This is a genomic window from Sporosarcina sp. SAFN-015 (genome assembly GCF_051966875.1).
Classification (GTDB): domain Bacteria; phylum Bacillota; class Bacilli; order Bacillales_A; family Planococcaceae; genus Sporosarcina.
Genome location: NZ_JBQCKP010000007.1, coordinates 115,343 through 200,898 on the forward strand (window position 1 = coordinate 115,343; position 85,556 = coordinate 200,898).

Below are 85,556 nucleotides of genomic sequence, written 5' to 3' on the forward strand. Positions count from 1 at the left end.
CATCCCAATTAGTAGCAATGAATTCAACGTCAACATCAAGTCGTTTTCCAATTTCATTCGATATATCAACATCAAATCCTTGGAAGTTATTATCGTCATCTAAAAAGTTAAATGGGGGATATGTCCCTTCGAAAGAGACTCTCATCACCTTGTTTTTTTCAATTCTCTCAAGGACTTTGTTTGAGCTTTTATTAGTTTTTGTATCTCCTTCTGCTTTTGAGCATCCACTAATAATACTTAAAGTCAAAATAGCTGTGAACATAAGTAAAATTGTTCTTTTCATCCTTTAGCCTCCTTTTATCTTAAAAGTAAACGCTTACATTTATTGATATCCCTCCTTATTTTTGAACCGATAATTTAGAACTAATAAAAGAGTATTTGAATTGTAGTTCTAAATTGTAGTACAATTCATTTACTATATGATAAGTTACAAGATTCAATTAGTCAATGATTTCAGAAATATTAATCGGGTTGGAGGTATATTGGTGAAGAAGTCTTCAATGGAGAGTATGGTATATTTTCGATTGCGAAGTGCCATTCTGAATAGAAAGCTTGCTCCTGGCACTCAATTGGTTGAACAGGTAATATCGAAGGGATTGAAAGTTAGTCGAACCCCGGTTAGAAACGCGATTAAACTACTTTCAGAAGAAGGAATGGTAGATATGATCCCCAATCGGGGCGCATTTGTTGCTAATCCTACTAAGGGGGAAGTAGTACAGGCATACGAACTCCGCTTGGAATTAGAGTTGTTGGCTATCCGAGCATCGTTATATAAGCTTGATGAAGATGACTTTGAAGAAATGACCAACTGCATTCAAGAAGAAAGTTCAGCTCTTAGAGCAAAAGATATGGACAATTATCTAAAGGCGAATAAAAGATTCCATATGGTAGCTGTCAAGAAAGCTGGCAATGCCTTTCTTGAAGAATTTATGGAGACTTTATTGAATAAAACTGATATATATTTAATGTTATTTGATTGCTTTTTCGATGATTTTCCTTCGACACCGAGGGGGCCAGAGGAACACTTGGCAATCGTAGAAGCAATGAAAAGTAAGAAGATGAAAGAGATTGAGAGACTGATCCAGCTGCACGTAGAGCATGCTTTAGAAAGCCTGGCCGACCAAGTGAGAGAATACAAAATGCCTAATGAACTGTTTATCGAATTATAAGTAATAGCAGAAGTATGGTAGTTCTCAGAGAGTGTAATGGTAATATCTTCTTTGAATATTTATGGACAAAAAAGGAATGAATGCACAAATGAACAAATGCACTCATTCCTTTTATTTTATTGAAGGGTAATTGAAATCGGATATCAAATATGTTCCATACTACTCGATTCCATTTCGGATAAACTGTCTTCAACCAAGGTAAGACGAAGTCCAAGAGCTTGAGCCACTTTGTCTAATGTATCCAAACGAGGAATTGCATGCTCTTTTTCTAGTCGTGCAATGGCCGTTTGTTTTAAACCTGCCCGATCGGCAACTTCTTGTTGCGTCAAGCCAAGTTGGATCCGTCTATGAATGAGTTGGGCGACAATTTCAATCTCATGAACTTCTCTCGGTGTCAAAGCAGTTATTTGTTTTTTATAGTCAGCCCATTTCAAATTAATTCCCTCCTTTCGGGTAAATGGCAGCGATCATCTTGCTACACCACACGTCCGTTAGTTCCTTGAATTAAAGTTTCATATTTGAGGTGGTGAACAAAGCTCTTTAAAACACCTTCCGACTATAAATCCTTATCGAAAGCATCCAAGAAAACATGTAGAGAAGTACTGCTGCTAGTATCCCTCCTGCATATAACAGAGAATTATCAAATGATAGGATTGTTTGCACACCCGCACGCAATCGATCGTTCAAATCTAGTATGAACTTATTGACAAGTACTACATAAAGGACAAACAAAACACCGCAGGCTATCATCAAATACTGACTTTTGAATAGATAGGAGAATGGAAAAGCAAATGAAATAAACACGACGATAACGCCTGCTATAAAGAGTAATTGATCCAAGTGAGTTATTTCTCTATGAATAATGATATTCCCTACCACAATCGTCAATAAAATGATGAAAGTAAAAACACATGCCCCTATATATTTAGAACTGACGATTTCCTTACGGGTATACGGTAAAGAATTCATGAAAAGGTTGGTGGAGGGTTTTTCATCCAACGCAAAACTTTGCATAATGATGGCGAAGCTAAATAAAACGCCTACCCAAATAATAGATCTATCTATTAACAAAGCGATCAATAATGCAGGCAATAGAATGACTAATGTGTTTTTCTGTAACAGAATATCTTTACGAATAAGATTTAGCATAGTTATCATTTCCTTTCTTCGTATACAGCATAATATCTTCAAGTGTTGGTTTCTCCAAAATGACTGTATCACCAAAGAGATTTGCCGTACGCTTTTTGTTTGTCGTTAATGCTTCAAAACCATGATTGGATTTTCGAATACCTAAAAATTCTTGCTCTGTATCACGATCTAATAAGTTCGTTTCGCCTTTTACAATCGCATAATCTTCTTCGATTTTATAATGCTCTTTTGTGAAAATATGCTGTCCATTATGGATAAAGGTTATATAATCTGCTATTCGATCTAAGTCTGTCGTAATATGTGTTGAGAAGAAAATTGTTTTTTCATCATCCTGCATAAGGTCATGGAGGATATCTAACAGCTCCCTACGAAAAATAGGATCTAATCCCGATGTTGGTTCATCCATAATAATTAACTCGGCGCGATGGGATAACGCAAAAGCTAATGAAGCCTTCATCATCATACCTTTCGAAAAGGTCTTAATCGGTTTCTTTAACGGCAGTTCAAACAAATTAACATACTGATGAAATATAGTATCGTCCCAGTTTTGATAGGCTGGTTTTATAATTTTCTTCATTTCAGTCAATGTAATATGGTCATAAAAAACATTGTGATCGAATACAAAGCCGATTCGTTGTTTAATTTCTTTTTCATGCTTTTTATAGTCCAGACCAAAAAGAGAAATCTCTCCGCTATCCGGTTGCAATAAATTCATGATCAACTTGATCGTTGTGGACTTTCCTACTCCATTCCCACCGATAAATCCTGTAACAAAGCCTTTCTTTACGGAGATAGACATGTCTTTCAGCTCAAATCCTTTGAAGGTTTTATTTACATTGTGCAGTTCAATTACGTTTTCCATTACATATCCTCCTTATATAGCAATGTTAGCAATTCTTGTAACTCGGCTAATCCGACTCCTATTTCTTTGCTATTCTCAATAGCTACCATCAACTGCTCTTCGATTACTTTCATTTTTCTCTCGAGAATCATTTCATTATTTTGTTCAGACACGAACGATCCTTTGCCGACGATTGAGTAAATAAAACCGTTTTTCTCAAGTTCTTCGTACGCCCGTTTTGTTGTGATGACGCTAATATCCAAGTCTTTGGCTAGCTGGCGCATAGATGGCAAAGCCTCTCCCGCTTGTAATTCATTCGTCAAAATATGCTTCTTTATTTGCACGTAAATCTGCTCATAAATTGGCTCTTTTGAAGTGTTGGAAATGATGATTTGCATGCAACTACCTCTTTCTTGAAAAAACAATGTATATATACTTTATATACACTATATACAAATTGGTATTCAATTGCAATGACAATTTAAAATGAATTTGTTTCATCTTGCTACCTATTCAGAATTTTGATATTCTATATTAAATCTTAGTAAATCAATAGGATATTATAGAATGAAAAGGGGAAATGGGCATGTCGACGACAGAAAAGAAGATGAATGTGGAGAGCTTCAACTTGGACCATACAAAAGTGAAGGCCCCGTTTGTGCGCCTCGCAGGGGTAAAGGAAGGGATCAATGGCGACGTTATCCGTAAGTATGACATCCGTTTTTGCCAGCCAAATAGGGAGCATCTTGAAATGCCAGCAATTCATTCATTGGAACATATGATGGCAGAGTTTAGTAGGAACCATTCGGACAGAATCGTCGACATTAGTCCGATGGGATGCCAGACGGGTTATTATATGGCGCTCATCAATCATGATGATTACGATGATGTGCTCGATATATTGGAAAAGACATTGAATGACGTCTTAACTGCTGATGAAGTGCCCGCATGCAATGAAGTCCAATGCGGATGGGCTGCAAGTCATAGTCTTGAGGGTGCAAAGGAAGCGGCAAAAAAGATGTTGGAGAAGCGGGCAGAGTGGACGACTGTATTTTAAGTAAGCGTCTGAAATTAATCTGCATGCGGTTCTGAATGAAGAATTGTTTTTCTCTTAACAATTACTAATAAAACGATAGCATTCCTGCGATAAAAGGCGTACGATGTACATGAAGCAGACAGAAAAAACTGTCGAGCAATGTTCATCGTATGCCTATTTGGCAATTTCCATAATGAGAGGACAAGGTATAAATGAAACTGGGAAGAATTGAGAAGGATTTCTTAGGGGAAAAAGAGGTTCCCGATCATGCATATTACGGGATTCAAACGATACGGGCGACTGAAAACTTTCCAATAACGAAAGAGCGTATGCATCCAGAATTGATTCGCGCGATTGGAATTGTGAAAAAAGCTGCGGCCATTTCAAATGTTGCCGTGAATGATATGCCCGAAGATATAGGATTTGCCATCGTCAAAGCCGCAGAAGAAGTGATTGAAGGAACGTTGACAGATCAGTTTATCGTCGATCCGATACAAGGAGGCGCAGGCACTTCATTCAACATGAATGCGAATGAAGTCATCGCGAATCGTGCACTTGAAATCATGGGGCGTGACAAAGGCGAATACAGCTTCCTCAGTCCGAATAACCATGTAAATATGTCCCAGTCGACAAATGATGCTTTCCCGACAGCGATTAAAATTGCGACCCATCAAATGGTGAACCAGCTGCTGGAGACGATGGCGAAGTTTGTGGACGAGCTAAAGGTAAAAGAAGACGAATTTGACGGAGTCATTAAAATGGGAAGGACCCATTTGCAAGACGCCGTTCCTGTTAGACTAGGACAAGAATTCAGCGCCTACCGCAGTGTCATCGAACGCGATATCGAACGTATCGGCCGTACAAGAGTACATCTTTCCGAAATTAATATGGGTGCCACTGCAATTGGCACTGGGCTGAATGCAAATGCTCAATACATCGAAAACGCAGTGGAGCATCTTCGTTCCATTAGCGGCTTGCCATTGAAATCGGCAGCAAACCTCGTCGATTCGACGCAAAACACAGACGTGTATACAGAGCTTTCTTCCGCTTTGAAAATTTGCATGATCAATCTTTCTAAGATGGCAAATGATTTACGTCTAATGGCATCAGGTCCTAGAGCAGGTCTAAATGAAATCAATCTTCCAGCAAGACAGCCAGGTTCTTCTATCATGCCAGGGAAAGTGAACCCAGTCATGGCGGAAGTGATGAACCAGATCGCTTTCCAAGTGATTGGCAACGATCATACAATTAGCCTTGCATCGGAAGCTGGTCAATTCGAATTGAATGTCATGGAGCCAGTGCTAGTCTATAATTTATTACAATCATTGACGGTCATGAACAATGGTCTCGAAGTCTTCCGCAAATACTGCATTAGCGGCATCACTGCAAACGTGGAGCAAATGCAGGAGTATGTGGAGAAAAGTATCGGAACAATTACCGCTCTGACACCATACATTGGTTATGAAATGTCATCGAAAATTGCACGCGAATCATTCGAAACAGGCGTCCCGCTGAAAGAGCTATGCCTGCGTTACAACGTGCTCACTCTTGAAGAACTGAACCGCTTGCTCGACCCATACAAAATGACAGAAATGAAACGTGAAGGCGTAGCGCATTATTCATAAGTGTGTCTTGCACAGGCACCGTCTTTTTAAGAAAGCAACCAGCGGGGAGAGGGTAGTGTGGGTGGGATAGATAAAAGAAACCGGTTAGGTGAGGAACCATTTACTTATCAAATAACGAAAAAAGAGTCAGTGATTATCAGCTACGAGGGCAAACAAATAAAAATTGTAAATGGTACGGAAGCAGACCGTCTGATTGCAAGGATTAGGAATGTAGAGGATAACCCAACTGAAGTCCAGTTATTGTTAGCGAAAATTACGGGTAATTTTAAACGAGGTAATGAGAAGCTAGGTAAAAAGGGACTTAAATAACTTGTGTTTGAACATCCAAACTAACTTCAACCCTACAGTCAATTGACTGAAAAGCAGGGTGTAAAATTCTAATAAGTATAATGTGTGCTAAAAAAGAGCCCTCGGAACTGTAACTCAGTTCCAGAGGGCTTTTGCAATTCATTCAAACAATCAATTCGGTGCTTGTCCTTCCAATCCGCGAAATCCTGCTTCCGCTTTGAAACGGACTTCCGCGTAGGCGACTTCTTGAGCTTCCATACGTTTCGCGCCTACATACGTACCGATGATGGCGGCAATGAATCCGGCAGGTATGGAAATGATAGCCGGATTGACGAACGGGAATAGTGGATCGCCGACGAAGAATGCAGCACCTTCAACCGGATTGATGACGTTCGGGCTGACCGCGACGAGGACGAGGGCAGTAATAAGCCCAGTCAGCATAGAGGCAACCGCGCCAGTCGTATTGAATTTGCGCCAGTAGATCGTGAAAAGAATCGTCGGAACGTTCGCGGACGCCGCAATACAGAATGCAAGCGACACGAGGAACGCTACATTGAGTTTTTCCGATCCAAGTGCAAGTAAGATAGAAACAACTGAGACACCGATCGCGGCAATACGCGCTGCTCTTACTTGCTGCTTTTCTGTCACTTTGCCTTTTTTAATAATTTCTGCGTAAATATCATGTGCGATAGCTGATGCGCCGGACAGCACGAGGCCTGCAACGACTGCTAGAATCGTAGCGAATGCAACGGCCGCGACGAATGATTCAAGCATATCCCCACCTAGCACCCCCGCTAACATCGGAGCGGCCATATTGCCCGCGGAGTTTTCCGCGATAATGGCATCTGCACCAACGAATTTGGCAGCACCGAAGCCGAGGAAAATCGTCATGACATAGAAAATCCCGATGATCCATACAGCGTATACAACGGAAGAGCGAGCAGTCTTTGCATCTTTAACCGTAAAGAAGCGCATAAGGATATGCGGCAATCCTGCAGTTCCGAGTACGAGCGCAAGCAACACCGAAATGAGACCGATCGGATCTTTATAGACGACCCCGGAATGAAGGAATGACTCTCCGTGAGGTGTCGCTGTCCGCATGACATCGAACATGCCGACAAAGTTAAAATTAAATTTCATAAGAACGAGGAATGAAATGACGATGGTTCCAATCATTAGCAAAATTGCTTTGATGATCTGTACCCAGCTCGTAGCAGTCATTCCACCAAATAATACATAGATCATCATCATGACACCGACAATGAGGACGGAAATCCAGTAGTCGATACCAAATAATAGCTTAATAAGCGCGCCTGCCCCGACAAGTTGCGCAAGCATATAGAAAAGGACGATTGTAATCGTATTAAGCGCAGCGGCGCCACGGACTTTCTTCGCTCCGAACCGTGAACCGATCATATCTGCCATCGTGTACTTTCCAAGGTTCCGAAGTGGTTCCGCAATTAAAAACAATACGACGAGGTAAGCAGTCAACCAGCCGACGCTGTAATAAAAACCGTCAAAGCCGTTCAGTGAAATCGCTCCGGCAATTCCTAAAAACGAGGCAGCCGATAAATAGTCACCTGCGATGGCCATCCCGTTTTGCCAGCCTGTCAGTGAACCGCCTGCTGTATAAAACTCACTTGCTGTCCGCGTCTGCTTAGCAGCCCAATATGTGATGTATAGCGTTAAGACGATAACTGCAAAAAAGATTCCATAAGACATTAAACCCATGCGTCATTCCCCCTATTTCCGAACGTGTTTTTCGAGCAGTCGCTCAACGTCGTTATCAAATTCTCTCGACTTCTTTACATAGATCTGTGTGAACACCCAAACCATGATGAACATGCCAAACGCATAGACCCACGTCCACGTCATCCAGCCAATCGCCCTTGTTTCAAGAATCGACGTATAACCCGTCAAAATGGGGAGCAATAAATAAATAGCAAAAAAAGCAATTACATAGGGCATCATAAAGCTTTTTTTCTTTCTTACCAAATGCTTGAACTCTTCCGTTTCGATAAGTCGTTCATAATCTAGCAGACCGTCTGTCCTTAGCTGCGTCTGCCGCTTGACAGGAATATCCGCTTTCTTCATCTTCACTGTCATTCCCTTTCATCCCCCTTGCCACATAATGTATGTCATGCCGCAATTTAATAGAGTCGACCCCCTAATCGACTCTTCACAGTTAGAAAGATTTCCAGCATGCCATATTGGTAAAGGTATCAAACTAACAGAAAATAATCAATAGTATACCAATGAAACTGTTAGAAAAATTAAATAATGGGTAGAAGGTAGTAGTGAACCCGTTTTTAAAATGAAAAAATCCATCCTTGAGTGGGTTACTCAGATGGATGGATTTGTATTAATCTATTGAGCCATTTCGTTCAAACCCTAAATACCGTGTGCCTTGAAATGTTAGAATACCGATGTCGCCTTCAGCTAACATGCCGTATTCCTTTCCGGACAGACCTAACTCCATCCGGTCGCCGCTTTCCACTTGGAAGGTGACGTAGTAATTCGTGCTAGCCGACGAATCGCCGCTGCCGCCCCAAGTATGCGTGCGCTTCGTTTTCACTTGCGCAGGAACGGTCAGGCGCGGCGAGTTATTATTGGAGGACCATTGACCGACACCTTTTACAATTACAAAAATGAATCCGCCAATGACGATGGCGAATATGATAACCCCCATGATCGGCATAGCACTAAACATAAAATCATCGAACGGGGAAAAGCCCATTTCACGAACACCTACCTTATCGATTGCTTCTAATTTTGGATAGAAGCCTCAGAATCTCGAAATACAACCAAACTAATGTAACCATCAATCCAAATGCGCCATACCATTCCATATATTTTGGCGCTCGCTGCTCCGCCCCTTTTTCGATGAAATCAAAGTCCAGTACAAGATTCAACGCGGCAACGACTACAATGGCGATAGAAATAAGGATGCCGACGAGACCTGTTTCATGGATAAAAGGGACTTCCATTCCGAAGAAACGAAGGATGAAATCCGCGAGGTATACAAAGAATATTGCACCCGTCGCAGCAACGACTCCGAGCTTAAAGTTCTCTGTTACTTTTATGAGACCTGATCGATACACGAACAGCAATGAAAATAACGTTCCGAGTGTTAAAAGGATTGCTTGCGTTGTGATCCCTTCAAATTGGGACTCGAACATAGCAGAAATCCCTCCGATTGCGAGCCCTTCTAACAATGCATAGAGAGGCGCCGTGTAGGGAGCTGCCCTTTTCACGAAGATTGTAATAAGGGCTACGATGAATCCGCCGATGAGCCCAATCCATAGCCATGCTTGAATATCTTCCCCTGAAAAGTACTGATGCCATGTGAATATGGCGGTTGCACATAACAATAAAAACAGGATAAACGTCTTGTTCACTGTCCCTTGAATCGTCATTGGCATGCCATTTTCTGACCGAAGTCCTTTAAAGGTATTTGCCCCTAAACTCGGGTTGGCGGACCTCATAATTGATCACATTCCTTTCTTGAAATCATCTGTATGCTAGTTTACTATACGGAAAAGGGCTCGAATAGTTTCAAGTTTACGGCAGTTTTCATTTGCCAAGCATAATGGACGGCTTCACATTATGGTAACCTGAAATAAAGAAATGGGGGATGGACAATGAGCATGAAAACGGAAGACTTCAGGAAAGTGGCAATCGGCTTGCCGAAACTGAGAAAAAAGGAAATGACGTCCAAGCTGACGTACGGCGAACAGGAGGAACTTGAATCGCTGCTTATGCTGGACGCCCAAAATCATCCTGATAACAGAGAGAAGCACCTAGCAAGCAATGTTAAATTGACTGCGCTCCGAAATTACACAATCGTTGATGTCACACCGAAAGCAGGCATCTTCCAAAAGCTTTTTAAACAGGAAAACACGAAGGAATACAAGCTTCGAATTTTGGAAGAAGATATCGCGAGCAATAAATGGCTATATTCGCTCGCACTCGATATGAGACAACTAATGGAAGACGTCGGACTCGGGCTTGATTGGCCAAAGATGATGCCGGTGGATGACGATATGTTTTATACGGATCCTCTCGAAGAGGACGACAAGGAATGGTTTGAATCATTCCTAGATCCTGCACTGTGCTACGCTAAACTGGACGAAGCAGCGGAGTTGGAAGAAAAGGCCGCTGCACATAGCCCTGAGATGCTGCGTGCGATCCAGTGGTTGAAGGAGCAATGGAAGAATGGGTATCAGATTTATGCAGATGTTGGCGATTTGTTTGACTACTACGGGGATGACGAGTTGGAGTAAGTGAGAAGTAATGAGGCCTGGAATTATCCAGGTCTCTTTTTTATAAATATAGTTGATAGTCACTTGCACCCGGATATGATGAGCCCTCTTGGAACATAAATTGAAAAAGAAAGGAGATGGAGATGAAAGCGATACTCTCTGAAAAATACGGAACACCGGATACGTTGAAACTAAGTGAGATAGCTATACCCACACCTCAGCCAGATCAAGTACTAGTGAAAATTCATGCATCATCAATTAATTTTGGTAATCTTGTGTTATTAACAGGAAAACCTCTGCCAGCCCGGTTTGTATTTGGCCTGATGAAACCTAAATATCCTATACCTGGCGGGGACATGGCTGGAACCGTGGAGGCGATAGGTGAAAAAGTTACACGATTTCAAGTCGGAGATGAGGTGTATGGAGACCTATCTAGCAGCGGTTGGAGTGCTTTCGCCGAGTATGTAGCCGTTGATGAAAAAAGTTTGGCGATAAAGCCTCGTAATTTATCATTTACAGAAGCTGCAGCAGTTCCAATGGCAGGCATTACAGCTCTACAAGCTATAAGGGATAAAGGAATGGTGAGGGCTGGACAGGAAGTGTTGATTCATGGAGCTTCAGGTGGTGTAGGAACATTTGCTGTTCAAATAGCGAAAGCATTTGGTGCTGAAGTGACGGCTGTGGTAAGTACGAGAAACGTAGACATCGTAAAGTCTCTCGGAGCTGACCATGTGATCGATTATCAAAAAGAAGACTTTGGAAACTATGAACATACCTATGATGTAATAATCGGAGTGAATGGATCACAATCAATTTCCACTTATAAACGAAAGCTCAAAGAGAATGGGAAATTCATTCATGTCGGCGGCGCAGAAAATCAAATGTATCAAACAATGATGCTAGGATCTTGGTTATCGAAGATTGGAAAAAAGAAATTTATTACCTTTTTGCAGAGGGCCAATCAACAAGATTTAATGGTGATGAAAGAGCTTATTGAAGAGGGTCAAGTAAAGCCCGTTATTGATAGAACCTATTTTTTAAGTGAGATTCATGAAGCATTTCGATATTTTGAGAAGGGTCATTCCCAAGGGAAAGTTATTATAACAATCTAAAACGAGTCCCCCTTCCAATTTTGGAAGAGGGATATTTTCATGGTTTATTCCTCCTCGAATTCGTCCCATTTTCATTCCGCACAAATTCCTTTATACTAGATAAGTATGTCTCTTTTTGAAGGAGTCGGCCAGCATGGAGCTAAGCCGTAAAATAGATGAACAAAAGTGAAAGGGGATCATTCATTGACTACGATAAAAGAAGAAACGCTAGTTGCTGAAATAGACCATTTGGATAAGAAGGGAAATGGACAAGCTGTCATTTGGCGTGAGAGTGAAACAGGTTCAAATCCGAGAAAGCTAAAACTGACGATTCCGCTCACACTGCCTGGAGAGAAGATTCAAGTTGTTGTGGACGAACCGGATAAGAGAAGAAGAAAGGTATCGCCTGAAAAAATTCTTACTCCGAGTCCAGAGCGGCAAGATGCGCCTTGTCCGCATTTTGAGCTTTGTGGGGGCTGTGTTTGGCAGCACTGGAATTATGAAGGCCAGCTGAAGCATAAGACGAATCATGTGAAGGAAGCGTTGCAACGCGAGGGGCTGGATCCAGAGCTAGTACGCGATACGATAGGCATGGACAATCCGTGGCATTACCGTAACAAAATGGAATTTACGTTTTCACCTGAGGGAGATCTTGGTTTGCACGAGCAAGGAAACTTCCGAAAAATTATACCGCTCGAAACATGTCTCATTGCTGGCCGAAAAATAGTCGATGCTACGATGGAAGTGAGCGAATGGGTGAAAGAATTCGGCTTGAAAGGCTACAATAAAGATAAACATGAAGGGCTTCTCCGCCACTTGATGGTACGGGAATCGTTTGAAACCGGAGAAATCATGCTGGCGTTGTTCGCGACAGAAGCGCCTGCTGGTGAATTGGCGCCGGCTGCTGAAGATTTGATTACGCGCATCACAAATAAATTCCCGAATGTGAAAAGCCTTCTTTGGCTTGTGAACACGGATTGGGCAGATCGAACACAATCCGAAGAAACATTCGTTCTGGCGGGACGCGACTTTATCTATGATGAACTGGGCGGATACCGCTACCGACTTTGGTTCGATACGTTTTTCCAAACGAATCCTGTTCAAGCGCAGAAACTAGTCGAACTTGCGCTTGAAATGGGCGAGCCGAAGGAAGACGAAAAAATGATCGACCTTTTTTGCGGCGTCGGTACGTTCTCACTTCCGTTTGCAGCACGGGTGAAAGAATTAGCAGGAATTGAAATTGTCGAGACGTCAATTGAATCTGCTAAGCGGAATGCGACGGATAATAATTTGCATAACACGACGTTCCTCGCTCGGGATGCACGGCGTGGCATTGACGAAGTGCATGAAAGCTGGGGATTGGCGGATCTATTATTGATCGACCCTCCACGCTGCGGTGCTGGCGGCAAAGTGATGCGCCGTATTGGACGCGCAAAACCGAAACGGATCGTCTATGTGTCTTGCAATCCGGATACGTTCGCGACAGATACAGCGGAATTGCTGCCATTCGGCTATACACTTCAAAAAGTGCAGCCGGTTGACCTTTTCCCTCATACTGTGCATGTGGAATGTGTTGCGCTGTTAACATTGGATGAATAATTGAAATAGTGAGCTCTCTTCCTTATGGAGGAGGGCTTTTTTTGGAAAAAAATGATAATCCGTCTACGACACATGGCAACATACATAGGAATTTCGTTTTTGGACAATCTAACAAGAAAATATCGGATGAGGGGATGTTTATGCAGATTGAATGGTCGTCCGATTGGAAAGAGGGCTTTGCCGAACGGTTGGAAAACCGCCAAGCATGGGATAATTGGACGCTGTATAAAATGTGCTATGACGTAGAAAAAGCGAAATTGATAACGGACTTCCAAGGTCTTCAATGCCCAAAATACTTACCTGAACTGAAGCCTTACCCCCATCAGTTGGAGGCGGCAGAAACGGTCATTGAGCGGATGAACGGAAAAGCGATTCTTGCCGATGAGGTAGGTCTCGGGAAAACGATCCAAGCCGGTTTAATATTGAAAGAGTATTTAATTCGGGGCCTCGTGAAAAAAGCGCTCATTCTCGTCCCCGCCTCACTTATGAATCAATGGATTGACGAGTTGAATCAAAAATTCCATATTCCGGCGATTCAATATAAAAAGGCTTATGATCTTGACTACTGCAATATCGTCATCGCGAGCATCGATATGGCGAAAAGAAGTCCTCATAAGGAGAATATTTATAATCAGGACTTTGATTTAATTATTATCGATGAGGCGCATAAATTAAAAAATCCAAAGACGAAGAACTATGAGTTCGTGCAAAACTTGAAGAAAAAGTTTTGTTTGTTGCTGACAGCGACGCCGATTCAAAACGATGTATTTGAGTTGTTCAATTTGATTTCTTTATTAAAACCTGGCCACCTCGGAAATTTCGAGACGTTCCAGTCCGTCTTTTCCGCAAGCAAGCATAATGTGGAGGAAGATGAGTTTTTAAAGGAATTGATTAACCAAGTAATGGTGAGAAATTCAAGGCATGACACAGGAATCGAATGGACGAACCGCCGTGTGCAAATTATTCCGCTTGAGTTCAGTGAGGCGGAAAGAGAAGTGTATGACATGATTTTAGAATTGAAAAATGTGTCTTCCGTCTTTTCAAGTGCCTTTTCCATGATTACTTTACAAAAGGAAATTTGCAGTTCCAAAGAAGCTGCGTTCTTCACATTGAATGAAATGCGGCAGAAGTGTACAAATCCGGAGGAACTTTCGTATATTGATGAGTTGCTTCGGAAATTAGCCGCGCTGCAAGTGAATACAAAAGCGGAAAAGGCGTATGAAATCATCTCGCAAGCAAATGACGAGAAAGTCATCATTTTTACGGAATATCGGGCGAGCCAAGCCTTTTTGCAAGCCTATTTATATGAAAAAGGAATTCTCAGTGTCCCGTTCAATGGGAAGTTCAGCAAAAATAAACGTGAGTGGATGAAGTATTTATTCAAGGAAAAAGCGCAAGTGTTGATTGCCACGGAATCTGGCAGTGAGGGGATCAACTTGCAATTTTGCCATCATGTCATCAATTATGATTTGCCTTGGAATCCGATGAAATTGGAACAGCGGATCGGCCGTGTGCATCGGTTAGGGCAAGAGCATGATGTTAATATATACAATTTGGCCATTAAACATACAATTGAGGATCATATATTGGAGCTGCTCAATGTGAAAATTGGCGTCTTTGAAAAAGTCGTCGGTGAGCTGGATGATATCCTATCGGAATTTAAGTTGACGATCTAGATGTAAGGAGGATGCTTATGTATCCACAACAGATCCATCAATATGTACGGCAATTTTTCATTGAAAACAATTGCGATATTTTGCGTGAAAATGAACATTTCATCAACGTGCAATTAACGGTCGAGATGGATAAAAAAATAATGAATCGTCCGTTTTATTGGAAGTATGTGGAGAGCACGGGGGGAGAACCGAATCCTGCACAACTGACGTTGATTACCGATAAAAATAGGCTGATGGAAAGCATTGCCGGGGAAGTGGTGCATTACGGGTCGAATCGTCTCAATCAATTGTTCCAGGTGACGAAGGAGCTCGGCTCATTTGTGCAAATGTATGAGAGGGCAGTCAATGCGTCTGGCGCACAAACGATATTGACGCCTTGGGTAGGGGTTAATTATAAAATAACGTATTCAAGTGATCGGACGCAGGAAACCTTGTATTCGCTAGGCATCAATTTAATGAATGGCATGATTATCAACGGTTTTCAAGAATCAATAGGTGGATTGGATTTGGTAAGTACGATTGCGCCAAACACATATCATCTACCGTATATCATTAAACCGCTGAACGGTGTGGCGCGACTCGAAGCTATAATTGAAAACCTTATCCAGCAAGATGATCATACATGGGCTGAAGAGGCAAAGGAAAGACTTCGAAAAGATCTTCTTGTGCTGGAATATTTCTATAGGGGAATCGAGGATGAAGATCGCCCTGAATGCTACGAGAGTGAGAAGAAAGCAATCGAGGAACAGTACGAGACGAAAATAAAAATCGATGTTATTAATGGGGGATTGTTTTATTTAAAGTCGATTTGAAATAGCAAAGACCACCTATTATTAACAGTAGGCGGTCTTTGTTTTGTTTATTATTTCATCGGCAAGTCAAACGTCACCGATTTTTCTTTGAATAATTTTTTTGCATTGCTGTCTGCTAATGGGCCGAATTGGAGCTTCAATTCTTTCAACAGACCGAACTCGTCTTGTCGGAACAAGAATACCGCTAAGATTTCCTCCGACTCGCCAGGGTTTAGATCGCCATGAAGGAAAGGTTCCAGCATGCCTTGTGACAACATAGTTCCTCGGTTTTGGTCGAGGATCAATCGTTTGTCGATCAATGATTTTGCGATAGCTTCCTTACTGTCGTTTTTAATTTGGAGCTTTGCCGTCAATGCAACGAGCGGGCCATCGCCGAAATTAGTGAAACGGGAAGCGTGCGCTTTCGTCGGTGTGACGTCAGTGTACTGAACGCCTTCAAGTGTAATGGTTACACCATCGATTTTTTGTGTTTCGTTTATGTCTTCCTTCGCGAAGAATATTTCCTTGTCTGCAATCGTGTCCGTCACCATTCTATCTGCATACAAAGCGGAACTATTCGATGCTTTTTCTGCGCCTTCTGCATTGAATGGAATTTTGAAGACGGCATCCTTACCGATTCTTTTATTGAAATCATCTTCGAGCATAGGAATGTCGATTGTGTATGTCGGAGCACTTAAACGTTCATATTGTGCCTTTGTCATCGTGTATGATTGCATCCCGGTATATTTTCCTGGGGCGTATTGACGTCCAGCTTTGTCTTTATCGCCTTTCAGCCAATCTTCCCGATCAACGAGACCGATTTTCATATACAAGTTTTCAGTGCCATCATCGGATAGCATCATTGTGCTTGCATTGAAGTACACGTCTTCGTCCAAGTTGTTTTCAAAACCGAGCTTGTATGTAATGACATATCCTTCGTCTTCGTCATCGAAATTATACTTGGCTGATTCGTTCATATTCGACACGTGGACGATTTGATATTCTTCAATGGAAATTTTCACTTTGTCCGAGTATTCGTGTGTCAGGCCTGGGTTTGAATTTGTGTAGACGATTTCAACGTCGCCGCCCGTTTCTTCTTCTATCGTAGGATTGATGTTTTCAGCTGATTCGTTTTGCGTATTATCGGAAGCATCCGCTTCTTCTGTTTCCTCTTCTTCTACTTCAGTTGCTTCGGTATCTTCATTTTCGTTCGTTTTGTCTGCTTTTTCATTTTCAGTTTGTTCGGCAGCGGACACTTCCTCTTCTTTCTCTTTCTCTTGTCCACATGCGCTAAGCATAAGCATTGCCGCGGCTATGCTGCTGAATAGAATTTGTTTCTTGTTCATTTTTTGCGCCCCTTTAACATTGACTTTACTTAGATAATTTTAACAGTTTTTTCTATGGGAAAAAGAACCGTTCTGAAAATGATTCTTAAGTGTAATTTTTTGATAGGGAATATGTGGAAAGTCCTAATGGGATGCACATATGAGGACGTTAATTTCAGTCCAAGGAGAAAGTAAAGTCCTAATTTTATCCTGCCGACCCGTCATTTTGGTGCCTGTGCACGACACTATTCAGAAAATGAGCTACAATTGCATAAACGGAATATCAAATCTCATAGTGTCGGCATTTCTATATTTTTTGTTGGATTATTACTCACTGGATTGAATTGTCATAAATGTGTCTTACACAGGCACCGTAAAAAGGAGCGTACTTTTATGAGGAAAAAGATTTTTGGTGTGCATGATGATAATACGTTGCGACAGTTTAAAAATTGCTTGCGAACGGGTCAAGTAGCTGGCGGTGTACTATGTGCCGACGGGCATTATGGATATAGCCAGCCGGTCGGAGGCGTGATCGTGTATGACGGTCAAATTTCACCGTCGGGCGTCGGGTATGATATCGCCTGCGGGAATAAGGCGGTCCGGACAAATTTGAAGTGGACGGATATCGAAAAAGATATCCCGCGTCTTATGGATGAAATTGCTTCATCCATTTCATTTGGCGTCGGTCGGAGGAATAACGAGCGGATTGACCATGAATTGTTTGACGATCCGGATTGGTCCGTGTATCAGGAAATCGGCAAGCAGGAGCACGATCGTTTGAAGAAATTGGCGAGGGACCAATTGGGAACTGTTGGGGCCGGGAACCATTTCGTCGATCTTTTACTGGAGAAGGAGACGGGAGATGTATGGGTGGCAAATCATTTCGGCAGCAGGGGATTCGGCCATAAAACGGCGAGCGGGTTTTTGAACTTGGCAATTGGACGGGAGTTTTCCGATCGCGCACCGGGTGAAAGCATGGAACAAGCGCCTACCTTGATTGATTTGGATAGTGAATTGGGAGATCTATATTATCGTGCGATGACGTTAAGCGGGAAATATGCTTATGCGGGCAGAAACTATGTGATCGATGAAGTGCTCTCCATCTTAGGGGCGACTTCCGTGTTCGAGGTACATAATCATCATAATTATGCGTGGAAAGAAACTCACTTCGGCAAGGAGTATATCGTCGTCAGAAAGGGAGCAACCCCTTCTGCTCCAGGTCAATTGGGGTTTATTGGCGGGAGCATGGGCGACATTTCCGTCATCGTCCGCGGCAAAGAGAATGAGGCGAACGCTGATGCTTTCTATAGTACGGTTCACGGAGCGGGCAGAATTATGAGCCGAACGGAAGCGGCAGGTCGGATGAATTGGAAAACTCGTACGCGGACAGGCGGGAAGATTTCTCGGGAGAGGATGGATCAAGCGATTCAAAAGTATGGCGTGGAATTACGTGGCGGGGGAACGGATGAAAGTCCATTTGTCTATCGTAAATTGCGTGACGTCTTAGCCGCACACGAAGACACAATCGACGTCCTCCACGTGTTGAAACCAGTAGGCGTCTGCATGGCCGGCGCCAACGAACACGATCCGTATAAAGATTAAGGTGCCTGTTCAAATGTGTGTCGCACAGGCACCGATTCCTCTTCCATTGACAAAACGTCTAATGCTAATCCGGCATTGGACGTTTTTTTATGACACGTGTCATAACGATCTCCTTACTCCTGTGAATATTCGCAAGGCATCCTGTCAGCTACAATTGAGACAATTCAAGCTGAAGGAAGGGGAAGGGTATGGAAGCGCATCAGGAACGTATTCGATTGTTGGATATTTTAAGAGGGGTAGCCGTGTTGGGAACGTTAGGTACGAATATATGGATTTTCGCCCATTTGGGGGATTTGGGTTATATTACGACGGGCGATTATTCAGGCTGGTGGGAAACAAATGATTTCATTCGCATGGTCGTTTTATTTTTTGTGAATGGTAAATTACTAGGCTTGCTGACGATCATGTTCGGAGTCGGCGTCGAATTAAAATACAGGCAAGCTATTCGAAAAGGGCAGGCATGGCCGGGGGTGCCTTTGACTTGCCAACACGTTATTTGTTCGCCCCGTTCGTCTCACTTGGCTATGTAGCAATTATTGCAAAAATGATAGAATGGAAGAAATGGAATTTCTTTTGGAAACCTTTTGAAAAGGCCGGGAAGATGTCGTTAAGCTGCTATGTCATGCAAAATTTGATTGCCTCTATCCTTTTCTATGGATGGGGATTCGGGTTAGGAGGCAAATTAAGTTCCTTCCAAATCATATCGATTTGGTTAAGCATCTCATTGATTCAACTTCTAATTGCTTCGATTTGGTTGCGCCATTTTGCATTAGGTCCGATGGAAATGGTTCGGAGACGGGTGATCGGGATGCTTTCAGCAAAGTGAAACGGGGGAAGCAGGATGGGATTAAGGATTTATCCGAAAGAGCAAATGAAGCACTACTTGATAATTGACGCCATATCGGTTGTTTTTCTCATTTTTATTGTGCTAGAAGCGGAAAGCGTTCTCGTGCTGCCCGTCCGCCTCGTTTTATTAGCCATCTTTCTGTTCTCGTACTATATTGCCTTATGGCATCGAGACGTCCGCCTACTGCTAGCTGTGCTAGGTGGCATTGCAATCCTCACAGTTTTTGGGGTATACATTAATCCGCCAGTACTCCTATTCGGGTTTATTTTTGCGGATTTATTAGGAAGGGCGGAGAGTCACTGGCACCGAGGAATTGGGATAGCGGCAATCGGAGGCATGTTCCTTACTGTTTTTTTCATGCAATCGAAGGTCGGATTCAGCTGGGCTCATACATTTCTTCTTCCCGTTATGATTCTGCAAATGGTTTATCCACTGTTGATATACATTCGGAGTAAAAACCTTCATTTGAAAGATGAATTGCTCGTCGCCAATCATCAGCTTGAGCAGCAGTATATCGAGGAACAGGAAAGGCATCGCATCGCGAGAGATCTTCATGATACGTTAGGGCAAACTTTGACGATGATCAAGCTTAAAAGCGAACTAAGCGCCAAATGGATTGATCATGATAAGGAACAGGCCAAGAAGGAATTATTAGATATTCTATCCTCGTCAAGAATTGCATTGAAGCAAGTGCGGGAGCTTGTATCTGATATGAAATTCATTCCGTTGGACAAGGAAATTGAACAGGTTAGAACGATACTTATACAAGCCGGAATGGAAGCGACAGTCGAAGTAGTGGAAGAGCCACCGTTGCTTTCCAGTGTGGAAGAAACGATGCTCAGCCTTTCATTGCGCGAAGCGGCGACAAACGTTATTAAACATAGCAAGGCGACGCGCTGTCAAATCAGGCTGACTATGGAAACCGATGCATTTACGATTCGGATCGCTGACAATGGCATCGGTTTGGGACATGTTGCTATCGGAAACGGCATGCAGTCGATGAAAGAGCGGATGCAAGCATTGCTAGGCACGGCTGCTATGGAAGATGGAGAGACAGGAGGGACTGTCGTCACGCTCCGACTGCCTTTACGCCACCATGAAAGGGGGGGGATAAAATGATTCGTATACTTATTGCGGAAGATCAGCAGATGGTGCGCGGTGCTTTCACATCGTTACTTCAATTTGAGCAAGATATCGAGGTCATTGCAGCCGTGTCCGACGGAAAAACCGCATACGATACAATCGAGCAAACAATTCCGGATGTTTGTATTTTGGATATTGAAATGCCGAATGTAAGTGGGTTGGAAGTTGCTGAAAAAATACGTGCTGCTCAATTGCCTTGCAAGATCATTATCGTTACGACATTTGCCCGTCCAGGCTATTTGCAAAAAGCGATAGATGCCCAAGTGGAAGGCTATTTATTGAAGGATGAACCGATTGACTTCCTCATCCAATCCATTCGGCGGGTGATGAAGGGGGAGCGGGTGATTAGTACTGATCTTTCTGCAATTCTTTTTATGCAGGAGAAAAATCCGCTCAGCGAAAGAGAGGCGGAAGTGCTCCGACTAACAAATGAAGGGCTCACGACAGAAGAAATTAGCAAAACACTTTTTCTGACGAAAGGGACGGTACGGAATTATGTCTCCTCAGCCATTCAAAAGGTTGAGGCAGAATCACGGACTGAAGCTGTACAGATTGCGATCGAAAAAGGATGGATTTAAAAAGGAAAGTGAAACACATCAGTGCTTCACTTTCCTATACTTGAATATAAATACACCCCGATGATTCTTTGTAAATGCATCTTGCACAGGCGTTATTATTTTGATAGGTTCAATGCGGATTCCGATACGTAGAAATCTTTCCCGTTATAAACAGTTACACCATCAAGTGTCTTTGTGTATGATTGGTTTTTCTTCGTAACGAATGCCACGTTTTTATTCACAGGAAGTTCGATCTTACTATTTTGCTTTTCTGCAATGAATACAGGGTTATGCTCATCTGTCACATCAATGCGTGTCAGATAGCCCTTTTTCTCGAATGACTCTCTTGCATTGACGAACAGCTTGTCCGTTACTTCATTCAAATCAAACCCTAGGAATGAAGCCATAGATTTTGCGATATCAGTGTTATCTACTAATCCATACGGTTTCGATGGACCGTAGGCGTAAAGGAAGACATCCTCCCCAGTATGGCCGCCTGTCGAGAATCCGATGTTTGCGCGTTCTGAAAGCATTTTAGACATATCCGCTTGTAATGATTTTGAAGCTTGTAACGCTTCGATTTCTTCCTCTGACAAGTTATCCAAGCCGTATAATTCCGCTACTTCTTTCATATTGGAGCGATCGTCGTTTAATTGCTTTAATGCACCTTCAACTGTCATCGTCGCTTTCTTTAAAGGGTCGATATACGTGGAAACTGGAATTTCAGGGTAGTTGGAGTTTGTGTTGACATTCCCCATTGTAATTCCGCTGTTGCCATGGTCGCTCACCGCGATGACCATTGTATTTCCATCTTCTTTCGCAAAATCCAGCGCTTCTTGTACCGCATCATCGAAAGCTAATACATCACTAATAATCCCGATCGGATCATTTGCGTGCGCAGCCCAATCGACTTTACTTCCTTCAATGAATAGGAAGAAGCCATCTTCATCTTCGGAAAGAGTACCGATTGCTTTTTTCGTCATTTCGGCAAGAGATGGTTCGTCATTTGCATTTCGGTCAATGTCGTAGGCGAGTGCTGAAGGAGCAAAAGAACCCCAAATTTTATCCGAATTTGCTTGGAGCAGCTCATCACGTGTTTCGACAAAGTCATATCCTTGCGCATCGAGCACTTGTGTCAAATCTTCACCATCGACACGGGAATTTCTCGCTTCGCCTGGCAATAAAGATTCTTTTCCTCCCCCAAGCACAACATCGATACCTTGGTACACTTGTTGCTCAGCGATATCCTGATAGTTGCTGCGGTGTGCTGCATGGGATGAGAAGCCCGCAGGTGTTGCATGCTGAATTTCGGAAGTGGAGATGAGTCCTGTCGACTTTCCTAACAGTTTTGCTCCTTCTAAGACGTTTGCAACTGGTTTGAAGGCATCCTCTGGATCAACCGCCTCAACCCCAGGTGTATTTACAAGTTCGGGAAGAAGCCCGACAATTTTATCATTGCTCTTATGGCCCGTCGCCAATGCGGTTGCAGCTGGTGCGGAATCGGTGATTGCTGATTCTGCGGAATGCGTTCGCACGCCTCCGATCATGATTTCATCCATTGCAAGGTCCTCGCCTTTATACCATCTTGCTAGTGAAGTAGCCCCTGCACTCGTTCCATCCATCACCATCATAATGACATTCGTAGGTTCGTTCTTTTTGTCTTTCGCCACAGTAATATTGTTGTAGCCAAAACCTAATGCGGAAAAGGCTACAACAGCAGCCATGGAGATGCCCGCTGCTTTCCTTCCAAAACGATGCTTCATGTCGAAATCCCCCTCAATGAAAGTAGTAAACTCAACACTAATCATAGGGATGAATTATTAATTTGATATGAATCTATGGTAAAAGATTTGTTAATTTCATTAGGGAGTGAATGTTGGGTTATTTGAAATAAAGGACTTCCGGATTTTATGGAGAATTTACTTCTGTACAACATACGAAAGGATGTTAATTACATGGAATTATATAAAGACAAAGCGGTGGATTATCTTCAATTGATCGTCGCGGGGAAAATTGACGAAGCGTATGAAAAGTACACAAGCCCTGAACTCGGCCACCATAATCCATATTTCCCTGGGGATGTAGAATCGCTGAAGCAGGCGATGAAAGAGAATGATGACATGAGCCCGAATAAAACGCTCGAGGTGAAACAGACGATTGAAGAGGGGGAGATGGTGATGGTTTTTTCTCACATTAAACAGAACCCTGATGACCTGGGAGCCGCGGCTGTTCATATCTTCCGCTTTTCGGATGGACTAATCGTAGAAATGTGGGATGTCGGTCAACCGGTCCCCGAAGACTCGCCGAACGAGAATGGGATGTTTTAATACCTAAACAATTTAATGATATGGGAATGAGAGTATGCTGAAAACAGAGAGAGAAAACGTAAAACAGAAACTTGGAGAGTTACTTGGCGGGGGCTTGATTGATATAGTTCCCGCGTCGGATGGATTCCATAACCTAGTTTTTGTTATTAATAAGAAGATGGTAGCGCGGCTCTGTTCACGTAGCAGGGCAAGGAATGAGTTGGAGGCGGAACTTGATTGGATAATTGCATTGGATAAAGCTGGCGTGCCGGTTGCGAAGCCGATAACGCTTATAGGGCATGATCGAATCATTCCACTGGATATGGATGACAACGCTTATTGGCTTACCTTTTTCCACCATACTGGAGGACGGCCGGTCGATGTTTCGAATTTGAATGAATGGAATCAAGAGTTTTTCCATAAATGGGGAAGCCAAGTCGCAGAAATGCATAATGTAGAAGTAGACGAGCTCGATCGACCTGTCTATTTGGACAGTGTCAAAAAGAATGCGAGGCCAATGAATGATTGGGTAAAACATCGACAAGAGCAGTTGGTGCATCAAATGGTGAATTGGGAGAGACACCCGAACACATTCGGGCTTATCCATAATGATCTCCACCAAGGCAATTTCCATTTGAATAAAAACGGGTTGATTTTCTTCGATTTTGATGACTGTGCCTATCATTTTTATGTGCATGATTTGGCAGTCTCGATTTATCATGCATTATGGACGGGGACAGCATTCCATCCTGAATCAAAAAGCTTTCCGGATGATTTCCTAACTTCCTTTTTGAATGGTTACGCTACAAGTAGACGGCTGACTTCCGAAATGTATGACCAACTTCTCATTTGTTTGCAAATGCGTGAAGTTTATTTGTACGCGCTATTTATCTCTGAATGGAATGAGGATGAGATGATGGATTGGCAACTTGATAAACTGCAAGAGTTGGAGGAAAACATTAAATTAAACATAATTCCATATAAAGAAGAACTGGAAAAAGTAAGACATCTTTTTGGGTGAAAAACTGGTGCCTGTGCAGCAAACAACTCAGACAATGCACTACAATTGCATATAAAAAACGAGGAAGCCAGCCAAATCAATGTTTGGTGGGCTTCCTTGCGTAATTTCATACGTAATGTTGAATTGTCATAATTGCACCATGCACAGGCACCGAAGAAGGAGATACCGCAAAAAGTTAGTAGCCGTCTGTTTCGTGTCCTTTTTCTTCGGCCATTTTTGGTGCTTTTTCTCCGTCTTTATTGCCGAGAGGGGCTCCTTCTCCTAAGTTGGAATGTTCGGATTTGGCGTTCTCCAAGCCTTCCCGCAGGCGTCGGCCGTATTCGTCGTCGGCTTCTTCGGCAAGGGCGACCATTTTTTCTTGGATCCGTGGGTCGCATTTAGACAGGTCATTCACGAGATTGGTAATCAGTTCATCTTTTTCCCAGTCCTCAAATGCGCGGTATGTTTCTCCCGCCTGCTTCGTATTGTCATTGCGATCGATTGATTCGCGGACGAGATTGCCTTCTACATATGGCGTATGTTCTGTCCCATGCTGTTCAGCTTCTTTCAGTCCTCCTAAGATGGACGGCTCATAGTTGATATGTGGGTTTTGACCGGGTACACGGTCGACTTTATACTGCATCTGACCGCCCATCTGATTTGTCGCAACCCGCTTCTTCGGCGCATTGATCGGCAATTGGAGGTAGTTTGCCCCGACCCGGTGGCGCTGAGTATCTGAATACGAGAACGTGCGCCCTTGCAGCATTTTATCATCCGAGAAATCGAGTCCGTCGACAAGTACACCTGTCCCGAAAGCGGATTGCTCGACTTCGGTGAAGTAGTCTTCTGGGTTTTTATTCAACACCATTTTTCCGACTTTACGCCAAGGGAATTGGTCATTGGGCCACAGCTTCGTATCGTCTAGCGGATCGAAGTCGAGCTCAGGATGCTCGTCGTCACTCATAATTTGGACGTACAGCTCCCATTCCGGATAGTCGCCGCGTTCGATTGCGTCATACAAATCTTGCGTCGCATGATTGAAGTTCTTCGCTTGGATTTCTTCGGCCTCTTTTTGCGTCAAGTTTTTAATCCCTTGTAACGGTTCCCAATGGTATTTCACCAAAACAGCTTCGCCTTCGCTATTCACCCATTTATACGTATTTACCCCGGAGCCTTGCATTTGGCGATAGTTTGCAGGTATGCCCCAAGGGGAATAGATGAATGTTACCATATGGAATGATTCAGGCGAGCTTGCACAGAAATCAAAGAACCGCTCGCTATCTTGGATATTCGTAATCGGGTCCGGTTTAAACGCGTGGATCATGTCGGGAAACTTGATCGCATCGCGAATAAAAAAGATTTTCAAGTTATTGCCGACCAAATCCCAGTTTCCATCTTCCGTGTAAAACTTCACCGCAAACCCACGCGGATCCCGAAGCGTCTCAGGGGAATGCCCGCCGTGAATAACGGTAGAAAAGCGGACGAATACAGGCGTCTGCTTTCCTTTTTCCTGAAAAAGCTTAGCACGCGTATATTTGAAAACAGGTTCATCGCCCGCTGTCCCGTATGCTTCAAAATATCCGTGAGCACCAGCACCTCGCGCGTGTACAACCCGTTCAGGAACGCGTTCCCTGTCAAAATGGCTAATCTTCTCGATAAAGTCATAGTTCTCTAAAGCGGCTGGCCCTCTATTGCCGACTGTCCTCAAATTTTGGTTGTTCGTGACGGGATGCCCTTGCCGATTTGTCAATGTCGTGTCGTTTTCCATGTCAGAAGTGTTATGCGCAGTCTCATGCTTATTGTCCTTCATTTTAACCTCCTGGAAGATGAATTCCCCTTTTCCATGGGATATAGGGTTATGTTTTTATCCTACCCTTCCCTCTGAAGGTTTTAACCCGATAGCCAGTGTTTATGTTAATAAAGCAAGGGGCGTCATTGTAAAAGCGCAGCCAATCCAGTATACTTTCATGATAATGAATACTACGTTTAAAGGATGATTATCAATGACGTTTGAAGAAGTATTGCCGCGCTTGAAAGCTGGCGAAAAAGTGATCCGCAGCGGGTGGGGCGGAGCTGAATTGTACGTGAAATTAGTCGGTGAAGAAGAGCATGAAGGGAAGAAGCTGAACCCTTACTTTTTGATCGACGTTGAAGGCGAAGGGTATACGATGTTTACACCGACGGTATGCGATCTATTGGCTGATGATTGGATCATTGTGGAATAAATTCTGAGGGCTCATGAGAAATCATGGGCTTTTTTTGCGGGAGGAAAGGGTTATGAAATTTGAAGAATTCGCCGGGAAGACGGTATTTGTAACAGGAGCGGCGTCGGGCATCGGCCGTGCGCAGGCCATCGCTTTTATGGATAATGGTGCGAATGTATTTGCGCTTGATGTGGAAGAATCAGGGTTGGTTGATTTGCAAGAGCGATATTCTTCCCGTTTTTCTTATGAAATCGGCAGTGTGAGCGATCAAACCGAAGTCGCGGCGGCTGTTGAACGAGCGATTTCGATATATGGACGGATTGATATTTTATTAAACACGGCAGGCGTCCTGGATGGCTATGCGAAAACGTTGGAAACGGACGAAGTTCTATGGAACCGGATTATGGATACGAATGTGAAAGGCACTTATTTCGTGACGAATGCTGTGCTTCCTCATATGTTGGATAATAAATCAGGCGCCATTGTGAATATGGCTTCGATTGCGGGACTCGTCGCGGGAGGGGGAGGCGCGGCTTATACTGCATCCAAACACGCGATCATCGGCTATACGAAGCAGACGGATTATGATTATTGCAAGGAAGGGATCCGGGTGAATGCAATTGCTCCGGGAGCAATTGAAACGCCGATGAACAAGGCTGATTTTGAAGGGGACGGCGAGATGGCGAAGTGGGTCGCTCAAGAAACTCCTGCAGGCAGATGGGCGCAGCCGGAGGAAGTTGCCGGGCTGACACTCTATTTGGCAAGCGACGCTGCAGACTATATCCATGGCACTGTCATTCCGATGGATGGCGGCTGGATTATGCGATAGGTATATTCAAGGGGATTCTCTTCTGCTATAATAGGCGGGCAAGCAAATTCTGTTTGCACTGCGGCACTTCGGTTTGGGCGTTCGGCCTATTCCTCCTTTGGCCGTAGTTATGACTAAAATAGCCCCGCGCTATTTTACAAAGGAGAATGACAAATGAATATCTCTACTTTCAAGGATTCACCACGGACAGCCGTGAGTGAATTAGCGAAGACCGCACTCATTGCCGGCTTATACGTCGCGGTGACCGTGCTGTTTTCAGTCATCAGTTTTGGCGCGATACAACTCCGTCTATCGGAAATGTTCAACTACCTCGCACTATACAACAAAAGGTACGTCGTGGCAGTTACAGCAGGTGTCGTCCTCGCCAATTTCATGTCGCCTACATGGATATTAGATGTGCCGATCGGCGGGATTGCGACGTTGCTAGTATTACTGCTCTGCAGAAGAGCGACGAGGAACATTAAGAACGATGCCCTGAAAATGGGCGTGACGGCTATCATTTTTGCACTATCCATGTTCACCGTTGCGGGCCAATTATCAATCATGCTTGGATTCCCGTTTTGGCTCACATATTTCACTGTCGGTGTCGGAGAATTGCTCTCCATGACAGTAGGCGGAATGATCATGTATCAATTGCACAAAAAACTAGACTTCACAAAATAAACTTCAACCCATTCCTTCGCACAAGGGGTGGGTTTTATTATTGAATCACTGGCAAATGCATGCTGCACAGGCACCGGATTAGTTATGATATAATTCAGAATAAAAAGTATTCGGTTGCTAGCTAAAGAAAAGACTTGACATCCCTGATGAGCATGATAAGATTCATAGCAATTACTTTTACGTAGAAGTATTTCAATTACATAGATAATGAGAGATGGTGCAGTAGTTCGATTGTGTGCAGCAACAAGAGACTGAATGGGTGGTGAAAGTTCAGGCGGCAATCAGGGTGAAGTACGCTATCGGTTTTTCTCAATTTTACATGAAGTGGATGGCTGATTTTGTATCGGTCCATCAAGTAGGGTGATAACGCGGAGAACTCCTTCGTCCCTTTCCAAGGGATGGATGGGGTTTTTTTATTTTTTTAGCTGTCTATAAATTGTATCGTCAACGGAGAAGGAGATGTCATCAATGAAAAAAGAACTGACTTTTGCAGCATCAATTATCCCAATATTTGCATTACTAGTCGCGGCAGCTTCCTCGATTTTCATTTGGAAAGCTGGGATGCATATCCCGTTGCTCATTGGAGTGTTTGCTGCTGCAGTAGTTGCAAGAATTTGTGGTTGGCGTTGGGAGAAAATCGAAAAAATGATGGTGAATGGGGTATCCCGGGCATTGCCCGCAGTATTTATCTTACTGATCATCGGGATCATTGTTGGAACTTGGATTGCTAGTGGCGTGATCCCAACGATGATTTACTATGGTTTATCGATCATTGAACCTTCCTTGTTTATTCCGCTCGTGGCGCTCATTACTGGAATTGTTTCAATTACATTAGGAAGCTCATTTACGTCCATTGCGACAATCGGGATTGCTTTCATGGCGATTGGAGAGGGGCTGGGATTTCCTCCAGGGCTTGTAGCGGGAGCAGTCATTTCAGGGGCTTACTTCGGTGATAAACTATCACCGCTGTCCGATACGACAAACATCGCTCCTGCAATGGCTGAAACAGATTTGTTTAGCCATATCAAGCACATGCTTTGGGACACGATTCCTGCATTTGTGATTGCACTTATTTTGTATTGGTTTGTCGGTCTTTCAGGTGCAGCGATTCATACTGTGGATACGAATGGCATCGATCTAATCAAAACGGGACTTGGTGATGTCTTTACCATACATCCCCTACTGCTGCTGATGCCTGTATTTACAATCGTTTTGATGATGATGCGAGTACCGGCTATTCCGGCGTTGATGATTGTAGGGTTATTAGGAGCGGTACTTGCCGTAATCGTTCAAGGCTCTTCCGTTTCTGAGATTGCACAAGTGATGACGAGTGGATTTTCAGTGGATTCGGGGATCGCTACTGTGGACTCTTTGTTGAATAAAGGCGGTCTTTTATCAATGTTGGGGACAGTCGGGCTGTTAGTCATCGCCACTGCTTTAGGCGGTATTTTAGAAGAAACAGGGGCGTTTGAAGTAGTCACAAGAAAAATGATAGCAGGTGTCCGTTCAACGGGAACGTTAATCAGCACGACCATTCTTTCGACTTTTGTCGTGGCATTCGCAAGTGGAGCACAGTTTTTAGCGATTATTTTACCGGCAAGAACATTTGTCCATACGTATAAAGAGATGGGAATCGATACGAAAAACTTGTCTAGATGTGTTGAAGCTGCTGGTACGGTAGGCATTAACCTCGTACCATGGGGTGTTCCTGCGATTTTTGCAGCAAGTACTCTAGGGGTCAGTCCAGGACAATTTATCCCATATGCATTCTTTGCGTTTCTAGTCCCGCTTATCAATATCATTTTTGGTTTCACCGGCTGGACGATTACGAAAAAGAGCTATCGAGAGAAAGAAGAAATAAAAACTGAAGGAGCCATATCGTTATGAGCAAGGTCATTTTACATGTGTTAGGAACGGCACAAGATGCCGGCCTGCCGCACCCGAATTGCTTTTGTGAAAACTGCGCGGAAGCCATCAGAAATCCCGAGTTCAGGCGCACTGCAGCTTCATTAGCCATTGTGCTGCCTGAACAAAAGTCATGGCATTTGATAGATGCAACGCCAGATATGAAGGAGCAGATGGCAAGGGTCCAAATGAAGCACAATCTGCAAGGGCAACTCATGACGAGCATCTTCTTGACACATGCTCATCTAGGCCATTATCCCGGGTTATTATTCCTAGGGCGAGAAGCGATCGGTGCAAAAAAGATCCCGGTACTCGCAGGGGTGAAGATGAAAAAAATGTTGGAAGAACAAGCGCCTTGGAGTCAATTAACAAAACTGGACAATATCGACTTACAAGAAATGCAAGATGGTCAATCGATTGGTGTTTCACCGGACGTCACCGTTACACCTGTTGATGTTCCGCACAGAAATGAGTTCTCTGATACATTTGCGTTTTGGATTACGGGGCCAGAGAAGAAAGTGTTGTACATTCCGGATATCGATCGATGGGAACAATGGGATAAAGACATTTATGAAGCGTGCAAAGAAGCAGATATCTGCTTACTTGACGGCACATTTCATTCCACCGAAGACCTTAAAAACATTGGCCGGGATTACCGGGAAATTCCTCATCCGCTCATGACGGAAACGATGGATCGATTACAAGATTTAGTGGAACAAACAGAGATTTATTTCATTCATCTTAATCACTCGAATCCTGTAATTCGTAAGGGTGAAACGGTGCGGAAGGAACTTGAATTGAAGGGTTTTCGTATTGCGGAGGAAGGTATGGAGTTTGTTCTATGACATTGGTATAAATCTATAAAGTTTAGTATACTCATGGAAACTATTTTGCAGTGGAAGGGGATACGATGATGAAAGTTGGGTATGAGGAAGGCATCATTTATGATTTCAATAAAGTGCATGAACCGATACGGACGATTCCGGCAGGTTCGACGGTGACGATTCAAACGTACGATTGTTTTCAAAATCAAATTCAATCCGAGCATACGGAAGTAACTGCGATTGATTGGGATAAAATCAATCCAGCAACAGGCCCGCTGTTCGTAGAAGGCGCAATGCCGGGAGACGTGCTGAAAGTGAAAATCGAACGAATTGACATCGGGGACCAAGGTGTCATGGTTGTCGGTCCCGAATTAGGTGTGATGGGGCATGTATTATCAAAAATGGAATCGAAAATATTGCCGATCCGAGAAGGCTATGTCCAGTTCAATGATCTCCAAATTCCTTTGAATAAAATGATCGGCGTCATCGGCGTTGCGCCGGAAGGGGAAGGCGTGAACTGCGGAACACCAGGCGCGCATGGCGGGAATATGGATAATAAAATGGTGACGGAAGGCGCCACGTTATACTTCCCGGTGTTTGCGGAAGGAGCATTGTTCGCGTTAGGCGATCTGCATGCCGCAATGGGTGATGGAGAAGTCAGCGTGTCGGGCGTTGAAGTTGCGGGCGAAGTGACTGTGACACTGGAAGTTATCAAAGGCGAGTCCTTGCGCCATCCAATGCTCGAAAATGAAAAAGTGTTCACTCAAATCGTGTCTGCTCCGACGTTAGACGAAGCGGCAAAAACAGCAGCAGTGGAAATGATAGAGCGCGTTGCAGAGAAAGCTTCTCTTCCAGTAAGCGAAGTGACAATGCTAATGAGTGCAGTCGGCCAGTCGGAAGTTTGCCAAATCGTCGATCCGCTCATGACAGCAAGATTCGTCGTTCCGAAATGGGTTCTGGATCAGTTGGGCGTTACATTTTTTGAATAAAATCAAGTAAGAAGACACAGTGCTCAAGAATACGGTTCTGCGCTCAAGAATGCTGGTCTTGCGCTCAAGAATACGTTTTGCGCTCAAGAATACGGTTCCTGCGCTCAAGAATACAGGTCTCGCGCTCAAGAATGCAGTTCTGCGCTCAAGAATACGTTTTCGCGCTCAAGAATAAAGTTCCGCGCTCAAGAATACGGTTCTGCGCTCAAGAATACGTTTTCGCGCTCAAGAATACGGTTCTGCGCTCAAGAATGCGGTTCATGCGCTCAAGAATACAGGTCTCGCGCTCAAGAATGCACTCCCACTTCCAATTCGAGATTCTATAAGCAAAATATGTACAGGTGAAGGGATTTCCCTCACCTGTTTTTTATCGTTCTCTATCATCCCGCCGCTCATTGCGTGCATTTGCGTCAAAGTCTTTTCCGAATTCCTGTGTGCGATTTTCGCCCGGATTATTCGTATTGCTGTTAGTGTTGTGTGCCTCTTTGTAAGTGTCAAAGCTATTATGCGTTCTCTCATTCATCGTCTTCTTATTGTTTTTATTCACCGACTTCTCACCTCCTCTACGTACTATGCGCGTCAGCGAAAGAAGTATACGCTGCTCTGCCCGATGAAAAGAAGGAATTGGAAATGGAGTTGGCGAAGGATAGAATTGTGGGATTTATTAACATTGGGGGTTGCGGAATGAATTATGATGTCATCGTAATTGGAGCCGGCCTAGCCGGTTTGGTGGCGACTTCGGAAATGATTAGAGCGGGTAAAAAAGTTCTCCTACTGGACCAAGAACCGGAGTCGTCTCTAGGTGGGCAGGCGTGGTGGTCGTTCGGAGGATTGTTTTTAGTTGATTCGCCGGAACAGCGGAGGCTTGGCATAAAGGACTCCAAGGAACTCGCATGGCAAGATTGGATGGGGAGCGCAGGATTCGACCGAATAGAAGATGAGGATCAGTGGGCGATGAAATGGGCGGAAGCGTATGTGGATTTTGCTGCGAATGAAAAAAGGGAGTGGCTGCATTCGCTTGGCGTCCGTTTTTTCCCTGTCGTCGGCTGGGCTGAAAGAGGGGGCTACTTAGCTGAAGGGCATGGCAATTCAGTGCCTAGATTCCATATAACGTGGGGGACGGGTCCGGGGCTCGTGCAACCGTTCGAAAAAATGGTCAGGGATGGAATTAGCAATGGTCTCGTTGACTATAAGCCGCGGCATCAGGTGGATGAATTACTAAACGAAAACGGCACGGTTATCGGGGTGAGAGGATCTGTTCTCGAGCCGAGCGACGTCCAAAGAGGGGAAACGAGTTCACGTTCTGTCATCGGGCAATTTACATACGAAGCACCAGCAGTCGTTGTGACGAGCGGCGGGATCGGCGCAAACTTCGATCTCGTCCGTGAAAATTGGCCATCGCGATTGGGGGAGCCCCCGAAGCAAATGATTTCAGGCGTCCCTGCCCATGTCGACGGGCGTATGCTTGCGATTACAGAAAATGCGGGCGGTCGAATTGTGAATAAAGATCGGATGTGGCATTACACGGAAGGTATCCGGAATTGGAGTCCGATCTGGCCTTCTCATGGCATTCGGATCTTGCCTGGACCTTCCTCCATTTGGCTAGACGCAGAAGGAAACCGGTTCCCTGCACCGAATTTCCCTGGATTCGACACGTTAGGGACGTTGCAGGCAATAAAGGAAACGGGCTATGACTACTCATGGTTTATTCTCACCGAAAAGATTATCGAAAAGGAATTCGCGTTGTCCGGCTCGGAACAGAATCCGGATTTGACAGGGAAAAGCATTAAAAAAGTGTTATCTAGGGTGCTTCCCGGCCCGCCTGCTCCTGTCAAAGCGTTCATGGATCAAGGTGAAGATTTCATTGTTGCGGATACGTTGGAAGAACTAGTTGCAGGTATGAACCGAGTCGCGGGGGATGATTTGATTGACACTGCAAAAATCGAGCGGCAGCTTCTCGCAAGGGACCGGGAGATGGATAATGCATTCACAAAGGATTTGCAAATTACTGCACTCCGCGGAGCGAGGAATTATATTGGAGACAAACTGATCCGCGTTGCGAAGCCCCATAAGCTGCTCGATCCGAAAAACGGTCCGTTAATCGCAGTCAGACTCAATATTTTAACCCGGAAAACGTTAGGTGGTCTTCAAACGGACTTGTCCGGCCGTGTGTTAAATGAAGCGGGAAATCCTATACCGGGATTGTATGCGGCAGGGGAAGTCGCCGGTTTCGGAGGAGGAGGCGTACATGGATACCGCGCATTGGAGGGGACGTTTTTAGGAGGATGCCTATTCAGCGGACGCATCGTCGGGCGAAACTTGTCAGAATAAGAAGGATATTTGCTGCGCCGCATCGAATGAAAAGAGAACGACAGAAAAAAGGGGAAGAGACTATGACAGTTGAACAGTTTTTGGAAGAGCAAAATAAAGCAATTAAAGAGTTACATATGACGAGCGCAAGCAGTTCTTGGATGGCGGCAACGACGGGGGAAGACGAATGGAATCAAAAGACAGCAGAAGCGCAAACGGAATTTAATAAATACTTAGCGAATCCGGAACGTTTCGAACAAGTGAAGGCGTATTTAGCACAAGATGATTTGACGGCAGTGCAACGACGCCAGCTCGAAAGCCTCCGTACTGGCATGGCAGGAAAGCAGATTGCAGAAGCGGATTTAAAGGAAATGGTAGAACGCTCGACAGAATTGATCGGTATTTTTAATACATTCCGTGCGACAATCGACGGTAAACCCGTATCGGAAAACGATGTTCGGCAAATTTTAATTAAAAATAATGATTCAGCTAAACGCGAAGAGGCGTGGCATGCGAGCAAGCAGATCGGGAAAGAAGTCGAAGAGAAGCTGTTGACCCTCGTCAAAAAACGGAATGAAGTCGCGCGTTCGTTAGGCTTTAAAAACTATCATGAAATGAGCTTCGAGCATCAGGAACTGGACCGGGATGAAATCTTTTCGATTTTCCATAAGTTGAAAGAGCTTTCGGATGAGCCGTTCCGTGAAATGAAGCATGAGATGGACAGCGAATTGGCGGAGCGCTTCGGCATTTCAATCGACGATCTTCGTCCTTGGCATTATGCTGATCCGTTTTTCCAAGAAGCACCGCCTTCCAAGGAACTGGACTTGGACCCATTCTATGAAGGGAAAGATCTTGAGCAATTAACGATCGAAACGTTTAAAAGCATGGGCATGGATATTACAGATATGTTGGCGAACAGTGATCTTTATCCGCGTGATAAAAAGAACCAGCATGCGTTTTGCACGGATATCGACCGGGAAGGCGACGTCCGCGTGCTATGCAATAACGTGCCTTCCGACTATTGGTCCGTCACGATGCTGCACGAGTTCGGCCATGCGGTTTACTTCAAATATGTCGATCCGACACTCCCATACTTGCTAAGGACATGCGCGCATACATTAACGACGGAAGCAATTGCGATGCTGTACGGCCGTTTCGGGAAAGATCCTGCTTGGCTGCACCAGTTTTTAGGGTTGGATAAAGAAGAAGTGAAAGAGCTGACGCCGCTCATCGAGAAATCGCTGCGTAGGCAAATGCTCATTGCGGGCCGTTGGATTATGGCATTCACTTTCTTCGAGCGCGAATTGTACGAAAATCCGGATCAGGATTTGAATAAGCTTTGGTGGAAAATCGTTCAGAATGTCCAATTCGTGAATCCGCCTGAAAACGTCGACTATCCGCATTGGGCGGCGAAAATCCATTTCACGCTCGTCCCGGTTTATTATCAAAACTATTTGCTAGGCGAATTGACGACGTCGCAGCTGCATTCCTATATTGAGAACAATATCTCAAAGGATATGTTCACGCCTGAAGTAGGTACGTATTTGATCGAGGAATATTTCAAGCCAGGGGCATTATACGAGTGGAATGAAAAGATTGAAAAAGCGACAGGTGAAAAGTTGAACCCACAATATTTCATTGATCAATTCGTTACGAAAGTACTTGTGTAATTAAAAACATGCCGAACGAGAATAGACAATCTCATTCGGCATTTTCTTATCGTCTTTTCTTTTTCACATCTAGTGCAGCCGTCTTGCTTTTATCCACTACTTTTTCGAACTCGACAAATACATAATAGACGTTTTCCTTTATTTCTTCGATCCTCATCACTTTGCCTTTTCGCCCTTTCAGCGTCACATTTTCATCGACGGCAGGGATGTTTCTGAGAACTTGGTTGAGAACGTAATTGTTATTTTCATAGAAATGGATGGCATACATAATTCGAATCTCCTTTAGTAGTGTGATAGTTGGAATCCATTCATTTTATGATTGTCCAAGAGATTTAGAACAAAGGACTTTTAGCGAGACGTGTCGAATGAAAGATATAACGACAAGTTGAACAAAGGGAGTGGTATGAATGAAACTCGCGGAGGCATTGATTGCACGCGCGGATTTGCAAAAAAGAAACGAGCAGCTGAAAAGGCGGATCAGCATGAACTTGAAAATCCAAGAAGGGGAACAGCCTGCGGAGGATCCGAACGTTATGTTGGCGGAGCTCGAAAGCAATATGAAGGAATTGACGACATTAATTCAACGGATCAATAAAACGAATTGCTCCGTCCAATTCGACGACACACGAACACTTGCCGATGCATTGGTTGAGCGTGACCAGAAGTGGGACAAGCGGTTGATCTTCGCGAAAATTGCAGAGGAAGCGTCGATCCGAAACGACCGATATAGCCGAACGGAAATCAAAATCATCAGCACTGTCGACGTTTCGTCCATTCAAAAGCAGGTCGACCAGTTATCGAAGGAGTTTAGGGAGATGGACACGAAGATTCAAGGAATGAATTGGAGCATCGATTTGATTTAGAGATCACAGATTTTTAAAGGAAGATGATCGGGCGCGCCCGATAAAATCTGGACGCACTAACGCCAAGGCGTAAGTGATCAGCAAGTCGGTAGCTGCATCGCAAAGGTGAGTACAAACCCGCCGACTGGGAAAGTCGGACTTAATGGTAGGTAGACGGGGCTATACCAATCGGTTCAAATCCGTCATGAACAATTGACGCCCAGTACCGTGACATGAGTACAAGTAGAATGTAATTGTAACGACCATGTACTAATTTGCGAACGCAGTGAGGGTGGGGTTGGGGGCTTGTTTTTGTAAATAAATTATTGGCGGCGGGCACCAAGTGTAATTGGATGCCCGCCGCTTTTCATTCTTTTCCTTCATTAATAATCGAGCGGATAATATGCATCGAATTCCATTCACCAAATGAAAAGAGCGTAATCGGGTATTTCTTAGTGAAAAGTCGCGAGTGGATTTCGCGCGCACCGTACCCTTTCTCACGTAGGCTAAGTGTCTCCTCCCTGAGCTCCTGTAAATACGCAAGTTTCTTCTGTAGCGCCATCCGCCCATCCTTCACATATCCCGCATGGCAGCAAAACATTTCCCCGAAGTCATACTGCAACGTCTTTTCAATGGAATTAATAATCGTAGGAATGCTCTCATCACGTAAAATGAGCTTTGTTTTCGGGTGCACATACAAATCCCCGGAAAACAGCTGTCCGGTCTCCTTGTTTAAAAATGCAAGATGGTCTTTTGCATGTCCCGGCGTAGGGATGACAGACCACTCGGCGCTCCTGGAATGGAATGTTTCACCGATCGGCTTTGCCGAGAAAGGGCGACGCGCTCCCCAGAAGAACTTCCGGTAAAAAGGATAATCCGCTTTTCGCACACATTCATCAATCGTCATTTCGTTCATGAAAATTGGTAATCCACGTTCGTTTTGTAAATAGTTTGCGCCTCCATTATGATCCTCATGGGCATGCGTGATCACGACCTGGTCAACGTCCGCCTGCTCAAGAAAAGGCTTGAATTCCTCCGCCAATGTTCGGGATCCCGTGTCAATCAACACCCCGTCCGTTTCAAAACAATGGACATTCAACTTCACGCTATTGAAATGAACGACCCCGTTGATAAAACGGACACCACTTATCTCATCCTTCTTTGATTTCGTTTTCAAAAACAAGAGCTTCACCCCTTACTATTGCATGATTCACTTACTAGTAGACTACCACAATATGAATGACTATTCATTCAATTGATTATTATTTGAAGGATTTTATAAACAATGACTCGAATACAGTAGAGAAAGGAGGGGGCACTATGACGATTGGAATAGAATACTTACGCGTCGTTCGGGAACGGTTTGCCGTTTTGAAAGGGCAAGGTGACAAGACCTTTGCTCAATTGGATGAAGAACATTTTCATTGGACGATGAACGACGAATCAAACAGCATCGCGATTCTTATTCAGCATATAAGCGGTAATATGGTTTCGAGGTGGACGGATTTTCTGACGGCGGATGGTGAAAAGCCGGATCGGAATCGGGACGGGGAATTCAAGATGAAACGGATGTCCAAAGCGGAGCTGTTAGATTGTTGGGAACATGGCTGGCGTGTATTTTTGAATGCGCTCGAAAGCTTGAATGAGCATGACCTGGTTAAAACCGTTCATATTCGCGGGCAGGCTCATTCCGTCATCGACGCGATTGAACGGCAAATGGCACATTACGCAGCCCATATCGGACAGATTATGTTCATTGGAAAACAGATAAAAGGGGAGGAGTGGGCAAATTTAAGCATCCCTAAAGGGGGATCGGACGCCTACTTGCAACGGATGCTGAAGGAGAAATGAAGAAGTTATGCCTGTGAGATGGTGGAATGTCCCCGTCTCACAGGCGATTAAACGTGCAAGGGCTCATTAATTCCACCAAGGGCTCAATTAATTGCACAAGGGCTCATTAATTTCGCCAAAGGCTCAATTAATTGCACAAGGGCTCATTAATTTCGCCAAGGGCTCAATTAATTGCACAAGGGCTCCATTATTTCGCCAAGGGCTCCATTACTCACACGACAGCTCTTTTTATTCCCCCAAGCTCCCCTCTTCCGATTAAAAATGCGCCATATGTTTACATTCTGCTAACCAATGGGAATCCTACCTGCAGTACATTGTACAGGAGGACAGGATATGAACAGTCAAAGCAATGGGAAATTGCCGGAGCATCCAGAATCATTTTGGAGGACGAGTGTCGACTTTCCGACCTTTCCGAGTTTGGATGAAGATCTCGACGTAGACGTTATCGTTGTCGGTGGAGGCATTACCGGGATTACATCCGCATATTTATTGGCCCAGGATGGTTTGAAAGTTGCGGTCATTGAAGCTGATAAGGTGTTGAACGGGACAACGGGGCATACGACGGCGAAAATTACGGCGCAACATGATTTGATTTATGATGAGTTCATCCAAAACATGGGGCGGACTACAGCAAGGCTGTATTACGATGCGAATATGGAAGCACTGGCATTCATCAAAAAAACGGTGGAGGAACATCAAATCGACTGTGATTTCACAACTGTGGATGCGTATATTTACTCCGTCACCGAGAAGTACGCAGAGAAGATCAAGAAGGAAGCGGACGCTTACGAGAGGCTTCAAATCGAAGGCGGATTGGTCGATGGCCTTCCGTTTGACATTGACGTACAAAATGTCCTTGTCATGAAAAACCAGGCGCAATTTCATGTAACCAAATATTTGGTGCAACTCATTGATTTATTCACACAAAAGGGTGGGCAAATCTTTGAAGATACAGTGGCAGTTAATATTGATACGGGGGAGCGGCCGGCTGTCCTGACGCGCAATGAAAAACGGATTACCGCGAAGCATGTGCTGATTTGCTCGCATTTTCCGTTCTACGAGGGAACTGGTCTTTATTCCACGAGGATGTATGCGGACCGTTCATACGCGTTAGCTGTGAAATCGAAGAAAGAATTCCCGTCAGGCATTTTCATTAGCGCGGATGAACCGACACGCTCTTTCCGGTCTGTCATGGATAACGGCGAGGAGCTGGTGCTCATTGTCGGAGAAAACCATAAGACGGGTCAAAGTCCGGTGGAGACGATGGAGCATTACAAAGCGTTGGAGCAATTCGGCGAAGAGGTTTTCGGTCTTGAGAAGATTGTACAAAGGTGGTCGGCACAGGACTTGGTCACTTTGGATAAACTGCCTTACATCGGTGAAATCACATCAGGAAATCCAAATATCCTAATTGCGACGGGCTTCCGGAAATGGGGAATGTCGAATGGGACGGCCGCTGCATTGTTATTCCGCGATATGGTGATCGGGAAAGAGAACAAGTTTGAGAAATTGTATACGCCAACAAGGTTCTATGCACAACCAAGCTTGAAAAACTTCCTCGTCCAGAACGCAAACGTCGTTGGTCAATTAATCAAAGGTAAGCTTGATTCGCCAAAAACGAACCCAGATGATTTATCCAAAGGAGAAGGCGCGGTCGTAACACTCGATGGACATCGGAAAGGTGCCTACCGGGATGACGACGGGAAAATCCATATCGTCGATACGACGTGCACTCATATCGGATGCGAAGTCGAATGGAATAGCGGCGATAGGACGTGGGACTGTCCGTGCCACGGATCTAGATTTACATTCACAGGCGAAGTAATTGAAGGCCCGGCGGAAAAGCCGTTGCAGCGTTATGATTATACAATGATGGACAATTTGACATCTGAGGATTCCGGATATTGAATGAAAACGACCCATCCTGCGCTTTGCTGGATGGGTTATTTTGATTACGATTTTTTTCGATACACGCAGGGTGTATACCGTTTCCAAGACTCCTCTAATTCCTCCCAGTCAACAATTTTCCATGGATTGAAAAATGTCTGTCCATTTTTATTGAAAAACAACTGTCCGTCAATGCAGTAGGCCGCATGTTGAACGTTGCTATTTTCATCAATCCAGACGACTGCGTCATCCGTCTCAAAGTTGTCTTCGACTATCGTGAATGAAGCTTGTGCCACCTTCTGCTTAAAGGTTTCGCCATGAACCCATTCATGGATGATCCATTCGTCAAGCGCAGGCTCGGAACTGATTGCGAATAGCGTGGCGGCGAGGCAATTGGCGCCTGGCTCGGTCGAAAATGTATTGGCATATTTGAGCAAATGAGAAGGAGTCGATGAAGGAGGCTGCAACGATGTCCATCCATCGTATTGCTGTGCAGTTATGCGGACGATTTCTTCTTTGATGGAAGCGGGCAGTTTCATCCACATCGCCCTTTGTAAAACACCGATTCTTTCCCCATTTACTTCTAAAATGTAGTCCTTCGGAAATGAATCTTGTTCGGACAACAACGAGAGCGGGCCGACTAACCCTCTTCCTAACTCGTATTGCATCGTGAATAGTGCATGTCTCTTGTCGAAGGAAAGTGAGTCGATCCATTCGGGTTGTGTAACGATGACGTACTCAGCCTCTTTAGAAATCATCCAATACATATAACTATTTACCATTTGAATGCCGTTGTAAGAGGAATGATTGAAGAACTCTGATCTCGGAAATACTAAAGCACCTTGCAAATCATTTTGGAATAAAGGTAGATCATTCTTTCGCAAAAAATATAAATCTTTTTCTGGTACATATTTTTCAATCCAATGTTCTAGCTGTTGCTGTGTAGGTTTTATCGTAATATCCATGTCTGTGCACCTCTCGACTGAAAATTGTCTTTCTTCTCATAGTAAACTATTAATGCAGAACCTTCTATCGTTTTCAGAAAGTAGTAGAGGGATTTTCACGTTTGTATCGAATACATGAAAGAGTGAAGTTTATATGGGGGTGACAGTTTGACGTTTGAGGACTTGGTGAATGAAAAAGGATACTCTATTTCATTTGAACAAGTAAGCGTCCCAAAAAGCGAAGGGGTCAATTTGCGTTTCATTGTGAATAAAGCGAAGGAAAGTTGGCATTTACGTGTTCATCCTCAACCGGATATAGAGGTCACGACATATCAGATTGATTTTCCTTACTATATTACATTTCTTGCGGCGGTAGATATTTATACTCGCTGGAATGACAATGAACGATTCAGGGGAGATGCGTTCAGGATTTATGAAAAGTCCACGTTCATAGATTATTTGGAGAAGGAGTGGAATCTGTCCATTCCTGATTATCCGGGCAAGAGGCCTGTATTATATGCGCTAGCTTGTATTGATGACGTCGTCTATATTGTTTCTCACGAAGAACCAATTGTTACGAAAATCACATCTGAAATCGCAGAAGGGAAGAAACCTACAATGAATACAGACATAACAACTAAAATGAAAATTAATAAACCGGCAAGTGACGTGTTCGAAGCGATTGTCGATCCGGGACAAATGGGCGGATATTGGTTTTCATCAGGTACAAGCAGAGTTGAACAAGGCAAGACGATCACTTGGAAGTATGAGGAATATGGTGCCGAAGGGGATATTCACGTATTGGAAGTTAACGAGAACAAGAAAATTGTTTTCAACTGGGGAGAAACGACTGTGACGATGACATTCCAGGAAACGGACGGAAGTACACTGATTGTAGTGACTGAGTCGGGAATGAATGCGGACGACCCCGACATCATTGCTAAAATGCTTGGTCAAAAAGAAGGCTGGGTGTATATGCTCACTTGCTTGAAAGGATATGTGGAAAACGGTATTACGACGTTGCGCGCATCGTTAGTTCATTGAAAGAAGAGGGGGATAAGATGAACGCGCTGCAGGAGAAAGTAGAAGGTCGCTTGAAGAATGCGAACGGGATATGGGCCGTTGCGGTAGAGGATGTAAATGAAGGCACCTTATTTTCAATAAATGGAGATGAATGCTTTTACGCGGCAAGCATCATCAAAGTTCCAATTATGGCTGCGGTATTTGCAGCGGCGGAAAAAGAGGTCGTCCGGTTAGGGGATCGTTTGCCGTTACGAAGAGACGATATCGTCGGCGGGAGTGGTGTGCTGCAGTTCATGTCACCAGGCATTGAGTTGCCGATCTATGATTTGCTGACATTGATGATCATTCAAAGCGATAATACAGCGACAAATATGTTGATTGATCTGATTGGGATGGAAACGATTCAGGCTTTCCTGAAAGAACTAGGGATGGAACGAAGTGAGATTCATCACAAATTGATGATTGTTCAAGCAAATCGGGTGCGTAGCAATGAAATAACCGCTTCTGAGATGACTGCTTTATTGGCAAAGATTGCACAGGGTGAGTGCGTTTCGTTGCACGCATCGGAGCAGATGGTGCGCATTATGAAGCAGCAACAGCTTTCGAATGGTTTTATCGACAGCTTGCCTGCAATCAATACCCCGATTGTTGGCGCCATTCCAGAGTGGGAGTTTGCTGGGAAGGGCGGTAATGTTGAAGGAATTAAGCATGAATGTGCGCTGCTATACGTGCGCGGGCGATGCATGGCGGTCACTGTGCTCTCCAAAGGATGTGCGGAAGATGAGGCGCAGGAAATGATTGCGCAAATTGGAAGCGAGGTGTATGACTATGCCAGATGAGGGAAAGTCCTCATCTGGTTTTTTCATTTCTTACATCGAATTGTAGTCAATCGGTGATAAATTCATTCGAGTCGGTGATAAAGGGTGCCAAGTCGGTGATAAAGTCATCAGAGTCGGTAATAAACTACAGCGAGTCGGTGATAACAACTTCCGCGCCACCTTGCCGAGGCACTCGACCAAATGAATCTTATAAATTAAAAACCGTTATGCGTGTTTGTGGAGTTTATGCGTGAAATAAACGAATTATGCGTTTTTGCGACGCCAGAGGATGACGATACGGCAATAAAAGAGGGAAATCATGCTTAACGGCGAATAATCTTAGTATGGAAAAGCAAACAGGGGGAATGAAAATGGGGGAAACTATAGCGGTAAATACATTTGATACGTATGCGCAAGAGTTCGTTGAGAAGCATTTGATTCCAGGGGCGATGATTGGCATTGAGACGGACGGGCTGCGGGTATATGAGAAGAACTTAGGCTATCGGAATGTTAAGCGGAAGCTGCCCGCGACGGGTGATACAGTTTTTGGAATTGCATCGATGACTAAGTCGTTTACGAGTGCGGGCATTATGAAACTGCAGGAGACGGGAAAGTTGTCAGTGCATGATAGAATCGTTGACTACTTGCCAGAATTGAAGAAGCCAGGAACACAAGTGGAGCGAATTACGATCCATCATTTAATGACTCACACTGCAGGTTATCCACCTCTCGCGACGCATGTGTATGCCCGGAAAAATAGCATTGAACAAGATCCTTCCGCAAAAGATTACGGACTGGATCTGTTGAACAATCCAGGACCACATATCGAGACGTACGACGAAATGCTTGCGTTCATGGCGACAGACGATTTTGAATGGCTCGGCGAACCAGGTCAGTTTTACAGTTATTCGAATGATTCATACGGGTTGCTTGGCGTCATCATTAGCAGAGTGAGCGGACGACCATATGAAGAGTTCATTGAAGAAAATATAGTAAAGCCTGCGGGCATGAAAAATAGCTTTTTTGCGATGGAGAGATTGGACCGTACCGATGATGTTGCGACACTTTACATGAAAGCGAAGGACGGCTCGCATGTGTATGAAGCACCGCTTTGGTGGGATGCGCCGTCGATGCGTTCGGTCGGTTATTTGAAATCGACGGCAAATGATATTCTCCGCTATTTAGAAATGTATTGGAATGAAGGCGTCGTCGACGGAACACGGATTTTATCGAAGGAAAGCATTGAGCAAATGATCCATCCGCATATCGAATACGAACCTGGCAAGTGCTACGGATATGGTCTGCGAGTCATTCCCGATTATTTCGGTTCTACATTGATCAGCCATGGAGGCGGCTTAAAAGGCGTGTCATCGTATATGTGTGCCGTTATCGAGAAGAAAAAGGCGGGCGTGATTTTGACGAATGTTTCGGATGTTCCGGCGGCTGATCTTCTTATGAGCGCGATAAATGTTACGGAAGGCAGAGAATTAAACGCTTCCTCGTCAACGTATGAGGTGAAAGAAGTTGATGCCAAGGACCTTCAGAAATTCATAGGCTCCTATATTTCAAGCGAAGGAATGAATGTAAAGGTGTCATTGAACGATGGCCGGCTCACTGTTGAATCGAATGAAGCGAGCAGGAAGTTAAAATGTATAGGGGACAATGTTTTTATGGATGAAGATGAGAATGATGGCATTTTGCAATTCGTTGAAAACCGTAGCGGAGAAATTGAGCGTATCGTATATGGTGGAAGGCATATTATGAAGGAGAGCAATTCTTCAATTGCTTGAAAGTTACTGGGCTTTCACGGTTACGTGGGAGCTCTTTTTTTATTTCCCGAAGCTGTGCAGGTCGTACTAGGGGAATGTCATGGGCATGGATGAAGTGACTACATAGAATAACATCATCAAGTGTTTTGGAGGTGTGGAAGAATGTCGAATGAAGTTGGTCAAGGTGGAGGGTATGGCGGCGGTTATACTTTAATTGTCGTTTTGTTTATATTATTAATAATTGTTGGAGCTGCCTATTGGGGCGGAGGATACTGAAAAGGTAAATTTTTTTGTTAATAAATTTATAGAAAATGCATTAAAATTGAAAAACAGAGAGGGTTTATTAAATGCCTCTCTGTTTTTTTATGTACTAATTTTGTCAATTACTCTACTGTTGAATTTATGTTATCATGTTCAAGTTGAGAAAAAAATATAACATTTTCATGCTTATTTGACATTTCGGAAGTTGGTCATGAGTATTTGTTTCGTATATAAACGACCGATTTGTCGAATAACTAAAACGATTACGGAATAAAGTTTTCGGGAACATATGAGAAATGTGATTTTGCTCCGCACAACAACAGTTTATGCACATAGAGAGGGGGAAACCGCTTTGAAATTCCTCATATTCATTGCGGCGTTACTTGTTATTTTTTTCCTTGCATTCATAGCAAGCAATGGCAAGAAGAAGATTAAATACAAACCGATTATCATCATGATCGTTTTGCAGTTAGTTTTGGCTTTCGTCCTATTGAATACGGAAATTGGTCTTGTTCTAGTTAAAGGCGTATCGGGCGTATTCGAGAAACTTTTAGCCTACGCAGCGGAAGGGATTAACTTCGTATTCGGAGGACTTGCGAATGATGGTGCAATCCCATTCTTCCTGAATGTTTTAATGCCAATCGTCTTTATCTCTGCGCTCATCGGAATTGCTCAGTATATAAGGTTGCTTCCGTTGATCATCCGTTTTCTTGGTTCTATTTTGAGCAAGGTCAATGGTCTAGGGAAATTGGAGTCTTTCAACGCGGTCGCCTCTGCGATTTTTGGACAATCTGAGGTATTCATTTCCCTTAAGAAACAATTGCCTCATATTCCGAAGCACCGGATGTACACGATGTGTACTTCTGCTATGTCAACAGTATCCGCTTCCATTTTAGGGGCATACATGACGATGATTGAACCTGAATATGTCATTACGGCACTCGTTTTAAATCTCTTTGGCGGATTTATCATCGCGAATATCATCAACCCTTATGAAGTGACAGAGGAAGAGGATATTATCGAAGGGAAGGAAGAAAGACGCCAGTCCTTCTTTGAGATGTTGGGCGAGTATATTTTAGATGGTTTTAAAGTGGCCATCGTCGTTGGTGCGATGCTTATTGGCTTTGTCGCATTGATCGGCATGGTGAATAACGTTTTTGAAGCGGCAGTAGGTGTTAGCTTCCAAACTGCGTTAGGATATGTGTTTGCGCCATTAGCATTCATCGTCGGCGTTCCGGCATCGGAAGTTGTACAAGCCGGTACGATCATGGCGACAAAGTTGTTGACGAACGAATTCGTGGCGATGATTGATTTGTCAGATATGGCATCATCTTTATCAAGCAGGACGGTCGGCATCATTTCTGTATTCCTCGTATCATTCGCGAACTTCTCCTCAATCGGTATCATTTCAGGAGCTGTTAAAGGATTGAACGAAGAACAAGGAAATACAGTCGCTAAATTTGGGTTGAAGCTGCTCTATGGAGCGACTTTGGTCAGTTTGTTGACTGCGGCAGTTACAGGAATCATGTTATAAAAGGAAGCCCTTTGTTGGGCTTCCTTTTTTTGCACACGCGTCAGTACCATTCAATGGAAGTAGACGAGCCGAAGGGTTATCATGAAATGGAAGTGATAAAGCTGACAAAAACTAGACTTAAACTATTGGAGTGAGGCAATTGATAAATGATGTAGCGAAAAAATTTAATGGCATTCCTTTGTCGATCCTTGATCTTGCGATGATCAACGAAGGAAGCGATGCAGGGCAATCTTTCAAAAACAGCGTCGATCTTGCCCAGCATGCAGAGAAGTGGGGGTTTAACCGCTTTTGGCTTGCTGAACATCATAATATGCCCGGTGTTGCAAGTTCGGCAACGTCCGTCATTATCGGTCATGTGGCAGGTGCGACGAAGACGATCCGTGTCGGGGCAGGAGGTGTCATGCTTCCAAACCATGCACCGCTCGTCATTGCTGAACAGTTCGGAACATTAGATGCGTTATTTCCTGGCAGAATTGACCTCGGGCTTGGTCGAGCACCTGGCAGCGACCAGGCGACAGCTTACGCGCTGCGAAGGACGTTGCAAAGCACCGGAGACGATTTTCCTTTGCAGCTGGACGAACTGCGCACCTTTTTCAAGAATGATCCTTCCGCACGTGTACGGGCGATCCCTGGAGAAGGGAGCAACATCCCGATATGGTTGCTAGGCTCAAGCGACTTTAGTGCAAGACTTGCTGCTGATCTTGGGCTTCCATTTTCATTCGCAAGCCATTTTGCCCCAACATATATGATGCATGCATTGAACTTATATCATCGGAATTTCAAGCCTTCAAAGGATCTTGAAAGACCGTATACAATGCTTGGCATTAATATTATTGCTGCAGATACGGATGAGAAGGCGCGATGGCTTGCCACTTCTCACCAGCAAATGTTTTTGAATATCCGCAAAGGGATTACGACGCACTTCAAGCCACCGATCGATGACGTGGACGCTGTCTGGTCCGAACTTGAGAAAGCGGTAGTCACTGAGCTGTTGGAATGGCCGTCGACGATTGTCGGCAGTCCTGAAACGGTCAAGCGCAAATTGGAAGCGTTCATGGAAATGACGCGGGCGGACGAATGCATTATTAGTTCAGGCATCTTCAACCACGAAGACCGACTCCGCTCGTACGAAATAGTTTCAGAGCTGATGGAATGAATAGAAAAGCCAAGCAAGGGTACATCCATTGCTTGGCTTTTTTCATATTTGCCTTCTTTTCTCATGCTGGTCGATCAATCTTGTCCCAACGAGATCGCCCGTGACGTTAACGGCGGTTGCACCCATTCCGATAAGCGCGTCAATCGCAGTTAACAAAGCCACCGCTTCCATCGGCAAGCCGAGCTGGACGAACACAGTCGCAATCATGACGATGCCCGCGCCTGGAACTCCTGCTGTCCCGATTGAGGCGAGCGTCCCGATCAATACGACCATCAACATATCGGAAATTGTGAGTGTGGTGCCTGCGACATTGGCTGCAAAGACGGCGGACACGGCTATGCGGATCGCGGCACCGTCCATATTGACGGTTGCACCGAGCGGAATGCTGAAGCCATATAGGCTTTTGGAAACCCGCATCTTTTTTGCAGCATCTAATGTGAGCGGCAATGTCCCCGTGCTGCTTTGGGTAACAAAAGCGGTAATGATTGGCGTGCGTGCATGTTTGAAGAAAGACCCCGGTTTTATTCTAAAAAGAAGTAGAAGAATGACATATAACACGATATGAACGAGCAACGCAATATAAAAGATGCCAATCATACCACCTAAGGAAATAAGTGTATCGATCCCTTGGCTCCCGACTGTATTTGCAATAATTGCAAAAATGCCGATTGGCACATATTGAAGGATTGCCTTCAATATAATAAGGGACGCTTCATTCAACGAATTGACTGTTGTCAGTAAGGACTCTCCCAGCCCGACATGTTTCTCAGAGGAACGCATAACGGAAATTGCAATTCCGAATGCGAGAGCTGTGAATATGATGCCGAGTAGATTCATTTCCGTAAATGCCGTGACGATATTGGACGGGACGATATTGAGAAGGACTTGGACGATGCCCGGATTTTCCGGGACGTCGAATGTTTCATTGCCGGTAAGTCTCATTCCCTTTCCAGGCTGCAAAATGCTAGCGACAAGCAAACCTACAATGATCGCAAGCGCAGAAGTCACCGTGTAGTAGATGAAAACTTTGCTGCCCATACGTCCTAAATTAGCAATATTCGTCTGATTCACGCCGACGATGAGTGTAAATAAAATGAGTGGGATAATTAGAAAGGTGAGCAAACGGAGCAACAGATCGCCGAACGGTGCCAAGACGGCGGCTTGTTCCCCTAATAAGAAACCTGCTATAATCCCAAGAACTAAGGCGATTGAAATTTTAAAGATTAACGAAGCACGTAAATATGCAGTGAAAATACTTTTCACCTTGACGCCTCCTATTCAGAACAGCAAGTATTAAAGGAATTCTGAATTCTACGTTAATACAGTGTGGACGGTGTGTCAAAATACATGCCTTGAAAAAGGGAAGTGACAGCAAGACGTCGAAAGAGTAGGAAAGGAGTGATTAGCGAATGGTACTAGTGGAGGAAAAGAAGCAAGTGGAAAAACAACTAGAGAAAGCGAAAGCAGAAGTTCAAGTGCAAGAAAAAGGGCAAGTGCAAGTTGAAAGCAGCGTGGGTCGGAAGGAATTTAGGGAGGCTCCTGTAACGACGGTGTTCAAGAAATTTGGCAATCATAAGGACGTCTCTCTCGTTTTTGGCGAACCGATAGAAGTTGGCTTAACGAAAGTGTTGCCTGTTGCGAAATTAAGATATGGATTCGGCGGCGGTGGAGATGGCAATGGCGCGGATGGCGGCGGTGGGGGCTTTTTAGTTAAACCGGTCGGCGTCTATGAAATTACGCCGGAGCGGGTGAAATTCAAATCGACACGCGATCCATTGCAAATAGCTGGAATGGCATGTCTTCTCGGACTTTCTTTCGTATTAGGAAGAAACCTTCGGAAGAAAGGTAAATGAAAAAGGACTCCTGTGAGTCCTTTTTTCATTTCTATTGACTGGCATTTTTCCGAAGGGAACCAATGATAAAGCCGAGTGTTCCCAACACGATCGCGGGGACAATCCATCCTAGCCCTTCTTCGTAAAGCGGCAAATAGCTGAGAACATCGGCGACAGGAGCAATAGGCAAACCGAAAGCTTTCAGCATATCGAAAAAGCCGACAACCCCTGCAGCCGCTAACGCGAATAAATACACTTCCCGATAACCGTTGAATCGGTTATGAAAGAAGCTGACCGTAATTAACACGATTGCAAGCGGATAAATCCCGACAAGAACCGGCAATGTGATCGAAATTAATTGCGTAAGCCCAATATTCGCAATCACTGTACTAAAGAGGCCGACAATCAGGACAACCGTTCGATACGAAAGTTTCGGGAATGTACTTGAGAAAAAGGCTGCACAGGACGAGACGAGTCCTACGGAAGTCGTTAAACAAGCAAGAAATACAGCTGTTCCGAGCACTACTTGTCCGGTCGTTCCCATTAACGAAAACGCAAGTTGAGTTAAAATTTCTCCGCCGTTTTCCGCATTTGGAGCGATTAAACGACTAGTGGTGCCGAGGTATGCAAGTCCCACATAGACGAGGCAAAGCCCGACAACCGCAAAAATACCAGATTTCATCGTGATGGAGGCAACTGCTTTGCGGTCTGAAATGCCTTTTCCCTTAATCGCGTTAATAACGATAATGCCGAATACGAGCGCAGCAATTGCGTCCATCGTTAAATATCCTTCAATGAAACCGTTTATGAATGGATTGTGGACGTATGGTTCTTGTGGCGGGCCACTTGTTCCGGCAGGCTTGAGGATTCCGACTGTAACGATGAAAGCAATGAGGGTAAGTAGAATTGGCGTCAGCACATTTCCGAAACGGTCGACTAATTTATTTGGCTTCAGGGAAAGCCATGCCGTAATTGAGAAAAAGAGTACCGTAAACAGAAACATTACGATTCTTTCCGAGGATTCAGAAAGAAAAGGAGACAGTCCCATTTCAAAAGAAACCGTAGCTGTACGTGGAACCCCGAAAAAAGGACCAATCGCTAAGTAGACAATGATTGTAAAAGCGATTCCGAACAGCGGATGAGCCTTGCCTGCTAGATCCCTTAACTGGCTGCCGCTCAAGGCGACTGCGACTACGCCTAGAAAAGGAAGACCGACTCCGGTAATGAGAAACCCTGTAATTGTAATCCAGACGTTATCTCCCGCTAGTTGTCCGACTAACGGTGGAAAGATCATATTGCCAGCGCCGAAAAATAGCGCGAACATTAATAATCCTAACTTTACTGTTTCTTTCTTCGAAAACTCATTCATTCAAATTTCCCTCCGTAAAAGCTCATAAATGGATTTTACCATATTAGCCTCTATAACTCGTAAGACGCTCCCTAAAAAGAGAAAAATTATTAATTTCAGATAATAACCTATTTACAAACTTGAAAGTATGTTAATATTCAGAAGAGAGTACGTTTTTATTAGAATGAAATGGAATGAGGAGGAGAAGGGATGTTGAACGTAACAGAAAATCGGTTTGCCAATTACCCTCAACAACCACATGGGGGGAAACTGGTGGACAAAGTATTGACGGGGGTTGAGAGGGAGGAGGAGCTGGAAAGAGCTAGGCTGCTACCTTCCATCATGGTCGACTTGGAAGCGGTCATTACGCTTGAAATGATTGCAACAGGGGTCTTGTCTCCGAATGAAGGATTCATGAATGAAATCGACTATAAATCTGTATTGAACGAAGGCAGGTTGGCGAACGGTACAGTATGGCCTGTTCCGCTAAGCTTTGCTCCGATTGGCAATCGCAACAAGGAAATCATCAAGACACTTTCCGTGGGGGATGAAGTGGCGCTTTCCGACGAACAAAACGAGCCGGTTGCGATTTTGAAGATCGAAGATGTTTTTGATTATGATAAGGAATACCGTGCTTCACATCTATTCGGCACGACTGATCGAAATCATCCAGGGGTGGACGCGATCTATAGACGTATGGGCGACGTCGCGCTAGGCGGACCAATCCGATTATTGCGCCGTGTCGATTGGGGGCCGTTTGAAAAGCTGCGGTTGGAGCCGAAAGATACGTGGCATGAATTTTACGAGGTGAAGAAATTCCGCTCTGCAGCGGGATTCATTACCGGGGCGAATCCTTTGCATCGGGGCCATGAATATATCCATAAAAACGCGTTAGAAGAAATCGACGGCTTGCTTCTTCAGCCGTTAGTCGAAATGGCAAAACGTGAATATACGCGTCATGAATTCCGGATGTTGTCCTATCGAAGTGTGCTGGATACGTATTATCCGAAAGGGCGGTCCATTCTTGCTCCGCTGCGGGTGACGTATATTTTTGCGGGCCCTCGGGAAACAGTGCTGCATGCGCTGATTATGAAAAACTATGGTTGCACTCATGCGCTTATCGGCCGGGATCATGCAGGAATCGGAGATTATTACGATAAGTATGCAAGCCATAGCATTTTTGACCAGTTCAATCCGGAAGAGCTCGGCATTGACGTAAGGCTTTTCCACGAAGTGTTCTATTGCACGCGTTGCGATAGCCCGGCGACAGAACAATCATGCCCGCACGATATTCAATATCGGATCAATATTTCTGGAACAGGTATCCGGGAAATGCTTCGTCATGGAATTATGCCGCCGAAGGAAATCGTCCGTCCGGAATCGGCAAGGATTGCGATCCAGGGCGTCCAGCCAAAAGGTCTTGATGAATTTGGAAGCGCTATCTCTCCAGTAGGGAAGATCATTAAGAGTATGTTCCCGTTCTATTTGGAACGGACGAGGCTTGGAGGACGGATTCGAAAAGCGTCACTGTCGGTCGAGGACTTGACGAATGACGATTTGGAAGCGGTCAATTTGGATGTCCGGGCGAATGCCGACCGTATTTATCGGGAAGTTTTCGAGGAGTATTCGAATGTGGGCGACACGAACCGGAGCATGCAGCCTGAATGGGTGATGGATGCAAGAGAATCATTGCATACTCAGCAACAGATGGTCATCCAGGACTTGGAGGAGAAAGTGAAGCAGGCTCCTGAGGCCGCTTCGGATGAATTCATGTATCAGGATAAAGAGGAAGCACAACGGGAATTGGAAGTGGCAAAGAAAATCTTGGGCGACATTCCGAAAGTACTGCGTGCAGCAGACTTCGATTATCGGACGTGGAATGTGCTACCGTATAAGCGTTATCGCGGGGCAGACGAGCCTGAAGAAGAAAAATAAAATCCATATAGAGCGAGTAGTAATATACTTGGAGCTTTCCGCTTTTGTCGCGGAAAGCTTTTTCACGTTTCTGTAGGTCCTTTTGACTTCAAGGAATCATTCTTATGTATGGTCGAATGCAATCCATAAAACACCATTTACATTGCTTTGCGAGGTACCTCGTGTTACGATGTCGATAGAGAGGTGATTGAAATGGATCAAGAGATGATGAAAGGAAGCATCGATTTAATATTATTATCCCTCATCGCGCAACGGCATATGTACGGCTATGAAATCGTTAAAGTGTTGAAAAAGGTCAGTGACGATACGTATGAAATGAGTGAAGGGACTCTTTACTCTGCGTTGAAGCGTTTGGAAAAGAAACGGTGGGTCGACTCCTATTGGCAGGAAACGGAGGGCGGCAGGCGAAAGTATTATCGACTGACCGATGAAGGCGGCGCCGCTTTGGACAGCAAGCGCGAAAATTGGGAGTGGATGAATACGCTTGTGCATAAAAGTTCGGAAGGATTGCTATGAAGCAGCCCTTTCAACGGTTTGTCGAGGGAATTGTCCGGGAAACCGACAGCAATCATGAGGAGCGGAAAGACTTGTATGAAGAACTGCTCTCTCATTTGGAATGTTCATTCATAGATTATCAGAAGCAAGGATTATCAGAAGAGGAGGCTATGCGAACCGCCATGACAAACTTTGGAGAGGAACGGGAGATTGGCAAGCAGCTGCAACAGGCAATGTACCCATACCGAAGGGAAATGATGCTTTCATTATCGGTAGCATCACTGCTTTTCGCGTATAGCGTTTACGCATGTCAGTTATTTGTAATGGGAGATGCGCATATCCCTTGGTTAATCGTTGCCGTCTTCATTAGCACCGCAATACTAGTTATGACGGTTCGGCCGGTTTCTTCATTGAATCGGAGATTGTGGATGAATAGCATGCTGCTCATTCATATCATGACTTTTTTCTATGGATTTTTATTGGCGACTGACGTATATCCGCCGTTGTCGACCGGCTTGTCAATCATTGCAGGATTGATTCTTTTGCTTGCGATCGTTCTTGTGTATCGGACGACGATTTACGATTATTCATCAAAACGCCAACAGCTAGTGAAGGATGCAAAACGATTTCATTTTATAAATATCACAACAGGTATATTCATTGTTTTCGCTACATTGTTTTTCTTATGGGCGTTTTTATTTTTCGGTGATATGTCGCCAAAAGTATTCATATTGTTTATACCGCTTGTCCTATGGATTGTTTCCTATGCAAGCCAATTGCAGTTGCTCTCGAAGCAAAAGAAACTGTGGGCGTATGCGATTCTGTTCATGCAAACAGCAGTCGTATTATCGGCGGTCGGATTTTGGGTGTTTGGAGTTGTAGGAGGGATGGCATGAATAAATCAATCAGTATTCTCATTGGTAGTATCGGCTTCGTTACGATCGTTTTCGTTGTGCTAGGGTTCTTGTTTGAAAAAGAGGAAAATGAAAAGCAAAATGGGCTGACTGCCACTTTCGATGTCTCTGTAGATGGTTCGATTGCATATGTTGCCTATGATGACGGGAAAGCAGGTATTTATTTGCCTGATGGGAATGAATTGCCGATTGTACAGTTTCCTGTCGATCAAACAATTTTAGATATCAGCTTCTCGAAAGATGGTAAAAGACTAGCATATATTGTGACAGATAAAGAGATGAGTCCAGAAAGTGAAAGCTCCGTACATCTTTTGAATGTGGATACGGCTGCTGATCAACTTGCATTTCGTGAGCAAGGAATAATTACGGAACTGGCATTTGACCCGAAAGATTCGGAGCTTCTCTTTTATTTGCACGCCGCGACTTTTACGAACTATTCACCGATTGTAGGCGAAAGGCCACATGATTTTGATGTGCATAGCTTCCATCTTCAAACGCTTGAGCAGACAAAATATACCGATCTGAAAAAGTACAATATGCAGTCATTGCAAGTATCGGCGACAGATGAATCCGTGTATGTCCAAACGGATGACGATGAACATGTACAAACAGCGGACGATGTATTTGCATCCAAGCAGCGTATTTTTAAAATCCCACTCGATGCGCCAGACGAAAAAACGGTCATAAGTGATCCGGCGGGGGAGGAAGATCTATATGACTTCGTACTGTTGCCGGATAGGGAAGAAATTATTTACCAAGCAGTCGGGGGCACTGGAGAAGATGGCATATTCGAGTACGAGTTGTTCAGCTTCAATTGGAATACGTATGAAACGAAGCAACTGACCCATTTAAAGGAGTATGCGTCTGAACCAACCGTAGGGCAGGATAATAAAATCTACTTTTTGGTGGACCGTCAATTCGGAGGGCGGCAGCCTGACTATCGAATCTATCAGATGTCCGCAGATGGGGAAAATGTGAAAGAAATCTTGAGTGCACAATAAACGATTTGCATGACTATGAAAAATTGAAAAAAATGGAGGCGTACCCGTTGTCAATAAGCCGATTTCTATGATAAGCTAATTCCTGTTTTGAATATCTTAAATAGAAATGAAGGCGATATATAGATGGCAGCAGTTGCAGCCAACGGCCCGGGGAAGAAACTGAATTTGTTTCATCTGACGTGGCCGATTTTTCTTGAGTTATTTTTGTTCATGTTGATGGGATTGGCGGATACGTTCATGTTGAGTGCGCTGTCTGATGATGCGGTATCAGGCGTTGGGGCAGCGAACCAATATGTGCAAATCGCAATTCTTGTACTAGAAGTAGTCGGTAACGGTGCAGCAATCGTTGTTGCCCAATATTTAGGGTCTAGGCGTTTTATTGAAGCGTCGAAGATTTCTGCGCTTGCAGTTTCTTTGAATCTATTAGTAGGACTTGGCATTAGTGGCATCTTCATTTTGTTCACGAGCCGTATGATGGAAACGATGAATTTGCAAGGGGATGTCCTTGCACATGCGGAAGCGTATTTGGTCATCGTTGGAGGTGGGATTTTCCTACAGGCGATCATCAACTCGCTTGCAGCTGTCATTCGTGTTCACGGATTTACGAAACAGACGATGTTCGTATCACTCGGCATGAACATTATTCACGTCATCGGGAACTATGCGCTCATCTTCGGAAAGTTCGGGATGCCTGCGCTAGGCGTGCAAGGAGCGGCGATTTCGTCGGTCGGAAGCCGTGTAATCGCGATGTTCGTCTTCATTTGGCTATTGTACAAAGTGCTTGAATATCGTATCGAATTCCGTTATTACTTTACATGGTCGAAGGAATACATCAAAAAGATATTGAACATCGGATTGCCTTCAGCGTTCGAACAGATCCTGTACCAAGCATGCCAAATCGTATTCCTCTACTATGTCACTTATCTCGGTACGGAGGCGCTTGCTGCGAGACAGTATGCGACGAACATTTCGATGTTCAGTTATTTGTTTGCACTCGCAATCGGCCTCGGGACAGCAATCATCGTCGGCAGACTCGTTGGAAGCGGAGAAAAGGATGAAGTGTACCAGCAAGTTTGGTCCTCTTTGAAGCGTGCGCTTGTCTTTACCGTCGTGTTAGTGGCGATTGTCATGACGTTCCGTTATCCGCTTATGCGCCTGTTCACCGACAATGAGGAAATTATCGAGCTTGGAGCATCTGTGTTGTTATTAGCATGTTTGCTGGAAACAGGACGGACGTTCAATATCGTCATCATCAACTCGCTCCGTGCATCGGGCGACGCGAAATTCCCGGTTTTGATGGGAGCTCTATCGATGGTCATGATGAGTTTGCCGCTTGGCTATTTCTTCGTGTTCGTGCTAGACCTAGGACTTGTCGGAGTATGGCTAGCTATCGCGGCAGATGAATGGACACGCGCCATCATAATGATGCTGCGTTGGAAAAGCAGAGCATGGGAACGGTATGCGCTTGTTGAGCCTCTTGAAACAGAAGTAGAAGTGAAGCCGGAAGTCGTTTAAATGAAAAAGAAGGCCTCTCATATGTGAGAAGTCTTCTTTTTATTTTTATAATTACCAGAAGAACGGAAGCAAAGCGAAGGTTACGATGGAGCCGAGTGCAATTCCTAAGCCAAACGCTAATCCACGTCCTCCAAAGCCATATCCATATCTAAAACCGTATCCGAAACCACCCAAATTTCGTTGACGACCGAATGGCTCTAAATAGACTTTATTGCCCCTGACACATTGAATAATCCCCCTATGGGTTCGTCCATCCCGAGTCCCAATAACGACAGCTCTTCCGATATGCCTAGTGCACAAAGAATGGTATTGTTGAACTGACATCGTGTTGTCACCCCATTTCGATTGAACATAATACATCATATGTGAGGGATTTTTCTTCAAGGGGGACAAACACACCGTTGCATTCGTTTAGAGTGAAAAGCAGTATTACGACAGCTGTCCAATTTCGGAGGATGAAAGTGTAAAAAGATCCGCTACATGCAAGTCTTTAGCTCTTAAAAAGTTTTGAACCAAATAATAGCCGACAGCGTATCCAGTCATATGGGGACAATTGCCGAGGCCGTATAGCACTTTTTCATGGGTAGCACTCTCTTTCACATGATGTTTGTTTGGATTGACGAAGTCTTTCCACAATCGGGCCAGCTGTTTGTCGGAATAAAGAGAAGTCCACGAAGAGGTAGAGTCCTTCCCGAATCTTTCTGCCACAGCTGCTTCTGCCAACCCTTCCAAAATGATCGTATCTAATAATGTGTACTCTTCTCCCCGTTTCGGAAACTTGTTCAATCGGCACACATGATTGTACTCATGGGTAAGTAACGCCTTCATTTCAGTTTCCGTATTATGAGGTGAAATGAATAAAAAAAGCTTATCAGCATAAGCTAGCCCCGATTTTCCTTTGAATTGACGAATCAACACGCTGTTGTTGGAATCCGATGGGAAGATAAAGATAGGGACAGAAGGACCTTTCCATTTGCTTCTCAATCGCCCTATTTCATCCGACAACATTCCCCATGCATTTTTCTCCTGCAATTTCTTCGTTAACTCTCTTCCTTGTTTTGCAGTCTTGTACATGCCAAACGTCGTTAAGTGATGATGAATATCCGATGAGGAAGCTGATGTGAAGTAGTTGATTAATTTAGCGCAAACTTTCGAAGGGTCTCCTTTGCATTCCTCGAGCCAATTGTCAGTCCGGATTACGGCCATGCTATGGCACCTCTTTTTGAATTATCATATTCGCATGTTAGAAGGAAGGTCCACAACATAAAAAACCCACTAAATTACTATGCATTGTAGGGATTATTCTGCTATAATCTACTAAACATACGTAATGAAGGAGCTGGACAGCTTGCGAGTAGTGAATAATATAGCCGAATTGATAGGCGAAACGCCTGTAGTGAGATTGAATCGCCTTCCTGATCCACAAGGTGCAGCCGTCTATGTGAAGCTTGAATATTTCAATCCGAGCAGAAGCGTCAAGGACCGGGCGGCATACAATATGATAATCGAAGCGGAAAAAGCGGGTTTATTACAACCGGGAGATACGATCATTGAACCGACGTCTGGAAACACAGGGATCGGACTCGCGATGAATGCTGCAGCGAGAGGCTACAAAACAATTATCGTCATGCCTGATTCTTCGACACTCGAGCGGATCAATATTTTAAAAGCTTACGGTGCAACGGTCATGTTGACACCGAGTGATTTAAAAATGCCGGGAGCCATTCAAAAGGCAAAGGAAATTTCAGCGGAGATTCCAAATAGCTTCATTCCGATGCAATTTGAAAATGTAGCGAATCCGGATATTCACAGGTATACGACAGGACCGGAAATCGTTCGAGCGATGGAATCGTTGAACCGAAAACTGTCAGCGTTTGTTTGTACAGCGGGTACGGGCGGTACAGTTACAGGGACTGGTGAGTTTTTAAAAGGACACGACAGCGATATTACGGTTCATATAGCGGAGCCGGCAGGTTCTCCAGTACTATCTGGCGGGAAGCCCGGGAAGCATAAGCTTGTCGGAACGAGCCCCGGTTTTATCCCATCGATATTAAACACATCCGTTTACGACGAGATTTTCAAGATCGAAGATGAGGACGCCTATCGAACGGTACGCGAATTGGCGGCGCGTGAAGGCTTGCTGCTCGGTCCAAGCGGGGGTGCTTCCGTATTTGCTGCGATGCAAGTGGCGAAACGATTGACCCCAGCTGATACTGTTGTCTGTATTGCGCCAGACAATGGCGAACGGTATTTATCGAGCGATTTATTTGATGACTAAAGGAGAGGAATAAGCATCCTCTCCATTTTCATAAGTTTAATTCCGACTAAACAAATAAGATAAATAGAGGTGTGGAAAATGTATGTCACAATCGATGGAATCGAGAAGAGTTTCACGAATGAAAGAAAAGAGCAGGTTCTAGTACTGGATCACATTACTATCGATATGGAAAAAGGGAGCTTCGTCTCCATCGTCGGTCCTTCTGGCTGTGGCAAATCGACGCTGCTTTATATGATTGCAGGCTTAGAGAAGACGGATAAAGGCAGCATTCGCATCGCAGGAAATGAAGTGAAGAAGCCTGGTCCCGATCGAGTCGTCGTTTTTCAGGAAGCCGGGCTTTTCCCGTGGTTAACCGTGTTGGAAAATGTGAAATACGGCTTGCTGCTGAAGAAGATGCCGAAGCAAGAGGCTGAGGCAAAGGCAATCGAAATGTTGAAAATGGTCCACTTAAGCAACTATATCCATTCGTACCCGCATCAACTGTCGGGTGGGATGAAGCAAAGAGTATCTATTGCGAGAGCTTTAGTGATGGAACCGGATATTTTGCTGATGGATGAGCCTTTCTCTGCGCTCGATGAACAGACGAGAATGGTGCTCCATAAAGAATTGCTGGAGATTTGGAAAAAGACGAAAGTGACGATTTTTTTCGTGACGCACAATATTCGAGAGGCTGTGTTGTTATCGGAAAAAGTGATCGTGTTCGGCACGCGTCCTGGAAAGGTGAAGGAAATCATTCCAGTTCCGACTTCAACGGACGGCGTGTTGCCCGATAGTGTGACATTGCATACAGAACAACGGATTTTAGCCATTTTGGAGGAGGAAATTGAAAAGGTGTTAAAGGAGGAAATGGGTGATGACTACAGCTTTAAGACGAATCATCTTCATCGCGATGATAGCGGTGATATGGGAAGTCACATCTAGACTTTCGGTATTGCCAGATTTCATGTTTCCGCGTTTGACACAAGTGTTGGAAACTCTTTTTAACGGTCTTGTGAATGGGCAAATTGTAGCGGCAATCGGGAAAAGCATGAGCCGCCTGCTGATCGGATTTGCGATCGCAATCGTTTTAGGTGTCATTATGGGCTATCTCATTTGGCGATATAAATTAGTGGAGGATACACTCGGTTTTCTCGTTACTGCGTTGCAATCCATTCCGAGCATCGTCTGGTTCCCGCTCGCAATCATCTGGTTCGGATTGAATGATTTCTCGATCCTGTTCATCGTCACGATTGGTGCCACATGGACGATGACCGTCAGTGCGACGAGTGGATTTCAAAATGTGCCGACGCTGTACCAACGGGTAGCTAAAACATTCGGTTCAACTGGGGTCCATTTCATTCGAACTGTCATCCTGCCGGCATCCGTTCCGCAATTAATATCGGGTCTTCGCATTGCCTGGGCATTTTCATGGAGGGCATTGATGGCGGGGGAATTGCTCGGCTCAGGAGGAGGACTCGGGCAACTACTTGAAACAGGGCGGTCTCTCGGTCAAATGGACCTTGTCATCTCGGTTATGATCATCATCGCGGTAATAGGAACGATTATGGATAATGTCGTGTTTTTACGTTTGGAGCGTTCTGTACAGAAAAAATGGGGTCTTGCGTAACCAGCATACAAAGGAGATGTCGACAATGAAAAAGTCATTGATTATGACGTTGTTAACGGTTTTAGTAATGGGAATCCTCACTGCTTGCGGCTCTTCATCCTCAGGCGAAAAATCAGTTAAAATCGGGTACTTCCCGAATTTGACTCATATCGCTACAATCGTTGCTCTTGAAAACGGTTATTTTGAGGAAGAGTTTGGGGATGATGTGAAAATTGAAACGAAGACGGTCAGCAATGGTGGTCTTTTCATGGAAGCGATGACGACAAAATCGATTGATGTCGGTACAGTCGGTCCTGGTCCATTGTTGAATTTCTACGTGAAAAACCCGACGTTCCGTTTGATTTCTGGCGCAGTGAACGGAGGAGCTGTTCTTGTCGCGAGTGAAGGCGGAGGCGTTTCGGAACTTGCCGATCTAGATGGCAAAAAAGTCGCCATTCCGGTCATTGGAAGCACACAAGACGTCATGCTTCGAAAAGCATTGAAAGAAGTGAATCTCGAAACGACCACGAACGGCGGTACAGTCGAATTATTCGCAGCTGCGCCTGCTGACACCGCTACACTTTTTGTTCAAAACGCAGTCGATGCCGCAGCGACACAAGAGCCGTGGGGAAATATCCTCGAAACACAGGCGAACGGCAAGCTGATCCTGGACTGGGATGTTTTTGCATGGGGGAAGGAATCGACAAACACAGTCGTTGCAGCAAGCGATGAATTCTTGAAGAACAAAGAATTTGCGAGCGCTTATTTGAAAGCGCACAAGCGGGCAGTCGAGTTCATCCAACAAAATCCGGAGGAAGCTCAAAAGTTGGTCATTCAACATATAAAAGATTTGACGGGCAAGGAAATCAATGAAGAAGAGACAACTGCCGCATTTGCAAAGCTTGAAGTTACGACCGAGGTGAATGAGCAAGTCATTCAAGAAATGGCGGACATTAGTAAGGAAGCCGGATATGTGACGAGCAGTGATATTGAAGGCATGATTGATCTTTCATATTTGAAAGAGTAAGAAGCGAAGAATAAAAAAAGAGGGACCTACCATGATCTAGGTGAGGTCCCTTGTACTTTATTCATCAATTGGCTTGTACTTCTTTCGCACGTCTTGCTTTGCCGGTTGCCATCGATATCGAAACGGCAGCGCACAAAAATGCAATGACGACAACTCCAGCCCCGACAGTCGTTGTGCTTGTGACCGAATCGGTTTGGCCTAATACGACAGCGCCGATTCCTGAACCCAATGCGATCCCGACCTGCAATGCGGAATTGTTTAGACTTTGATGGATATCAGACGAAACGGGATCGGTCTCGATAATATAATCCTGCTGCGGCGGTGCAAGGGCCCAGCTTAATGCTCCCCAAATCATCATGATGACAATGAAGAACGGAAACGAAAATGTCGAGTAGGGCAATACGAATAAGATCAAGGCGAAAGAACCGATAATAATGAGAATACTTTTCTTTGATCCGACCCAACCGGCAAGATTCCCCCCGAACGCTCCGCCAGCTACTGCTGCTATTCCAAAAAGGAAATAGCAGATACTGATCCAGTATTGGTTCAGGTTCAAATTCATTTCCAAGAATGGTGTAAGGTAGGCGTAAACCGTATAATGGCCGGCTAGCATGAACATCGTTGCCAAGTGCGCGAAGACGATTTTTTTATTTGCGAGTGATTTGATTTGCATGGAAAGGGGCTGCACTTCACTCATCGGAATCTTCCCAAGGAAAATAGAAACGAAAATGAATGAGCAGATCGAAAGAACCGCAATTCCTAAAAAGACGCTGCGCCAACCGAACGCATTCGTAATGAGAATGCCAAGTGGCACGCCTAGCACGAGGGAAGAACTGATCCCCATCACAATATAACTGATGGCCTTCGCACGCTTAGGCGCTTCAACAATCCGAGCGGCAATCGTCAAGGAAAGGACGATGAGCAGTGCCGCACTCGTCGCGGTAATGACACGGGCGATCATGACAAATGTGAAAGTGGGACTGAAAAAGGTCATAATGTTTCCGGCGAAAAAGATCACCATCGTAACTAAATAAAGCTTTTTCCTCTCAATTTTAGCGGTCAATGACAATAAAACCGGACCGGCAATGGCGAACACAAGCGCATAGACCGAAATGAGCTGCCCCGCCGTCCCGATGGAAACATTTAAATCATCTGCGATAATTGGCAATATGCCTCCGACGATCAATTCAACAAGTCCGACTGTAATCGTTGATATCGCAAGGATTAAAACTCGTAAATCCATAAAAAATCCTCCTCTATAAAATAAAAAAATCCCGACTGCAAAGTAAGTTACCTTTGTAGTCAGGAGTTAATGGTTCCTGGTAGAGACCCTCAAACCGTATTATTGAGGTTATACATATATGTTGAAGTTATGAAATTTCCATTCACCAATCTACCATGGTTCGACATAAATATCAAGAGCAATTTCCTTTTTATGATCGATTATGGTTACATAGAAATAACAATTACATCTGTTTTGGAGGAACCAATATGTACGATCCAACTGTTTTCGAAAACTTAAAAGTCGCATTTGAAAACCGGGTGTATGATCTTGATACGATCGATCGCGATATACGGATCGTCAACCGATCAGATCAAATGGATTTCGCGGTTCTAGCACGGAAATTCATTTTACAATTTACACTTTTTCATTTGGAAGATGTGTCTGCCGAAATCATTTTGGAGGCATCTTTACAAGACTTGGCGGATGAAATATTGGAAGCACCCGGAGAAAATCCTGGCTGTTCATTGACAGTACGCTTTCTGAAGCGTGTTCGAGAAGAAGAGGAGCAGTGCGGACAGATCGAGGAAACATTGAATGACATATGGGAAAATGAAGTTCTTGTTACCCAAACGTTAAGTTTCATATACGGAGAGGACGCACCCGGTTACTTGAACAATATTGAAGTGAAATTCAAGGCGAAAATCAATGAGGAGCACATGGGGAAGCTGCCCGATTTTTTAAATAGTGTTCTCGACGCGCTGCGTGTACTGAACGCCATTTGACGATGAAAAAACTTTGCATCTTCTCTATCCCGAATTGGGAAATGGCTATATAATGAAGGACGTATGCATCTTTGTATGATTTATGCGTTTTTAGACTGATTTTTTGATTTTACTTTGACAGAAGGAAAAGGTGTACAACATATGAGTTTATTGACAGTAAGTAATTTAAGCCATGGGTTCGGGGACCGGGCAATTTTTGATGATGTTTCGTTCCGTTTATTGCAAGGGGAGCATATCGGCCTGATCGGTGCGAACGGGGAAGGTAAATCGACGTTCATGAATATCATCACGCGTAAGCTTGAGCCGGATGCTGGAACGGTCGCTTGGGCGAAGCGTGTGCGCGTCGGATATTTGGATCAGCATGTCGTGCTACAACAAGGGATGAGCATCCGTGATGTGCTGCGGACTGCGTTTCAATACCTTTATGATCTGGAGGCGGAGATGAACGCTCTTTTCGCGAAGATGGGCGAAGTCGATGCCGATGAGCTTGAGAAGCTGCTAGAGGAAACAGGGCAGATGCAAGATGAGCTGACGAATAACGACTTTTATATTATCGATTCCAAAGTGGATGAAGTGGCGAATGGACTTGGATTGGATGAGTTCGGGCTTGACCGTGACGTCCACGATTTAAGCGGCGGGCAACGTACGAAAGTGTTACTCGGTAAGCTCCTCCTTGAGAAGCCTGATATTCTGCTTCTTGATGAGCCGACAAACTATTTGGACGTCGAGCATATCGAGTGGCTGCGTAATTATTTGCAGAACTACGAAAATGCATTCATCCTCATTTCGCATGATATTCCTTTTTTGAACAGCGTCATTAACTTGATCTACCATATGGAAAACCAGCAAATTACACGGTACGCAGGGGATTATGATGAGTTTTTGCGTGTCCATGAAATGAAGAAGCAGCAAGTAGAGGCTGCATATAAGAAGCAGCAAAAGGAAATTGCCAACTTGAAGGACTTTGTTGCGCGCAATAAAGCGAATGCAGCAACGAGCCGGATGGCGATGTCCCGCCAGAAGAAGCTCGATAAGATGGATATCATTGAACTGGATGCTGAAAAGCCGAAGCCGCAATTCGATTTCAAGCTTGCGCGTACGCCGGGACGTTATTTATTCCAAACGAAAGACCTCGTCATCGGGTATGATGAGCCGCTGTCAAAGGAGCTCAACTTGACTATGGAGCGCGGGCAGAAGATTGCTTTGTCCGGGGCGAATGGTATCGGGAAAACGACGCTATTACGAAGCATTCTCGGTGAAATCCCATCTCTTGCGGGTTCTGTCGAGCTTGGCGACCATCTTGAAATCGGCTATTTCGAGCAGGAGATAAAGTCGGAGAATAATCGCACTTGCTTGGAAGAAGTGTGGGATGAATTCCCGCATTTCACGCAGTATGAAGTGCGTGCCGCGTTGGCGCGCTGCGGATTGACGACGAAGCATATCGAGAGCAAGGTGAAAGTGCTGAGTGGTGGAGAGCGGGCAAAAGTTCGCCTTTGCAAGCTCATTAACAGGGAAACGAATTTGCTCGTTCTCGACGAGCCGACGAACCACTTGGATGTCGATGCGAAAGCAGAATTGAAGCGCGCGTTAAAGGAATATAAGGGCAGTGTGTTGCTCATTTCCCATGAGCCTGATTTCTACGAAGGCGTTGTGACGGATGTGTGGAACGGAGAAAACTGGACGACGAAGATGTTTTAATACAAAAGCGGAGTTTAGACGTTATAAGCAGTGAAAGGCACTCGGGCGATTATGTCGTCCGAGTGCCTTTTTCAAATGTATCCGTTGATCCGCGATTTGTTTTCCTGATGGATTTCTTCTTGCAATCCGTCAATCGCTTCTTTTCGGCGTTCGTTCTTCTCCTTGATGGAAGCAAGTTCTGCACCCTCAGCAGTTTTCGCTGCTTCATTCGCAGCTTCCATATTGCTAATCGTCTTCTTTAATCGGTCCACATTATCTGCAGAATCATTCGGTAAAGGTCTTGGCATGTTCATCCCTCCTTTATTCAATTAACTAGTCTATCCACTTGACGAGAAAATATGTGTAAACTGCTAATCTCGTAACTTTTTTCATGTCGACCCCCATAAAAAGAGAATCCACTTCGAATAACTAGTATGTCCGATAGTGGACAACAACTTAGACGAGGTGATTGATATGCAAAAGAAGTGGAGAAAAACAGGAGCAGCATTGCTTATCGCGGGATTGACAGTTGGAGGGACAAGCTATGCACTTGCAGATGGTGGAAAAGTAACTGAAGTTATCGATCTTAGCGAAATTGGAAAAGACACAGTCTCACCTGTAAGTCCGGTTAGAGAAGTTGTGAAAGCAGATGACACGGAGACGGACGTTGCTGCATCTGAAACGAACGAAGGCGAGACAACGACTGAAACGGACAAAGAAAATGGAACAACGGAAACTGACAAAGAGGGAACAACAGAATCCGATAAAGAACAAGCGACTGAAACAGATGAAAACGAATTGCCTGAAATTCCGGAAGGCTATACAGCAGGAAATCTTGCTGCCTTGGCAAAAGCATATGAAAATGCTGGAAACCAGAATGCGAAAGCGGCCATTAAACGCAATATGGAACGTTCCATTGCGAAATGGGAAAGCAAGCAGCCTGTAGTTGAAACACCAGAAGAGGAAGTTAAAGAAGAAGCGCCGGTAACTGAAGAACCAGCGAAAGTTGAAGAGCCTGTAAAAGAAGAAGCACCGGTGAAAGAAGAACCGGTGAAAGAAGAAAAGCCGGCTAAAGTGAAAGCGAAAAATCCTCAAGCTGAATTGAACGCAAAGCATAAAGAGGAAAAAGAAGCATTGAAAACTGCTCAAAAAGCTGAACGTGATGCATTGAAGGAAGAGCGCAAAGCTGCAAAGGAACAGCAAAAACAAGAGAAAAAAGAGAAGAAAAACTAATTTACCATAGTTTACTGCTTTCCATTTTCCGATTGTCCACTTACAATCGAAGCAATCGGAATTGATGGAAACGGAGGGTTGTCCATGCTTTTGTCCATCATACAAGGGATCTTCAATAAGGAATCTAATACAGCAATAGATAAGCTTGTATGGAAGGCGAAGACTGGCGATGAGAAGGTCATGGATGAGCTTCTCATCGCATTTACTCCGTTCATGAAAAAGACGGCTTCTTTCGTATGCAATCGATTCATTGACGATAGCGATGAAGAATTCAGTATTGCAATGGTCGGATTTCACGAGGCGGTTTTAAAATACAAACCGGAGGAAAATGCTTCACTGAAGACATTTGCCCATTTGATCATGAAACGGCGGCTGATCGATTATATACGAAAAGAAGCAGTGAGAAATGCGAACGTCCTTCTAACGATTGATGACGATGAAAATGAAATGGCCAACGAATATGTCTTCGATGAATCATCGATCTTTTCTTATTCAGAAGAACGTCGAGCGAAGGAACGTCGGGAAGAGCTGGCCGAGTACGGCAGATTGCTTGATGAATACGGCTTATCATTCAAAGAGCTTGCCGCAGTATCACCAAAACACGCTGATTCCAGAAAGACCGCTTTTCAACTCGCACAAATCATAGCGGAGACACCAGAGTTTTATAATCATCTTATGGAGAATAAGAGACTACCAATGAAGCAGTTGGAAGAGATTGTCGAAGTCTCCAGGAAAACGATTGAGCGACACCGGAAATACATCATTGCGGTTACGCTGTTGCTAAACAACGATTTTATATACATAAAGGAATACGTAAAAGGGGAACTCATATGATGCGGACATATAGAGGCATTGTTTGCGAAAAGAAAACAAAATATATGGTGTTCCTAACGGCGAAAGGTGAATTTCTGCGGGGAGTTCCGTTTGGGGATCCACCCGAGATCGGTGAGGAAGCTGAATTCGCACTCGTTACTCCGTCTTTTATGACCGGAAGAAGACCGAAGACGCGTTTAGCTGGAGCCTTCTTAGTTGCGGCAGCCCTTCTATTTTTCTTTGTGTCGTCATTGAGCCCTTTAAACGATAAAGTGATGGCGTATGTACAATTGGAATCTGGCACAGCAATGGAGTTTGGAGTGAACCGGAAAGGTAATGTCATTTCCTTGCGTTATTTGAATGAAGCGCAAAAGGACGATTTAGCAGAATGGAAGAACCGTCCAATCCTTTCCGTGCTCGATAGGGCCATATCTGAATTATCGATGCATGACAATCAAATTATAGTTACGACAGTCTACCCAACTGCCGAAAAGGAGCACGAAGCGCGTCAAGTGATTGGAGCTGCTGTACAGGAAGTGCGTGGAAAGTATGACGACTTGAATTTGCAAGTTGCTGAAAGCACGCCAGAGAAACGAAAAGTGGCGAACAAGAAAAAAATGTCGATTCATCAATTCAACTCTGTAGAAAATGAAAAGTCTTCAAGTGGAAATCAACCTGCTAGTAAAAAGGATCAGAAAGAGAAAAAGTCAGAACAGAAGCTGGAAGACAAATCCCCAAAAACGAAGAAAGACAGCACGCCACCTTCAACTCCGCAACAAAAAGAAATGGAGATGAAGCGTACAAATCAGCCTGAAGCTCAGCAAAGTCCGCCGGTGGAGAAAAAGGAAAAGAAGCAGAACGATCATAGAAGTGAAAATGTACCGCCTCATGCAGATAAAAAAGGGCCGCCAGATCACTCATCATCATTGAATAAACAGCCTAATGACCATCAAGGACCACCTGTGAAACAACAACAAAAAGAAAATCCATCAAAGAATCCGCAAAATAATAAATGAGGCTGCTACGACCGTAGCAGCCTCTCTTTTCGTTAAATAAAACTGTCAACCGCTCATAACTCCCGCCAACCGCTCATAAAACGGGAAAAGCGCTCATAACTCCTGCCAAGCGCTCATAACTCCCAACATTATACTTCCTTCAAAATCGCATCCACGGTCGATTCTACTTCTGCACGATTCATTTTCTCATGCCCGCCATGCAACGCGCCGATTGTCCGCTTCGCCAACGCAAGGGGGATTTTGCAGAACGTCAAGATGTTTTTGTTTGAAATAGACTCGATATATTCATCAGCCTTTTTCAAGTTCAGCTCCGCATATTCGAACAGGTCATGCCTGTCCCATCCTTCAGGAAGGAAACGGACGCCGCGCTCCGCATCCTCGTCCTGATTGCGCAGCATATTCACCGCCTGCAATCCTCGACCATACCCAATCGCCAAGTCCCGATCCGTTTTCGTTCCGTCATACTGTTCCCAAATATCGGAAAGCATCACACCGACAAGACCTGCTACATAGTATGTATAGTCATCCAAATCCTCTTTCGTTTGAATCAGGAAATCCCTTCCAACCCATTTCGCCATGCCGTCCGCCATAATGCTTGTCGACTCTTTCACTTTCGCCACGATACTTGTCGGGCATACAGATAGCCAATCGCCAAGTCGCAACGTCACTTCCGGCAATAAGTTTTCATAAGGCTTCAGAAGAGCGCGATACTCAGCAGCGTCGAATAAGTCGGTTTGCAGGAGCTTGCTCGTAGCCTTCAACAAATGTTGTTTGCTCTCCGGATGCAACTCCTCATGATCCTCTATTTCATCAATCGCACGCATGCATAAATAGGCAGAGCCTACCGTTTTTCGCAGTGTTGGATTCAATAACTTAATCGGAATATAGAAAGTCCTGCTCGTCAGCTTTAAAACGTGCATCGCTTCCTTTTGTAATTTAGCTTCGTTCATAATGATGGTCCTCCTTCATTTCTGGAAGCAGTTCTTATCATTATCATACACTATTCTAAGAAGCACTTGCCAACCCTATTGTTGGGAATCAATATTTTTTTGGAATTTCCTATTGACAATGAATAAATGGTAATGGTATCCTGGAGAAGTAAGTTATTCTAAATTATGAAAAGGAGGTACGGAAACATGAAAAACGCAATGCTAATCCAATCTAATTTCATACTTGATCCGTGCCTGACTAAACTCTCCTTCTAATTATAGACTGAGGAATGGCATGGTATGCCGTTCTTTTATATGAGCACACGCTTATGCAAAAGGCGTGTGCTTTTTTGTGTCTTCTTTTGAAGGAAAATTCGGTGTTTTCACGCTTTGCGTGTAGCATAAATACAAAACGAAAAGGAGTGTTTCTGATGATGAAAGTAGGACAGCGGCAGAAAGTATTGAAGGTGGAGTCTCTGAAAAGTGGATAGCGATGCACCACGCAAGTGAATTGATTCAAATAAAAAATAAAGGAGGAAAAGCAAAAATGATTTATCAAGGCGCAAAACATGAACGTTATGAACAAATAAAAAACAAAAAATTGATGGAGTGGGAATCTCCAAAATGGATAGATAGTAATGGCGACACGACAGGTGGACGCCGATTGTAATCTCGTTTAAGGTCCCTCTCCAATTAGGAGAATAATGATATGTATACAATTGATAGAGAAGTAATTCAACGACAAATGGCAGAAATGCGACTGGAAGTCGAGCAGTATCGACTTGGCCAAAAAGCAATCAAACGAAAAAGAAAAGAGCGGAAAAACATTCCGTTCTGGGCGATTTTCTTCAGTTACTGAAACTAATCAAAAGAGCGTTCCCTCATACAAAAGAGAGAACGCTCTTTTCGTCTGAGCATATTCTTTTAAAAAATATCTTGAATGTGAGACAATCACTAGCGTCAAGTAACGATTGCACTAGCTTCAAATAGGACACATGCATTGTCGTATTGTGGCTATGCTAGTGGTAAAATAGCAACTATAAAGGAGTCCAACATCATGGCAATTAAAGTAAAAGCAATCATAGGTAGTAATAGCCCGACTTCATACAACCTGAAACTGGTTGAGTATCTCCGCAAGAAATATGCGGACAAGCTAGAGATCACGCCTGTTTTCATTAATAATGTTGATATGTTTTCCGTTGAACGAGAAAACAATCAGCCTGAAGACGTAAAGGATTTCCTGGACAATGTAAGGGATTCAGACGCTGTCCTTTTTGCGGTACCTGAATACAACTTTTCGATTCCGGGTGTATTGAAAAATGCGGTTGACTGGCTTTCAAGAAGCAACTTCGCAATCAAAGACAAGCCTGCTTTCATTATCGGCTCATCGATGGGCGTGTTAGGAAGTGTACGTGCTCAAATCCACTTACGTGAAATCTTGTCGAACCCAATGCTCTCTCCTGCACTATTGCCGAACAATGAAGTGTATATCGGATCTGTACACGAGAAAATGGACGAGAATGGTCAATTGACAGACCAAGCGACAATTGACTTTTTAGATAATGTTGTCAACAATTTCATCGCATTTTATTCAAAAACAAAAGCGTTAGCTGAAGCAAAATAATATGAAAAGAAAGGCCGTCTCGTACTAAGAGGCGGCCTTTTCTTTTGCTCCCCTGGTCAAGGAAGGATAGCGAATGATCTGACGGGGAAGCCGGATGCTTTTTCTGGTTTTGCGACGATGTTGAAAATGATGGCTCCTGTAGCAGGCAGCTTATCTAAATTGGTCATCAATTCAATCTGATATGTGTCTTGGTCAAGGACATAATATTCGCCCTCCAATTTTCCTTTCTTGCGGAAGTCCGCAGCAGAGTCGGTATCGTATGTTTCGTGGCCGACCGCTTTTACGCTGCGCTCTTCGAAAAGGAATTTCAATGCGTCCAATCCCCAGCCGGGAATTCGGTTGTTGCCATCTTCGTCCTTATTGTTAAACGCCTTGTGATCAGGCCAACGTTTACTCCAATCTGTGCGCAATGCTACGAATGTGCCTTCACCGATTTTTCCGTGAACCGCTTCAAAGTCTAAGATGTCCTGGATTCCAAATGTGAAATCATTGTCAGCTTCGGCTTCCTTCGATTTATCGATGACGACTAGCGGCAGGACCAGCTCATGCAACTCCAACTGGTCCAAATACCGTGTGTCGCGGACGAAGTGAATAGGGGCGTCGATATGAGTTCCATACTGCCCTGGGAATGAAAACTTTTGTGCAAAGAAGCCATCATCATGGGTGAAAAGCGTTTCGAATTTGGCGTCGTCAAACATGAAGAAGTGGGGTGAATCCGGACCGAATGTATGGGTCAAATCCACCCACTCTTTGCTTTTCAATAATTGAAGTGCTGCTTGAATTTCATTCACTGTTTCAACTGACATTAGAATCACTCTCTTTCCCCTATTGTTATTTTTGCCCGACAGCCGTCGTTTCAGCAGCGATGGCAATGGCTTGCTTAAGATCGGCAATTAAATCCTCTGCCTCTTCCAATCCTACCGAGAAGCGCAATAGTCGTTTATCGACGCCGCGTTTTTCACGCTCTTCCTCAGGAATATCCGCATGAGTTTGCGTCGTTGGATACGTGATCAAGCTCTCGACTCCTCCGAGACTTTCGGCAAATGTGATCAAGCGTAGGTTTTGCAAGAACGGATCGACCCAATCACTCTTGCACAGCCTGAATGAAATCATCCCGCCTTTACCTGCATAGAGCACATCATCGATAAGCGGTTCGTTTTCCAAATAGGAGACAAGCTCTTTCGCATTCGCATCATGTTGTTTCATTCGTACATGCAAAGTTTTCAAACCGCGGATGACAAGCCATGAATCGAACGGAGAAAGCGTTGCGCCAATCGCATTGTGGTTGTCGCCTAAACGTTTGCACAACTCTTCTCCTTTGGCGACGACGAGTCCGGCAAGCACGTCATTATGGCCTCCAATATATTTCGTTGCACTATGGATGACGATATCCGCACCGAGCTCGATTGGACGTTGGTAATATGGCGTCAAAAACGTATTGTCGACGATGACTAGCAAGCCGTGCTTTCTTGCAAGCTCTACATATTGTTCGATATCGATTTCAAGCATGAGCGGGTTTGTCGGTGTTTCGATGAAAATCGCTTTCGTGTTTTCAGTGATTAGCTTTTCCGTTTCCTTGACGTTTTCAAAAGATGAATAAGAGGTCCGGATGTTGTACAAGTCCGAGTATTGGTCGAATAAACGGAATGTGCCCCCATATAGGTCGTCGGGAGCAATTAGCTCATCTCCGGATTTGAATAGGGACATGACGAGCTGGATCGCCGCCATGCCCGAGCTGCATGCATATCCACGGTCACCGTTTTCAAGATTGGCGATGCCTTCTTCGAGAATCGTCCGAGTCGGATTTTTTGTGCGTGTATAGTCGTAGCCGGTAGAAAGCCCCAATCCGTCATGCTTGTACGCTGTCGAAAAATGAAGTGGAGGATTGACCGCTCCAGTTCTCGGGTCGCTCTGATTTCCTAGTTGTACCAATCTCGTGTTGATGCTCTGCTTTGTCAAGTTGTCCATCTCCTTTGTCTATTAAAAAAAGAGGCCTCTCTAAATAAGAAGAGGGCCTCCAACGATAGTTGAAATCAATCTTCTTATCTTCAAGACGTTCTACGCCTTTTGGAATTAGCACCATACCAAAATCGGGCTGGTTGCTGAGACTTCATCGGGCCAATCCCTCCGTCTCTCGTGATAAGAATCAAAATATAGTATTGTTAGAAAAAAGATTTATCTAAAGTTATCATGCTTCCCAAAAGATTGCAAGAAGTTTCGGAAATGAATGTCCATTGACGTTTGCTATAATGATGGGTGGTGGATAAATGAGAAGGAGGATTTCCAATGGCGTGGCTTTATGTTTTATTGGCAGCAATCGTTGAAATCTTTTGGGTGATTGGACTTCGTTATTCCGATAATGCACTCGAATGGGCGGGAACCGTCGTTGCCATCATCATTAGTTTTTATGCAATTATTAAAGCGTGCGAGAAGCTGCCGTCTGGGACGGTGTATGCGGTGTTTACCGGTTCCGGAGCGGCGGCAATTGTTCTTATAGACTTTCTGTTTTTCCATGCGGAGTTCTCTATTACAAAGTTAATTTTTATTGCGATTATTATCATAGGTGTGATCGGGATCAAAATGACAACGGTCGAATCTGAAGAGTCGGAAGGGGGCGATTGAAATGGCATGGGTATATTTGGTCCTAGCAAGTTTCGGGGAAATCTTTGGCGTCATGGCCATCAATCTGTATTTGCAGAAAAGATCGTTGCCCCGCCTGCTGCTCATTGTCGGAACATTTTCGGTCGGATTTTGGTTTTTGTCACTCGCGATGCGCGATATTCCGATGGGAACGGCCTATGCGATTTGGACCGGACTCGGTGCGGCAGGTGCTGTGTTGATGGGCATTTTGTTTTTCAAGGAAGCGGCCGGATGGAAACGGATTTTATTCCTTTGTTTGATCATCGGAGGAGCGGTCGGGTTGAAAGTATTTGGATGAAACGCGTATGTTAATTTCAATTGAATTAAGGGTAAATAGTGTATACTGTACCTATCAGAAGAATTCGGAAGAAGGAGATTTGGCATGAGTTCGAAATACGCAGATGACAGTTTGGCATTACATACAGATCTTTATCAAATTAACATGATGGAATCGTATTGGGCGGATGGCATCCATGAACGGAAAGCGGTTTTTGAGCTATACTTTAGAAATTTACCGTTTGGAAATGGTTATGCAATCTTTGCAGGGCTTGAACGGATCCTTGATTTTTTGAAGGGATTCCATTTTAGTGAAAGCGATTTGACCTATTTAAGGGAAGAGCTTGGCTACCAGGATGATTTTCTTGATTATTTGAAAGAAATGCGTTTCACTGGCGATGTTTATTCGATGAAGGAAGGGGAACTTGTATTTGCAAACGAACCGATTCTTCGCGTGGAATCGACATTGGCGGAAGCTCAGCTGATCGAAACTGCGTTACTCAATATCGTTAATTTCCAAACACTCATCGCAACGAAGGCTAGTCGTATTAAGCAAGTCGTCAAAGATGAAGTTGTCATGGAGTTCGGGAGCAGGCGCGCCCATGAAATGGATGCAGCGGTTTGGGGAGCACGAGCAGCTGTCATCGGAGGAGTGGAGGCGACAAGCAATGTCCGTGCAGGAAAACGTTTTGGGATTCCGGTTGCTGGCACACATGCCCACTCTTTAGTACAAGCGTACCGGAGTGAATATGAAGCATTCCATTCGTACGCGAGACGTCATAAGGACTGCGTATTCCTCGTCGATACGTATAATACTTTGAAAATCGGCATCCCGACAGCAATTCAAGTCGCGAAAGAGCTCGGTGATAAGATCAATTTCGTCGGTATCCGACTCGATAGCGGGGATATCGCTTTCCTCTCGAAAGAAGCTAGGCGCATGCTCGATGCTGCTGGTTTCGAAGATGCGAAAATTGTTGTGTCGAACGATTTGGACGAGTACACGATCTTGAACTTGAAAGCGCAAGGAGCGAAAGTAGATGTTTGGGGCATCGGCACAAAGCTGATCACGGCTTATGACCAACCTGCTCTTGGGGCGGTCTATAAAATTGTCTCCATCGAGAATGATAATGGTGAAATGGAAGATACAATCAAGATTTCATCCAATGTCGAGAAAGTGACAACGCCTGGTCAGAAAAAGCTTTATCGCATTATTGATCGTGAGAATGGCAAAGCGGAAGGCGATTACATTACGATGCACGACGAAGACCCGACAGTTGAAAAAAGGATTAAAATGTTCCATCCTGTTCATACGTTCATTTCCAAATTCGTGACAAACTTCGATGCCGTAAATTTGCATACGAAAGTCGTCGAAGGCGGGAAAGTGATTTACAAAAATCCTACATTGAATGAAATGCGACAATTCGCCCACGAAAATTTGGATCTATTATGGGATGAATATAAACGGTCCTTGAATCCGGAAGAATATCCGGTCGATTTGAGCCAGAAATGTTGGGATAATAAAATGCGCAATATCCGTGAAGTGCAGGACATGGTGGATGAGTACTCAATGAGATGAGGAGGTGCGGACAATGACATTCCAAGAACAGGTCATTGCGGAACTGAAAAGCATGCCGTCAATTGATCCGAAAGAGGAAATCCGCAAATCGATTGATTTCATGAAGGAATATGCAGTGAAAAATACATTTGTGAACGGCTTCGTTCTCGGTATTTCGGGTGGGCAAGATTCCTCGCTCGTCGGAAGGCTTGCGCAGATGGCCGTTGATGAATTGAATGAAGAGAACGATACGGATCGCTATAAGTTCATCGCCGTTAGATTGCCGTACGGAAAACAATTTGATGAAGATGATGCGCAGGATGCACTTGATTTCATCAAACCTTCCTTGCTCTATACGGTCGATATTAAAGAGGCGGTCGATGCAAGCGAAAGAGCGTTGAAGAAAGCGGGAATCATCATTTCCGATTATACAAAAGGGAATGAGAAAGCTCGGGAGCGGATGAAAGTCCAGTATTCGATCGCAGCATCGCATAGCTGTGTCGTTCTCGGAACCGACCATGCGGCGGAGGCAGTGACAGGATTCTACACAAAATTCGGTGACGGCGCAGCTGACCTCATGCCAATCTATCGCTTGAATAAGAGGCAAGGCCGTCAGCTCATGAAAGAGCTCGGATCCCCGGTGCATTTATATGAAAAAGTGCCGACTGCAGACCTCGAAGACGAAAAACCAGCATTGCCTGACGAAGTTGCGCTTGGCGTCACATATGAGGAGATTGATGACTTCCTGGAAGGGAAACCGGTCTCGGACAAAGCTCTTGAAACGATCGAAAAGCATTATAAACGGTCGGAACATAAACGACATATGCCGATTACGATATTCGATGATTTTTGGAAATGAATTTCAATAGCTCGCGAAATATACAGATGAAGGAATGCACGAAGCTTTCCTTCATCTGTTTTTATGCGTATTTTTGTCATATCTTGTTTAGTAGTGTTTTCAATAGGTTGTAGCCTATTCGTTATTACGGTATTATAAAGTTACATTTTGTAAATTTTCGGACATGTTTCTGTTAAATTATGGGCACGTTATAGAGAGAAGCTGGAATGGGAGGAAAAAGAATGACTTACGCACAAGTGATCGACAAAGTTCTTTCGAATATAGATAAGGTAATGATCGGAAAGCGGGATATCGCGGAGCTGAGCGTCACCGCCTTGCTTGCAGGCGGCCATGTCTTGTTGGAAGACGTGCCGGGAGTAGGGAAGACAATGATGGTAAAGGCGCTTGCAAAATTGATCGGCGCCTCTTTTAAACGTATACAGTTCACACCGGATTTATTGCCATCTGATGTACTTGGCGTCTCGATCTACAACCCGAAGGAAATGGAATTTGAATTCAGACCGGGGCCGATTGTCGGGAACATCGTTCTAGCTGATGAAATCAACCGGACGTCTCCAAAGACGCAAGCCGCATTACTCGAGAGCATGGAGGAATCCTCCGTAACGGTGGATGGGGAAACGATCCGAATCCCGCAACCGTTTTTCGTCATGGCGACACAGAATCCGATTGAATATGAAGGGACGTATCCATTGCCGGAAGCGCAGTTGGACCGGTTCCTCTTCAAATTGAAAATGGGATATCCAAAACGAGGCGAAGAAATTGAAGTTCTTTCCAGAGCAGAAAAATCGGTGCCGATTGAGCAGTTGGAAACAGTCCTCTCGATTCACGAACTAGCGGAGCTCCAACAAGCAGTGAAAGAAGTGACTGTCGATCATACAATCAAAACGTATATCGTCGACTGTGCATCGGAAACCCGTAACAATGCCCATGTCTATCTCGGCGTGAGTCCGCGTGGATCCCTCGCGCTCATGAAATCCTGCCAAGCATATGCGCTCATTAAAGGAAGAACGTATGTAACGCCCGATGATGTGAAATATTTGGCACCATTTGTATTTGGCCATCGGATGATCCTTCGTTCAGAAGCGAAGTACGAAGGGATAACTGCAAATGAAATTGTCGAACGGATCCTTACACGGGTAAGTGTGCCGATCGACCGGGTTGGTTTGAAATGAGTAAAGGGAAAAGATTGCTATCGATGACTGGCCGCTTCGTTTTCATCGTCGGCCTTTTCTTTTCCGTCTATGTTTTTGCGATGTTCCAAGGCGGCAAAGTGAGTTGGACGATTTTCTATATGCTTACTCCTTTCCTGTTGTATTCAATCGCTTTATTCGTTTATCCGATGAATAATATAAAAGCTGAACGCCTTATCCGGACAAAAACGATTGAGAGTGGAGGGAAGCTCGCCGTTACGGTTAAACTTACGCGGACATTTCCGTTCCCTTTGTTATACACAGTCGCGATTGAAAAGTGGGCGGACCCTGCTATGGAGTTGAAAACGAAAAAACTTTCAAAACATATTTTCCTATTCGGTTTCAAAAAAAGTGTGGAATTCTCGTATGAGATCGATAAGCTTCCAAGAGGGGAGCATATTGTAGAAGGCATTGAAATAGAAGTCTCCGATTTTTTTGGTTGGATCCAAAAGCGGGCATTTCTGGAATTGAAAGATGTCATTCTTGTTTATCCGAATACGACGTCAATCAAATACGTACCGATCAACGCTCAATACGACCGCGGATCACTCGTGTCCCCGTTCTCGCTTGTGAAAGATACAACGATGGCGACAGGAGTAAGGGATTACCAGGCCGGTGACCGGGTCACTTGGATCCATTGGAAGTCATTCGCCCGTACGCAAAATCTCATGACGAAAGAATTTGAAGATCGACAGTCGGAAGATATTATTGTCCTGCTGGACGGAAGGGAGTCAAACCTTTTCGAAGAGCAGGTGGAGCTTGCGGCCTCCATTGTTGAAGAGGCGACAAACCATCAGGCGAATATCGCTTTTGCTTCCGTAGGTGCAGAGACGGTTATGTTTCCGTTCATCCATTCATCAGACCAGTTGCAAGATGTTTTTGTACATTTAGCTAAAGTTAGACCGGTTGTTGAAGAAGAAGTACAGCCGCTATCGTCTACACTTGAAGCATCTGCTGGCAGTATAGTTATTGTGACAAGCCATCCTGATTGGGCATTCCTCCAATCGATGATGAGCTTCGTAAAAAATACAAGATCGGTCATCTGTTTTGTGCTCGTTGACACGGAGATTGCCTTGCCCTTGCCTACACAGCTGCAAGAGCAAATTAGATACGCGAAGGCAAAAGGGATCACAATTCATGCACTTAGCAGAAAGCAGTTTGCGCAAGCATTTAAGGAGGTGGCTAGTTAATGAATGAAGGAAGAACGGATATGCGTTTCCTTATACTTATGTATGTGCTGGCTTTCGTCCTGCTTTGGGAATGGCTCTTGCCTGTCATTGAATTGACCGATACGGAATATATATCGGTCTTCCTTTATTTCATCGCTATCTCCTTCCTGTTTGGGTTGCTCAAGATGAGATGGTGGCTATCCGTTCCGCTGAAGATTATCTATCTATTTTGGTCTCTTCACTATGTGTTTTTCAAAACTGCCATTCTATCGAAAGAAACAGTCGCAATGCTTATGAACGATCTGTTATCGAATATCGGAATTATCGCCGCGTGGAATTGGGAGGGCATTACGAATCCATTCCGGACGGTCCTCTTTTTCGTTCTGTTATGGATGACGATATATTTGATACGCCATTGGATCGAAGTGCGGAAAAGTATTCTCCTTTTCTATGCAATGACAGTCATCTTCATCGCTGTTTTGGATACGTTCAGCTCCTACTCGGCGGACGGGGCGATTTTTAGGATTATGGTATCGGGGCTATTATTGATTGGATTGCTGACGATTTCCCGAATTTCCGATCGCCATGGACGGAAAATGAACACAGGAATGTTCGCCGCTTTTTCCCTGCCACTGTTATTCGCGGTTATTTGCAGCAGCGCATTCGCGAGTTTCATGCCAGAACGGGGGCCGGTATGGGCTGATCCTGTCCCTTTCTTGAAATCGATCGTCCAAGGAGAGGGGATCGGCAGCGGCAGTGTCGTTTCGAAAAGCGGGTATGATACGGACGATTCAAAGTTAGGTGGCGCATTTGCGCAAGACAATACGGTTGTCTTTAAAGCGACCGTTCCTAAGAAGCAATACTGGAAAATTGAAACGAAAAATACGTACACTTCAAAAGGCTGGGAACAGCAATCTGAAAATACAATGCCCGTCAATATTGTCCCAGGTTCATTGCTTGCCTATGACGGTGCAGATAGTTTACTTGAAGAAAACGATTTTCTCCACGCCGAAATCTTTATGAATGAACGACTGCCTTATCTCGTCTATCCTTATGGCACGTCCAAAATTCATACGAGGACAGACGTCGTCTTGCAAAACCGGCAAGACACGGGCCAATTTTGGGTGATGAAGGATGGAGAAGGCACTGAGCTTGATTCATTCGGAATTGACCTCGTTGAGAAGAAATACAGCTTGAAGGCATTGCGCGAAACTTCGATGGATGACTATGCGTTGGAATCCGAGGATTTCAACGAATTTTTGCAGCTGCCTGAGCAATTGCCGGACCGTGTCCGCGAATTGGCGCTTTCTATTACCGGAAATCAGGAGAGCGTTTATGAAAAAGCGAAATCGATTGAACGGTATTTTGGTAGGAACGGATTCGTATATGATCAGCAGAATGTGGCTGTGCCAAAAGGGAATGAAGATTACGTCGATCAATTCCTCTTTGATACGAAACGCGGATATTGCGATAATTTCTCAACGTCCATGGTCGTCATGCTGCGTGCATCCGATATTCCAGCACGCTGGGTAAAAGGCTTCGCTCCAGGTGAAGGAAAAACAAACTCAAGAGGCAAGATTGAATATACGGTGACGAATAATGAAGCGCATTCCTGGGTAGAGGCTTATATTCCAGGTTTCGGATGGATGCCTTTCGAACCGACTATCGGATTTTCGAATACGACGGGAATCGAATATGACTTGGAAATGGATGTAAGTGATCCTGAAATACCTGAAATGCAAGAGCGTGAGAAGCCTGAAGTAGACCGGGCTAAAGCTTCGGAAAAGAAAGATGAAGAGAATAGCTTCGTCGCTTTCTTCGGGAAAACGAACAAGTTCTTGCGTGAAAATGCATGGGTTGGAGTTCTGGGCATTGGAATCATTCTGTTTATTGCCTGGAAAGTTTATCAGCATCGTGGGAAATGGATCCCTAAACTTTTGATCAATGCGTATCGGAAGAAGAAAGCGGATTGGGATTTGTATACAAAACAATATAAAAGTCTTTTGAAACAGCTGGACCGGTTTGGATTTAAACGGACGAACAGCATGACTTTATCCGAATATGCGAAATCGGTGGATTCGCATTTCGGGGGCCGCAGAATGGGACAGCTTACGGAAGCTTATGAAAGAGGTCTTTATGGCGGTTATACAAATCATGAAGATTGGGCAAGCTTGCAGGAAATATGGGAAGATTTAATCAATAGGGCTACCTGTTGATTTTTAATCATCAGAAGCGTAAGATGAGAAAAAAGAACAACCGATATGCCCTCATATATGTCCGATAATATGGTTCGGACGTTTCTACCAGGCCACCGTGAATGGCTTGTCTATGAAGGCAGGACAGCCATGTCTGTTTCTGCCTGCAGTAGAATGTTGAGACGCGTGGAAAGAAGGACTTTCTTACGCGTCTTTGCTGATTTATGAGGCTTCGGAATTTAATTGGAAGAGGTGGATCAATTGTCGACAGCTCCTTTATTAATCGAACAGGAAAAAATTGTCGTTCTGGATCTCGGTAGTGCATATAACCAACTAATCACACGCACGATCCGTGAGTTGGGGGTTTACAGTGAATTGCATCCTCATACCGTTACAGCTGAGGAAATTCAAAACATGCAGGCTGTCGGAATTATTTTGTCTGGCGGATCCAAAGATGCTGGGCTTAGCGTCAATCCTGAAGTGCTCAACTTAGGCATCCCTGTACTTGAGATAGGCTCAAACGGCAAATCAATTGCATTTGCAAAAGAAGAAAAATATCCGTATAACGAGCAATCTCATCCGGAAGTAGGACAACCGGAGGATGTAAAAGAAATGTTACGTCATTTTGCTTTTGAAATTTGTAAAGCAAAAGACAGTTGGACGATGAAAAGCTTTATCGATAGCGAAGTCGAAAAAATCCGTTCTCAAGTAGGCGACCGGAAAGTCCTTTGCGCACTTAGCGGCGGCGTTGATTCATCGGTTGTAGCGACATTAATCCACCGTGCAATCGGCGACCAGCTCACTTGCATATTTGTTGACCACGGACTGCTTCGAAAAGGTGAAGTGGAAAGCGTTGTTGAAACGTTCAGCAATAAATTCCACATGAACTTCATTAAAGTAGATGCTCGCAAACGCTTTTTGGACAAGCTGAAAGGTGTCACTGATCCGGAACAAAAACGGAAAACGATTGGCAGTGAGTTCATCTATGTATTCGACGAAGAAGCTGCGAAGTTGGAAGGAATTGACTTCCTTGCGCAAGGTACGATTTACGCAGACATCATCGAAAGTGGAACAGCAACGAATGAAGTGATCAAATCCCACCATAACGTCGGCGGATTGCCAGAGGACATGGAGTTTGAATTGATTGAGCCATTGAAAGCACTATTCAAAGACGAAGTGCGTGCTGTAGGGGCAGAGCTAGGCTTGCCTTCTGACATCGTTCATCGCCAGCCGTTCCCTGGTCCTGGCCTTGGTGTTCGGGTGCTTGGGGAAATTACGGAAGAGAAACTTGATATCGTCCGTGAAGCCGACTGGATTCTCCGTGAAGAGATCGCGAAAGCCGGACTTGATCGGGAAATCTGGCAATACTTCGCAATCTTGCCGGACATCCGCAGCGTTGGAGTAAGGAATGAAAAACGTTCTTACGACTATGCAGTCGGTTTGCGTGCAGTGCATTCCGTAGACGGCATGACAGCGGATTGGGCACGCATCCCTTGGGACATTCTTGAAAAAATCAGTACACGAATCACATCGGAAGTCGATCACGTAAACCGCGTGGTCTACGATATTACTGCAAAACCACCAGGCACAATTGAGTGGGAATAAATAAAAATTGAATAACTGCATCGTATATCTTTGGGGATATGGCCCAAAAGTCTCTACCAGAACGCCGTAAATGTTCTGACTACGATGATTGAATTAAAGCGGAAATCGTTTTAATTTGGTTGTCATGGGGAAGTATGCGAGTAAGTATCGTATACTTCCTTTTTTTGTTGTTAAAATGGATTTCCGAACTGTTCAAGGATCACCATTATTTAAAATTACATAAAAGGACGGTTATCATGAAGAAATACTTTGAGTTTGAAAAGCTTGGAACGAATTATCGGAGGGAAATCATCGGGGGACTTACTACTTTTCTTGCGATGGCATATATACTGGCAGTCAATCCGATCATGCTTTCATTGGAAGTAGTGCCTGATCTACCTGATGCTATGCGAATGGATAAAGGCGCTGTTTTCGTTGCCACTGCATTGGCAGCAGCAGTCGGTTCGCTATTTATGGGTCTAATCGCAAAATATCCTATCGGTTTGGCTCCTGGTATGGGATTGAACGCATTCTTTGCATTCACAGTTGTGCTCACATACGGAATTCCGTGGCAAACAGCTTTGACAGGCGTATTATTCTCTGGACTTATCTTTATTATCTTATCTTTATCGGGATTACGTGAACTGATTATCAATGCAATACCATCTCAATTGAAACTTGCGGTCGGTGCGGGTATTGGTCTTTTTATCACCTTCCTCGGTCTGCAAAATGCGAAAATCATCGTCGCCGATCCAAATACGCTCGTAACACTTGGCGATTTGTCTGCTGGACCTACATTGCTTGCCATCTTCGGTTTGGTCGTCACTGTCATTATGATGGTACGGAAAATTAAAGGAGCTATATTTTATGGAATGATTTTGACGACAATCTTAGGAATGATCGTCAGCTTGATCGATCTTCCGACGAAGGTAGTCGACAAAGTGCCGTCCGTTGCCCCAACATTCGGTGCAGCATTTGAAGCGCTCTTCAACGATCCCGCATCATTAATGACAACCCAATTTCTAGTCATCGTCATCACTTTCCTATTCGTCGACTTTTTCGACACAGCAGGAACACTAGTAGCCGTGGCTACACAAGCGGGTCTAATGAAAGACGAAAAATTACCACGTGCCGGAAAGGCATTGCTTGCCGACTCGCTCGCGACAGTAACTGGCTCGATTTTCGGAACGTCGACAACGACTTCTTATATCGAATCGACAGCAGGCGTGGCAGCTGGTGCAAAAACCGGATTTGCTTCTATTGTTACAGGTGTGCTATTCCTATTAGCGTTATTCTTCTCTCCATTATTGTTTGTCATTACTCCCGAAGTGACTGCACCCGCACTTATCATCGTTGGAGTATTGATGGTATCGACACTTGGGAATATCGAATGGACAAAATTTGAAATCGCAGTACCTGCATTTTTCACAATCATTGCGATGCCATTGACATATAGCATCGCAACAGGTATCGCAATCGGATTCATCTTCTACCCGATTACAATGCTGCTGAGCGGAAGAAGAAAAGAAATCCATCCGATCATGTACGGTTTATTCATTTTATTCATTTTGTATTTTATCTTTATTAAATAAAGTAGAGATTAATAAAGAAGTAATTGCATAGTAAATGGAACGGTTCCTATGGGCCCGTTCATGACTGTAGACAAATTCCAGAAGTTTTGGCGTTTGTCTACAGTTTTTTACATTATAATTGAATTAACTAGTGAAGATTGATTTGCGCTACGGACGGACGCTTTCCTTACCTGCAGTCAAGTGTTTTAATAATTTCTTTTTAGCTTTGAATGAATCAGAGATGTATATTTATGTCAACAGGCTGTTGCTTTCCGTTCCGGCGCTCGCTTTCCGCGGGCATGGCTTGAGCCTCCTCGGTCGCAAAAGGCGTGCGCCCTGCGGGGTCTCAAGGCTCATGCTATTCCCGCAGGAGTCGGCGCCTGCACTCCAAGCAACAGGTGCTTCCAAAATAAAAATGAGTATGCCAAATAGCCCTGACGAATATTTGTTTTTTCGTAAGGTCATATGTGCTATAGTGAAGCTATCCTGTTACGAAGCTTTGGCTGATTCGTAATGATACAGGACGTCATGTTGGATAAGGTGAAATGCGACTTTCAGGAACTTATTCACACATGCGATTACCGCAACCTTATGAGGCTTACTCTGAGGTTGCTTTTTCAATTGATCATAATAATCCACGATTGTGTTTTTAGTCTTTGCCCGCAAGGAGATCATCGACATCACCATGAAATAAAGGATTTTCCTCAATCTTCGATTTCCCCGTTTATTAATCCGGTCCTGGTACTGGAGCTTGCCCGATTGGTGTCGTTGAATATCAATCCCTGCGTATGCATTGATCTGTTTTGGATTCTTGAAGCGTCGAATGTCACCTAATTCACCGATGATTCTTACAGCTGTAGTTTCTCCGATTCCCGGGAACGACACGAGCACTTGGAAATCCACTCTTTCCTTTGATAATTCCACCATCTGTTTGATGATATCTTTTTTCTGATTTACTAGGTCCACGATACGTTTTGCATAGTGCCTTAAATGTTCGCAACGTACGTCCTTCGGACCAATAGCCGAATATGAGTTTTTCCCAGCGGCAATCAGTAGAACTGCTTTCTCCTCCGCTTTTTGAGTAGATATGATCTTACGGGTTGCCCTTTTGATCTGGCTGCCCAACTCCTCCCTTGAAAGCTTATGTAAACATGCCGGGTGCGGATAAAGCTGCACGATATTTAAAAACATGGCTGAGTTTTTCGAAAACACCTTTTCAAACAATGGAAAGCTTAATTGTAGGAAAGCGTGTAAGCGATTGTAGTTATGCCTGATCTCCTTTTCTAGATCATCATAGTAGCGTCCCAGTGCCCGCATCTGTTCAAAGTAGTCTTCTTGTACATAGGTTTCCTGCCTATCTGATTTAAAATGGGATTTGGCCAGTTCATGGGCATCACTACTATCTGTCTTATGCCGGCGCATGGAAGCCATCTGAAGCTTAGCCTCCAACGGATTCAGGCGGATGTAGGGATAATGTTGTTTTTGTAGAAATCCTTCTAAAC

Annotated in this window: 84 protein-coding genes, 1 pseudogene and 4 riboswitches (1 of these 89 cut by a window edge); of the genes and pseudogenes, 59 read left to right on the plus strand and 26 right to left on the minus strand. The window is 44.4% G+C overall.

Translation table 11 applies throughout. From position 1 onward, the window contains the following. Positions 1–283: the start of a transporter substrate-binding domain-containing protein gene (locus tag ACTHPA_RS13300; protein WP_440500862.1), read on the minus strand. 527 nt of this gene lie to the left of the window's left edge; the window shows 283 of its 810 coding nt (coding positions 1–283); the start codon lies at positions 281–283; its stop codon lies off the left edge, out of view. A gap of 202 nt (positions 284–485) precedes the next feature. On the opposite strand from ACTHPA_RS13300, the gene ACTHPA_RS13305 reads away from it, so the two are divergent. Beyond that, positions 486–1,169, plus strand: coding sequence for a GntR family transcriptional regulator (locus ACTHPA_RS13305; RefSeq protein ID WP_440500863.1), 684 nt, complete (start codon positions 486–488; stop codon positions 1,167–1,169). Positions 1,170–1,312: 143 nt separating this feature from the next. Here ACTHPA_RS13305 and ACTHPA_RS13310 read toward each other — a convergent pair whose 3' ends face one another. From ACTHPA_RS13310 to ACTHPA_RS13325, 4 genes are all read right to left on the minus strand, one after another. Next, entirely contained in the window at positions 1,313–1,603 is a 291-nt protein-coding gene (locus ACTHPA_RS13310; RefSeq protein WP_440500865.1) for a helix-turn-helix domain-containing protein, read from the minus strand. A 106-nt stretch (positions 1,604–1,709) separates the two neighbouring features. Next, positions 1,710–2,318: an ABC-2 transporter permease gene (locus ACTHPA_RS13315; protein ID WP_440500866.1), complete on the minus strand. Its 609-nt coding sequence runs from the start codon at positions 2,316–2,318 to the stop codon at positions 1,710–1,712. Continuing rightward, the gene (locus ACTHPA_RS13320) at positions 2,299–3,180 is read right to left on the minus strand and encodes an ABC transporter ATP-binding protein (protein WP_440500868.1); all 882 of its coding nucleotides are present in this window, start codon (positions 3,178–3,180) and stop codon (positions 2,299–2,301) included. The genes ACTHPA_RS13315 and ACTHPA_RS13320 overlap by 20 nt, the downstream gene beginning before the upstream one ends. Further along, positions 3,180–3,557, minus strand: coding sequence for a GntR family transcriptional regulator (locus ACTHPA_RS13325; RefSeq protein ID WP_440500869.1), 378 nt, complete (start codon positions 3,555–3,557; stop codon positions 3,180–3,182). The genes ACTHPA_RS13320 and ACTHPA_RS13325 overlap by 1 nt, the downstream gene beginning before the upstream one ends. A 188-nt stretch (positions 3,558–3,745) precedes the next feature. Here ACTHPA_RS13325 and ACTHPA_RS13330 point away from each other — a divergent pair, with 188 nt between their 5' ends. The 3 genes from ACTHPA_RS13330 (at position 3,746) to ACTHPA_RS13340 (ending at position 6,129) form a co-directional block, all read left to right on the plus strand. Beyond that, positions 3,746–4,216, plus strand: a complete 471-nt coding sequence (locus ACTHPA_RS13330) for an S-ribosylhomocysteine lyase (RefSeq protein WP_440500870.1) — start codon at positions 3,746–3,748, stop codon at positions 4,214–4,216. A gap of 191 nt (positions 4,217–4,407) precedes the next feature. Then, positions 4,408–5,820 (plus strand): aspartate ammonia-lyase, encoded by a 1,413-nt coding sequence (gene aspA, locus ACTHPA_RS13335; RefSeq protein ID WP_440500871.1) that lies wholly within the window; start codon positions 4,408–4,410, stop codon positions 5,818–5,820. A 57-nt stretch (positions 5,821–5,877) separates the two neighbouring features. Next, entirely contained in the window at positions 5,878–6,129 is a 252-nt protein-coding gene (locus tag ACTHPA_RS13340; protein ID WP_440500872.1) for a hypothetical protein, read from the plus strand. Between the two features lie 150 nt (positions 6,130–6,279). Here the strand turns inward: ACTHPA_RS13340 and ACTHPA_RS13345 are convergent, their stop codons facing one another. The 4 genes from ACTHPA_RS13345 to ACTHPA_RS13360 form a co-directional block, all read right to left on the minus strand. Further along, positions 6,280–7,839, minus strand: coding sequence for a solute symporter family protein (locus tag ACTHPA_RS13345; protein WP_440500874.1), 1,560 nt, complete (start codon positions 7,837–7,839; stop codon positions 6,280–6,282). 12 nt (positions 7,840–7,851) lie between these two features. Further along, positions 7,852–8,214, minus strand: a complete 363-nt coding sequence (locus ACTHPA_RS13350; RefSeq protein WP_440500876.1) for a DUF485 domain-containing protein — start codon at positions 8,212–8,214, stop codon at positions 7,852–7,854. A 256-nt stretch (positions 8,215–8,470) separates the two neighbouring features. After that, positions 8,471–8,845 carry a DUF2500 domain-containing protein gene (locus ACTHPA_RS13355; RefSeq protein WP_440500878.1) on the minus strand — a complete coding sequence of 125 codons (375 nt, stop codon included), beginning with the start codon at positions 8,843–8,845 and terminating at the stop codon, positions 8,471–8,473. Between the two features lie 16 nt (positions 8,846–8,861). Beyond that, entirely contained in the window at positions 8,862–9,593 is a 732-nt protein-coding gene (locus tag ACTHPA_RS13360) for a Bax inhibitor-1/YccA family protein (protein ID WP_440500879.1), read from the minus strand. A 156-nt stretch (positions 9,594–9,749) separates the two neighbouring features. Between ACTHPA_RS13360 and ACTHPA_RS13365 the strand changes: the two genes are divergently transcribed. From ACTHPA_RS13365 to ACTHPA_RS13385, 5 genes are all read left to right on the plus strand, one after another. Further along, on the plus strand, positions 9,750–10,391 hold the full coding sequence (locus ACTHPA_RS13365; RefSeq protein WP_440500881.1) for a hypothetical protein: 642 nt from the start codon (positions 9,750–9,752) through the stop codon (positions 10,389–10,391). A 122-nt stretch (positions 10,392–10,513) separates the two neighbouring features. Continuing rightward, positions 10,514–11,482 (plus strand): NAD(P)-dependent alcohol dehydrogenase, encoded by a 969-nt coding sequence (locus ACTHPA_RS13370; RefSeq protein ID WP_440500882.1) that lies wholly within the window; start codon positions 10,514–10,516, stop codon positions 11,480–11,482. A 183-nt stretch (positions 11,483–11,665) separates the two neighbouring features. Beyond that, entirely contained in the window at positions 11,666–13,060 is a 1,395-nt protein-coding gene (gene rlmD / locus ACTHPA_RS13375) for a 23S rRNA (uracil(1939)-C(5))-methyltransferase RlmD (RefSeq protein WP_440500883.1), read from the plus strand. A 134-nt stretch (positions 13,061–13,194) separates the two neighbouring features. Next, positions 13,195–14,736 carry a DEAD/DEAH box helicase gene (locus tag ACTHPA_RS13380; RefSeq protein WP_440500992.1) on the plus strand — a complete coding sequence of 514 codons (1,542 nt, stop codon included), beginning with the start codon at positions 13,195–13,197 and terminating at the stop codon, positions 14,734–14,736. Between the two features lie 17 nt (positions 14,737–14,753). After that, positions 14,754–15,548, plus strand: a complete 795-nt coding sequence (locus ACTHPA_RS13385) for a YqhG family protein (RefSeq protein WP_440500885.1) — start codon at positions 14,754–14,756, stop codon at positions 15,546–15,548. A 50-nt stretch (positions 15,549–15,598) separates the two neighbouring features. On the opposite strand, the gene ACTHPA_RS13390 is transcribed toward ACTHPA_RS13385, so the two are convergent. Next, the gene (locus ACTHPA_RS13390) at positions 15,599–16,873 is read right to left on the minus strand and encodes a DUF5068 domain-containing protein (protein ID WP_440500887.1); all 1,275 of its coding nucleotides are present in this window, start codon (positions 16,871–16,873) and stop codon (positions 15,599–15,601) included. A 372-nt stretch (positions 16,874–17,245) separates the two neighbouring features. Between ACTHPA_RS13390 and ACTHPA_RS13395 the strand changes: the two genes are divergently transcribed. The 4 genes and pseudogenes from ACTHPA_RS13395 (at position 17,246) to ACTHPA_RS13410 (ending at position 21,022) form a co-directional block, all read left to right on the plus strand. After that, entirely contained in the window at positions 17,246–18,454 is a 1,209-nt protein-coding gene (locus ACTHPA_RS13395; RefSeq protein ID WP_440500888.1) for an RtcB family protein, read from the plus strand. A gap of 188 nt (positions 18,455–18,642) precedes the next feature. Then, positions 18,643–19,280 (plus strand): annotated as a pseudogene (locus ACTHPA_RS13400) (DUF418 domain-containing protein). A 15-nt stretch (positions 19,281–19,295) separates the two neighbouring features. Next, on the plus strand, positions 19,296–20,420 hold the full coding sequence (locus ACTHPA_RS13405; RefSeq protein ID WP_440500890.1) for a sensor histidine kinase: 1,125 nt from the start codon (positions 19,296–19,298) through the stop codon (positions 20,418–20,420). Then, a complete protein-coding gene (locus tag ACTHPA_RS13410) occupies positions 20,417–21,022 on the plus strand; it encodes a response regulator (protein ID WP_440500892.1) in 606 nt (201 codons plus the stop codon). Before ACTHPA_RS13405 ends, ACTHPA_RS13410 begins: the two co-directional genes overlap by 4 nt. A gap of 95 nt (positions 21,023–21,117) precedes the next feature. On the opposite strand, the gene ACTHPA_RS13415 is transcribed toward ACTHPA_RS13410, so the two are convergent. Continuing rightward, complete coding sequence (locus ACTHPA_RS13415; protein WP_440500894.1) at positions 21,118–22,764, minus strand: alkaline phosphatase; 1,647 nt, start codon at positions 22,762–22,764, stop codon at positions 21,118–21,120. A 192-nt stretch (positions 22,765–22,956) separates the two neighbouring features. On the opposite strand from ACTHPA_RS13415, the gene ACTHPA_RS13420 reads away from it, so the two are divergent. Together ACTHPA_RS13420 and ACTHPA_RS13425 are read left to right on the plus strand one after the other, a co-directional pair. Continuing rightward, positions 22,957–23,328 (plus strand): nuclear transport factor 2 family protein, encoded by a 372-nt coding sequence (locus tag ACTHPA_RS13420; protein WP_440500895.1) that lies wholly within the window; start codon positions 22,957–22,959, stop codon positions 23,326–23,328. A 34-nt stretch (positions 23,329–23,362) separates the two neighbouring features. Then, positions 23,363–24,328: a phosphotransferase enzyme family protein gene (locus ACTHPA_RS13425; RefSeq protein WP_440500897.1), complete on the plus strand. Its 966-nt coding sequence runs from the start codon at positions 23,363–23,365 to the stop codon at positions 24,326–24,328. Positions 24,329–24,503: 175 nt separating this feature from the next. Here the strand turns inward: ACTHPA_RS13425 and ACTHPA_RS13430 are convergent, their stop codons facing one another. Then, entirely contained in the window at positions 24,504–26,117 is a 1,614-nt protein-coding gene (locus tag ACTHPA_RS13430; protein WP_440500898.1) for a catalase, read from the minus strand. 193 nt (positions 26,118–26,310) lie between these two features. Between ACTHPA_RS13430 and ACTHPA_RS13435 the strand changes: the two genes are divergently transcribed. The 6 genes from ACTHPA_RS13435 (at position 26,311) to ACTHPA_RS13460 (ending at position 31,721) form a co-directional block, all read left to right on the plus strand. Next, positions 26,311–26,532, plus strand: coding sequence for a DUF2829 domain-containing protein (locus ACTHPA_RS13435; protein ID WP_440500899.1), 222 nt, complete (start codon positions 26,311–26,313; stop codon positions 26,530–26,532). Positions 26,533–26,584: 52 nt separating this feature from the next. Continuing rightward, the gene (locus tag ACTHPA_RS13440) at positions 26,585–27,340 is read left to right on the plus strand and encodes a 3-oxoacyl-ACP reductase (protein WP_440500901.1); all 756 of its coding nucleotides are present in this window, start codon (positions 26,585–26,587) and stop codon (positions 27,338–27,340) included. A gap of 153 nt (positions 27,341–27,493) precedes the next feature. Then, a complete protein-coding gene (locus ACTHPA_RS13445; RefSeq protein WP_440500903.1) occupies positions 27,494–28,003 on the plus strand; it encodes a QueT transporter family protein in 510 nt (169 codons plus the stop codon). A 468-nt stretch (positions 28,004–28,471) separates the two neighbouring features. Continuing rightward, complete coding sequence (nhaC, locus tag ACTHPA_RS13450; RefSeq protein ID WP_440500905.1) at positions 28,472–29,890, plus strand: Na+/H+ antiporter NhaC; 1,419 nt, start codon at positions 28,472–28,474, stop codon at positions 29,888–29,890. Beyond that, positions 29,887–30,753, plus strand: a complete 867-nt coding sequence (locus ACTHPA_RS13455; RefSeq protein WP_440500906.1) for an MBL fold metallo-hydrolase — start codon at positions 29,887–29,889, stop codon at positions 30,751–30,753. Before nhaC ends, ACTHPA_RS13455 begins: the two co-directional genes overlap by 4 nt. Positions 30,754–30,818: 65 nt before the next feature. After that, complete coding sequence (locus ACTHPA_RS13460; RefSeq protein WP_440500908.1) at positions 30,819–31,721, plus strand: acetamidase/formamidase family protein; 903 nt, start codon at positions 30,819–30,821, stop codon at positions 31,719–31,721. A 367-nt stretch (positions 31,722–32,088) separates the two neighbouring features. Here ACTHPA_RS13460 and ACTHPA_RS13465 read toward each other — a convergent pair whose 3' ends face one another. Beyond that, positions 32,089–32,268 (minus strand): hypothetical protein, encoded by a 180-nt coding sequence (locus ACTHPA_RS13465; protein WP_440500909.1) that lies wholly within the window; start codon positions 32,266–32,268, stop codon positions 32,089–32,091. Between the two features lie 137 nt (positions 32,269–32,405). Between ACTHPA_RS13465 and ACTHPA_RS13470 the strand changes: the two genes are divergently transcribed. Together ACTHPA_RS13470 and ACTHPA_RS13475 are read left to right on the plus strand one after the other, a co-directional pair. Continuing rightward, positions 32,406–34,052 (plus strand): FAD-binding dehydrogenase, encoded by a 1,647-nt coding sequence (locus tag ACTHPA_RS13470; protein ID WP_440500910.1) that lies wholly within the window; start codon positions 32,406–32,408, stop codon positions 34,050–34,052. Between the two features lie 62 nt (positions 34,053–34,114). After that, positions 34,115–35,701 (plus strand): M2 family metallopeptidase, encoded by a 1,587-nt coding sequence (locus tag ACTHPA_RS13475; protein ID WP_440500911.1) that lies wholly within the window; start codon positions 34,115–34,117, stop codon positions 35,699–35,701. A 46-nt stretch (positions 35,702–35,747) separates the two neighbouring features. Here the strand turns inward: ACTHPA_RS13475 and ACTHPA_RS13480 are convergent, their stop codons facing one another. Beyond that, positions 35,748–35,969, minus strand: coding sequence for a hypothetical protein (locus ACTHPA_RS13480; protein WP_440500913.1), 222 nt, complete (start codon positions 35,967–35,969; stop codon positions 35,748–35,750). Between the two features lie 139 nt (positions 35,970–36,108). Between ACTHPA_RS13480 and ACTHPA_RS13485 the strand changes: the two genes are divergently transcribed. Beyond that, positions 36,109–36,564, plus strand: a complete 456-nt coding sequence (locus ACTHPA_RS13485; protein WP_440500915.1) for a DIP1984 family protein — start codon at positions 36,109–36,111, stop codon at positions 36,562–36,564. A gap of 346 nt (positions 36,565–36,910) precedes the next feature. On the opposite strand, the gene ACTHPA_RS13490 is transcribed toward ACTHPA_RS13485, so the two are convergent. Continuing rightward, the gene (locus tag ACTHPA_RS13490; protein WP_440500916.1) at positions 36,911–37,726 is read right to left on the minus strand and encodes an MBL fold metallo-hydrolase; all 816 of its coding nucleotides are present in this window, start codon (positions 37,724–37,726) and stop codon (positions 36,911–36,913) included. 137 nt (positions 37,727–37,863) lie between these two features. Between ACTHPA_RS13490 and ACTHPA_RS13495 the strand changes: the two genes are divergently transcribed. Both ACTHPA_RS13495 and ACTHPA_RS13500 read left to right on the plus strand, forming a co-directional pair. Next, positions 37,864–38,394: a DUF1572 family protein gene (locus tag ACTHPA_RS13495; protein ID WP_440500918.1), complete on the plus strand. Its 531-nt coding sequence runs from the start codon at positions 37,864–37,866 to the stop codon at positions 38,392–38,394. A 333-nt stretch (positions 38,395–38,727) separates the two neighbouring features. Further along, entirely contained in the window at positions 38,728–40,302 is a 1,575-nt protein-coding gene (locus tag ACTHPA_RS13500; RefSeq protein WP_440500919.1) for an FAD-dependent oxidoreductase, read from the plus strand. Between the two features lie 44 nt (positions 40,303–40,346). On the opposite strand, the gene ACTHPA_RS13505 is transcribed toward ACTHPA_RS13500, so the two are convergent. Further along, complete coding sequence (locus tag ACTHPA_RS13505) at positions 40,347–41,246, minus strand: hypothetical protein (RefSeq protein WP_440500921.1); 900 nt, start codon at positions 41,244–41,246, stop codon at positions 40,347–40,349. A gap of 597 nt (positions 41,247–41,843) precedes the next feature. Between ACTHPA_RS13505 and ACTHPA_RS13510 the strand changes: the two genes are divergently transcribed. The 6 genes from ACTHPA_RS13510 (at position 41,844) to ACTHPA_RS13535 (ending at position 47,786) form a co-directional block, all read left to right on the plus strand. Next, on the plus strand, positions 41,844–42,269 hold the full coding sequence (locus ACTHPA_RS13510) for an SRPBCC family protein (protein WP_440500994.1): 426 nt from the start codon (positions 41,844–41,846) through the stop codon (positions 42,267–42,269). Between the two features lie 17 nt (positions 42,270–42,286). Then, positions 42,287–43,087, plus strand: a complete 801-nt coding sequence (locus tag ACTHPA_RS13515) for a serine hydrolase (protein ID WP_440500922.1) — start codon at positions 42,287–42,289, stop codon at positions 43,085–43,087. Between the two features lie 350 nt (positions 43,088–43,437). Continuing rightward, a complete protein-coding gene (locus ACTHPA_RS13520) occupies positions 43,438–44,856 on the plus strand; it encodes a serine hydrolase domain-containing protein (RefSeq protein WP_440500924.1) in 1,419 nt (472 codons plus the stop codon). Between the two features lie 141 nt (positions 44,857–44,997). Beyond that, entirely contained in the window at positions 44,998–45,111 is a 114-nt protein-coding gene (locus tag ACTHPA_RS13525) for a YjcZ family sporulation protein (protein ID WP_440500925.1), read from the plus strand. Positions 45,112–45,448: 337 nt separating this feature from the next. Then, on the plus strand, positions 45,449–46,630 hold the full coding sequence (locus ACTHPA_RS13530) for a NupC/NupG family nucleoside CNT transporter (protein WP_440500927.1): 1,182 nt from the start codon (positions 45,449–45,451) through the stop codon (positions 46,628–46,630). Positions 46,631–46,769: 139 nt separating this feature from the next. Next, on the plus strand, positions 46,770–47,786 hold the full coding sequence (locus ACTHPA_RS13535) for an LLM class flavin-dependent oxidoreductase (protein WP_440500928.1): 1,017 nt from the start codon (positions 46,770–46,772) through the stop codon (positions 47,784–47,786). A gap of 42 nt (positions 47,787–47,828) precedes the next feature. Here ACTHPA_RS13535 and ACTHPA_RS13540 read toward each other — a convergent pair whose 3' ends face one another. Then, positions 47,829–49,049, minus strand: coding sequence for a dicarboxylate/amino acid:cation symporter (locus tag ACTHPA_RS13540; RefSeq protein ID WP_440500930.1), 1,221 nt, complete (start codon positions 49,047–49,049; stop codon positions 47,829–47,831). Between the two features lie 146 nt (positions 49,050–49,195). Between ACTHPA_RS13540 and ACTHPA_RS13545 the strand changes: the two genes are divergently transcribed. Beyond that, positions 49,196–49,639 carry a hypothetical protein gene (locus ACTHPA_RS13545; RefSeq protein ID WP_440500932.1) on the plus strand — a complete coding sequence of 148 codons (444 nt, stop codon included), beginning with the start codon at positions 49,196–49,198 and terminating at the stop codon, positions 49,637–49,639. 31 nt (positions 49,640–49,670) lie between these two features. Here the strand turns inward: ACTHPA_RS13545 and brnQ are convergent, their stop codons facing one another. Beyond that, a complete protein-coding gene (brnQ, locus tag ACTHPA_RS13550; RefSeq protein ID WP_440500933.1) occupies positions 49,671–50,987 on the minus strand; it encodes a branched-chain amino acid transport system II carrier protein in 1,317 nt (438 codons plus the stop codon). A gap of 189 nt (positions 50,988–51,176) precedes the next feature. Here brnQ and ACTHPA_RS13555 point away from each other — a divergent pair, with 189 nt between their 5' ends. The 5 genes from ACTHPA_RS13555 (at position 51,177) to ACTHPA_RS13575 (ending at position 56,826) form a co-directional block, all read left to right on the plus strand. Then, complete coding sequence (locus ACTHPA_RS13555) at positions 51,177–52,901, plus strand: sulfate adenylyltransferase (RefSeq protein WP_440500935.1); 1,725 nt, start codon at positions 51,177–51,179, stop codon at positions 52,899–52,901. Between the two features lie 192 nt (positions 52,902–53,093). Continuing rightward, on the plus strand, positions 53,094–53,417 hold the full coding sequence (locus ACTHPA_RS13560; RefSeq protein WP_440500937.1) for a PadR family transcriptional regulator: 324 nt from the start codon (positions 53,094–53,096) through the stop codon (positions 53,415–53,417). After that, entirely contained in the window at positions 53,414–54,292 is an 879-nt protein-coding gene (locus ACTHPA_RS13565) for a permease prefix domain 1-containing protein (RefSeq protein ID WP_440500939.1), read from the plus strand. Before ACTHPA_RS13560 ends, ACTHPA_RS13565 begins: the two co-directional genes overlap by 4 nt. Then, a complete protein-coding gene (locus tag ACTHPA_RS13570) occupies positions 54,289–55,311 on the plus strand; it encodes a hypothetical protein (RefSeq protein WP_440500940.1) in 1,023 nt (340 codons plus the stop codon). Before ACTHPA_RS13565 ends, ACTHPA_RS13570 begins: the two co-directional genes overlap by 4 nt. A gap of 123 nt (positions 55,312–55,434) precedes the next feature. Next, entirely contained in the window at positions 55,435–56,826 is a 1,392-nt protein-coding gene (locus tag ACTHPA_RS13575; protein ID WP_440500942.1) for an MATE family efflux transporter, read from the plus strand. A gap of 51 nt (positions 56,827–56,877) precedes the next feature. On the opposite strand, the gene ACTHPA_RS13580 is transcribed toward ACTHPA_RS13575, so the two are convergent. Both ACTHPA_RS13580 and ACTHPA_RS13585 read right to left on the minus strand, forming a co-directional pair. After that, positions 56,878–57,150: a hypothetical protein gene (locus tag ACTHPA_RS13580; RefSeq protein ID WP_440500943.1), complete on the minus strand. Its 273-nt coding sequence runs from the start codon at positions 57,148–57,150 to the stop codon at positions 56,878–56,880. Between the two features lie 105 nt (positions 57,151–57,255). Continuing rightward, positions 57,256–58,032 carry a DUF2268 domain-containing protein gene (locus ACTHPA_RS13585; protein ID WP_440500944.1) on the minus strand — a complete coding sequence of 259 codons (777 nt, stop codon included), beginning with the start codon at positions 58,030–58,032 and terminating at the stop codon, positions 57,256–57,258. A 142-nt stretch (positions 58,033–58,174) separates the two neighbouring features. On the opposite strand from ACTHPA_RS13585, the gene cysK reads away from it, so the two are divergent. The 4 genes from cysK to ACTHPA_RS13605 all read left to right on the plus strand — a co-directional run bounded on the left by cysK (position 58,175) and on the right by ACTHPA_RS13605 (position 61,716). Continuing rightward, positions 58,175–59,104, plus strand: a complete 930-nt coding sequence (gene cysK, locus ACTHPA_RS13590) for a cysteine synthase A (RefSeq protein WP_440500946.1) — start codon at positions 58,175–58,177, stop codon at positions 59,102–59,104. 78 nt (positions 59,105–59,182) lie between these two features. Continuing rightward, complete coding sequence (locus ACTHPA_RS13595; protein WP_440500947.1) at positions 59,183–60,025, plus strand: ABC transporter ATP-binding protein; 843 nt, start codon at positions 59,183–59,185, stop codon at positions 60,023–60,025. Then, positions 59,958–60,710 (plus strand): ABC transporter permease, encoded by a 753-nt coding sequence (locus ACTHPA_RS13600; protein WP_440500948.1) that lies wholly within the window; start codon positions 59,958–59,960, stop codon positions 60,708–60,710. The genes ACTHPA_RS13595 and ACTHPA_RS13600 overlap by 68 nt, the downstream gene beginning before the upstream one ends. Positions 60,711–60,735: 25 nt before the next feature. After that, the gene (locus tag ACTHPA_RS13605; protein ID WP_440500950.1) at positions 60,736–61,716 is read left to right on the plus strand and encodes an aliphatic sulfonate ABC transporter substrate-binding protein; all 981 of its coding nucleotides are present in this window, start codon (positions 60,736–60,738) and stop codon (positions 61,714–61,716) included. Positions 61,717–61,780: 64 nt separating this feature from the next. On the opposite strand, the gene ACTHPA_RS13610 is transcribed toward ACTHPA_RS13605, so the two are convergent. Then, positions 61,781–62,959: an MFS transporter gene (locus ACTHPA_RS13610; protein WP_440500952.1), complete on the minus strand. Its 1,179-nt coding sequence runs from the start codon at positions 62,957–62,959 to the stop codon at positions 61,781–61,783. A 36-nt stretch (positions 62,960–62,995) separates the two neighbouring features. Further along, a riboswitch (purine riboswitch) is annotated at positions 62,996–63,095 on the minus strand. A 112-nt stretch (positions 63,096–63,207) separates the two neighbouring features. Here ACTHPA_RS13610 and ACTHPA_RS13615 point away from each other — a divergent pair. Together ACTHPA_RS13615 and ACTHPA_RS13620 are read left to right on the plus strand one after the other, a co-directional pair. Continuing rightward, the gene (locus ACTHPA_RS13615; protein WP_440500954.1) at positions 63,208–63,723 is read left to right on the plus strand and encodes a hypothetical protein; all 516 of its coding nucleotides are present in this window, start codon (positions 63,208–63,210) and stop codon (positions 63,721–63,723) included. A gap of 141 nt (positions 63,724–63,864) precedes the next feature. Beyond that, positions 63,865–65,421, plus strand: a complete 1,557-nt coding sequence (locus tag ACTHPA_RS13620; RefSeq protein ID WP_440500956.1) for an ABC-F family ATP-binding cassette domain-containing protein — start codon at positions 63,865–63,867, stop codon at positions 65,419–65,421. 71 nt (positions 65,422–65,492) lie between these two features. Here ACTHPA_RS13620 and ACTHPA_RS13625 read toward each other — a convergent pair whose 3' ends face one another. Further along, positions 65,493–65,708 (minus strand): small, acid-soluble spore protein tlp, encoded by a 216-nt coding sequence (locus tag ACTHPA_RS13625; protein ID WP_440500958.1) that lies wholly within the window; start codon positions 65,706–65,708, stop codon positions 65,493–65,495. Between the two features lie 166 nt (positions 65,709–65,874). Here ACTHPA_RS13625 and ACTHPA_RS13630 point away from each other — a divergent pair, with 166 nt between their 5' ends. The 3 genes from ACTHPA_RS13630 to ACTHPA_RS13640 all read left to right on the plus strand — a co-directional run bounded on the left by ACTHPA_RS13630 (position 65,875) and on the right by ACTHPA_RS13640 (position 68,462). After that, on the plus strand, positions 65,875–66,633 hold the full coding sequence (locus ACTHPA_RS13630; protein WP_440500959.1) for a hypothetical protein: 759 nt from the start codon (positions 65,875–65,877) through the stop codon (positions 66,631–66,633). 84 nt (positions 66,634–66,717) lie between these two features. Then, positions 66,718–67,467: an RNA polymerase sigma-I factor gene (gene sigI / locus ACTHPA_RS13635; RefSeq protein WP_440500961.1), complete on the plus strand. Its 750-nt coding sequence runs from the start codon at positions 66,718–66,720 to the stop codon at positions 67,465–67,467. Beyond that, positions 67,464–68,462 (plus strand): anti-sigma factor domain-containing protein, encoded by a 999-nt coding sequence (locus tag ACTHPA_RS13640; protein WP_440500962.1) that lies wholly within the window; start codon positions 67,464–67,466, stop codon positions 68,460–68,462. The genes sigI and ACTHPA_RS13640 overlap by 4 nt, the downstream gene beginning before the upstream one ends. Before the next feature lie 128 nt (positions 68,463–68,590). Here the strand turns inward: ACTHPA_RS13640 and ACTHPA_RS13645 are convergent, their stop codons facing one another. Further along, the gene (locus ACTHPA_RS13645) at positions 68,591–69,412 is read right to left on the minus strand and encodes a squalene/phytoene synthase family protein (RefSeq protein WP_440500964.1); all 822 of its coding nucleotides are present in this window, start codon (positions 69,410–69,412) and stop codon (positions 68,591–68,593) included. 526 nt (positions 69,413–69,938) lie between these two features. Between ACTHPA_RS13645 and ACTHPA_RS13650 the strand changes: the two genes are divergently transcribed. The 3 genes from ACTHPA_RS13650 to ACTHPA_RS13660 all read left to right on the plus strand — a co-directional run bounded on the left by ACTHPA_RS13650 (position 69,939) and on the right by ACTHPA_RS13660 (position 71,015). Beyond that, on the plus strand, positions 69,939–70,061 hold the full coding sequence (locus ACTHPA_RS13650; protein ID WP_440500966.1) for a hypothetical protein: 123 nt from the start codon (positions 69,939–69,941) through the stop codon (positions 70,059–70,061). 39 nt (positions 70,062–70,100) lie between these two features. Continuing rightward, positions 70,101–70,250 (plus strand): hypothetical protein, encoded by a 150-nt coding sequence (locus ACTHPA_RS13655; protein ID WP_440500968.1) that lies wholly within the window; start codon positions 70,101–70,103, stop codon positions 70,248–70,250. A 198-nt stretch (positions 70,251–70,448) separates the two neighbouring features. Further along, a complete protein-coding gene (locus ACTHPA_RS13660) occupies positions 70,449–71,015 on the plus strand; it encodes an NADPH-dependent FMN reductase (RefSeq protein WP_440500970.1) in 567 nt (188 codons plus the stop codon). 56 nt (positions 71,016–71,071) lie between these two features. On the opposite strand, the gene ACTHPA_RS13665 is transcribed toward ACTHPA_RS13660, so the two are convergent. Next, positions 71,072–71,821: a cyclase family protein gene (locus ACTHPA_RS13665; protein ID WP_440500971.1), complete on the minus strand. Its 750-nt coding sequence runs from the start codon at positions 71,819–71,821 to the stop codon at positions 71,072–71,074. Between the two features lie 25 nt (positions 71,822–71,846). Further along, a complete protein-coding gene (locus ACTHPA_RS13670) occupies positions 71,847–72,983 on the minus strand; it encodes a methionine biosynthesis PLP-dependent protein (protein WP_440500973.1) in 1,137 nt (378 codons plus the stop codon). Between the two features lie 71 nt (positions 72,984–73,054). After that, a riboswitch (SAM riboswitch) is annotated at positions 73,055–73,161 on the minus strand. A 140-nt stretch (positions 73,162–73,301) separates the two neighbouring features. Here ACTHPA_RS13670 and ACTHPA_RS13675 point away from each other — a divergent pair. The 9 genes from ACTHPA_RS13675 to ACTHPA_RS13715 all read left to right on the plus strand — a co-directional run bounded on the left by ACTHPA_RS13675 (position 73,302) and on the right by ACTHPA_RS13715 (position 84,075). After that, entirely contained in the window at positions 73,302–73,637 is a 336-nt protein-coding gene (locus tag ACTHPA_RS13675) for a DMT family transporter (protein ID WP_440500974.1), read from the plus strand. A 1-nt stretch (position 73,638) separates the two neighbouring features. After that, the gene (locus ACTHPA_RS13680; protein ID WP_440500976.1) at positions 73,639–73,953 is read left to right on the plus strand and encodes a DMT family transporter; all 315 of its coding nucleotides are present in this window, start codon (positions 73,639–73,641) and stop codon (positions 73,951–73,953) included. A gap of 84 nt (positions 73,954–74,037) precedes the next feature. After that, the gene (locus ACTHPA_RS13685) at positions 74,038–75,507 is read left to right on the plus strand and encodes a nicotinate phosphoribosyltransferase (RefSeq protein ID WP_440500978.1); all 1,470 of its coding nucleotides are present in this window, start codon (positions 74,038–74,040) and stop codon (positions 75,505–75,507) included. A 13-nt stretch (positions 75,508–75,520) separates the two neighbouring features. After that, positions 75,521–76,345 (plus strand): ammonia-dependent NAD(+) synthetase, encoded by an 825-nt coding sequence (nadE, locus tag ACTHPA_RS13690; protein ID WP_440500979.1) that lies wholly within the window; start codon positions 75,521–75,523, stop codon positions 76,343–76,345. A 221-nt stretch (positions 76,346–76,566) separates the two neighbouring features. Beyond that, positions 76,567–77,517 carry an AAA family ATPase gene (locus ACTHPA_RS13695; RefSeq protein WP_440500980.1) on the plus strand — a complete coding sequence of 317 codons (951 nt, stop codon included), beginning with the start codon at positions 76,567–76,569 and terminating at the stop codon, positions 77,515–77,517. After that, complete coding sequence (locus ACTHPA_RS13700; protein ID WP_440500981.1) at positions 77,514–78,725, plus strand: DUF58 domain-containing protein; 1,212 nt, start codon at positions 77,514–77,516, stop codon at positions 78,723–78,725. The genes ACTHPA_RS13695 and ACTHPA_RS13700 overlap by 4 nt, the downstream gene beginning before the upstream one ends. Continuing rightward, the gene (locus ACTHPA_RS13705; protein WP_440500982.1) at positions 78,725–80,920 is read left to right on the plus strand and encodes a DUF4129 domain-containing transglutaminase family protein; all 2,196 of its coding nucleotides are present in this window, start codon (positions 78,725–78,727) and stop codon (positions 80,918–80,920) included. Before ACTHPA_RS13700 ends, ACTHPA_RS13705 begins: the two co-directional genes overlap by 1 nt. A gap of 31 nt (positions 80,921–80,951) precedes the next feature. Beyond that, a riboswitch (purine riboswitch) is annotated at positions 80,952–81,053 on the plus strand. 107 nt (positions 81,054–81,160) lie between these two features. Further along, complete coding sequence (gene guaA / locus ACTHPA_RS13710; RefSeq protein ID WP_440500983.1) at positions 81,161–82,504, plus strand: glutamine-hydrolyzing GMP synthase; 1,344 nt, start codon at positions 81,161–81,163, stop codon at positions 82,502–82,504. Beyond that, positions 82,505–82,606, plus strand: a riboswitch (purine riboswitch). A gap of 134 nt (positions 82,607–82,740) precedes the next feature. After that, positions 82,741–84,075 carry an NCS2 family permease gene (locus ACTHPA_RS13715; protein ID WP_440500984.1) on the plus strand — a complete coding sequence of 445 codons (1,335 nt, stop codon included), beginning with the start codon at positions 82,741–82,743 and terminating at the stop codon, positions 84,073–84,075. Between the two features lie 468 nt (positions 84,076–84,543). Here the strand turns inward: ACTHPA_RS13715 and ACTHPA_RS13720 are convergent. Beyond that, positions 84,544–85,556, minus strand: a 1,013-nt coding sequence (locus tag ACTHPA_RS13720; protein WP_440500986.1) for an IS110 family transposase, incomplete at its 5' end; no start/stop codon positions are given.

Excerpts from the sequence above, each read along its gene's own strand:
- ACTHPA_RS13570 (WP_440500940.1), top strand. The coding sequence starts at position 54,289 with ATGAATAAATCAATCAGTATTCTCATTGGTAGTATCGGCTTCGTTACG.
- ACTHPA_RS13425 (WP_440500897.1), top strand. The coding sequence starts at position 23,363 with ATGCTGAAAACAGAGAGAGAAAACGTAAAACAGAAACTTGGAGAGTTA.
- ACTHPA_RS13320 (WP_440500868.1), bottom strand. The coding sequence starts at position 3,180 with ATGGAAAACGTAATTGAACTGCACAATGTAAATAAAACCTTCAAAGGA.
- ACTHPA_RS13555 (WP_440500935.1), top strand. The coding sequence starts at position 51,177 with ATGTTGAACGTAACAGAAAATCGGTTTGCCAATTACCCTCAACAACCA.
- ACTHPA_RS13485 (WP_440500915.1), top strand. The coding sequence starts at position 36,109 with ATGAAACTCGCGGAGGCATTGATTGCACGCGCGGATTTGCAAAAAAGA.
- ACTHPA_RS13650 (WP_440500966.1), top strand. The coding sequence starts at position 69,939 with ATGATTTATCAAGGCGCAAAACATGAACGTTATGAACAAATAAAAAAC.
- ACTHPA_RS13685 (WP_440500978.1), top strand. The coding sequence starts at position 74,038 with ATGAGTTCGAAATACGCAGATGACAGTTTGGCATTACATACAGATCTT.
- ACTHPA_RS13660 (WP_440500970.1), top strand. The coding sequence starts at position 70,449 with ATGGCAATTAAAGTAAAAGCAATCATAGGTAGTAATAGCCCGACTTCA.
- ACTHPA_RS13715 (WP_440500984.1), top strand. The coding sequence starts at position 82,741 with ATGAAGAAATACTTTGAGTTTGAAAAGCTTGGAACGAATTATCGGAGG.
- ACTHPA_RS13640 (WP_440500962.1), top strand. The coding sequence starts at position 67,464 with ATGATGCGGACATATAGAGGCATTGTTTGCGAAAAGAAAACAAAATAT.
- ACTHPA_RS13405 (WP_440500890.1), top strand. The coding sequence starts at position 19,296 with ATGGGATTAAGGATTTATCCGAAAGAGCAAATGAAGCACTACTTGATA.
- ACTHPA_RS13325 (WP_440500869.1), bottom strand. The coding sequence starts at position 3,557 with ATGCAAATCATCATTTCCAACACTTCAAAAGAGCCAATTTATGAGCAG.
- ACTHPA_RS13565 (WP_440500939.1), top strand. The coding sequence starts at position 53,414 with ATGAAGCAGCCCTTTCAACGGTTTGTCGAGGGAATTGTCCGGGAAACC.
- ACTHPA_RS13480 (WP_440500913.1), bottom strand. The coding sequence starts at position 35,969 with ATGTATGCCATCCATTTCTATGAAAATAACAATTACGTTCTCAACCAA.
- ACTHPA_RS13625 (WP_440500958.1), bottom strand. The coding sequence starts at position 65,708 with ATGCCAAGACCTTTACCGAATGATTCTGCAGATAATGTGGACCGATTA.
- ACTHPA_RS13610 (WP_440500952.1), bottom strand. The coding sequence starts at position 62,959 with ATGGATTTACGAGTTTTAATCCTTGCGATATCAACGATTACAGTCGGA.
- ACTHPA_RS13370 (WP_440500882.1), top strand. The coding sequence starts at position 10,514 with ATGAAAGCGATACTCTCTGAAAAATACGGAACACCGGATACGTTGAAA.
- ACTHPA_RS13445 (WP_440500903.1), top strand. The coding sequence starts at position 27,494 with ATGAATATCTCTACTTTCAAGGATTCACCACGGACAGCCGTGAGTGAA.
- ACTHPA_RS13680 (WP_440500976.1), top strand. The coding sequence starts at position 73,639 with ATGGCATGGGTATATTTGGTCCTAGCAAGTTTCGGGGAAATCTTTGGC.
- ACTHPA_RS13525 (WP_440500925.1), top strand. The coding sequence starts at position 44,998 with ATGTCGAATGAAGTTGGTCAAGGTGGAGGGTATGGCGGCGGTTATACT.
- ACTHPA_RS13345 (WP_440500874.1), bottom strand. The coding sequence starts at position 7,839 with ATGGGTTTAATGTCTTATGGAATCTTTTTTGCAGTTATCGTCTTAACG.
- ACTHPA_RS13615 (WP_440500954.1), top strand. The coding sequence starts at position 63,208 with ATGTACGATCCAACTGTTTTCGAAAACTTAAAAGTCGCATTTGAAAAC.
- ACTHPA_RS13675 (WP_440500974.1), top strand. The coding sequence starts at position 73,302 with ATGGCGTGGCTTTATGTTTTATTGGCAGCAATCGTTGAAATCTTTTGG.
- ACTHPA_RS13380 (WP_440500992.1), top strand. The coding sequence starts at position 13,195 with ATGTTTATGCAGATTGAATGGTCGTCCGATTGGAAAGAGGGCTTTGCC.
- ACTHPA_RS13695 (WP_440500980.1), top strand. The coding sequence starts at position 76,567 with ATGACTTACGCACAAGTGATCGACAAAGTTCTTTCGAATATAGATAAG.
- ACTHPA_RS13585 (WP_440500944.1), bottom strand. The coding sequence starts at position 58,032 with ATGGCCGTAATCCGGACTGACAATTGGCTCGAGGAATGCAAAGGAGAC.
- ACTHPA_RS13645 (WP_440500964.1), bottom strand. The coding sequence starts at position 69,412 with ATGAACGAAGCTAAATTACAAAAGGAAGCGATGCACGTTTTAAAGCTG.
- ACTHPA_RS13655 (WP_440500968.1), top strand. The coding sequence starts at position 70,101 with ATGTATACAATTGATAGAGAAGTAATTCAACGACAAATGGCAGAAATG.
- ACTHPA_RS13410 (WP_440500892.1), top strand. The coding sequence starts at position 20,417 with ATGATTCGTATACTTATTGCGGAAGATCAGCAGATGGTGCGCGGTGCT.
- ACTHPA_RS13355 (WP_440500878.1), bottom strand. The coding sequence starts at position 8,845 with ATGGGCTTTTCCCCGTTCGATGATTTTATGTTTAGTGCTATGCCGATC.
- ACTHPA_RS13385 (WP_440500885.1), top strand. The coding sequence starts at position 14,754 with ATGTATCCACAACAGATCCATCAATATGTACGGCAATTTTTCATTGAA.
- ACTHPA_RS13440 (WP_440500901.1), top strand. The coding sequence starts at position 26,585 with ATGAAATTTGAAGAATTCGCCGGGAAGACGGTATTTGTAACAGGAGCG.
- ACTHPA_RS13545 (WP_440500932.1), top strand. The coding sequence starts at position 49,196 with ATGGTACTAGTGGAGGAAAAGAAGCAAGTGGAAAAACAACTAGAGAAA.
- ACTHPA_RS13700 (WP_440500981.1), top strand. The coding sequence starts at position 77,514 with ATGAGTAAAGGGAAAAGATTGCTATCGATGACTGGCCGCTTCGTTTTC.
- ACTHPA_RS13620 (WP_440500956.1), top strand. The coding sequence starts at position 63,865 with ATGAGTTTATTGACAGTAAGTAATTTAAGCCATGGGTTCGGGGACCGG.
- ACTHPA_RS13475 (WP_440500911.1), top strand. The coding sequence starts at position 34,115 with ATGACAGTTGAACAGTTTTTGGAAGAGCAAAATAAAGCAATTAAAGAG.
- ACTHPA_RS13420 (WP_440500895.1), top strand. The coding sequence starts at position 22,957 with ATGGAATTATATAAAGACAAAGCGGTGGATTATCTTCAATTGATCGTC.
- aspA (WP_440500871.1), top strand. The coding sequence starts at position 4,408 with ATGAAACTGGGAAGAATTGAGAAGGATTTCTTAGGGGAAAAAGAGGTT.
- ACTHPA_RS13390 (WP_440500887.1), bottom strand. The coding sequence starts at position 16,873 with ATGAACAAGAAACAAATTCTATTCAGCAGCATAGCCGCGGCAATGCTT.
- brnQ (WP_440500933.1), bottom strand. The coding sequence starts at position 50,987 with ATGAATGAGTTTTCGAAGAAAGAAACAGTAAAGTTAGGATTATTAATG.
- ACTHPA_RS13595 (WP_440500947.1), top strand. The coding sequence starts at position 59,183 with ATGTATGTCACAATCGATGGAATCGAGAAGAGTTTCACGAATGAAAGA.
- nhaC (WP_440500905.1), top strand. The coding sequence starts at position 28,472 with ATGAAAAAAGAACTGACTTTTGCAGCATCAATTATCCCAATATTTGCA.
- ACTHPA_RS13315 (WP_440500866.1), bottom strand. The coding sequence starts at position 2,318 with ATGCTAAATCTTATTCGTAAAGATATTCTGTTACAGAAAAACACATTA.
- ACTHPA_RS13510 (WP_440500994.1), top strand. The coding sequence starts at position 41,844 with ATGAATACAGACATAACAACTAAAATGAAAATTAATAAACCGGCAAGT.
- sigI (WP_440500961.1), top strand. The coding sequence starts at position 66,718 with ATGCTTTTGTCCATCATACAAGGGATCTTCAATAAGGAATCTAATACA.
- nadE (WP_440500979.1), top strand. The coding sequence starts at position 75,521 with ATGACATTCCAAGAACAGGTCATTGCGGAACTGAAAAGCATGCCGTCA.
- ACTHPA_RS13470 (WP_440500910.1), top strand. The coding sequence starts at position 32,406 with ATGAATTATGATGTCATCGTAATTGGAGCCGGCCTAGCCGGTTTGGTG.
- ACTHPA_RS13630 (WP_440500959.1), top strand. The coding sequence starts at position 65,875 with ATGCAAAAGAAGTGGAGAAAAACAGGAGCAGCATTGCTTATCGCGGGA.
- ACTHPA_RS13665 (WP_440500971.1), bottom strand. The coding sequence starts at position 71,821 with ATGTCAGTTGAAACAGTGAATGAAATTCAAGCAGCACTTCAATTATTG.
- ACTHPA_RS13505 (WP_440500921.1), bottom strand. The coding sequence starts at position 41,246 with ATGGATATTACGATAAAACCTACACAGCAACAGCTAGAACATTGGATT.
- ACTHPA_RS13395 (WP_440500888.1), top strand. The coding sequence starts at position 17,246 with ATGAGGAAAAAGATTTTTGGTGTGCATGATGATAATACGTTGCGACAG.
- ACTHPA_RS13575 (WP_440500942.1), top strand. The coding sequence starts at position 55,435 with ATGGCAGCAGTTGCAGCCAACGGCCCGGGGAAGAAACTGAATTTGTTT.
- ACTHPA_RS13495 (WP_440500918.1), top strand. The coding sequence starts at position 37,864 with ATGACGATTGGAATAGAATACTTACGCGTCGTTCGGGAACGGTTTGCC.
- ACTHPA_RS13415 (WP_440500894.1), bottom strand. The coding sequence starts at position 22,764 with ATGAAGCATCGTTTTGGAAGGAAAGCAGCGGGCATCTCCATGGCTGCT.
- ACTHPA_RS13435 (WP_440500899.1), top strand. The coding sequence starts at position 26,311 with ATGACGTTTGAAGAAGTATTGCCGCGCTTGAAAGCTGGCGAAAAAGTG.
- ACTHPA_RS13430 (WP_440500898.1), bottom strand. The coding sequence starts at position 26,117 with ATGAAGGACAATAAGCATGAGACTGCGCATAACACTTCTGACATGGAA.
- ACTHPA_RS13455 (WP_440500906.1), top strand. The coding sequence starts at position 29,887 with ATGAGCAAGGTCATTTTACATGTGTTAGGAACGGCACAAGATGCCGGC.
- ACTHPA_RS13580 (WP_440500943.1), bottom strand. The coding sequence starts at position 57,150 with ATGTCAGTTCAACAATACCATTCTTTGTGCACTAGGCATATCGGAAGA.
- ACTHPA_RS13350 (WP_440500876.1), bottom strand. The coding sequence starts at position 8,214 with ATGACAGTGAAGATGAAGAAAGCGGATATTCCTGTCAAGCGGCAGACG.
- ACTHPA_RS13705 (WP_440500982.1), top strand. The coding sequence starts at position 78,725 with ATGAATGAAGGAAGAACGGATATGCGTTTCCTTATACTTATGTATGTG.
- ACTHPA_RS13330 (WP_440500870.1), top strand. The coding sequence starts at position 3,746 with ATGTCGACGACAGAAAAGAAGATGAATGTGGAGAGCTTCAACTTGGAC.
- ACTHPA_RS13360 (WP_440500879.1), bottom strand. The coding sequence starts at position 9,593 with ATGAGGTCCGCCAACCCGAGTTTAGGGGCAAATACCTTTAAAGGACTT.
- ACTHPA_RS13560 (WP_440500937.1), top strand. The coding sequence starts at position 53,094 with ATGGATCAAGAGATGATGAAAGGAAGCATCGATTTAATATTATTATCC.
- ACTHPA_RS13460 (WP_440500908.1), top strand. The coding sequence starts at position 30,819 with ATGATGAAAGTTGGGTATGAGGAAGGCATCATTTATGATTTCAATAAA.
- ACTHPA_RS13520 (WP_440500924.1), top strand. The coding sequence starts at position 43,438 with ATGGGGGAAACTATAGCGGTAAATACATTTGATACGTATGCGCAAGAG.
- ACTHPA_RS13500 (WP_440500919.1), top strand. The coding sequence starts at position 38,728 with ATGAACAGTCAAAGCAATGGGAAATTGCCGGAGCATCCAGAATCATTT.
- ACTHPA_RS13365 (WP_440500881.1), top strand. The coding sequence starts at position 9,750 with ATGAGCATGAAAACGGAAGACTTCAGGAAAGTGGCAATCGGCTTGCCG.
- ACTHPA_RS13515 (WP_440500922.1), top strand. The coding sequence starts at position 42,287 with ATGAACGCGCTGCAGGAGAAAGTAGAAGGTCGCTTGAAGAATGCGAAC.
- ACTHPA_RS13605 (WP_440500950.1), top strand. The coding sequence starts at position 60,736 with ATGAAAAAGTCATTGATTATGACGTTGTTAACGGTTTTAGTAATGGGA.
- ACTHPA_RS13600 (WP_440500948.1), top strand. The coding sequence starts at position 59,958 with ATGACTACAGCTTTAAGACGAATCATCTTCATCGCGATGATAGCGGTG.
- ACTHPA_RS13670 (WP_440500973.1), bottom strand. The coding sequence starts at position 72,983 with ATGGACAACTTGACAAAGCAGAGCATCAACACGAGATTGGTACAACTA.